The sequence below is a fragment of the Streptomyces sp. NPDC058751 genome (genome assembly GCF_042746485.1).
GTDB lineage: Bacteria > Actinomycetota > Actinomycetes > Streptomycetales > Streptomycetaceae > Streptomyces.
This window is the reverse complement of record NZ_JBHYPZ010000034.1, coordinates 1-112768: the sequence shown is the minus strand read 5'-3', so window position 1 is coordinate 112768 and position 112768 is coordinate 1. Positions and strand designations below refer to the sequence as shown.

At 71.2% G+C, this 112768-nt stretch carries 91 protein-coding genes and 13 pseudogenes; 68 read left to right on the top strand and 36 right to left on the bottom strand.

What is annotated here, in order from left to right; translation table 11 throughout:
• Positions 1–106 precede the first annotated feature (106 nt).
• The 4 genes from meaB to ACFW6B_RS28430 form a co-directional block, all read right to left on the bottom strand.
• The gene (meaB, locus tag ACFW6B_RS28445; protein WP_386600208.1) at positions 107–1090 is read right to left on the bottom strand and encodes a methylmalonyl Co-A mutase-associated GTPase MeaB; all 984 of its coding nucleotides are present in this window, start codon (positions 1088–1090) and stop codon (positions 107–109) included.
• Positions 1087–3261 (bottom strand): methylmalonyl-CoA mutase, encoded by a 2175-nt coding sequence (gene scpA / locus ACFW6B_RS28440; RefSeq protein WP_386600205.1) that lies wholly within the window; start codon positions 3259–3261, stop codon positions 1087–1089. Before scpA ends, meaB begins: the two co-directional genes overlap by 4 nt.
• Positions 3261–5072 (bottom strand): methylmalonyl-CoA mutase family protein, encoded by a 1812-nt coding sequence (locus tag ACFW6B_RS28435; protein WP_386600203.1) that lies wholly within the window; start codon positions 5070–5072, stop codon positions 3261–3263. Before ACFW6B_RS28435 ends, scpA begins: the two co-directional genes overlap by 1 nt.
• Before the next feature lie 133 nt (positions 5073–5205).
• On the bottom strand, positions 5206–9282 hold the full coding sequence (locus ACFW6B_RS28430) for a molybdopterin-dependent oxidoreductase (protein WP_386600225.1): 4077 nt from the start codon (positions 9280–9282) through the stop codon (positions 5206–5208).
• A 256-nt stretch (positions 9283–9538) separates the two neighbouring features.
• Here ACFW6B_RS28430 and ACFW6B_RS28425 point away from each other — a divergent pair, with 256 nt between their 5' ends.
• Complete coding sequence (locus tag ACFW6B_RS28425) at positions 9539–9991, top strand: hypothetical protein (protein ID WP_386600201.1); 453 nt, start codon at positions 9539–9541, stop codon at positions 9989–9991.
• Positions 9992–10106: 115 nt separating this feature from the next.
• Here ACFW6B_RS28425 and ACFW6B_RS28420 read toward each other — a convergent pair whose 3' ends face one another.
• The gene (locus tag ACFW6B_RS28420; RefSeq protein ID WP_386600198.1) at positions 10107–11666 is read right to left on the bottom strand and encodes a hypothetical protein; all 1560 of its coding nucleotides are present in this window, start codon (positions 11664–11666) and stop codon (positions 10107–10109) included.
• Between the two features lie 483 nt (positions 11667–12149).
• Between ACFW6B_RS28420 and ACFW6B_RS28415 the strand changes: the two genes are divergently transcribed.
• A complete protein-coding gene (locus tag ACFW6B_RS28415) occupies positions 12150–12353 on the top strand; it encodes a cold-shock protein (RefSeq protein WP_037622929.1) in 204 nt (67 codons plus the stop codon).
• Positions 12354–13166: 813 nt separating this feature from the next.
• Entirely contained in the window at positions 13167–13694 is a 528-nt protein-coding gene (locus tag ACFW6B_RS28410) for a lamin tail domain-containing protein (protein ID WP_386600195.1), read from the top strand.
• Between the two features lie 146 nt (positions 13695–13840).
• Here ACFW6B_RS28410 and ACFW6B_RS28405 read toward each other — a convergent pair whose 3' ends face one another.
• A complete protein-coding gene (locus ACFW6B_RS28405; RefSeq protein WP_386600192.1) occupies positions 13841–14713 on the bottom strand; it encodes a UbiA family prenyltransferase in 873 nt (290 codons plus the stop codon).
• A gap of 142 nt (positions 14714–14855) precedes the next feature.
• On the opposite strand from ACFW6B_RS28405, the gene ACFW6B_RS28400 reads away from it, so the two are divergent.
• The 13 genes and pseudogenes from ACFW6B_RS28400 (at position 14856) to ACFW6B_RS28340 (ending at position 22920) form a co-directional block, all read left to right on the top strand.
• Positions 14856–15914, top strand: a complete 1059-nt coding sequence (locus tag ACFW6B_RS28400) for a type III polyketide synthase (RefSeq protein ID WP_386600190.1) — start codon at positions 14856–14858, stop codon at positions 15912–15914.
• Positions 15915–15954: 40 nt separating this feature from the next.
• A complete protein-coding gene (locus ACFW6B_RS28395) occupies positions 15955–16488 on the top strand; it encodes an isoprenylcysteine carboxyl methyltransferase family protein (RefSeq protein ID WP_386600188.1) in 534 nt (177 codons plus the stop codon).
• Positions 16485–17504, top strand: coding sequence for an NAD(P)/FAD-dependent oxidoreductase (locus ACFW6B_RS28390; protein WP_386600185.1), 1020 nt, complete (start codon positions 16485–16487; stop codon positions 17502–17504). Before ACFW6B_RS28395 ends, ACFW6B_RS28390 begins: the two co-directional genes overlap by 4 nt.
• Positions 17505–17742: 238 nt before the next feature.
• Entirely contained in the window at positions 17743–18045 is a 303-nt protein-coding gene (locus ACFW6B_RS28385) for a hypothetical protein (RefSeq protein ID WP_386600183.1), read from the top strand.
• A 75-nt stretch (positions 18046–18120) separates the two neighbouring features.
• Positions 18121–18359 (top strand): annotated as a pseudogene (locus tag ACFW6B_RS28380) (polysulfide reductase); the annotation flags it as partial.
• Between the two features lie 3 nt (positions 18360–18362).
• Positions 18363–18704: a hypothetical protein gene (locus tag ACFW6B_RS28375; protein WP_386600181.1), complete on the top strand. Its 342-nt coding sequence runs from the start codon at positions 18363–18365 to the stop codon at positions 18702–18704.
• Between the two features lie 96 nt (positions 18705–18800).
• Positions 18801–19766, top strand: coding sequence for an LLM class F420-dependent oxidoreductase (locus ACFW6B_RS28370; RefSeq protein ID WP_386600179.1), 966 nt, complete (start codon positions 18801–18803; stop codon positions 19764–19766).
• A gap of 49 nt (positions 19767–19815) precedes the next feature.
• Positions 19816–20265 (top strand): annotated as a pseudogene (locus tag ACFW6B_RS28365) (HAD family hydrolase); the annotation flags it as partial.
• A 173-nt stretch (positions 20266–20438) separates the two neighbouring features.
• On the top strand, positions 20439–20810 hold the full coding sequence (locus ACFW6B_RS28360) for a phage holin family protein (RefSeq protein ID WP_386600223.1): 372 nt from the start codon (positions 20439–20441) through the stop codon (positions 20808–20810).
• Positions 20807–21310, top strand: a complete 504-nt coding sequence (locus ACFW6B_RS28355; RefSeq protein ID WP_386600177.1) for a DUF3618 domain-containing protein — start codon at positions 20807–20809, stop codon at positions 21308–21310. Before ACFW6B_RS28360 ends, ACFW6B_RS28355 begins: the two co-directional genes overlap by 4 nt.
• Positions 21311–21462: 152 nt before the next feature.
• Positions 21463–21950: pseudogene (locus ACFW6B_RS28350) on the top strand (hypothetical protein); the annotation flags it as partial.
• 82 nt (positions 21951–22032) lie between these two features.
• Positions 22033–22359 carry a plasmid stabilization protein gene (locus ACFW6B_RS28345; protein WP_386600175.1) on the top strand — a complete coding sequence of 109 codons (327 nt, stop codon included), beginning with the start codon at positions 22033–22035 and terminating at the stop codon, positions 22357–22359.
• A gap of 42 nt (positions 22360–22401) precedes the next feature.
• The gene (locus tag ACFW6B_RS28340; protein ID WP_386600172.1) at positions 22402–22920 is read left to right on the top strand and encodes a DUF6328 family protein; all 519 of its coding nucleotides are present in this window, start codon (positions 22402–22404) and stop codon (positions 22918–22920) included.
• 369 nt (positions 22921–23289) lie between these two features.
• Here the strand turns inward: ACFW6B_RS28340 and ACFW6B_RS28335 are convergent, their stop codons facing one another.
• On the bottom strand, positions 23290–24084 hold the full coding sequence (locus ACFW6B_RS28335; protein WP_386600170.1) for an SAM-dependent methyltransferase: 795 nt from the start codon (positions 24082–24084) through the stop codon (positions 23290–23292).
• Positions 24085–24331: 247 nt separating this feature from the next.
• Between ACFW6B_RS28335 and ACFW6B_RS28330 the strand changes: the two genes are divergently transcribed.
• Together ACFW6B_RS28330 and ACFW6B_RS28325 are read left to right on the top strand one after the other, a co-directional pair.
• Positions 24332–25786: an MFS transporter gene (locus tag ACFW6B_RS28330; RefSeq protein ID WP_386600168.1), complete on the top strand. Its 1455-nt coding sequence runs from the start codon at positions 24332–24334 to the stop codon at positions 25784–25786.
• 218 nt (positions 25787–26004) lie between these two features.
• Positions 26005–26946 (top strand): Ig-like domain-containing protein, encoded by a 942-nt coding sequence (locus ACFW6B_RS28325; protein WP_386600220.1) that lies wholly within the window; start codon positions 26005–26007, stop codon positions 26944–26946.
• 29 nt (positions 26947–26975) lie between these two features.
• Here the strand turns inward: ACFW6B_RS28325 and ACFW6B_RS28320 are convergent, their stop codons facing one another.
• Entirely contained in the window at positions 26976–27857 is an 882-nt protein-coding gene (locus tag ACFW6B_RS28320; RefSeq protein WP_386600166.1) for a YegS/Rv2252/BmrU family lipid kinase, read from the bottom strand.
• A gap of 134 nt (positions 27858–27991) precedes the next feature.
• A complete protein-coding gene (locus tag ACFW6B_RS28315) occupies positions 27992–29584 on the bottom strand; it encodes an FAD-binding oxidoreductase (RefSeq protein ID WP_386600164.1) in 1593 nt (530 codons plus the stop codon).
• A gap of 72 nt (positions 29585–29656) precedes the next feature.
• Here ACFW6B_RS28315 and ACFW6B_RS28310 point away from each other — a divergent pair, with 72 nt between their 5' ends.
• The 12 genes from ACFW6B_RS28310 (at position 29657) to ACFW6B_RS28255 (ending at position 45724) form a co-directional block, all read left to right on the top strand.
• Positions 29657–30256 (top strand): TetR/AcrR family transcriptional regulator, encoded by a 600-nt coding sequence (locus tag ACFW6B_RS28310; protein WP_386600162.1) that lies wholly within the window; start codon positions 29657–29659, stop codon positions 30254–30256.
• Positions 30253–31851 (top strand): glycerol-3-phosphate dehydrogenase/oxidase, encoded by a 1599-nt coding sequence (locus ACFW6B_RS28305; RefSeq protein ID WP_386600160.1) that lies wholly within the window; start codon positions 30253–30255, stop codon positions 31849–31851. The genes ACFW6B_RS28310 and ACFW6B_RS28305 overlap by 4 nt, the downstream gene beginning before the upstream one ends.
• 427 nt (positions 31852–32278) lie before the next feature.
• Positions 32279–33016 (top strand): YoaK family protein, encoded by a 738-nt coding sequence (locus tag ACFW6B_RS28300; RefSeq protein ID WP_386600157.1) that lies wholly within the window; start codon positions 32279–32281, stop codon positions 33014–33016.
• A 172-nt stretch (positions 33017–33188) separates the two neighbouring features.
• Positions 33189–34874 carry a PASTA domain-containing protein gene (locus tag ACFW6B_RS28295; RefSeq protein WP_386600155.1) on the top strand — a complete coding sequence of 562 codons (1686 nt, stop codon included), beginning with the start codon at positions 33189–33191 and terminating at the stop codon, positions 34872–34874.
• 197 nt (positions 34875–35071) lie between these two features.
• A complete protein-coding gene (locus ACFW6B_RS28290) occupies positions 35072–35899 on the top strand; it encodes a hypothetical protein (protein ID WP_386600152.1) in 828 nt (275 codons plus the stop codon).
• A 531-nt stretch (positions 35900–36430) separates the two neighbouring features.
• On the top strand, positions 36431–39235 hold the full coding sequence (locus tag ACFW6B_RS28285) for a phosphoenolpyruvate synthase (protein ID WP_386600150.1): 2805 nt from the start codon (positions 36431–36433) through the stop codon (positions 39233–39235).
• Entirely contained in the window at positions 39232–40884 is a 1653-nt protein-coding gene (locus tag ACFW6B_RS28280) for a hypothetical protein (protein WP_386600148.1), read from the top strand. Before ACFW6B_RS28285 ends, ACFW6B_RS28280 begins: the two co-directional genes overlap by 4 nt.
• A 52-nt stretch (positions 40885–40936) precedes the next feature.
• The gene (locus ACFW6B_RS28275) at positions 40937–42103 is read left to right on the top strand and encodes an SDR family oxidoreductase (protein ID WP_386600145.1); all 1167 of its coding nucleotides are present in this window, start codon (positions 40937–40939) and stop codon (positions 42101–42103) included.
• Positions 42104–42134: 31 nt separating this feature from the next.
• A complete protein-coding gene (locus ACFW6B_RS28270; RefSeq protein WP_386600144.1) occupies positions 42135–43079 on the top strand; it encodes a nucleoside-diphosphate kinase in 945 nt (314 codons plus the stop codon).
• 11 nt (positions 43080–43090) lie between these two features.
• The gene (locus tag ACFW6B_RS28265) at positions 43091–44071 is read left to right on the top strand and encodes a ScbA/BarX family gamma-butyrolactone biosynthesis protein (RefSeq protein WP_386600142.1); all 981 of its coding nucleotides are present in this window, start codon (positions 43091–43093) and stop codon (positions 44069–44071) included.
• Positions 44072–44174: 103 nt separating this feature from the next.
• Positions 44175–45074, top strand: coding sequence for a hypothetical protein (locus ACFW6B_RS28260; protein WP_386600140.1), 900 nt, complete (start codon positions 44175–44177; stop codon positions 45072–45074).
• The gene (locus ACFW6B_RS28255) at positions 45071–45724 is read left to right on the top strand and encodes a nitroreductase family protein (protein ID WP_386600138.1); all 654 of its coding nucleotides are present in this window, start codon (positions 45071–45073) and stop codon (positions 45722–45724) included. Before ACFW6B_RS28260 ends, ACFW6B_RS28255 begins: the two co-directional genes overlap by 4 nt.
• Before the next feature lie 83 nt (positions 45725–45807).
• On the opposite strand, the gene ACFW6B_RS28250 is transcribed toward ACFW6B_RS28255, so the two are convergent.
• Entirely contained in the window at positions 45808–46548 is a 741-nt protein-coding gene (locus ACFW6B_RS28250) for a DUF4142 domain-containing protein (RefSeq protein WP_386600135.1), read from the bottom strand.
• Positions 46549–46855: 307 nt separating this feature from the next.
• Here ACFW6B_RS28250 and ACFW6B_RS28245 point away from each other — a divergent pair, with 307 nt between their 5' ends.
• The 3 genes from ACFW6B_RS28245 to ACFW6B_RS28235 are packed head-to-tail and all read left to right on the top strand — an operon-like array spanning position 46856 to position 50357.
• Positions 46856–47497 carry a TetR/AcrR family transcriptional regulator gene (locus ACFW6B_RS28245; RefSeq protein WP_386600134.1) on the top strand — a complete coding sequence of 214 codons (642 nt, stop codon included), beginning with the start codon at positions 46856–46858 and terminating at the stop codon, positions 47495–47497.
• Positions 47494–48858, top strand: coding sequence for an MFS transporter (locus ACFW6B_RS28240; RefSeq protein WP_386600132.1), 1365 nt, complete (start codon positions 47494–47496; stop codon positions 48856–48858). The genes ACFW6B_RS28245 and ACFW6B_RS28240 overlap by 4 nt, the downstream gene beginning before the upstream one ends.
• Positions 48855–50357 (top strand): pyridoxal phosphate-dependent decarboxylase family protein, encoded by a 1503-nt coding sequence (locus ACFW6B_RS28235; protein WP_386600130.1) that lies wholly within the window; start codon positions 48855–48857, stop codon positions 50355–50357. The genes ACFW6B_RS28240 and ACFW6B_RS28235 overlap by 4 nt, the downstream gene beginning before the upstream one ends.
• Before the next feature lie 51 nt (positions 50358–50408).
• Here the strand turns inward: ACFW6B_RS28235 and ACFW6B_RS28230 are convergent, their stop codons facing one another.
• The 3 genes from ACFW6B_RS28230 to ACFW6B_RS28220 all read right to left on the bottom strand — a co-directional run bounded on the left by ACFW6B_RS28230 (position 50409) and on the right by ACFW6B_RS28220 (position 51457).
• On the bottom strand, positions 50409–50582 hold the full coding sequence (locus ACFW6B_RS28230) for a hypothetical protein (protein ID WP_386600127.1): 174 nt from the start codon (positions 50580–50582) through the stop codon (positions 50409–50411).
• A 37-nt stretch (positions 50583–50619) separates the two neighbouring features.
• The gene (locus ACFW6B_RS28225) at positions 50620–50976 is read right to left on the bottom strand and encodes a PRC-barrel domain-containing protein (protein ID WP_386600218.1); all 357 of its coding nucleotides are present in this window, start codon (positions 50974–50976) and stop codon (positions 50620–50622) included.
• Positions 50977–51094: 118 nt separating this feature from the next.
• Positions 51095–51457 (bottom strand): winged helix-turn-helix transcriptional regulator, encoded by a 363-nt coding sequence (locus ACFW6B_RS28220; protein ID WP_386600125.1) that lies wholly within the window; start codon positions 51455–51457, stop codon positions 51095–51097.
• Between the two features lie 74 nt (positions 51458–51531).
• Between ACFW6B_RS28220 and ACFW6B_RS28215 the strand changes: the two genes are divergently transcribed.
• Complete coding sequence (locus ACFW6B_RS28215; protein WP_386600123.1) at positions 51532–52182, top strand: NADPH-dependent F420 reductase; 651 nt, start codon at positions 51532–51534, stop codon at positions 52180–52182.
• Positions 52183–52444: 262 nt separating this feature from the next.
• On the opposite strand, the gene ACFW6B_RS28210 is transcribed toward ACFW6B_RS28215, so the two are convergent.
• Positions 52445–52933: a hypothetical protein gene (locus tag ACFW6B_RS28210; RefSeq protein ID WP_386600121.1), complete on the bottom strand. Its 489-nt coding sequence runs from the start codon at positions 52931–52933 to the stop codon at positions 52445–52447.
• Positions 52934–53314: 381 nt separating this feature from the next.
• Here ACFW6B_RS28210 and ACFW6B_RS28205 point away from each other — a divergent pair, with 381 nt between their 5' ends.
• Positions 53315–54169, top strand: coding sequence for a hypothetical protein (locus ACFW6B_RS28205; RefSeq protein WP_386600118.1), 855 nt, complete (start codon positions 53315–53317; stop codon positions 54167–54169).
• Between the two features lie 333 nt (positions 54170–54502).
• Positions 54503–54685: pseudogene (locus ACFW6B_RS28200) on the top strand (hypothetical protein); the annotation flags it as partial.
• Positions 54686–54855: 170 nt separating this feature from the next.
• Here the strand turns inward: ACFW6B_RS28200 and ACFW6B_RS28195 are convergent.
• Entirely contained in the window at positions 54856–56097 is a 1242-nt protein-coding gene (locus tag ACFW6B_RS28195; protein ID WP_386600116.1) for a choice-of-anchor Q domain-containing protein, read from the bottom strand.
• Between the two features lie 78 nt (positions 56098–56175).
• Between ACFW6B_RS28195 and ACFW6B_RS28190 the strand changes: the two genes are divergently transcribed.
• Positions 56176–56856, top strand: coding sequence for a TetR/AcrR family transcriptional regulator (locus ACFW6B_RS28190; protein ID WP_386600115.1), 681 nt, complete (start codon positions 56176–56178; stop codon positions 56854–56856).
• A 139-nt stretch (positions 56857–56995) separates the two neighbouring features.
• Here ACFW6B_RS28190 and ACFW6B_RS28185 read toward each other — a convergent pair whose 3' ends face one another.
• Complete coding sequence (locus ACFW6B_RS28185) at positions 56996–57634, bottom strand: DUF6518 family protein (RefSeq protein ID WP_386600112.1); 639 nt, start codon at positions 57632–57634, stop codon at positions 56996–56998.
• A 140-nt stretch (positions 57635–57774) separates the two neighbouring features.
• Between ACFW6B_RS28185 and ACFW6B_RS28180 the strand changes: the two are divergent.
• The 4 genes and pseudogenes from ACFW6B_RS28180 to ACFW6B_RS28165 all read left to right on the top strand — a co-directional run.
• Positions 57775–57912 (top strand): annotated as a pseudogene (locus ACFW6B_RS28180) (IS630 family transposase); the annotation flags it as partial.
• A gap of 428 nt (positions 57913–58340) precedes the next feature.
• Positions 58341–60017: a dolichyl-phosphate-mannose--protein mannosyltransferase gene (locus ACFW6B_RS28175; RefSeq protein WP_386600110.1), complete on the top strand. Its 1677-nt coding sequence runs from the start codon at positions 58341–58343 to the stop codon at positions 60015–60017.
• A 363-nt stretch (positions 60018–60380) separates the two neighbouring features.
• Positions 60381–61982 (top strand): ISAzo13 family transposase, encoded by a 1602-nt coding sequence (locus ACFW6B_RS28170; RefSeq protein WP_386600216.1) that lies wholly within the window; start codon positions 60381–60383, stop codon positions 61980–61982.
• A 383-nt stretch (positions 61983–62365) separates the two neighbouring features.
• Positions 62366–63427 (top strand): hypothetical protein, encoded by a 1062-nt coding sequence (locus ACFW6B_RS28165; RefSeq protein ID WP_386600108.1) that lies wholly within the window; start codon positions 62366–62368, stop codon positions 63425–63427.
• Between the two features lie 451 nt (positions 63428–63878).
• On the opposite strand, the gene ACFW6B_RS28160 is transcribed toward ACFW6B_RS28165, so the two are convergent.
• The gene (locus tag ACFW6B_RS28160; protein WP_386600105.1) at positions 63879–66710 is read right to left on the bottom strand and encodes a S8 family serine peptidase; all 2832 of its coding nucleotides are present in this window, start codon (positions 66708–66710) and stop codon (positions 63879–63881) included.
• Positions 66711–66859: 149 nt separating this feature from the next.
• Entirely contained in the window at positions 66860–68431 is a 1572-nt protein-coding gene (locus ACFW6B_RS28155) for a phospholipase A2 (protein ID WP_386600103.1), read from the bottom strand.
• 612 nt (positions 68432–69043) lie between these two features.
• Between ACFW6B_RS28155 and ACFW6B_RS28150 the strand changes: the two genes are divergently transcribed.
• Positions 69044–70672 (top strand): ISAzo13 family transposase, encoded by a 1629-nt coding sequence (locus tag ACFW6B_RS28150; RefSeq protein WP_386600101.1) that lies wholly within the window; start codon positions 69044–69046, stop codon positions 70670–70672.
• A gap of 162 nt (positions 70673–70834) precedes the next feature.
• Here ACFW6B_RS28150 and ACFW6B_RS28145 read toward each other — a convergent pair whose 3' ends face one another.
• Positions 70835–71692, bottom strand: a complete 858-nt coding sequence (locus ACFW6B_RS28145) for an alpha/beta fold hydrolase (protein ID WP_386600098.1) — start codon at positions 71690–71692, stop codon at positions 70835–70837.
• A 101-nt stretch (positions 71693–71793) separates the two neighbouring features.
• On the opposite strand from ACFW6B_RS28145, the gene ACFW6B_RS28140 reads away from it, so the two are divergent.
• Both ACFW6B_RS28140 and ACFW6B_RS28135 read left to right on the top strand, forming a co-directional pair.
• Positions 71794–72204 carry a winged helix-turn-helix transcriptional regulator gene (locus ACFW6B_RS28140; RefSeq protein ID WP_386600096.1) on the top strand — a complete coding sequence of 137 codons (411 nt, stop codon included), beginning with the start codon at positions 71794–71796 and terminating at the stop codon, positions 72202–72204.
• A 113-nt stretch (positions 72205–72317) separates the two neighbouring features.
• The gene (locus ACFW6B_RS28135) at positions 72318–72755 is read left to right on the top strand and encodes a hypothetical protein (RefSeq protein ID WP_386600094.1); all 438 of its coding nucleotides are present in this window, start codon (positions 72318–72320) and stop codon (positions 72753–72755) included.
• Between the two features lie 58 nt (positions 72756–72813).
• Here ACFW6B_RS28135 and ACFW6B_RS28130 read toward each other — a convergent pair whose 3' ends face one another.
• Together ACFW6B_RS28130 and ACFW6B_RS28125 are read right to left on the bottom strand one after the other, a co-directional pair.
• Positions 72814–73476: a response regulator gene (locus tag ACFW6B_RS28130; RefSeq protein WP_386600092.1), complete on the bottom strand. Its 663-nt coding sequence runs from the start codon at positions 73474–73476 to the stop codon at positions 72814–72816.
• Positions 73451–74623 carry a sensor histidine kinase gene (locus ACFW6B_RS28125; RefSeq protein WP_386600090.1) on the bottom strand — a complete coding sequence of 391 codons (1173 nt, stop codon included), beginning with the start codon at positions 74621–74623 and terminating at the stop codon, positions 73451–73453. Before ACFW6B_RS28125 ends, ACFW6B_RS28130 begins: the two co-directional genes overlap by 26 nt.
• Before the next feature lie 175 nt (positions 74624–74798).
• Here ACFW6B_RS28125 and ACFW6B_RS28120 point away from each other — a divergent pair, with 175 nt between their 5' ends.
• The 3 genes from ACFW6B_RS28120 (at position 74799) to ACFW6B_RS28110 (ending at position 79936) form a co-directional block, all read left to right on the top strand.
• Complete coding sequence (locus ACFW6B_RS28120; RefSeq protein WP_386600089.1) at positions 74799–77060, top strand: MMPL family transporter; 2262 nt, start codon at positions 74799–74801, stop codon at positions 77058–77060.
• An 802-nt stretch (positions 77061–77862) separates the two neighbouring features.
• Positions 77863–78741, top strand: a complete 879-nt coding sequence (locus ACFW6B_RS28115) for a hypothetical protein (protein ID WP_386600087.1) — start codon at positions 77863–77865, stop codon at positions 78739–78741.
• Positions 78742–78847: 106 nt separating this feature from the next.
• Positions 78848–79936, top strand: a complete 1089-nt coding sequence (locus ACFW6B_RS28110) for a hypothetical protein (protein ID WP_386600214.1) — start codon at positions 78848–78850, stop codon at positions 79934–79936.
• An 867-nt stretch (positions 79937–80803) separates the two neighbouring features.
• On the opposite strand, the gene ACFW6B_RS28105 is transcribed toward ACFW6B_RS28110, so the two are convergent.
• From ACFW6B_RS28105 to ACFW6B_RS28095, 3 genes are all read right to left on the bottom strand, one after another.
• Positions 80804–81502: an alpha/beta fold hydrolase gene (locus ACFW6B_RS28105; RefSeq protein ID WP_386600086.1), complete on the bottom strand. Its 699-nt coding sequence runs from the start codon at positions 81500–81502 to the stop codon at positions 80804–80806.
• 76 nt (positions 81503–81578) lie between these two features.
• Positions 81579–82214 (bottom strand): response regulator, encoded by a 636-nt coding sequence (locus tag ACFW6B_RS28100; RefSeq protein ID WP_386600084.1) that lies wholly within the window; start codon positions 82212–82214, stop codon positions 81579–81581.
• Positions 82211–83383, bottom strand: coding sequence for a sensor histidine kinase (locus ACFW6B_RS28095; RefSeq protein WP_386600082.1), 1173 nt, complete (start codon positions 83381–83383; stop codon positions 82211–82213). The genes ACFW6B_RS28100 and ACFW6B_RS28095 overlap by 4 nt, the downstream gene beginning before the upstream one ends.
• A 155-nt stretch (positions 83384–83538) precedes the next feature.
• Between ACFW6B_RS28095 and ACFW6B_RS28090 the strand changes: the two genes are divergently transcribed.
• Entirely contained in the window at positions 83539–84093 is a 555-nt protein-coding gene (locus ACFW6B_RS28090; RefSeq protein WP_386600080.1) for a hypothetical protein, read from the top strand.
• 93 nt (positions 84094–84186) lie between these two features.
• Here the strand turns inward: ACFW6B_RS28090 and ACFW6B_RS28085 are convergent, their stop codons facing one another.
• The 5 genes from ACFW6B_RS28085 to ACFW6B_RS28065 all read right to left on the bottom strand — a co-directional run bounded on the left by ACFW6B_RS28085 (position 84187) and on the right by ACFW6B_RS28065 (position 90901).
• Entirely contained in the window at positions 84187–85638 is a 1452-nt protein-coding gene (locus ACFW6B_RS28085; RefSeq protein WP_386600078.1) for a family 43 glycosylhydrolase, read from the bottom strand.
• A gap of 64 nt (positions 85639–85702) precedes the next feature.
• The gene (locus ACFW6B_RS28080) at positions 85703–86650 is read right to left on the bottom strand and encodes a carbohydrate ABC transporter permease (RefSeq protein WP_386600076.1); all 948 of its coding nucleotides are present in this window, start codon (positions 86648–86650) and stop codon (positions 85703–85705) included.
• A gap of 1 nt (position 86651) precedes the next feature.
• Positions 86652–87557 (bottom strand): carbohydrate ABC transporter permease, encoded by a 906-nt coding sequence (locus ACFW6B_RS28075; RefSeq protein WP_386600074.1) that lies wholly within the window; start codon positions 87555–87557, stop codon positions 86652–86654.
• A gap of 35 nt (positions 87558–87592) precedes the next feature.
• A complete protein-coding gene (locus tag ACFW6B_RS28070; protein ID WP_386600071.1) occupies positions 87593–88939 on the bottom strand; it encodes an extracellular solute-binding protein in 1347 nt (448 codons plus the stop codon).
• Positions 88940–89074: 135 nt separating this feature from the next.
• Complete coding sequence (locus tag ACFW6B_RS28065) at positions 89075–90901, bottom strand: glycoside hydrolase family 2 protein (RefSeq protein WP_386600069.1); 1827 nt, start codon at positions 90899–90901, stop codon at positions 89075–89077.
• Positions 90902–91073: 172 nt separating this feature from the next.
• On the opposite strand from ACFW6B_RS28065, the gene ACFW6B_RS28060 reads away from it, so the two are divergent.
• Entirely contained in the window at positions 91074–92090 is a 1017-nt protein-coding gene (locus tag ACFW6B_RS28060) for a LacI family DNA-binding transcriptional regulator (RefSeq protein ID WP_386600068.1), read from the top strand.
• 107 nt (positions 92091–92197) lie between these two features.
• On the opposite strand, the gene ACFW6B_RS28055 is transcribed toward ACFW6B_RS28060, so the two are convergent.
• Positions 92198–92635 carry a glutaredoxin domain-containing protein gene (locus tag ACFW6B_RS28055; RefSeq protein WP_386600066.1) on the bottom strand — a complete coding sequence of 146 codons (438 nt, stop codon included), beginning with the start codon at positions 92633–92635 and terminating at the stop codon, positions 92198–92200.
• Between the two features lie 235 nt (positions 92636–92870).
• Here ACFW6B_RS28055 and ACFW6B_RS28050 point away from each other — a divergent pair.
• The 3 genes and pseudogenes from ACFW6B_RS28050 (at position 92871) to ACFW6B_RS28040 (ending at position 95500) form a co-directional block, all read left to right on the top strand.
• Positions 92871–93621, top strand: a pseudogene (locus ACFW6B_RS28050) (transposase family protein).
• Positions 93622–93669: 48 nt separating this feature from the next.
• On the top strand, positions 93670–93828 hold the full coding sequence (locus ACFW6B_RS28045; protein WP_386600064.1) for a hypothetical protein: 159 nt from the start codon (positions 93670–93672) through the stop codon (positions 93826–93828).
• 262 nt (positions 93829–94090) lie between these two features.
• Positions 94091–95500 carry a hypothetical protein gene (locus tag ACFW6B_RS28040; RefSeq protein WP_386600063.1) on the top strand — a complete coding sequence of 470 codons (1410 nt, stop codon included), beginning with the start codon at positions 94091–94093 and terminating at the stop codon, positions 95498–95500.
• 6 nt (positions 95501–95506) lie between these two features.
• On the opposite strand, the pseudogene ACFW6B_RS28035 reads toward ACFW6B_RS28040, so the two are convergent.
• Positions 95507–95689, bottom strand: a pseudogene (locus tag ACFW6B_RS28035) (transposase family protein); the annotation flags it as partial.
• Positions 95690–95748: 59 nt separating this feature from the next.
• On the opposite strand from ACFW6B_RS28035, the pseudogene ACFW6B_RS28030 reads away from it, so the two are divergent.
• A pseudogene (locus ACFW6B_RS28030) lies at positions 95749–96717 on the top strand (transposase); the annotation flags it as partial.
• 224 nt (positions 96718–96941) lie between these two features.
• On the opposite strand, the gene ACFW6B_RS28025 reads toward ACFW6B_RS28030, so the two are convergent.
• Positions 96942–97484: a GNAT family N-acetyltransferase gene (locus tag ACFW6B_RS28025; protein ID WP_386600061.1), complete on the bottom strand. Its 543-nt coding sequence runs from the start codon at positions 97482–97484 to the stop codon at positions 96942–96944.
• Between the two features lie 248 nt (positions 97485–97732).
• On the opposite strand from ACFW6B_RS28025, the gene ACFW6B_RS28020 reads away from it, so the two are divergent.
• The 3 genes and pseudogenes from ACFW6B_RS28020 to ACFW6B_RS28010 all read left to right on the top strand — a co-directional run bounded on the left by ACFW6B_RS28020 (position 97733) and on the right by ACFW6B_RS28010 (position 99891).
• A complete protein-coding gene (locus ACFW6B_RS28020; protein WP_386600058.1) occupies positions 97733–98494 on the top strand; it encodes a nucleotidyltransferase in 762 nt (253 codons plus the stop codon).
• A gap of 191 nt (positions 98495–98685) precedes the next feature.
• Positions 98686–99407: pseudogene (locus ACFW6B_RS28015) on the top strand (IS5 family transposase); the annotation flags it as partial.
• A gap of 157 nt (positions 99408–99564) precedes the next feature.
• Positions 99565–99891, top strand: a complete 327-nt coding sequence (locus tag ACFW6B_RS28010; protein WP_386600056.1) for a hypothetical protein — start codon at positions 99565–99567, stop codon at positions 99889–99891.
• Positions 99892–100017: 126 nt separating this feature from the next.
• On the opposite strand, the gene ACFW6B_RS28005 is transcribed toward ACFW6B_RS28010, so the two are convergent.
• The gene (locus ACFW6B_RS28005) at positions 100018–100458 is read right to left on the bottom strand and encodes a hypothetical protein (RefSeq protein WP_386600054.1); all 441 of its coding nucleotides are present in this window, start codon (positions 100456–100458) and stop codon (positions 100018–100020) included.
• Positions 100459–100521: 63 nt separating this feature from the next.
• Here ACFW6B_RS28005 and ACFW6B_RS28000 point away from each other — a divergent pair.
• From ACFW6B_RS28000 to ACFW6B_RS27960, 9 genes and pseudogenes are all read left to right on the top strand, one after another.
• Positions 100522–100845, top strand: a pseudogene (locus tag ACFW6B_RS28000) (transposase); the annotation flags it as partial.
• A 101-nt stretch (positions 100846–100946) separates the two neighbouring features.
• Complete coding sequence (locus ACFW6B_RS27995) at positions 100947–101516, top strand: SMI1/KNR4 family protein (protein WP_386600052.1); 570 nt, start codon at positions 100947–100949, stop codon at positions 101514–101516.
• Between the two features lie 21 nt (positions 101517–101537).
• Positions 101538–102446, top strand: a pseudogene (locus ACFW6B_RS27990) (transposase); the annotation flags it as partial.
• Complete coding sequence (locus ACFW6B_RS27985) at positions 102370–102786, top strand: transposase (RefSeq protein WP_386600050.1); 417 nt, start codon at positions 102370–102372, stop codon at positions 102784–102786. The pseudogene ACFW6B_RS27990 and the gene ACFW6B_RS27985, both read left to right, overlap by 77 nt.
• A gap of 1 nt (position 102787) precedes the next feature.
• Positions 102788–102907: pseudogene (locus ACFW6B_RS27980) on the top strand (transposase); the annotation flags it as partial.
• Positions 102908–102980: 73 nt separating this feature from the next.
• Complete coding sequence (locus tag ACFW6B_RS27975) at positions 102981–103484, top strand: transposase (protein WP_386600048.1); 504 nt, start codon at positions 102981–102983, stop codon at positions 103482–103484.
• Positions 103485–103588: 104 nt separating this feature from the next.
• Positions 103589–104125, top strand: coding sequence for a hypothetical protein (locus ACFW6B_RS27970; protein WP_386600045.1), 537 nt, complete (start codon positions 103589–103591; stop codon positions 104123–104125).
• Positions 104126–104462: 337 nt separating this feature from the next.
• Positions 104463–105644 (top strand): PP2C family protein-serine/threonine phosphatase, encoded by a 1182-nt coding sequence (locus tag ACFW6B_RS27965; RefSeq protein ID WP_386600212.1) that lies wholly within the window; start codon positions 104463–104465, stop codon positions 105642–105644.
• A gap of 340 nt (positions 105645–105984) precedes the next feature.
• On the top strand, positions 105985–106809 hold the full coding sequence (locus ACFW6B_RS27960; RefSeq protein ID WP_386600043.1) for a hypothetical protein: 825 nt from the start codon (positions 105985–105987) through the stop codon (positions 106807–106809).
• Between the two features lie 162 nt (positions 106810–106971).
• Here the strand turns inward: ACFW6B_RS27960 and ACFW6B_RS27955 are convergent, their stop codons facing one another.
• Together ACFW6B_RS27955 and ACFW6B_RS27950 are read right to left on the bottom strand one after the other, a co-directional pair.
• Positions 106972–107358 (bottom strand): hypothetical protein, encoded by a 387-nt coding sequence (locus tag ACFW6B_RS27955; RefSeq protein WP_386600041.1) that lies wholly within the window; start codon positions 107356–107358, stop codon positions 106972–106974.
• Between the two features lie 287 nt (positions 107359–107645).
• Entirely contained in the window at positions 107646–108554 is a 909-nt protein-coding gene (locus ACFW6B_RS27950; RefSeq protein ID WP_386600039.1) for a hypothetical protein, read from the bottom strand.
• Between the two features lie 639 nt (positions 108555–109193).
• On the opposite strand from ACFW6B_RS27950, the gene ACFW6B_RS27945 reads away from it, so the two are divergent.
• Positions 109194–109382, top strand: a complete 189-nt coding sequence (locus tag ACFW6B_RS27945; protein WP_386600037.1) for a hypothetical protein — start codon at positions 109194–109196, stop codon at positions 109380–109382.
• A 19-nt stretch (positions 109383–109401) separates the two neighbouring features.
• Here ACFW6B_RS27945 and ACFW6B_RS27940 read toward each other — a convergent pair whose 3' ends face one another.
• Positions 109402–111174, bottom strand: coding sequence for a S8 family serine peptidase (locus tag ACFW6B_RS27940; protein ID WP_386600210.1), 1773 nt, complete (start codon positions 111172–111174; stop codon positions 109402–109404).
• 312 nt (positions 111175–111486) lie between these two features.
• Between ACFW6B_RS27940 and ACFW6B_RS27935 the strand changes: the two genes are divergently transcribed.
• Positions 111487–111906, top strand: coding sequence for a hypothetical protein (locus ACFW6B_RS27935; RefSeq protein ID WP_386600035.1), 420 nt, complete (start codon positions 111487–111489; stop codon positions 111904–111906).
• Positions 111907–112181: 275 nt separating this feature from the next.
• Positions 112182–112602, top strand: a pseudogene (locus ACFW6B_RS27930) (transposase family protein); the annotation flags it as partial.
• Positions 112603–112768 lie beyond the last annotated feature (166 nt).

Sequence of the window (112768 nt, the reverse complement as noted above, 5' to 3'; positions counted from 1 at the left end):
CCCCCGGATCACTCCGGGGGCCCGTGGCGTTCACGCGGGCCGCGGCGGGCGGCCGCGGGTATGAGCGGTGGCCGGGCTCCGACCTGCCCCGCCACCGCCGTCCGACTCAGCGGCCTTCGCCGCCGAACACCTTCAGAATCCGCTCCGCCGCGAGGGTGGCCGTCAACCCGCCCTCGCGGACCTGCCGTTCGAGCTCCGGGGCGACCTCCCGTACGGCCCGGTCGGAGTGCAGCCGGCCGAGGAGCTCGTCCCGGACCATGTTCCAGGTCCAGTCCACCTGCTGGTCCCGGCGCTTCTCGGCGAGGGCGCCGGTCGAGTCGAGCAGCGTCCGGTGCTGCTCCAGCCGTTCCCACAGGGTGTCCAGACCGGCCGACTCGCGGGCGCTGCAACTCAGCACCGGCGGCGTCCAGACGGCGTCCTTGCCGTGCATCAGCCGCAGCGCGCCCGCCAGTTCACGCGCCGCCGACTTCGCGTCGCGCTCGTGCGGACCGTCCGCCTTGTTGACGGCGATCACGTCCGCCAGCTCCAGGACACCCTTCTTGATGCCCTGCAACTGGTCCCCGGTGCGGGCCAGCGTCAGCAGCAGGAAGGAGTCGACCATGTTCGCGACCGCGGTCTCGGACTGGCCCACGCCGACGGTCTCCACCAGCACCACGTCGTAGCCGGCCGCCTCCATCACCACGATCGACTCGCGGGTCGCCTTCGCCACCCCGCCGAGCGTGCCGGCGGTGGGGGAGGGGCGGATGAACGCGGCCGGGTCCACGGCCAGGCGCTCCATCCGGGTCTTGTCACCCAGGATGGAGCCGCCCGTACGGCTGGAGGACGGGTCGACCGCGAGCACGGCGACCCGGTGACCGAGCGAGGTCAGCATCGTGCCGAACGCGTCGATGAAGGTCGACTTGCCCACGCCCGGCACACCGCTGACGCCGATGCGCCGGGCCTTCCCGCTGTGCGGGAGCAGTTCGGTCAGCAACTCCTGCGCCAGCGCCCGGTGCTGGGGCCGGGTGGACTCGACGAGCGTGATGGCGCGGGCGATGAGCGCCCGCTTCCCGTCGAGCACACCCTTGACATAGGTGTCGAGTTCGATCACAGGTCGTGCCCGAGGTCGGCAGAGAGCCGCTGGACGAGGTCGTACGCCGCGTCCGGGATCACCGTCCCGGGCGGGAAGACCGCCGCCGCGCCCATCTCCAGCAGCGTCGGCACGTCCTGCGGCGGGATGACCCCGCCGACCACGATCATGATGTCCTCACGCCCCTCCGCCGCCAGCTCCTCGCGCAGCGCCGGTACGAGGGTGAGGTGTCCGGCGGCCAGCGACGAGACGCCCACGATGTGCACGTCCGCCTCGACCGCCTGCCGGGCCACCTCGCCCGGCGTCTGGAACAGCGGGCCCACGTCCACGTCGAAGCCGAGGTCGGCGAAGGCGGTCGCGATCACCTTCTGGCCGCGGTCGTGACCGTCCTGGCCCATCTTGGCGACCAGGATGCGCGGGCGCCGGCCCTCGGCCTCCTCGAACGCGTCCACCAGCGTGCGGGTGCGGTCCACGGAAGGGGACTCCCCTGCCTCGTTGCGGTACACCCCGGAGATCGTACGGATCTGGCCGGCGTGCCGCCCGTACACCTTCTCCAGGGCGTCGGAGATCTCGCCGACGGTGGCCTTCGCGCGGGCCGCGCGCACCGCCAGCTCCAGCAGGTTGCCCTCACCGGCGGCCGCCCGCGTCAGGTCCTCCAGCGCGGCCTGGACCTCCTGGCCGTCGCGCTCGGCCCGCAGCCGGCGCAGCTTCTCGATCTGCTGGGCGCGGACGGAGGAGTTGTCGACCTTGAGGACGTCGATCTGCTCGTCCGACTCCACGCGGTACTTGTTGACGCCGATGACCGGCTGGCGGCCGGAGTCGATGCGGGCCTGGGTGCGGGCCGCCGCCTCCTCGATCCGCAGCTTCGGGATGCCGGCGTCGATGGCCTGCGCCATGCCGCCCGCCGCCTCGACCTCCTCGATGTGCTGCCAGGCCCGGCGCGCGAGGTCGTACGTCAGCTTCTCCACGTACGCGCTGCCGCCCCACGGGTCGATGACCCGGGTCGTGCCGGACTCCTGCTGGATCAGCAGCTGGGTGTTGCGGGCGATCCGCGCCGAGAAGTCGGTGGGCAGGGCGAGCGCCTCGTCCAGCGCGTTGGTGTGCAGCGACTGCGTGTGCCCCTGGGTGGCGGCCATGGCCTCCACACACGTGCGTGTCACGTTGTTGAACACGTCCTGGGCGGTCAGCGACCAGCCGGACGTCTGCGAATGGGTGCGCAGGGAGAGGGACTTGGAGTTCTTCGGGTCGAACTGCCTCACCAGCTTCGCCCACAGCAGGCGCGCCGCCCGCAGCTTGGCGACCTCCATGAAGAAGTTCGTGCCGATCGCCCAGAAGAACGAGAGCCGCGGCGCGAACGCGTCCACGTCCAGCCCCGCCTCCCGGCCCGCCCTGATGTACTCCACACCGTCCGCGAGGGTGTACGCCAGCTCCAGGTCGGCCGTCGCGCCCGCCTCCTGGATGTGGTACCCGGAGATGGAGATGGAGTTGTAGCGCGGCATCCGCTGCGAGGTGTACGCGAAGATGTCGGAGATGATCCGCATCGACGGCTTCGGCGGATAGATGTAGGTGTTGCGGACCATGAACTCCTTCAGAATGTCGTTCTGAATGGTTCCGGCCAGCTTCTCGGGCGGTACGCCCTGCTCCTCCGCCGCCACGATGTACAGCGCGAGGACGGGCAGCACGGCGCCGTTCATCGTCATCGACACGGTCATCTTGTCCAGCGGGATGCCGTCGAAGAGCTGCCGCATGTCGTAGATGGAGTCGATGGCCACGCCCGCCATGCCGACGTCACCCGTCACCCGGGGGTGGTCGCTGTCGTAACCGCGGTGCGTGGGCAGGTCGAAGGCGATCGACAGGCCCTTCTGGCCCGCGGCGAGGTTGCGGCGGTAGAAGGCGTTGGACTCCTCGGCCGTGGAGAAACCCGCGTACTGGCGGATCGTCCAGGGCTGGTTGACGTACATCGTCGGGTACGGACCGCGCAGATACGGCGCCACGCCCGGGTACGTCTCCAGGAAGTCCAGGCCCTCCAGGTCACGGCCGGTGTACAGCGGCTTGACCGCGATGCCCTCCGGGGTCTCCCAGAACGCCTCACCGGCGCCGGTGGCCTTCGCGGCGGCGGCCTTCCACTCGTCGGCGCCGCCTTCGGCGGTGGGTGTCCCCAGGTCGATCCCGGAGAAGTCGGGGATTCCCATCAGGAGGACACTCCCATGCGGTCGAGGGTGGCGGAGAGGACGGCGACGGCGTCGCAGCCCGCGAAGACGTAGGAGTCGACACCGGCGTACCCGGCGGGACGGCCGGCCAGGAAGACGTGCCGGGCCCCGGCCGCCGCGAGGGCTTCGGCCGTGCTCACGGCCCGCTCCTCGTACAGCGCGTCGCTGGAGCACAGGACGGCCTCGGTGGCGCCGCTGTCCTCGAACGAACCCTCCGTGACCGGCTCGATGCCACCGGCCTGGAACAGGTTCGCGACGAAGGTGCTCCGCGCGGTGTGCGCGGCGGCGGGGCCGATCGCGGCCAGATAGATCCGGGGGCGGGCCCCGGTGGCGGCGAGATGCGCGTCGGAACGGGCCCGCAGCGCCTCGTACGCCTCGTCGCGGCGCACCCGCGGCAGGCCGCCGGCCGGCGCCTCGGGAGCGGGCTCGCGCTCCACCGGGCGCTCGGCCAGGTGCGGGAACTCGCTGACGCCGGTGATCGGTTCGCGCCGCTTGGCGAGCTTCACCGAACGGGCCGCCCAGGTGTCCGCCAGGTCGCGCGCCAGCCGGCCCGAGCGCAGGACCGCGGCCTGGCCGCCGTCCCGCTCGATGCCCTGGAAGAACTCCCAGCCCGCGTGGGCGAGTTCGTCGGTCAGCCGCTCCACGTACCAGGAGCCGCCCGCCGGGTCGATCACCCGGGACAGGTGCGACTCCTCGATGAGGATCGTCGAGGTGTTGCGGGCGATGCGCCGCGCGAACGCGTCCGGCAGGCCGAGGGCGTGGTCGAAGGGCAGGACCGTGACGGAGTCGGCGCCGCCGACACCGGCCGCGAGCGTCGCGATGGTCGCGCGCAGCATGTTCACCCACGGGTCGCGGCGCGACATCATCACCGGCGAGGTCACGGCGTGCTGCACCTGAGCGCCCGCGGCCGGTGCCCCGCACACCTCGGCGACCCGCGCCCACAGCCTGCGCGCCGCCCGCAGCTTGGCGATCGTCAGGAACTGGTCGGCGGTCGCCGCGTACCGGAACTCCAGCTGCGCGCAGGCCTGTTCGACGGACAGCCCGGCCTCGGTCAGCTCGCGCAGATAGGCGACGCCGGTCGCCAGCGAGGCTCCCAGCTCCTGCGCCGCCGAGCCGCCCGCCTCGTGGTACGGCAGGGCGTCGACGGTCAGCGCGCGCAGCCCGGGGTACTCGCCGGAGCACCGCAGCGCGAGCGGGACGACCCCGGCGAAGTCCATCGCCGTCCCCGTGCGGGCCTCGTGGCCGAGCGGGTCCGCGCCGAGGTTGCCGCGCGCGGCCCCCGGAGCGACACCGCGGGCCGCGTACAGCCGCAGCAGCTCCTCGGCCGCCGCCCCGACGTCACGTCCCGCGTCGAGGACGACGGGCGCCAGATCGAGGTAGACGCCGTCCAGGACGGCTTCGAGCGAGGAGACCGGGACGCCTCCCTCGCCGACCGTGAGCCACAGCGACGTGACGCCGTTCTCCAGGTCGCCGAGGACCAGGGAGTTGTCCGCCGCCGTGTGCCGCTGCCGTACGTCCCAGCCGCCCGCGGTGTTGCCCTCGGGCCTGCCGCCCCGGACGAAGGGGGCGAAGCCGGGGAAACCGGTGTCGGCGGCCGTGTCGCGCGCGGTGTAGAGGGGACGGGTGGCGAGACCGTCCTCGAGCGTGGTGGACAGCGCGTCCTCGGCGGCCGCGCCCGAGACCTCCTTGCCCGATTTGCGCAGCACTCCTTCTACCAGGAGCTGCCACTGGTCATGGGTCGCGGAGGGGAACTCGGCGGCCAGCGCGAGCCCGTCGTTGGGCAGGACTGTCATGCTCGGATGCTAGGTCAGAGGACTAGGGCGACAGCAGAGGCCCAGGCTGTGACCTTGACCTCTCGGTACCGGTGATCCAGATCTCCCCGCCGGTTCCCGCGGTCGGCCGGGCGGTGAGCCCGGCCGGCCGCGGTCAGTACACGTCGCGGACGTACCGCCTCTCGGCCGTGAGCTGCTTGAGGTAGGCGGCGGCGCCGTCCGGGGTGTGGCCGCCGTGGGCGACGGCGATGTCCCGCAGGGCCCGGTCCACGTCCTTGGCCATGCGGGAGGCGTCGCCGCACACGTAGAAGTGGGCCCCGTCGCGGAGCCAGGACCACAGCTGGGGGCCGTGTTCGCGCATCCGGTCCTGGACGTAGACCTTGGCCCGCTGGTCGCGGGAGAAGGCCGTGTCGAGGCGGCTGAGGGTGCCGTCGGCGAGGAGCCCGGCGAGCTCGGCCTCGTAGTAGAAGTCGGTGGCCCGGTGCTGCTCGCCGAAGAAGAGCCAGTTGGGTGCGTGGTGGCCGCGGGCGCGTCGCTCGTGCAGGAAACCCATGAAGGGCGCGATCCCGGTGCCGGGGCCCACCATCACCATGGGGGTGGCCGGGTCGGCCGGCGGCCGGAACCTCGGGGAGGGCTGGACGAAGACCGGTACGGGCGTGCCGGGGGCCGCGTCGGCGAGGAAGGGCGAGCAGACGCCCTGGCGCGGCAGCCCGCCGGGGTTCTCGTAGCGGACGACGGAGACCGTGAGCGAGACGAGGTGGGGGTCGGTCAGCGGGCTGGAGGATATGGAGTACAGCCGGGGCTGGAGCGGTTTCAGCACCCCGGCCCATTCCTGGGCACCGGCCCGTACCGGGTGTTCGGCGACGAGGTCGACCGCCTGACGGCCCCAGGACCACCGGGCCAGTTCGTCCTTGTTGTCGGGGCGCAGGAGCTTCTTCAGGACCCGGTCGTGGGTGCGTTCGGCGACGAAGCGCAGCAGCGCGGGGGTGATCCGGGTGATGTCCAGGTGCCGGTGCAGGGCGTCGTGGAAGGGGATCTCCCCGACCCCCTCCAGGCGCACGATGTCCTCCGCCGCGAGTCCGGTGACGGCCAGCCATTCCGAGACGAGTCCGGGGGCGTTGACGGGGCGTACGCCGAGGGCGTCGCCGGCCTCGTAGACGAGCGGGGTCTCGCTGTCGCGGGTGTCGAAGGTGAAGCGCCGGACCTCCTTGTCCGCGCCGGGCAGGCTCAACAGCTCGTTCCCGGTCAGCCGGGCGGTGACGGGACCCGGCCTCTTCGGCGGGGCCGGGGGAGGTGCCGCCGGGGGAGCGGGTGCCCCCGGCACGGCCGCCTCCGTGCCGTCCGTCAGGGAGGCGAGGACCTGGTCGAGCCAGGCGGTGGCCGAGGGCCCGTAGTCGGGCTCGCAGTCCGTGCGCGGGGCGAGGCGTACGGCGCCCAGTTCGCCGAGGCGCTGGTCGAGGCGGCGGCCGTGCCCGCAGAAGTCGTCGTACGAGGAGTCGCCGAACGCGAGCACCGCGTAGCGCAGGCCTTCCAGGCGGGGGGAGTCGGGTGCGGCCAGGGCGTCCCAGAACCCGGAGCCGTTGTCGGGGGCGTCCCCGTCACCGAAGGTGCTGGTGATCAGGAGCACGTCGGCACCGGCGGGCAGTTCCCCCGGGTGGGCGTCGTGCATGCCGACCAGGGTGGCCCTGTGCCCGGTGGTGGTGAGCCGGTCGGCGGCGGCCGCGGCGAACTCCTCGGCGTTGCCGGTCTGCGAGGCCCACAGGACGACGACCTCCCGGACGGGGCCGGCGGGCTCCGGGACCGGGGCGGGCGTTCCCGGAGCGGTCCGGGAGTACATGCCCGCGAGCACGCCGTTCACCCACAGGGCGTGCCCGGGACTGAACGGCGCGCCCGGCGGCAGCACCGGCACGCCGGGAGTCCCCGATTCGAGACCGGCGAGGAAGCCGATCAGGTACTGCCGTTCGTGCTCGGCCAGGACCGGCGGCGGCGCGGACGCGAGCCCGAAGACCCCCGCGGGGCCCGCGGGCGGGGCGGCCGGTACGGCGGGTGCCCCGCCCGCGGCGGCCACGGCGGCGGGACGCGCGTCGGCACCCGCCCCCGCTGTCGCCGCGACCGCGGCCGTGTGCGGCACCGTCACGGACACCGGGGCCGCCACCTTCGCCAGCGACACCGCGCACACCTTGAACTCCGGCTGGAAGGACAGCGGGTCGACGGCGTCGCTGGTGACGGCGTTGACACTCAGGTACTCACCGAAGAGGTCGTTCCAGTGGAAGGGCGCGAAGCAGCAGCCCTGCCGCACCCGGTCGGTCACCACCGCGGGCAGCACCGCCCGGCCGCGCCGGGAGGCGACCTCCACCGAGTCGCCGTCGGCGATCCCGAGCGCGGCGGCGTCTTCCGGGTGCAGTTCCACGAAGGGCCCGGGGTTGAGCTTGTTGAGCTTGGCGACCCTGCCCGTCTTGGTGAGGGTGTGCCACTGGTGCTGCACCCGCCCGGTGTTCAGGACGTACGGGTAGTCGTCGTCCGGCATCTCGGCGGGAGGCAGGTGCGGGCGGGCGTGGAAGACCGCGCGGCCGCTCGCCGTGGGGAAGACCGGGCCGCCCCCGCGCCCGTCCACGTAGCGGACGGGATTGCGGTCGGGGCCGTCCTCGCGCGCGGCGGGCCACTGCACCGGAGCGGACCGCAGCCGCTCGTAGCTGACGCCCCGCAGGTCGTAGCCGGTCTTCGGGTTGTGGGCGCGCTTGATCTCCTCGAAGACCTCCTCCGCGCTGTCGTACGAGAAGCCCCGCTCGTAGCCCATCGCGCGGGCGACGGCGGCGATGATCCTCCAGTCCGCCGTCGCCTCGCCGGGAGGTTCCGCCGCGGGCCGGGCGAGGGTCATGTTGCGCTCGCTGTTGACGAGGACGCCCTCGGTCTCGGTCCACAGCGCTCCCGGCAGGACGACGTCCGCGTACGCGTTGGTCTCGGTCTCGGCGAACACGTCCTGGGCGACGACGAACTCCGCCCGCTCCAGCCCCTCGATGACGGTCCTGCGGTTGGCCACGGAGGCGACCGGGTTCGTGCAGATGATCCAGCAGGCCTTGATGTCCCCGTCGGCCATCTTCCGGAACATCTCGACCGTGCCCCGGCCGACCCCGTCCTCGCGCAGTGTGCCGGGGGCCAGCTCCCACAGCTCCTCGACGAAGGCACGGTCCTCCGCGACCAGGACGGACCGCTGGCCGGGTAGCCCCGGACCCATGTACCCCATCTCCCGGCCGCCCATGGCGTTGGGCTGGCCGGTCAGCGAGAAGGGGCCGCTGCCGGGCCGGCAGATCGCGCCCGTCGCCAGGTGCAGGTTCACCAGCGCGTTGGTGTTCCAGGTGCCGTTGGTGGACTGGTTGAGGCCCATGGTCCAGCAGCTCGTCCACTCCCCGGCCCCGCCGATGAGCCGGGCCGCCTCGCGGATGTCCTCCTCCGGGACGCCCGTGATCCCGGCGACCGCGGCGGGCGGGTAGTCGGCCAGGAACTCCGGCATCGCCTCCCACCCCTCGGTGTGCGCGGCGATGAACGCGGGGTCGGTGTGCCCGTTCTCGTGCAGCAGGTGCAGCAGGCCGTTGAGGAGCGCCAGGTCCGTTCCGGGCCGCACCTGGAGGAACAGGTCCGCCTTGTCCGCGGTCGCGGTGCGCCGGGGGTCGACGACGATCACCTTGGCGCCGCCCGACTTGACCCGCTCCATCATCCGCAGGAACAGGATCGGATGGCAGTCGGCCATGTTGGAGCCGATCACGAGGAAGACGTCGGCGTGCTCGAAGTCCTGGTACGAGCCGGGCGGGCCGTCGGCACCCAGCGACAGCTTGTAGCCGGTGGCCGCGCTCGCCATGCACAGCCGGGAGTTCGACTCGATCTGGTTGGTCCCGACGAACCCCTTGGCCAGCTTGTTCGCCAGGTACTGGGCCTCCAGGCTCATCTGCCCGGACACGTAGAACGCGAGGGCGTCCGGGCCGTGTTCGTCGATCACCGCGCGCAGCCGCCGGGCCGTCCCGGCGATCGCCGCCTCCATCGGCGCGGGCTCGGCCTCCGCTCCCCGTTCGGCCCGTACGAGCGCCGAGGTCAGCCGTCCTGGGGCGGCGAGCATGTCGGCCGTGGTCGCGCCCTTGGTGCACAGCCGCCCGAAGTTGGCGGGGTGCGCCTTGTCGCCGGACGCCTTCAGGACCGTACGCCGTCCGTCGGGCCCCGTACCGATGTCGAGGACCATCCCGCAGCCGACACCGCAGTACGAGCAGACCGTCCGCACCTGCTGGGTGGTCGTGGTCACGAGCGGCCCTCCGTGTGATCGGTACCTTTCCCCACCGACGCTACGAAGGGCCCATTACGCGGTTGTCACACCGCTCGATCACCGGCGGTTACACGCTCCACACACCGCCGCCCACCGTCCTGTGAGGTGGGGCCCGTACGGTGTGGCCTGCGGCGACGGGCCGGTTCGGCGGCGACGGCGCGGTTGTACGGTCGCCGTGATCGACGGGCCGCCGTCGAGGTGGTTCTGTGACGCCCTGGAGGGGAACACGCTGATGTGGACCGCCGTTGACGACGCCGAGCGTCCGCAGTGGGACCTCGTACCGTACGAGTCCGTCGGTCCGCTCCGGTTCGGCATGAGCCTGGAGGACCTGGCCGCCGTCGCGGTCGACGCTCTGCGTGGACCTCAGGTCCGTGTCGGCGGCGTTCGACTGATCGGCCGTGTGCCGTCCCAGCTCGAGGAGGAGTTCGTGAGGTACGCGGAGGGCCGGGGCCTCGAGCAGTGGTGTCTCAGCGAGAGCGAACCGCAATCCGAAGAACTCGGCCTGCTGGTGCGGGTCCAGCGGGCCGCCGACGTCCTCCTGACGCGAGCCTTCTTCGTCGGCGACTTCCAGGACTGGGCGTACACGCTGCACGACTGTGTCCCGCGCGCCGAGCTGGACTTTCGCTGACGCCGGGACGAACACCGGGATGCGGGACCGCCGCCCCGCCACCGGCACGCGGCGGCGAGGCCGCCCGGACGTCGCGTCGCCGGCGGCCGGGGGCGGACGGACCCGCGCCGCCGGCTCAGTAGCCGAGGCCCGTGGTCGTGTACGCGCACTCCGTGTAGATGTAACCCGGTGACAGTTTGGCGGTGTCCGAGGCGGGGGACTTGCCCAGGCCGCTCCGGGACTTGTGCACGAAGTAGGTGGTGCCGACGGGCAGCCGGATGGTCCGCTGCGGGTAGTTCTTGCCGCTGTCGCTGCACGGCTCGAAGCCGATCGCCAGTGTGCTGCCGAGCGAGTACGAGGTGCAGCTCCCGCATGCCTTGAGTTTGAAGCTCCCGGTCACCGGCCCCGTGTACAGGACCGTGATGTCGTCGGGGCTGTCGTTCTTGACCGTGACGGAGATGCTGCCGCCCGACGCCGTCGTCGGCAGCCGCTTGCCGGCCGCGGGCACGGTCTGCGCGACCTCCGCGGCGATGGCGATCTTCTGGGCGCGCGCCCGGTTCTTGTGGCGCGGGTTGTCCTTGGCGAAGGCGTTCATCGTGGTGACGGCCTCACTGAACTTCTTGTCCCTGTACTGGTCCACGCCGCAGGTGTACGCGCCCGAACGCGCGCTCCGCGAGGCCCGGTCGGCGTCCTTGCCCAGGGCGTCGGCGAGACCGGCCTCCTCTCCGGGCAGTCCGCGGACCTGGGTGGCGAGGCCGTCGAGGTCCTCCACGGCGGCACAGGGGTCGTCGCCGCCCACGGACTTGACCGCCGTGTCGACCGCGCTCCGCACGGCGGGCTCGACCTTCCCGGCCTGCGCGGACTTCGGGAAGGTCGACAGGAGCTCGCCGAACTGCGTCGTCCAGCCGTCGCCGCCGCTGCCCAGGGATTCGGCCGCGCATTCGTAGAGCGAGGTGGCCAGCCGGTCGTCGGGCCAGTCGGCGAGATTCCCCAGCGCCTCCTCGTCCATGGTGCGCGGCACGGTGCGCAGGTACTTCAAGGGCGGTACGGCGGCGCAGTAGTCCTTCAGCGCGTACGGGGCGGCGACGGTGGTGTAGTAGGTCCTGAGCCGGTCGGGCACGCGCCGGGCCGCGCGTGAACCCGGGTGGTCCTCCGCGAGCGCGCCGTAGGCGGCCAGAGCCCGCCGGTAGCCGGCCTCGCCCGTCGAGAAGCCCTGCTTCCCGGACTTCTCGACCAGCTCGTCGGCCCGGTCGAGCCGGTCGAGGAGCATCTGTTCCGTGGCCTCGTCGCGCGCTCCGTCGTACAGGACGACTCCCGTGGCGGGCACGGCCAGCAGGACGACACCGAGCACGGCCGCGACCAAGGCGCTCGGCAGCAGCGCCAGCCGGGTCCGCAGACCCACGGACGCGCCGTGCGCGGCGGCCAGTGCCAGGAAGACCAGGTAGAGCACCACCGCGGTACCGGGGACCCCGTCGGGGTCGGCGGGCAGGGCCACCACGAGCAGGATCCCCGTCGCGATCCAGCACACGGCCATGAACGCCCAGCGGCGCACGACGGCGTAACCGAGCCCGAGCCCGCTGAGGTTCAGCAACGCCACCGCGAGGGCGCGCCAGGGACTGGCCGGAGCGGGCGGCGGCGCGGCCGGCATCGGCGGAACGATGAAGCCGTCGTGAGTGCCTTGTCGATCCCAGGACATGACGGTTCCCCCCGTCGATCACGCCTGAAGTTACCTGACTTGTCAGCGTACGGACAGTCAGCGACCAGCGACAAGGCCTGCTTCGAGTCTCTGCGACCCACCTGTCCCACGGGAGCCGGGCACCCCGTGGACCGCACCCGACACGACGGGCGGCGGCGCCTGCTCCCTTTCGGTGCCGTCCTGACGGGTGGTTCGTGACGGTGGGACAGGCGCCGGCCGGGTTCCCGCGGCCTCCGGGGAGCGGGTGTGCGCGCGGAAAACGGCCTGCCGTGGGGCGTGTGGGGCTGGGGTGCCGCTCCACACGACGGACCTCGCTCTCTGGTGAGAGCCGCTTTCGCCGTGTAACGTCGCCGACAGATGTCGTGGTTCGCAGTACCTGCCCGCGCCGTGGTGCGGGCATTTTGCTGTGCAGTGCCCGAGGACCAGGACGATTACCTCCGGGTTCGCGCGGTGCGGACCCGTCAACGAGTGAGAGGCACTGGCATGGCCAGCGGAACTGTCAAGTGGTTCAACGCCGAGAAGGGCTTCGGTTTCATCGCGCAGGACGGCGGTGGCCCCGACGTCTTCGCGCACTACTCCAACATCAACGCCACTGGCTTCCGTGAGCTCCAGGAAGGCCAGGCCGTGACGTTCGACATCACGCAGGGCCAGAAGGGCCCCCAGGCGGAGAACATCACCCCCGCCTGACCCCCGCGTCACGCCCGCACGGCGCCTCGTCGGACATCCACGACCGGGGCGCCGTGCGGGACGGCGGACGACACGAGTCCGCCGTTTCTCCCCAAGCGGGGTGTCCGGGCCGCGTACTGACACGGCGGCAGCGTGCGACACGCCCGCGGGTGGGCGGGTACCGCCCCCTTTCCGGCACCACCGCCCCCCTTTTTTTCCGGCGCCACCGGCGCCGATGCTCCGACGGCCCGAGTTCCGAGTGCGGCCGTCCTCCCTCGTCCGCGCCCGACGGCCACCTCGCGCAGGCCGTCACCGAGGCGCCGGGTCCTCCCCGTCGATTCCGCGGCTCGTCGCCTGTGAGCCGGCCGCGTCGACGACACGTCCGCGTCGACGACAGGTCCGCTTTCCGGGCCCCACCTGCCCTCTCCGCGTCGAACCCCTCGGGACCGGCTCGCGGGACCGCCACGAGGCGGGACCGTCACGAGGCGGGATCGGACCGGAAGGGCGTTACTCACTTTCGGGTGACGGCCCGGTGGGCTGTGATGACGCCGAAGATGCCCGACTATCGCCTAAATGCTTCAGGAGTAAGGGAGTTGGCGATGATGATCCGTAACTCATCGGCTTTCAGCAGTTAAAGGGCTGATACAAGCATCTGTAACCGACATGTCCGTAATTCGTAACAGGCGTCGGGTGTCGCACGTCCTGGGCGGGGATGTGCAGCAAGTTATGAGTCCTCGGCCACCGGGCCGGGACTCGCACAGGGTCGCACCGCACGGATCCCCGGACAGGGGACCCGCACGGGGTGTGCCGGCTCTCGAACCTTGAGGAGCTTTCATGTCCGTCTCCACGTCTGCCACTGCCCGCCGCATGGTGGCCGCCGCTCTCGCGGCCGGCGCTCTGGTCGGTTCGGCCTCCGTGTCGGCCTCGGCCGCCGCCGACCCGCGCTTCGACCACTCGCGCATCTCGATCAGCAGGGTGCAGAGCGACGCGCCGGGCTTCAATGACCGCTCCCCCCGTTCCCTGAACGCGGAGTGGGTGGAGATCACCAACTCCAGTCGTCGTGGAGTGAACCTGGACGGCTGGACGCTGTCGGACCGCGACGGCAACCGCTACACCTTCAACCACTACCGCCTCGCCGGCCGCTCCACCGTCCGGATCCACACCGGCTTCGGCCGCGACACCCGCAGCGACCTCTTCCAGGACCGCCGCAACGAGGTCTGGGACAACCGCTCCGACTCCGCCACCCTGCGCACCGAGCGCGGCCGCTTCGTCGACAACGTCTCCTGGGGTCGTCACCACGACCGTCACCACGGCCGTGACGACCACCGCGGCGACCACCGTGGCGACCACCGCGGCCACTGAACGAGCCCGGACGGCATGCCCGTTCGGAGCCGGACGCCGGATGACGACCGGATGCCGAGAGGCCCCGTGATCACCCGGCTCGCCGGACGGACCCGCTGAGGAAGACCCGCACCGCACGGTGCGGGTCTTCCGCGTGTCCGCGCACCTCAGGAAGGCCCCGTCCCGGTGCCGCCCAGCAGCAGGCACACGTCCACCGCCGCCACGACGACCGCCGTCGCGAACGCCAGCCGCTCCCGGCGCCGTCCCAGCACCGTCCCCGTCACCGCCACCAGGAACACCAGGGCCAGCGCCGTCACCTCGCGCCGGCCGGGCGGTCCGGCGGGCCCCAGGGCCAGCAGCACGGACGCGATCACCAGCGGAACCGGAAGCAGCAGCCGCGCACGGTCCGGCCCCAGCCGCTGCGGCCACCCCCGTACACCCGTCGCCAGATCACCGCGGATGTCCGGGAGCACGTCACCCAGGTGCGCCCCGATCCCCAGGAGGGCCCCGGCGCCGAGGACCCACCAGGCCGGCCACGGACGGCCGGGCAGCCCGAGCGTCACGAACGCGGGGAGCGCGGCGAACCCCAGCGCGTAGGGCACCCAGGACCAGCGGGTGGCCTTGAGCCGCAGGTTGTACGCCCATGCCGCACCGACCGCGGCCAGGTGGACGGCACCGGCCCGGAAGCCGTTGAGGAACGAGAGGGGCACACACAGGGCGAGCGCCGTGTACGCGGCGGCCCACACCCGGCCCGTTCCGACCGAGCCGTCCGCGACGGGCTTGCCGCGGCGGCCGGTGGCGATGTCCCGCCGCGCGTCGAACGCGTCGTTGCACCAGCCGACGGACAGCTGTCCCGCGAGCACGGCGGCCCAGGCCAGGACGCAGCCCCCGGCCCCCCGGCCGGTGATCACGGCCAGCGCCGCCGTCAGCGTGGTGACGGCCACGACGGCGCCCGGGTGGCACGCCCGGACCAGACCGGCCACCGGGCCGCTCCCGCGTCCCGCGCCGTCACCGGCCGTCGTGTGCTCGGGGGTACCCACCCGGCGATGGTAGGAGGCGCCCTCCGCGCGGTCCGGGCGCGCCACGGGACGACCGGCCGGACGGGCGATCCCTGGTGGCGGGGGACCGGTCCGGGGAAGGCCTGATGGGCAGCCCACCCCAGCCGGTCCGGACGGGAGCCCTATGACGCGGATCGCCGCCGTGCACGGAACCCTCGCGCCGCACCGCTACGACCAGTCCGAGATCACGGACATGGTGGCCCGCCGGTGTCTGCGGGAGGGCGCCGACCGCCGCGCCCTCGACCGGCTGCACGGCGCGGCGAAGGTCCGCGGCCGCCACATGACACTGCCGCTCGAAGAGTACGAGGCGCTGAACGGGTTCGGCGCCGCGAACGGTGTCTTCGTCCGGGCCGCGACGGACATGGGGGCCCGGGCCGTCCGGGAGGCCCTGCGCCTGGCCGGTCTGTCCGCGGACGACGTGGACCTGCTCGTCTTCACCTCCGTCACGGGCATCGCCGCGCCCTCCGTCGACGCCCTGCTGGCGGGCCGCCTCGGACTGCGGCAGGACGTCAGACGGATGCCGATGTTCGGCCTGGGCTGCGCCGGGGGCGCCGCGGGCCTGTCCCGTGTGCACGACTACCTGCTGGGCCGGCCCGAGGAGGTGGCGGTGCTGCTGTCGGTGGAGCTGTGCTCGCTGACCTTCCAGCGCGACGACGCCTCCCCGGCCAACCTGGTCGCCACCGGTCTGTTCGGCGACGGCGCCGCGGCGGTCGTGGCCTGCGGATCCCGTCGCACGGGCGGAACCGCGGGTCCCGCGATCGTGGACACGCGCAGCCGGCTGTATCCCGGCACCGGCCGCATCCTGGGCTGGGACGTCGGGGACTCGGGCTTCCGGGTCGTTCTGGACCCGGAGATCCCCGGGGTGCTGCGCCGCCATCTCGCCGACGACGTACGGGGGTTCCTGGACGACCACGGTCTGAAGAAGAAGGACGTGAGCGCGTGGGTGTGCCACCCCGGCGGGCCCCAGGTCCTGGAGGCCGTCGGCGAGGCGCTCGAACTTCCCGACGACGCACTCGATGTGACGTGGCGTCATCTGGCCGACGTGGGCAACCTCTCCTCGTCGTCCGTGCTGCACGTACTGCGCGACACGCTCGCCGCCCGCCGCCCGCCCCGCGGCACCCCGGGCGTGCTGCTGGCGATGGGGCCGGGATTCGCCTGCGAGATGGTGCTGCTGCGCTGGTAGTTCGGCCGGCGCACGACATGGAACGGTGGGAGACGGACACATGGACTGGTACGCGCTGCTGGTGGCCGTCGTCGCCGCCGAACGGGTCGGCGAACTCGCCGTCGCCCGTCGCAACGAGCGGTGGAGCCGTGCGCGCGGTGCGATCGAGGCGGGCCGGGGCCACTACCCGGTGATGGTCGCCCTGCACACCGCCCTGCTCCTCGGCTGCCTCGCCGAGGTGTGGCTGACCGGGCGGCCGTTCGTCCCGGCACTCGGCTGGTCCATGCTGGCCGTGCTCGCGGGCGCCCAGGCACTGCGCTGGTGGTGCGTCGCCACCCTGGGGTTCCGCTGGAACACCCGGGTGATCGTCGTGCCCGGTCTGCCGCTGGTGGCGCGCGGCCCCTACCGGGTGCTGCGGCATCCGAACTACGTGGCGGTCGTCGCGGAGGGAGCGGCCCTCCCGCTGGTGCACACCGCCTGGGTCACGGCGGCGGTCTTCACCCTGGCCAACGCCGCCGTGCTCACCGTACGCATCCGGTGCGAGAACCGGGCGCTGGCCGGTGCGGTCCCCTCGGCCTGGTCCGTTCCGGCGTGATCGACGTCCTGGTGGCCGGTGGCGGCCCGGCCGGTCTGGCCGCCGCGATCCACAGCGCGCTGGCCGGTCTGGAGGCGGTGGTCGTCGAGCCGCGGACCGCGCCCGTGGACAAGGCGTGCGGAGAGGGCGTCATGCCGTGCGGCGTCGCCGGACTGCGGGCCCTGGGCGTCGAGCCCCCGGGCAGGGAACTGCGCGGAATCCGGTACGTGGACGGCAGCGCTCGCGTCGAGGCGTCCTTCCGCGGCCCCGGCGGCCTGGGCGTCCGGCGTACCGAACTGCACCGCGCGCTGCACGAGCGCGCCCTCGGCCTCGGCGTACGGATCGTGCCGGGCCGGGTGGGGGAGGTGCGCCAGAGCGCGGACTCGGTCACCGCCGCGGGTCTCACGGCGCGCTGGCTGATCGCCGCCGACGGGCTGCACTCCGGCGTCCGCCGGGGCCTCGGGCTGGAACTGCCCGGTGGCACGCACCGGCGCTACGGGCTGCGCCGGCACTACCGTGTCGCGCCCTGGACCGACTTCGTCGAGGTCCACTGGTCCGGCCGGGGCGAGGCCTACGTGACGCCGGTCGCCGACGACCTGGTCGGTGTCGCGGTCCTCAGCCGCGTGCGGCGCGGATACGACGAGCACCTGCGCGGCTTCCCGGCCCTCACCGCCCGGCTGCGCGAGGCCGGGGCCGGGGCCACGGACGTGCGGGGCGCCGGACCGCTGCTCCAGCGGGTGCGCCGCAGGGTCGCCGGACGCGTCCTGCTGGTCGGCGACGCGGCGGGCTACGTCGACGCCCTCACCGGAGAGGGGATCGCCCTCGGCCTCGCGACGGCCGGTGCCGCCGTCCGCTGCCTGGCGGCCGGGCGCGCGGGGGAGTACGAGCGGGAGTGGGTCCTGCTGACCCGGCGCCACCGGCTGCTGACCGGAGCCCTCCTGGCCGCGAGCCGCCGCCCCGGTACCGCCCGCCTGGTCGTTCCGACGGCGTCCCGGCTCCCCGCGGTCTTCACCGCCGCGGTCCGCGCGCTGCAGTAGGGGGGCGGAACACGGGCGGAAGGCACTGGCTTCCCCGCCGGGGGCGGACGAGCACCTGTGTGCCTGCCTGCCCGCCCGCCCGCGCTCGCGGAGGGGGACGAGCGCCCGGCGTGCCGCCACCACCGCGACCGCGCCCACCGGCGCGCGGCCCGGCCCGACGGACACCTCCAGCGGTTCGACACGAACGAGAGGGGTACTTGCGCGTCACACCACACCCGCGCGAGGAAATGAGGACCCCGTGAGCGAGCCCCGCCCGCACGGCCCCGGGACCGGTGACGGGCCGATGCCGAAGCCCGTACCGAGGGACCTGCCCGATCAGCAGGCGGCACCCGACGAGGACCCCTTGGACGCCGTCGGCGTGCCCGGGCGGCCCACCGCGAGCCGCCCGACCGGGGCGGGGCACCGCGGCCCGGAGGACGAAGCCGGGGAGTCCGGCACGGAAGTCCCCGACACGGACGAGGCGGGCACCGGCCGCAGGGGCGCCCCACGCTTCGACGGCTCCCCCTCCGAGCACCCCGTGCCGGACGAGCCGTCCGACTGACGCCCCGTACCGAGGGAGACCGGACGAACGACGTCAGGCGCGGGACCCGCGACCGCCGACAGAGCCCCGGCATGGGTGGCCGAGACCTGGCGCGAAGGACGTGCGGGCACGCTCCTGCGCACCGCCCGTGCGCTGACCCCGGCGGGCGCCGCGACCGCGGCGCCGGCCGGCGGACGCAGCCGGCCGGCCGCCGTGCCGGGCGGGCTCGCCCTGCTCGGGGATCGGCCTGCACCCGCTTCGGGATCTTCGCGGCGGGAGCCGCCTCCGCGCAGGATCCGAAATACCCCGTCGTACCCCAGCGGAATGGAGAGTGACCCGTGGTCACCGTGTCCCTCACCGGCACGTCCAAGGAGGACGCCGCCACCGTCTTCGACGTGCTGCGAACGGCGTTCCCCACCGACCGTCCCCCGGAGGTCCCCGAGGACCCCCCGGGATCCCGTCCCGCGGTGTGGACCGCGGAGTTCGCGCCCGTCGACGACCGCATCCCGACCGGCCCGGCCCCGCTGGAAGGCCCGGTCAGCGCGACGCTGCAGGGCGGCTGCCTCGCCGTGGACCTCCTGCGCGAGGCCCTGAACGGAGCGTTCGCCGTGCGGGAGCGGGGCACGGCGTCGGGGGACCAGGAGAAGGAGATCGACCTGAGGCTCGGGGCCGAGCGGTAGCCGGGAGAAGAGGGGCGGGGCGCGTCCGGGCGTCGGCCCGGCGCTCCTCGCGATCCGCCCGTCCCGCCACCCGTCCACACGGAGGAGGAGAGCGACATGGTGCAGATCGGGTACACGATGATGACCGAGCAGGCCGGCCCGCGCGAACTCGTCGACCAGGTGGTCCGCGCCGAGCGGGCCGGATTCGACTTCTCCGTCACGTCGGACCACTACTTCCCCTGGCTGGACTCCCAGGGACACGCCCCGTACGCGTGGAGCGTGCTCGGCGCGGCCGCGCAGGCGACCGAACGCATCCCGCTCATGACGTACGTGACGTGTCCGACGACCCGCTACCACCCGGCGGTCGTCGCCCAGAAGGCCGCCACCCTGCAACTCCTGTCCCAGGGGCGTTTCCGCCTCGGGCTCGGCTCCGGTGAGAGGCTCAACGAGCACGTGGTGGGCGGCGGTTGGCCCGCCGCGCACGTCCGTCTCGACATGCTGGAAGAAGCCGTCGGGATCATCCGGTCCCTCTTCGAGGGTGGCGACGTCAACCACCACGGCGTCCACTTCGATGTCGAGAACGCCCGGCTCTTCGACCTGCCGGACACTCCACCGCCGATCGGCGTCGCCGTCTCGGGCGAACACTCGTGCGAGATCGCCGGTCACCTCGCCGACCTCCTGATCGCCACGGAACCCGAACCGGACCTGGTCTCCGCGTTCGACCGGCACGGCGGAGCGGGCAAGCCCAAGGTCGGCCAGCTCCCCGTCTGTTACGACACCGACCGGGCCGCGGCGATCGCCCGCGCCCACGACCAGTTCCGCTGGTTCGGCGGCGGCTGGCCGGTCAACTCCGAACTCCCGGGCCCCGGGAGCTTCGCGAACGCCACCCGCTTCGTACGTTCCGAGGACGTGGCCGGCTCCCTGCCCTGCGGCGACGACGTGGAGAGCGTGGTCGAGGCCGTACGGCCCTTCGTCGACGCGGGGTTCACCGAGGTCGCGCTGGTGCAGATCGGCGGCGACCACCAGGAACCCTTCACGGACTGGGCCGAGCAGAAGCTGCTTCCCGCCCTGCGTGAGCTGTGAGAGGGCGAGGACACCCACGATGACCGAGAAGCGCGCCGCGATCTTCGACCGCGCCCTCTACGCCACCTGCTTCGACCGGCTGACCGCGCTGGAAGGCGCGGGCGAACTGCTGCGCGCGCCGGCCGGGCGCGGGTGGGAGACCGTCCTGGCGACCTCGGCGAGCGGCGCGGAACTCTCGGCGCTCCGCCGCGCCGTCGACGCGGACGACGTCATCCTCGGGGCGGCCGGCGCGGACGACGTGAGTTCGGGCAAACCCGCGCCCGACCCCGTCGAACGGGCCAGGGACCTCGCCGGTGTGCCGAGCGGACGAGCGGTGTTCGTAGGGGACACCGTCTGGGACATGGAGGCCGGCACACGGGACGGGGTGATCTCCGTGGCGGTGCTGTCCGGCGGCATCCCGCGGGCCGACCTGGAGGCGGCGGGCGCCGACGCGGTCCACCAGGACGTCGAGGATCTCCTCGAAAACCTCGGCACGAGCGTCTTCGCCGACCGGGAATGAAAGGAACGGCCCTGGACCGGCGGGATCGGGGTACCCGATCGTCAGCGATCGCCGGAGCACGGCTACGGGTTCCGGCCGAATCAGGCTACGGACAGGAGGTGATCACCGTGTCGGACGTACGGACGCGGGCCGACGGACCGGCCGAGCGGACACGCGGAGCCGGATCGGACCAGGTGGGTGAGCTGGTCCAGCGGGCCTCGCAGCAGCTCACCGAGCTGGTGCGGGGCGAACTCCGGCTGGCGCAGGCGGAGATGAAGGAGAAGGGCAGGCGCTACGGGAAGAGCGGCGGTCTGTTCGGGGGCGCGGGAGTGGTCGGGTTCCTGACGCTTCAGGCCCTCGTGGCGACCGCGATCGCCGCGCTGGCCGTACCGCTGCCGGTGTGGGCGGCGGCACTGATCGTCACCGCGGTGCTGGGCCTCGTCGCCGCGGCCATGGCGCTGACGGGGAAGGAGCAGGCCGGCCGGGCGGCGCCGCCGAAGCCCGAGCAGGCGATCGAGAACGTGAAGGCCGACGTGGCCGAGATCAAGAGGAGTGCCCACCGATGAGCGAACCGTCCGATGACAAGCAGACGGCCACGACACCCGGCGAGATGCGCGAACAGGTCGAGCGGACCCGCGCCGAGCTGGGAGAGACGGTCCAGGCACTGGCCGACAAGGCCGATGTCAAGGCCCGCGCCAAGGACAAGGGCGCCGAGGTCAAGGAACGGACCGCGGAGGTGGCCGGGCAGGCGAAGGAGAAGACCGCCGAGGTCGCCGGGCAGGCCGTGGCCAAGGCGGAGGAGCTGAGGTCCAGGGCGGCCAGGGCCGCGCACGCGGTCCAGGACAAGGTGCCCGACCCGGTCAAGGACAAGGCGGCCCAGGCCGCGGGCCAGGTGCGCGACAAGGCCGCACAGGCCGGCGGAGCGTGGCAGGAGAAGGCTCCCGAGCCGCTGCGGCAGCACACGGCCCAGGGCGCGCGGATGGTCCGCGAGAACCGCGAGCTGCTTCTGGCGGCCGCGAGCGCCGCCGTCCTCGTATGGCTGGTGCTGCGCCACCGGAAGGGGTGAGACGGGCGGCCTCGCGGGAGTCCCCGTGCCGTCGCGGCACGGGGACTCCCGACGTTCCCAGGACCCGGGGCTCCCGCGGTGCCGAAAGATCCCGTTCGGCGCGTTTGTCGCCGGGGATTCGACGTGACGAGCGCAGAGGCGAAGGGGAGATCATGAAAGCAGCGGTGTACGAAGGCCCGCGCAAGGTCGGCGTCGAGGACGTCCTGGATGCCGGGATCGAGCACCCCTGCGACATCCTCGTGAAGGTCACCACGACGAACATCCGCGGTTCCGATCCGCACATGTACGAGGGGCGGACCTCGTTCGAGGCCGGAGCCCGCCCTCGCCGGAGCGGCCTACGGGTTCGCGGAGACGGGCCCCTGCCAGAGCGGCCAGGCCAAGCTGCCGCGCGTGCCGTACGGCGCAGGTGGTGAAGGACGCGACGCCCGGTCTGGGGGCCGGCAACGGGTGCGAGTGCGTCGGCTACCAGGCCCACGACCCGAACGGTCACGAGGACGCGAGCCTCACGGTCGACCAGCTCATCGGCGCCGTGCGTTTCACCGGCGACATCGGTGTGGTGGGCGTCTGTCTGCCCGAGGACCCCGGCGGCGCGGAAGCGCAGGGCGAGCTGGAGGCCCAGGGGAAGCCGCCCATCGACTTTTTCCGGGCGGCCCGTGAGCCCGCGGGCCATCGGGGGTACTCGACCGTCCACGTACGGGCCACACCCAGGAGGAGGGCGCACGATGCCTGCGGGATCGAACGAGAAGCGCGAGCGGCAGTACGAGCACATCAAGGAGAGCGCGCAGGACCGCGGGGAGTCCGAGAGCCGCGCCGAGGAGATCGCGGCGCGCACGGTGAACAAGGAGCGGGCCAGGGCGGGCGAGTCCGAGACGGCGAGCGAGGCGTCCCTGCGCGACCGGAAGTCGGCGTCGCAGCGGGGCGGCGAGCGTTCGCACTCCGGGGCGCAGGGCCCCACCAAGGACCAGTTGTACGAAGAGGCCAGGAAACGCGACGTCCACGGACGCTCGTCCATGAGCAAGCAGCAGCTCAAGAACGCGCTGGGCCGTTGAGGGGCGCGCCGGGGCGCCGAAGAGCCGGGAGAAGGGCCGCCGATGCCGGATGACGCGCAGAGGAACGGGCGGGACGAATCGCCCGAGGAGCGGGCCGACCGCAAGTGGGCCGACCTGCTCCAGGAGATCCGTGTGGCCCAGACCGGCGTGCAGATCCTGTTCGGCTTCCTGCTGACCGTGGTGTTCCAGCCGACCTACCGGCGGCTGTCCGACGCGGACCAGACGCTGTACATGGTCACGATCGTCCTCGGTGCCACGGCCGTGGGCGCGCTGGTGGCCCCCGTGGCGTTCCACCGGATCGTGACGGGCCGCCACATCAAGCCGCAGGCCGTCGTGTGGGCGTCCGGGCTGACCCTGCTCGGGCTGCTGCTCCTGCTGCTCACGATGACGTCCGCCCTGCTGCTGGTGCTGCGCACGGCCACGCACGACGAGGGGTACGTGCCGTGGATCGTCGCGGGGGTGGCCGGGCTGTACCTCCTGTGGTGGCTCGTCCTTCCCGCCGTCCTGCGGATGCGCCTGGGGAACAACGGCTCCGCCGACTCCGACCGCGGACGACGGTGAGGCGGACCGAACCGGCCGCACGGCACGCCCCCGGGTGGGCCGGCCGGTCCGGCCGGCCCACCCGGGGGCGCCCGGTCGTGCGCCGTCCGGGACCGGGCGGGGCGTCCGGCCGTCAGCGGCTGCGGATGGCGCTGGTGGTGAAGAACCCGGTGGCGGCGGCCGCGACGAGGGCGCAGACGGACAACAGCATGGTTCGACGCACGGGACGTCCTCTCTGACTGATCGTGAGCTGGCACCGTGCACAACGCCGGTCATGCGGTCAGGGGCTCGCCGCCGCCCCGCATGCCACCCGCATGGACGCGACGGCGGGTCGTGTCGCGCGGATCACCGGATCACCGGGACGCGGCACGTCCGCCGCCCCCGTGCCGTTCAGCGGACGCGTGCCACCGCCGTGTAGATGCCGCTGTCCTCCGGCGCCGGTGCCGGTACCTCGGCCGCCTGGACCCACTGCGTCGCCGTCACCAGGCCGGGGGAGACGAGGTCGAGGCCGTCGAAGAAGCGCTCCACCCCGGCCCGGGTACGGAAGCCGAGCTGGATGCCGCCCTTCGCGTACTCGGCGGTGACCTGCGCGGAGAGCTCGGGGAACACGTCGGAGGAGGCGTGCGACAGCACCAGGTAACTGCCCGACGGCAGCGTGTCGACCAGGTTGCGGACGATGGAGTGGGCGTCCTGGTCGTCGGGGATGAAGTGCATCAGCGCGATCAGCGACAGGGCGATCGGGCGGCTGAAGTCCAGGACGTGGCGGGCGTGCCGGACGATGTCCTGCGGCTGCCGCACGTCGGCCTGGATGTAGTCGGTGACGCCCTCGGGCCGGCTGACCAGAAGCGCCTCGGCGTGACGCAGCACGATCGGGTCGTTGTCGGTGTAGACGACCTTCGCCGACGGCGTGATGCCCTGGACGATCTGGTGCAGGTTCGGCTGGGTGGGGATTCCGGTGCCGATGTCCAGGAACTGGTCGATGCCCTGCTCGGCGAGCCAGGCGGACGCCCGGTGCATGAACTCGCGGTTCTGCCGGGCCGCGTCCCGCGCCTCGGGCGGCAGCTTCTCTCCCACCGCCTCGTCGACCGGGTAGTTGTCCTTGCCGCCCAGCAGCCAGTCGTAGACCCGCGCGGGATGTGCCCTGCTGGTGTCGAGCGGCGGAAACGACTGTCGGTCGATCGTCATGCTAGCTCCCATCGCACCACGCGAACGCGGGCAGGCCAAGTGTTCGATCATCCTACTCGGCGCGGCCATGTGGTCGGCGCGGTAAGGGAGTTGAGGGAACGGAGGGCCTTCGCGGGGAACGGGCCGGGAGGGCGCCGTACCGGTGCGGGGGAGCCGTCCGTCCTGGCGGGCGGGGTTCCGGTTGCGGGGCTCCGCGGGCGCCCGCAGGCTGGCTGTGAGGAGTGACCCGTGCCAGGGGATGGTCGTCGTGAGCGGATCCGCAGGCCGGACGACGAGCCCGTTCTCACGCCGGGACCGCGCCGTCATCGCCGCCGCCTCGATCGCGATGCTGCTGGTGGAGCTGGACTGGTTCGCGCTGAACCTGATGCTGCCCGTGATCGCCCGTGACTTCGGGACACCGGCCACGGATCTGCAGTGGCTGGTGAGCGGCTACATGCTGACCCTCGGGGCCCTGATGATCGTCGGCGGCCGGGCGGCCGACCTCTACGGCCGCAGACGGATCCTCGTCATCGGGCTGACGGGCTTCGCCGTGATGTCGGTGGTGTGCAGCGCCGCGCGGAACGCGGCGTGGCTGACCGCGGGACGGGTGGTCCAGGGGACGGCGGCGGCACTGGTCCTGCCCATCGCGGTGGCGGTGGTGACGGCGCACTTCCGCGACGGCCGCCAGGGCCGCGCCGTCGGGACCGTTCTCGCCTTCAGCGCCGTCGGTACCGCGCTCGGGCCCTTCGTCGGCGGCTCCTTCGCCGAACTCGTGAGCTGGCGCGCGGTCTTCCTGCTGAACGTGCCGTTCTGCGCGCTGGCGGTGCTGCTGATGCTGCGGTACGTCACGGAATCGCGGGACGAGGAGGCCGTGCGGGGGATGGACCTGCCCGGCGCCGTCACGCTGGCCGGCGGCCTGACGGCCGTCATGCTCGCCGTCGACCAGGGAGCGGACTGGGGCTGGGGCTCGCCGGCCGGCCTGGTGTGCCTCGTCGCGGGCGTGGTCCTGCTGGCCCTGTTCGCGGTGGTCGAACGGCGGGCGGCGGAACCGCTGATCGACCTGTCCCTGCTGCGCAACCGGCCGTTCGTGACCGTGACGGTGGCCGGGACGGTGTCGAACATCGTGTACTGCCTCGTCGCGGTGCTGGCGGCGCTGTACCTCCAGCAGGCACGGGGGCTGTCGCCGCTGGAGTCGGGCGTCGTCTTCCTGGCGCTGTCGGCGGGGGTGGGCGCGGCGAGCTACTGGTCGGGGCACCTGGCGCACCGGTGGCGGGCGGAGGTGCTGATGGCGGTGGGGCTGCTGCTGAGCGGGGTGGCGCTCGCCGCGCTGACCTGGGCACGTCCGCTGCCGCTCTACGCCGCCGTGTTCGCGGTGGTCGGAGCGGGCGTGGGGCTCGGCTGGGCGCTCACCAACGCGGCGACCCAGTCGTACGTCTCCGCCGGACGGCTGGCGGCCGCCTCGGGACTGGTGCTCACCTCGCTCGTGCTGTGGGGCGCGATGGCCGTGACGGTGGCCGCGACCGTACTGGAGGAGATCAGCGGATCCGCCGGCGGCGCGGCCGCCGACGGTCCGGCGGTCGACGGGGTGCTGCGGGTGGTCGCCCTGATCTCGGTGGCCGGCGCCGTGGTGCTGGTACCGCTCGTCCGCTCCGGCACGAGGACACCCGGGGGAGGGCCCGCGGCTACGCCGGAAGAAGTGGACGCGGCTCCGCGAGCGCGCTGACGGGCGCCGGTGTCCGGCCCGCCGACGGTCACCGGGCACTCGCGCGTTCCGGCCGGCCGGGGCGGGCGGGAGCCTCCCGAGGCCGGTTTTGAACCGCGCTTTACACGTCATCTGCAACCGCGGACCGGCGCCCGCGGTCCAAAAGAGCAGTGAGGCAGGCACGACTGTGGGTCGGGGGAGAAGTGAAGCGACGTAGCGGGACAGCGGCGGCATTCGTCATGGCCGTGGTGCTGGCGGGGGCCGGCGCCTGCGGCGGGGGGACGCCGAAGGCGAAGTCGGGCGACGGGAAGGCCGGGGGGAAGAAGCCGACGGCCGGCGCGAAGCCGTCGCCGTCGAAGCCCGCCGGGCCGCCGATGCTGCTGGAGACGATCACGCCGCAGACCGGCACCACGGTCGGCGTTGCGATGCCGATCTCGGTGATCTTCACCAACCCGGTGGCCCAGAAGGCGCGCGCCGGCATCGAGAAGCACATGAAGGTCACCAGCTCCCAGCCGATGACCGGCGCGTGGCACTGGTTCGGGGACAAGCGTGCCGACTGGCGGCCCAAGTCGTACTGGGCGAGCGGGACGAAGGTGAAGATCGTCGCCGACCTGAAGGGGATCGCCAACGGCAACGGCCGTTACGGCACGCGTTCCTACGTCCACGACTTCACCGTCGGCGACGACGTCCGCGCGGACGTGTCCGTCACCGGTCACACCATGAAGGTCACGAAGAACGGCGCGCCCGTACGGACGCTGTCGATCAACGCGGGAAGCGCCCAGTTCCCCACGTGGAACGGCGTGATGGCGGTGATCGACAAGCAGAAGGAGGTCCACATGACCTCGTGCAGCGTCGGCATCAGCTGCAACAAGGGCGACGCGAACTACTACGACCTGACGCTTCCCTGGGACGTCCACCTGACCCAGTCCGGGACCTACGTCCACTACTCGACCGGTGACCCGAACCCCGGCAGCGGCAGCGCCCAGGGCTCGCACGGCTGTGTCCACCTGTCGATCTCCGACGCCGAGTGGTTCTACAACCAGGTCAAGCAGGGCGACCCGGTCTCCGTCACCGGCTCCCCGCGCGCGAAGGCCCCGGCCGACAACGGCTACGCCTCGTTCAACCTGAGCTGGGACCAGTGGCTGGCGGGCAGCGCGAGCGGGGAGACCACCGCGGGCTGACCCGCGGCGGCGCACCGGGGCCGGGCCGGTCAGAAGAGCATGGCCAGATCGCCCGGCCGCACCCGGACCGTGACGGGGAGGGTCGCCTCGACCTCCCCGTCGGCGCCGTAGGGCACGGTCCGGTCGGCCTCTATGCGTATCTCCCGGCCCCGCAGGATCACCACTTCGGGCCGCGTGACGTGCGCGCCCGTCTTCAGCTCGTTCATGAGGGTGAAGAAGAGCCGCCGCGGGGCCTGGCGGATCATGACGACGTCCAGCAGGCCGTCGTCCGTCAGGGCCGCCGGGGCGATGACGCGCCCGGAGCCGTAGTAGGCGGAGTTGGCGGCCACGACGGTGTAGCCGCGGTGGAGGTGTTCCTCCCCGTCGACGGTGACGCGGTAGGACGCCGGACGCCAGCCGGCGACCGCGCGCAGACCGCCGGCGTAGTACGAGGCGGCCCCCCGCAGCACGCGCGCGTGGTTGGCGTGCTGATTGGCGAGCGCGTCGACGCCCGCGTACACACTGCCGAGGACCACGGTGTTCGCGTGCACCGCGGACTCCACTCCTATGGTGTCGACGCGCCGGGGCTCGTGGTGCAGCAGGACGCGGGCCAGGTCCGCGGCGTCGGCGGGCAGCCCGAGCGCGCGGGCGAAGTCGTTGCCCCGGCCGGCCGGGACCAGGCCGAGGACGGTGTCCGTCCCGCCGAGGGCCCCGCCTATCCCGCCCGCGATCCCGTCGCCGCCCACGGCGAGCACGATCCGGCCCCGCTCCCCGGCGCGGAGCGCGAGCTCCCGCGCGTGGGCCAGGCTGCGGCTGTACTCGGTCTCCAGGCCGGCTCCGGCCTCCCGCAGCAGGCGGGCGACCGGGAGCAGCGCCGCCGCCCCGGTGGAGCCGCCCGCGGTGGGATTGACGACGGCGGTGAACTGTCGCATCGGTGTGCCTCCGGGCAGTGTCGGGTGGGACGGAGCGGGCGGGGTCGCGGGCCGTGCGCGGCGGTGGGGCGGGTGGCCCGGGCGGACGGCGCGGCGGCGGCCCGGGGCCGCCGCCGGATCATCGGGGGCGGGCGTCAGTCGACGGGCAGCAGGATCCCGGGGTTGAGGACGCCGTCGGGGTCCAGCCGCAGCTTGACGGCCCGCAGGGCCTCGACGCCCAGCGGTCCCGCCTCCCGGAGGTACCAGTCGCGGTGGTCCGTCCCCACCCCGTGGTGGTGGCTGATGGTTCCGCCCGCGCGGAGGACGGCCTCGTTGGCGGCCTCCTTGGCCGGCGTCCAGTGGGCCACGGCGTCCTCGCCCTGCGCGGAGACCACCGTGAAGTAGAGCGAGGCGCCGTTCTCGTAGACGTGCGAGATGTGGCACATGACCAGGGGCGGGGTCCCCGCGGCGGAGAGCGTGTCGGTCAGGGCGGTGCGCACGGCGGCGTAGAGCTCGGGGACGCGTGACCAGAAGGTCGCGGTCTCCAGGGTCTCGGCGAAGGCCCCGGCGTCGAGCAGCGCGTCACGCAGGTACGGCGCCGAGTAGCGGCCGTGCGCCCAGCGTTCGCCGGGCTCGGCGCCCAGGTAGGTGCCCCCGGCCGCGCGGAGGACCGCCGCGGCCTCCTCACGGCGGCGCGCGGTCTCCTCCTCGGTCCCCTCGTACCCGGCGATCGCCGTGCAGCCGGCGATCACGGGGGCCCCGGCCGAGCCGATGGCCTCGGGCTGGGCGAGCCCGACGAAGGTCTCGGTCTCGTCGGACAGCCGCAGCACCGTGGGGCGCGGTCCGTCCTGGGCGAGCCGGCGCAGCGCGGTGGCGCCCTCCTCGAAGGAGGCGAAGCGCCACCCCTCGTAGACGCGCGTCCGCGGCAGCGGTCTGATCCGTACGGTGACGGAGGTGATGACCCCGAACGCGCCCTCGGAGCCGAGGACGAGCTGCCGCAGGTCGGGGCCGGCCGCCGAGCGGGGGGCGCGGCCCGTGTCCAGGGTGCCCTCCGGGGTCGCCAGGGTGAGACCGAGGACCATCTCGTCGAAGCGGCCGTAGCCGGCGGAGGCCTGGCCGCTGGAGCGGGCGGCGGCGAAGCCGCCGATGGTCGCCCACTCGTAGGACTGGGGGAAGTGCCCGAGCGTGAAGCCGTACTCGGCCAGGAGCGCCTCCGCGTCGGGGGCGCGCAGACCCGGCTGGAGCGTCGCGGTCCGCGACACGGGGTCGATGCCGAGCATGCCGTTCATACGGCGCAGGTCGAGGGCGACGAAGGCGCCGCGCTCCGGGGCGAGGCCGCCGACGACGGAGGTGCCGCCGCCGAACGGGACGACGGCGAGGCCGTGTCCGGCGCAGACGCGCAGCACGGCGAGCACCTCGTCGTGGGTGGCGGGCAGGACGACGGCCGAGGGGGCGTCCCCGGCGTCCCCCGCGCGGATCCTCAGCAGGTCGGGTGTGGACTTCCCCCGGGTGTGCCGGATCCGGGACTCCGCGTCGGTGCGTACGTGCTCCGCGCCGCCGACCGCCTCCGCCAGCGCCTCCAGGACCTCCCGGGCCGGCGGGGGCCCGGGCACGGAGATCTCCTCGAGGGCGTGGGGGGCGCTCTCCCGCGGCTTGACGCCGAGCAGGTCCCGCAGCAGGCCCGTCACCGAGCCGGGCAGCGGGGCCGCCTTGGCCGGGTCGCCCCAGCCACTCCACAGCATGTCCATGAACCAGTCCTCATCGGTCGGTCGCGACGTGCCGTCTCCCGCACGGCCGCACAGGGCGTTACACTGTGACACATGACGCCTATTCGTCACAAGCACTCGGACGGCGACCCCGTCCTCGACGCCGTACGCGACTGCGTCCTGGCCGTCGGGGTCCGGCGTACGACCCTCACCGACGTGGCCCGCCGCGCCGGTGTCTCGCGCATGACGCTCTACCGCCGCTGGCCCGACGTGCGCTCGCTGGTCGGCGACCTGATGACCCGTGAGTGGATCGACGTGGCGACCCGCGCCATGCCCGAGCCCGACCCGGACGAGCCGACGCGGACCCGGATCGTGGACGGTCTGGTGGCCGGCGCGGAGGGCTTCCGGGCCCACCCGCTCTTCCGCAAGATCGTCGACGTCGATCCCGAACTCCTGCTGCCCTACGTGCTCGACCGCCGCGGAGCCAGTCAGGAAGCCCTCCTGGAACTCCTCGCCGACGCCCTGGAACAGGGGCACGCCGACGGCTCCGTGCGCATCGCGCCCACGAGACGGCAGGCCCGCGCCGTACTGCTCGTGGTCCAGTCCTTCACCCTGTCGCTGCGGACCATGACCGACGAGGACGACCCCGAACTGACCAGCACGGCCTTTCTCGACGAACTGCGCACCCTTCTGGAGAGGACCCTCACGCCATGAGCCCCACGAGCAGTCCGTCCGGCCCGGCGGCCCCGGCCCCCGGATCGTCGCTCTCCGCCGCCCGCCGCCGCCGTGAACTGGCCGAGACCGTGGGCGGCGGCATCGTGGACGTCCTGGTGATCGGACTCGGCGCCACCGGAGCCGGGGTCGCCCTGGACGCGGCCGCGCGCGGTCTGAGCGTCGCCGCCGTCGACGCCCACGACCTCGCCTTCGGCACCTCGCGCTGGAGTTCCAAACTCATCCACGGCGGACTGCGCTACCTGGCCTCCGGGCAGCTCGACGTCGCCCACGAGAGCGCGGTCGAACGCGGTGTCCTCATGGAACGCACCGCCCCCCACCTCGTACGCGCCCAGCCCTTCGTGCTGCCCCTGACGCCGCTGGTGTCACGCGGTCAGGCATCCCTGGCCTGGGCCGGGTTCCGGGCCGGGGACACCCTGCGGCTGGCGGCCCGCACCTCCCGCGCCACCCTGCCCGCGCCGCGCCGCCTCTCCGCCGTGGAGGCCCGTCACCTCGCGCCCTCGGTGCGCCCCGCGGGCCTGCGCGGCGGACTGCTGTCCTGGGACGGCAAGGTCACCGACGACGCCCGGCTCGTCACCGCGCTCGCCCGCACCGCCGCCGCCCACGGCGCGAGGATCCTCACCCGGGTCAGGGTCCTCGGGACCGGCGGGACCGTCGCCCGCGTCCGTGACGAACTGACCGGGGAAGAGGGCGAGATCAGGGCCCGCGCGATCGTCAACGCCTCCGGCGTCTGGGCGGGCGAACTGGTCGAGGGCATCCGGATCCGCCCCTCGCGCGGAACCCATCTGGTGCTGCGCGCCGACCTGTTCGGACCGCTGCCCGCCGGGCTGCACATCCCGGTCCCGGGCGAGAGCAACAGGTTCGTCCTCGTTCTTCCGCAGGACGACGGCCGCGTGTACGTCGGCCTGACCGACGAACCGGTCGACGGGGACCTGCCCGACGTGCCCGAGGCGCCCGAGCCGGACGTGGGCTTCCTGCTGGACGTCGTCGGCTCGGCCCTGGACGTCCCGGTGCGGCGCGACGACGTGGTGGGTGCCTTCGCGGGGCTGCGCCCCTTGCTCGACACCGTGCCGGGCCGTTCGGGAGAGGTCGCCCGTACCTCCGACATCTCGCGCCGGCACGCGGTCCTCACCTCCGACGACGGGGTGGTCACCGTGGTCGGGGGCAAGCTCACCACCTACCGGCGCATGGCCCAGGACGCCGTCGACGCGGCGGTCGTGGTCCGGGGGCTGCGCGCCGGGCCCTCGACGACCGCCTCCCTGCCGCTGGTCGGCGCGGCCGCCCCGCACCGGCTTCGGTCGCTCGCCGCCCCCGGCCACCTCGTCCGCCGCCACGGCACCGAGGCCCCGGCCGTCCACGCCCTCGCCGCCCGCGATCCCCGGCTCGGCGAGCCCGTGGTGCCAGGACACCCCGTCACGCGGGCCGCGCTGCTGTGGGCCGTGCTGCACGAGGGCGCCCTCGACGAGGCCGACCTCCTGGACCGGCGCACCCGCATCGGCCTGATACCCGAGGACCGGACCGTCGCCGTGCCCGCCGCGAGGGAAGCCCTCGACACGGGCGCCGCCCGGACGGCCTGACGGACGGCCGCGCGTCACCGGAAGCCGAGGACGCCGCGGACCGGGAGGGCGGGTCGGCCGCGTGCCGTCCTGCCGCGACGCGCGGGGCGGGACGTCCCCGTCGGACCGGGCCGACCGCCGCCGAAGGCGGCTTCCGCCGGTGGAGCGGCACCCGGTCGGGGCCGTCGCCGCCCGGTCGGCCCGACCACCTCCGTGGAAGGTCTCCACGCGCCCCGCGAGGTCGTACGGGCGGCGCCCTTCGCGGGGGACCGCCGCCCGTACGACCTCGCGGGGCGTACACATGCACCGGGCTCCCGCCCGGCGGCCCCGGGACGGACGGGCCGCTGCGCCGACGCGAGTCGCACCGCACCGTCCGTCGGTGGTACGCGTTTCGCGTGTCGGACCGGCAGCCCGGGTCCGCCGAGCGCGTTTTCCCGAGACTGGCCCCATGAGCGAAGCAGCCGGATCACAGGCGTCGGCCGCACGACGCGAACGTCAGCAGACCGTCGTCATGGCGACCCTCACCGTCCTGGCGGGCGCGGTCGACGCGGTCAGCTTCCTGACCATGGGACAGGTCTTCACCGCGCTGGCCACGGGCAACCTGCTCTTCCTGTCCTTCGCCGTCGTCGGTGAGGGCGAGCTGCCGGTGGCCCGCCCCGCCGTCGCCCTGGCCGCCTTCGTCCTCGGGGCCGCCGCCGGAGCCCTCGCCACCGGCGGTCTCGTCGCACGGCACCGGCACTGGTTCGCGGCCGCCCTGGCCGTGGAAGGGGCGCTCCTGGCCCTCGCGGGCGCCACGGCGCTGTGGCGGCACGGCTCCGGCTCGCTCACCGACCACCCGGACAACCTGGTCATCGCCATGGTCGGCTTCGCCATGGGCCTGCGCGCGGACACCGCCCTGCGCGCGGCGGTTCCCGGCATGCCGACCCTGCTGGTCCAGGTGTCCCTGGTCCGCCTCGTCCACGGCCTCACCGGAGCCACCGAGGCGACCGCGCAGCGGCCCATGGCCCGGGTCCGACTCGCCGCGACCGTCGCCGGCATCTTCGCGGGCGGCGCCCTCGGCACCCTCATCACGCCGTGGGGGACGGGCCGCGCGCTGCTCGCCGTCGCGGCCGCGGTTCTCGTCGTGGCCGCACTCAACGTGATCCTGGCGCGGTACCACCTGCTCTCGCCGGAACTGATCGGCTGAACTCACCCGAGCCGAAACGGTGGTTGGACCCCCGTGGGCGCGGCGACCGCCCACCGCCCCGCCACCACTGCGGAGAAGAGGGCCGGACGGCATCATCTGTGCAGGTCACGGCCGTGCATCGGTTCACGGAGCAGGGTTTCTGTCGAAGATCGACAGCGGCTAATCTCCGCGTATGTCCCCAACCGCTGCGCAGCGCCTGCTGCGTGACGACCCGCGCACCACCGAAGTGGCCGTCCGTGATGTCGCTCTTCCCCTCTCCAGGGCGGAGGCACTGCTCCGTACGCTCAAGCCCGGGGAGAAGGTGCTGGCCCTCTATCACCAGGGGCTGGGGTACGCCGCCCTCACCGAGGGCGCGATCGTCCTCCTGAAGGGGAAGGAGCCTTCGCGCGTCGCGAGGCCCCTGGTGGTCCTGCGCCCCGCGTACGGGGCCGCGTCGTACGTGGACCTGTCCGTGAACGGGCGACGGATCACGGTGTGGGGGTCGAAGATCGACCCGTCCGGCGCGTTCGTGCAGGGGATCGACCGCGAGGTGCCCGGTTCCCCCGCCGACGATCCCCGCCTGGCCGCGGTCCTCGCCGGCGAGAGGATATCGCTGCCGGACGACCGCAAGAGGGCGCTGCTCGCGGAACTCGGACCCGATGAATCCGTCCGGGCCCTCTACAACTGCGGCTGGGGCCATGCCGCGCTCACGGGGAGGGGACTCGTCCTTGTCCGGGGCCTCACGAACCCCAAGGCCGTCCGGGTGCCCGAACCCGTGTCCATCCTCCGCCGTGAGCACGGTGTCCTCGACTCCACGGTGATCGTCGTCGACGGGGAGGAGCGCAGCCTCAGCGGGTCCTGGCTCGACCCCAGGGGAGAACTCCTCGCGGAGAGGGGAGAACTCCTGCCCGCCGGCTCCCCGGCCCGCCCGCGCGGCAGGGCGCGCGTGCCGGCATGGGTCCGCAGGCACCCCGTCCTCGCCTCCCTGGTCGCGGCGACGATGGTCTCCGCCGCCTGGAACGCGGGGCACGAGACACCCGCCCGGGCCGACAGGGACCGTACCGTGGCGGTACGGGACTTCAGGGGAGCGGCGCTCACCACGGCCGTCGCGGAGGCGCGGCGCCAGTCCTGGATGGCCGTGACGACGACCGACGCCTCCTCGTCGTTCCGGCGGGTGACGGACGGGGCGCCCGGCTGGCGGGTCTGCTTCCAGAGTCCTTCCGGAAAGGAGACCGTTCGCCCGGCCGTCAGGATGCTCACGCTCTACGCGGTCCCCGAGGAGGAGGCGTGCCCCGCGCAGCTGTTCGGCCCCCGGCGGGTGGTCATGCCGGACCTCCGGGGCGAGAGCCTCGGCGCGGCCTCGGGCACCCTGGACGATCTGGGGTTCGTGTACAGGACCACCCGGCACGCGTACACGGGTGAGCGCCTCGGCGACCGCATCCGGAACGTGGAGGACTGGCGGGTGTGCCGCCAGGAGCCGGACCCCGGCCGTGAGGTGCTGTCGTCGACGTGGGTCGACCTGTGGCTGATCGGGCCGGGCGACCCCTGCGCCGAGCCCAGCCCGAAGCCCACTCCGAAGCCCGAGCCGAAACCGAAACCGAAGCCCGAGCCGAAACCCGAGCCGAAGCCGCGCACCGGGGGCACGACCGGTTCCGCCACGGCGGGCGGTACGTCAGGAGGCGGCACCGGCGGCGGTTCCACGGGCGGTTCCTCCGGGACCTCGGGCGGAAGCACCGGAGGCGCGGGCGGCCGCTCCGGCGTCGGGTTCGGGCAGTACTGCTCTCCCGTGGGCGCCACCGCGACCACGGCCGACGGGCGCCCCGCGAAGTGCTTCATGGGCAAGGACGGTCACGCCAGGTGGGGCTACAACTCCGGCTGACCGGGCGCCGGCCGGGGCGGTGACCCCGGCCGGCGTGCTCTCCGGGACCACGGCTCCGGCCGGTCGGGGCCGGTTGCGCGCGCCCTCGACGTTGCCGGGAACCGGCAGTTCGGCCGGGGGCCCACGCTTCCGGGACCCGCCATGCCGGCCGACCGGGCACTTGTGACCCAATGCTCCTGGACGAAGGAGACACGGCAATGCCCGCACAGACGAAGGACCGGCGGCCCTCGGCAGGGATCCGGAAGGAGCGGTGGCACGCGGTGGCGTGGACACTGCTCGGACTGGCCCTGTCGGGGGTGGCGGTGGGTACCGGCCTCCACGTCCCCGGAAAGGTCGCCACGGAGACGGCCTTCCGCGACGCCCGGCCGTGCGGCGGTGAGGCCGGGGCACGGGGCGGGCCGGCGAGCTGTCTGCGCACCGTCCGCGGGACGGTGCTCTCCGCCCGAACGGCCAGGAGTGGTAAGACGACGGTCTTCCGCGTGCTGCTCCGGCCGCCGGTTCCCGCCCCCGCCGATCAGCCGATCGACCTCGACGCGCACGGCGACCTCTCCGAACTCGTCCGGCCGGGGGAGCGGGTGGACGTCACCACCTGGCGGAGCGACGTGGTCTCCGTCAGCCGGGGCGGGGTGCGCGAGCGGCTCGCGGGACTGCCGGACGAGGACCCCACCGTCCTCACCGGGGTCGCCCTGATCGGTGTCTGGTCGGCGGCCCTGGCCTTCATCGCCGCCTTCGGCGGCGCCCGCCGGGCCCGCGGCCTCGCCGCCGGCCGCCCCGTCGTTCCCCGGGTGCCGTTCGGCAGGGCGAAGTCCGTGGCCGTGGTCGCCGTGCCGATGGTCGTGGCCTTCTGCGCCGGTCACTTCTGGGACACGTGGACGGCCGTGGTCGTGGCCGTGGCCGTCTGGGCCCTGATCGCGGTCCCCGCCACGATCGTCGCCCTGCGCTGGGACCGGGAGCCGTCCCCGACGTCCCCGCCGGGCGGACAGGAGGACCACCGGCCCGCCGCCGAAGCGTCCTCGCCCCGGTGAGGACCTCCTCGTACACCCGTGCTCCCGGAGCGGAGGGCGGGGCCGCGACTCGCGCTCGGAACCGCTGAGTTCAGGCTGCCTGGCGGCCGAGACGGAAGTCACGGGCGTTGGCGGATCGCGCCAATATTCGTCGTTTTCCCTTCCGGGCAGACCCGCCGGGTGATCGAATGTGCCGCTCCGCGGCGCACCGGCGCCCGCGGGACGGCCCCTGTGAGGGTCTGCGCGACGGTCCGCCCCGGCCCTCCTCCGCGTCCGGCAGCCAGGGGCGCGACGGGGACGTACGAGGTGGTACCGCCGCGTATCGCCACCGCGCTCCGGCCCGGTACCGGAACCGGGCCGACCCACTTCGGCTGGATCATCCGGTTTCTCCGCCGGGTGGCGGTGTTCGCCCTGGACGGCGGAGCGCGACCGGAATTTGAAAGGGATACGACGACCGAAAAGCGACTGTGGCGGCTCGCCGGAGTTTTTTCGACCGGCTCTGCTGTGCAACATTCGAGCGAGGTCGAGCAACACCCTCGGAGGGGAAACGCATTGTCGCCCACCACGGGATCCGAACCCCGGTCTCCACACGTCCTCACGGCGTCCAGCGGCGAATCCCTCGTCGCCGAATGGGCCGGTGGAAAAGGGCGGAACCTGCACACCCTGACCGCGTCCGGATTCCAGGTGCCGCGATGGTCGGTCATCGGCCTGGACGTATTCGCGGAATTCAGCCGCGACAGCGGACTGGACGGGCGCCTGAAACGGCTGTTCGCCGACGACTGGGAGCCGAAGGCGGGCCGGATCGCCGCCGAGATCGCCGGCCTGATCGAGGCCGCGCCGCTCGACGACCGCCTCACCGACGCCATCGGACTGGCCTACGGGCTGGCCGGCGGCGGCGCGGTGGCCGTCCGGTCGTCCGGTGCGCAGGAGGACGGCGCGCGCCACTCGTTCGCCGGCCAGTTCGACAGTTTCCTCAACGTCCGGGGCCTCGACGAGGTCATCGCCCACGTCCGCCGCTGCTGGGCCTCGGCCTTCTGCGAACGCTCCCTGCGCTACCGCGCCCGGCACGGGCTCGCGATCGACACCGGCGGCGTCGCCGTCATCGTGCAGCGCATGGTGGCGGCCGGGCTCAGCGGTGTGCTGTTCACCGCCGACCCGGCGAGCGGGCGCACCGACCGGCACGTCGTCAGCGCCGTCCACGGACTGGGCGAGGGACTGGTCTCGGGCGCCGTCGACGCCGACACCGTCGTCCTGGACGCCGCCACCGGCGAGCCGCTGACCACGGTGATCGGCGACAAACGGGAGCGCTACGACGCCGGGTCCGGCCCCGGCTGCCGGGTGTCGCCCGTCGCCGAGGAGGACCGCGCCCGACCGGTGCTGACGGCCGCCCGGCTGGCCCGGCTGCACGCGGCGGGGGCCCGCGTCACCGCCTGCTACGGAACCCCGCAGGACATCGAGTGGGCCATGGACGACGACGCGCTGTGGATCCTGCAGAGCCGGCCCGTCACGACCCTCGGACCGGCCGCCGGCACCACGCCCGAGCCCGAACAGGACCTGCGGCTCTGGGACAACTCCAACATCATCGAGAGCTTCAGCGGCGTCGTCTCCCCGCTCACCTTCAGCTTCGCCTCCGACACCTACGCGAAGGTATACGACAGCTACGCCCGCGCCCTCGGCGTCCGCGGGGAGCGGCTGCGCGAGGTGCGCGAGTGGACCCCGTACCTCCTCGGCTATGTCCACGGACGGGTCTACTACAACCTCTTCCACTGGTACCGCATGGTGCGTCTCGCGCCGCTGTACCCGCTCAACCGGCGCGTCCTGGAGAAATCCCTGGGTGTCGCCGAGAGCATTTCCGATGAACTCGCCGACACGCTCCACCCGTTCACACCCAGGCCCGGACTGCGCGGCCGGACAGCACGCCTGACACGTACGGTCATCTTTGCCGGAAGATTTCTCGCCATTCGAAAATCCGTCGACACGTTTCATAGAGATTTCTATCGCGCGTACACGGTATTCAACAATGTCGACTACGACGCACTGCCGGGGGACGAGACCTGGCGCCGTTTCCGGCGGCTGCAGCGGGAACTCATCGAGAAATGGGGTCCGATGCAGACCCTCGACGCGACGATCCTGCTCTCCGTGGGACTCCTGGCCCTGCTCACCCGCCGATGGCTGCCCGAGGCGCCCGAGTGGTTCACCTGGGCCGCGGCGGCCCCGGGCGGCGCGGTCGAGTCCGTCGAGCCGGTGTGGGCCCTGCGCGAGCTGGCGGACCGGGCGCGCGCCGACGCCGGGATCCTGGCGCTGCTGGAACGCACCCCCGACGCCGAGGCCCGCCAGGCGTTGCTCGACGCCGGTCACACCGGCTTCCTGCGGTCCGTCGACGCGTACATCGCGGACTACGGCTACCGCAGCCCCGACGAACTCAAGCTGGAGGTCCCCGACCTGCACGAGAACCCGGCGGGAGTCTTCGCGCTGCTGCGCGAGGCGCTGCCGGACACCGGTGCCGACGGCGCCGCCCCGGACCGCGGCGCCGAGGCCGACGCCTACCTCGCCGAGCACCTGAGCCGCCCGCGGCGCCTGGTGTACGAGCGGGTGCGCGGCAAGGCGCGCACCGCGCTCGCCGACCGGGAACGGCTGAGGTTCTGCCGCACCCGCGCCTTCGGGGCGGCCAAGCGCATGCTGCGCGCCCTGGGCCGCGATCTCGCGCGCGCCGGGGCCATCGGCACCTGGGACGACGTCTTCTTCCTGCGCCTGGAGGAGATCGGCGGAGCGTACGAGGGCACGATCGCCCACACCGAACTGCGGGACCTGGTCGTGCTGCGCCGCAGGCAGCAGGCCGCCGACACCGTCCTGCACGCCCCCTCCCGCTTCACCACCCGCGGCGCGCCGTACTGGTCGGGCAACCTCGAACGGGCCGGCTGGAACAGCGGTCCGGCCGCCGTCGGCGGCGCCCGCGAGCTGAGCGGCGTCCCCTGCTGCCCCGGCGTCGCCGAAGGGCCCGCCGTGGTCACCGACACCCCGCGCGACATCGGCGGAGGCGTCCTGCTCACCTACCGCACCGACCCGGGATGGGTGACCGCGCTGTCCTCGGCCGCGGCCCTCGTCATCGAACGGGGCAGCCCGCTGACCCATGTGGCCGTCGTGGCACGGGAGTTGGGCATTCCGACCGTGGTCCAGGTCAAGGGCGCCACCACCGAGATCCGCACCGGCACCCGGCTGCGGGTCGACGGCGCCGCCGGGACGGTCACCGTCCTCGCCGCCCCGCCCGACGACGGCCCGCCCGCCGTCGTCACGGACCCGCCCCACGACGGCCCGGCCACCGCCCAGGACAGCACCCGAACGGAGACACACCCGTGATCCTCACCGAGGAACGGCTGCAGGACCTGCTCGACAAGTCCCTGGCCGAACTCCCCCCGGACACCGAATGGGCCGTGACCCTGGAAGGCTCCATAGCCGAGGGGTTCGGCAACCCCTCGTCCGACATCGACTTCCTGCTCGTGAGCCGCTTCGACGACGAACTGCCGACCATGCCGTCCCTGCTGTTCGTGGACGGCCGGCGGGTGGAGATCCGGACCCGGTCGGTGCGACAGCTCGCCGACCAGCTCACGGCGGTGGAGCAGGGGGCCGCACGGCCCGGCCGGCTCTCCGAGGACCTCCTCAACCGCTGCCAGCGGTTCCTGCACAGCCACCCGTTGCGCGGCCACGCCCTCATCGAGGAGGTGAAGGCGCTGCTGCCCGTCGAGCGGTTCCGCCGGATCACCGCCGACTGGTGGGCGCACCGGGCCCGGCAGTCCCTGCGGCACGCGCTGGCACTCCAGTGCCTCGGCGAGAGCGACGAGGCGGTCGACTGGACCCGCGCCGCGCTCGTGCAGAGCGTCAAGTCCTGGGCGGCCGGCCTCGGCGAGACCTATCTCGAACCCAAGTGGCTGTCCATGCAGCTCGACCGGGTGGGACGGACGGACGTACGCGACCGCTACTGGGAGCTGGAGTCCGCCGCGGTCCGCCCCGGCGACGCCGACGCCGCCCGGGCCCGGCTGGCCGCCTGTCTCGACTTCGCCGAGGACCTCGGACTCGCCGAGGTCCCCCGGCGGCCCGAGCGGCTCACCGTCGAACGGGTCGCCCGGGTGACCACCTGGCAGACCGGCGAACGGATCCACGTCGTCCGCGGCCGGCGCGACGTGTTCGCCCTCGGCGCCGACGCCGGAACCGTCTGGCGTTCCCTCGTCCTGGGCAGGACGCTGCCCCGCGTCCTGGCCGACGGCGCCGCCACCGGCGTCTCCGACCCGGGCCGGCTGCTCGCCGCCTTCCTGAGGTACGGACTGGTCCGCCTCGCCTGGAAGGGCGGCGGGACCGTCACCCCGGCGCTCCCGCTCGCCGCCCCTCCCGGCCCCCTGACCCCGCCGCCCTCCACCGCCCAGCCGCTGCTGTCGGTGCGCGGCGCGGCCGTCGGCGGATCCCGCTCCGTCGACCTGATGCCCCTGCCCGCCGACCGGTTCGCCGCCGCCGCCATGGCCCTGGTGTGGTCCAACGTCGTGGTCGAGAACGCCGTCGAGGACCTGACCGGAGCGCTGCGGCGCGGCCAGCGCCGGGTTGCCGAACTCACCGCGCGCCGCGCCGTGCACGCCGCGCTGCGCGGGCTGTTCAGCGCCCACGGGGTCAACCCGCTGCCCGCGGACGCCGACCTCGTACGGCGTATGGACCTGCTTCCCGCCGCCACCGGGCCGATCGGCGCGCACGCCGCGGAACTGCTGGGGCGGGGCGTGGACTCGGCGGAGGACGGCGAAGCCCTCCGCGCGGAGCTGCGCCGCTTCATCGCGCTGGTACGCGGTGCCGTGGGCGCCGACTCCTTCCCGCTCTCGTTCGACTCCGCGCACACCTGGCGGGCCACGCTGCAGCTCGGCCACGACTGGCTGCGCATGGGCGCCCACCTCGGCGCGGAGCTGCCCATCGAGGAGGCCCGCGACCTGCTGGCCGGCAACGGGGCCCAGCCCCATCGGACCCGGTGACGGCGCCGGCTCCCGAGCATCCCACCCGACGTTCCGTGCGGAGGATCCACTGATGTCCGATCCGATGAACTCCGGCCCGACGAACCCCGATCCGACGAACCCCGATCCGACGAACCCCGATCCGATGGACTCCGGCCCGATGACGGTGCTGGTGACGGGAGCCAGCGGCTTCGTGGGCGCCGAGGTGACCGCCCGGCTCACCGCCGCCGGCCACACCGTCCTGGCCGTCCTGCACCGCAACGGCGACCTCGTCCGCAACAACGGCAGAAGGCTCGCCCCCGCTCCGGGCACCCTCACCCGGCTGACCGGCGACATCACCCGTCCCGGCCTCGGGCTGAGCGGTGACGACCGGCGGCTCGCCGCCACGGCCGACCGGATCGTGCACTGCGCCGCCGTCACCGACTTCGGGCTGCCGCCGGAGCGGTACGAGCGCGTCAACGTCGAGGGCACCCGGCACGTCCTGGGCGTCGCCCTGGCGGACGGCGTCCCCCTGGTGCACGTCAGCACCGCCTACGTGTGCGGCGAACGCGACGGCACCGCGTACGAGGACGAACTCGACCTCGGCCAACGCCCCGGCAACGACTACGAGAGGAGCAAGCTGGCCGCCGAGACCCTGGTCCGCAAGGCGGCGGCCGACGGCCTGCCCGTCGCCGTGGTCCGCCCGAGCATCGTCACCGGCGCCACCCGCACCGGCCGGGTCCGCGACCTCAAGACCGTCTACCCCGTGCTGCGGGTCCTGACCAGGGGCCTGGTGCGCACCGTGCCCGGCCACCAGGACGCCGTCCTCGACCTGGTCCCGGTCGACCGGGTCGCCGACCTGGTGACCGCGGCCGCCACCCGGTTCCGGGACGCCGAGGGGCACACCCTGCACGCCGTCGGCCACGAGCTGACCCTGCGGGACATGTCCGACGTCCTCGCCGAGTACCCGTCCCTGCACGTGCCCCGCTTCGTCCCCCCGTCCGCGTTCTCCGCCACGGCCCTGCCCGGCCGCGAACGCCCCTACTACGACCGTGTCGTGGCCCTGTACGCCCCCTACTTCCGGCGCCGTGTCCACTTCGACGCCACCCGTGCCGAAGCCTTCGGCCACCGCCCGCCCACGACGGGCGCCCACGCCTATCTGCGCCGCCTCCTCGACCACTGCCTGGCCACCGGCTATCTCGGCCCGCCCGCGCGCAAGGAGCCGGACGCCGCCCGACCCGACGGGAGCACCCACCGATGACCCCCGCCCGACCCGACGGGAGCACCCACCGATGACCCCCGCCCGACTCGCCGAACCCTCATACGGCATACCCGTCCCGCCCCTGCTGACCTGCCACCCCGACAAGCAGCGGCTGTACGGCGCGGACACCTACTACCAGGAGGGCCACGACCAGCTCGCCGCCCTCACCGGCGACGTCACCGGCTTCGCCCACCGGCACGCGATGCTGCTGCTCAAGCCCGACGCCGTCGTGGCCCGCAGGCTGGACGCGGCCGTGGACTGGCTGGCCGGGCGGGGCTTCAGGATCGTCGGCGCGGCCGTCACCCGGCTGACCCGCACCATGATCCGCTCCCTGTGGTACTTCCAGTGGAACCTGGCCACCCCCCACCGCAGGCGGCTGGCCGCGCTCTTCCTGGAGGACGCCGACGCCCTCGTGCTCCTCGTCCGCCCCGGCCACGACCTGGACGTGCCCGCCTCGGTCGAACTCACCCGGCTCAAGGGACCCACGGACCCGGACGCCCGCCGGCCCGGACAGCTGCGTCATCTCCTGGGCAACTACAGCTACTTGCTGAACCTGGCGCACACCCCCGACGAACCCGCCGACGTCCTGCGCGAGCTGGCCGTCCACTTCGACGACACCGAGCGCGACCGCCTGTTCCGCTCCGCCCTCGCCGACGAGGACCGCACCGCCCACGCCCGGGAACTGGCCGGGCTGCTGTACGCCGCCACCGAGTCCCGGGACCTCGACTTCGGCCCCGCTCTCGCCCGGCTGCGCGAGACCGTGTCCCGGCACGGGGGCGCCGATCCGTCGGCCGACCCGCGCACACTGCTGGAGAACGCCTGGCGCCTGGGCGTCGGCCTCGACCCGTGGGACGCCGTCATCGTCGGCTCGAAGGTGCTTCCCATGCGGCAGCCGGGCCGGTCACCCGTGCTGGACGGAGCCGACGCCGACACCTGGCGCCGCCACCTGGACACCGTCCGCGCGACCGCGAACTGAGGAGCGGGCCCATGCAGTTCACCCGGACACTTCCCAAGGAACTGGTGCACCGCTCCGCCGTCGCGGAGGTCTTCCTGACCGACGCCGAGCGCCACGGCGAGGACCGGATGCTGCTGGCCGCACGGTTCCCCCGCCGCCACGCCTTCTACGACGACACCCTCGGCCCCGGCGACCGCCTCGACCCCTTCCTGCTGCTCGAGGCGTGCCGGCAGGGCATCTTCGTGGTGGCCCACCGCTACCTCGGCGTCCGGCCGGGGCACAAGTTCCTGCTCAGGACGGTCGAGTTCGAGGTGCCGGACCCGGCCGCCCTCACCCGGGGCGAGCGTCCCACCGAGGCGGTCATCACCACCCGGATCGAGAAGCGGTTCCAGAACCGGGCCGGAGTACGGGGCCTGCGGCTCCGGTTCGCCCTCGCCATCGGCGGCCGCGAGGCCCTGCTGGCCCGCATCGACTACTCCTGGATGCCGCCCGAGGACTGGACGAACCTGAGGGCACACCAGCGCGGCGCGCTCGGTCTGCCCGCCGTGCCCGTCGCACGGCGCGGGCCACACGTCGAGCCCGCACTCGTCGGCCGGCGCACCCGGGCCAACACGGTCATCTCCCCGCCGCGCACCGCGGACGACGGCACCCACACGGCGCACCTGGTCGCCGAGACCGACCACCCCACCCTCTACGACCACTGGGTGGACCACGTGCCCGGCATGCTGGAACTGGAGGCGTTCCGCCAACTCGCCCTGCGGGCCTGCGTGTCCGCCGGAACCGTCCGCACGCCCAGTCCGCTGCCGGTCGCCCTGACCGCGCGGTTCCGCCGTTTCGCCGAGATGGACCTGCCGCTGGAGTGCCGGACCGCTCCGGTCCTGCCGGGCACCGACGTCGAGTGCACGCTGCGCCAGCCCGGCGCCCTGGCCGCGGAGGCCCGTATCAGGTTCGCCGACACGGACACCGGACCCGCGCGCGGCTTCGCCGCGCCGACCGCCCACAGGGCCGCATGAGTCCGCCCGCGCCGAACCGGGAGTGCCCCCACCGGGAGCTCCCCGACCGGGAGCTCCCCGGCCAAGAGCCCCCTGACCGTCCCCCGAGCGGAAGGTCCCCGACGTGACCGCCGTCGCCGTCCCGCACGTGCCCGCCCGGCTGGGCCGTTTCGTGCTGCGCATGTTCCGGCCGCAGATCTACGTCACCTACGGACTGCTGTGGGTCCTCGCCCTGGAGGGCACGGCCGTGACCATGACCGGCACGGCCTGGCGTCCCTCCGGCGCCACCGCGGTCCGGGTCGTCGGCGTCGTACTGGCCCTGCTGTTCCTGCGGATGCTGGACGAGCAGAAGGACCTCGCCCACGACCGCGTCCACCACCCGGACCGGCCGCTCGTCACCGGCGCGATCACCACGGCCGAACTGCGCGGCGCGATGGCGGTGATCACCGTGGTGGCGACCGCGCTGAACGCGGCCCGCTCGGCTGCCGACGCCCTGCTGATCCTCGCGGCCCTCGGATACGCGCTGTTCCTCGCCCTGCTGGAACGGCTGTCACCCGCGGTGGGCGACCGGCCGCTGCTCGGCCTTGCGGTCACCTACCCGGTCCAACTACTGCTCGGCGTCTACGTCTACGGGTCGCTCGTCGCAGCCGGGACCGTCACCGCGAACTGGCGCGGCGCCGTGCTGCTCGCCCTGTGCGCCTGCGTCCTCCTGCACTTCGAGTTCGCCCGCAAGACCGCCTGGGAGGCGCCGCCGGGAGCCCGGCTGTACTCGGCCGCTCTCGGCCCGAGGCGCGCGGCCGCGGTGACGGCGGGCCTCGCGGCCGGTGCCGTCGTCTGCGAGGTCCTGCTGTTCGCCCCGCGCGGCCCGCTCGCGCTGCTGCCCTGTCTGGCGGCCGTCCTGCCCGCCCACGGCACGCGGCGGTTCCTGGCCGCAGGGCGCGGCGGCTGGCCGCTGTCCACCGCGGCGGCCTTCGTGGTGACCACCCACCTCGCGCTGACGGTCGAGGCGGTACTGCTGCCGTGAGTGCCGAACCCTCCCTCTCCTGCGAGGAGTTGCTGACCACCACGCGGTCCGTGCGGTACGGACTCGACCTGGACCGGGCGGTGGACCCGGCCCTGGTCGAGGACTGCCTGCGCACCGCCCTGCAGGCACCCAACGGCCACAACCGGCAGAACTGGCGCTGGATCCTGCTCACCGACCCGCGCGTCCGCGCGGACGTCGCCGAGGTGTACCGGGCCGCGTTCCACGACCGCAACGCCGCCGGTCTCGACCGGGCGGCGGAGCTGCCCGAAGCGGCCCGCTCGGTCCTCACCGCCGCCCGGGCGCTGGCCGACCGGCTGCACCGGGTACCGGTCCTCGTCATCCCGTGCATCGAGGTACCCGGCGGACGGCTGCCCGCGGGCAACCAGGCCGGGTTGTGGGGTTCGCTGCTGCCGGCCGCCTGGAGCTACGCGCTGGCCGCCCGCAGCCGCGGTCTGGTCACCGCCTGGACGGCGGTCCACCTGGACCGTGAACAGGAGGTCGCCGACCTGCTGGGCCTGCCGCCGACGGTCCGTCAGGGAGCCCTGCTGCCGACGGCCCACCCACTGCGCGACACGTTCCGCCCGGGCCCGAGACTGCCCCTGGAACAGGTCCTGCACCACAACGGCTGGCAGCACACCCGGCCGACCTGACCCCCGAGGACCGGCACCTGCGTCTGCGGTACCGCCGTGGAGGGGCGGCCCGAAGGCTCTCCACGGCGGGTCCGGCGCGAGGGTCAGCCGACCGTCGGGCTGGGGGTCGGGGTGTCGGTCCGCACGTTCAGGTCGGGACGCGGGGTGAGGATGACGATCGGGGCGCCCGGCTGCGGCGGGGGCGGCGTGAGCTGGTCCTTGGGGAGCGTCGGAGGGGCGCTCTGCTGGGCGAGGACCTGCTCGAAGTCGATGGTGCCGGTCTTCTCCATCATGGTGATGTGGTCGAGGACCGTGTCGTTGGCGAGGTCCGCGAGCTCCCGTACGAGGGAGTTGTTGGTGTTCGCGCGGACCTTGGCGATCACCGAGAAGATGGAACCGTGCGTGACGCGCAGGATCTGGGCGGTGGTCTTGTCGAACTCCTTGCCGCTCAGGGCCGTGGAGGTCGCCACGAACTGCTGCTGCTGGGGAGACGCCTGGTTGGGCAGGGTGATGTTGAGCTGGATGGCGACCTTGCGGTCCAGTTCGTCGAGGCGGGCGTGCCCCACGATCAGGTGCTTCCCGGCCTCCCGCATCGCGGGGGTCGAGCCCTTCTTGAGCGCGATCTCGCCCAGGGGGTACTCCCACAGCCCGGCCGCGCGCACCTTGACGACGAAGTCACGGTCGCCTTCGGTGAGCGGGCCCCACTGGGTGTCCGCGATGACGCGGGTCTGGGAGCTCGACGTGGTCTCGAAGCCGAGCATGGTCGGGTATGCCAGAGCGGCGAGGGTCAGGGTCACCGCGCCGCCCACGAAGACCGTTCCTGCCAAGTTGCGTGAGACGGGCATGATGCCTCCTGACGTATCGATCAGATTTCACAAGGGGTACGGATCCCGCGACCCCATTGATCATTTTGATCGGTAAAATCTGACCGTTTCTCTGTGTTCTGCGTCACAGTCGGTGTGCGGCCGGGCGGTGCGGAGCCGTCGACGGGGCGCCGGACCGTCAGAGGTTACCCGGAGGGCGGCTGGGGCCCTTCCCTAGGGGGCGCTCCGGCGGTGACGCGCGCCGTGCCGCGAAGCTCCGGGCCACGCACGCGAATTCGTCTCCATCAATCGATTGATCGATGTCCCCGGGGCGCATATCCTCCCGGCCATGCCCGACTCGCCACCCGCCTCACCGGCCTCCGGCCCACCGCCCGCCGACGCCAGCCGCGAACGCATCATCGCGGCCGCCACCTCCCTGTTCGCCGACCACGGATACGACGGCACGAGCACCCGGCGGATCGCCGCCGAGGCAGGGCTGAACATGGCCACCGTCGCCTACCACGTCGGCGGCAAGCCCGACCTCTACCGGGAGGTCATGCTCCGCGCCCACCTCGCCGAACAGCGGGTGCTGACGGACGCGCTGGCCGACTTCCGCGAGGCCGCGCCCACCGACCCGGCCGCGGCCGTCACCGCCCTGGTCGACCGCTACCTCGACTTCTGCCTCGACCAGCCGCACATCCCGGCCCTGTGGATGCGCCGCTGGCTCTCGGACGCCGCCGAGTTCGCCGACCTGGAGGCCGCCTACGCACGGCCGCTCGTCGAGTCGGTCCGCGACACCGTGCGCGAGGCCGTCCCCGCCGGGTCCGCCGATGTCGAGATGACCGTCTGGACGGTGCTGTGGAGCACCCACGGCTTCTGCCGCTCGGGCATCCGCGACCGGGTCCCGCGCTTCCGCGCCCACCTGCGCGCCCTCGTCCTGCGCGATCTCGGACTCGGCACCGCGGAACCGCACGGCCAGGAGCGCGGATGACGACCTCCCTGGTCCCGCCGGGCGCCGTCGGCGTACTCACCCGCCGCCGCCTGTTCGTCTACGGACTCGGCTCGGTCGGCACCGGTCTGTTCTCCACCGTTCCCGGCCTGCTGCTCCTCTACTTCATGACCGACGCGCTGGGCGTCCCCGCCGGCGTCGCCGGACTCGTGGTCGCCCTGCCCAAGGCGTGGGACGCCGTGTTCAACCCCGTGGTCGGGGCCGCGAGCGACCGCGAGGCCGTCCGCACCGGCCGGCGGACCCGGCTGCTCGTCGCCGGCGGCCTCGCGCTGCCCGTCGCGTTCGCGGCGATGTTCCTGTCCCCGATGACCGGCACGGGCGCGGCGGTGTGGGTGACGGTCACCTTCGTCCTGGCGGCGAGCGCCTTCTCGCTGTTCCAGGTGCCCTACGTCGCCCTGCCCGCCGAGATGTCGCCCGTGCCCTCCGTCCGCACCCGGATCATGGTCTGGCGGATCGTCTTCCTGACCCTCGGCATCCTCGTCGCGGGCGGCGCGGCACCCCTCGTGGTCGACGCCGCGGGGGGAGGCCGCAGGGGATACGGAGCGATGGGGCTGACCGTGGGACTCGTCATCGCGGCGGTCCTGCTGGTCCCCGCACTCGGCACCCGCTGGGTGCGCTCACGGCCCGGCCCCGTACCCCTCGGCCTGGTCGCCGCCTTCCGCACCGCACGCGGCAACCGCGCCTTCTTCGCGCTGCTGCTCTCCTTCGTGCTCCAGGCCGCCGCCGTCGCGATCATGCTCGCCGCCGCACCGTACGTCGCCACCTACCGCCTCGGCGGCTACGGCCTGACCTCGATGCTCTTCGTCTGCCTCGTCGCCCCCAGCGCCGTCGCCGTCCCGCTCTGGGCCAAGGCCGCCGGACGGTGGGGACGGCTGCGCTGCCTCACGGTCGCCACCTGCGGCTACGCCCTCGGCGCGGCGGCCCTGCTCCCGGCCGCGGGCAGCGGCGGCACCACCGCGGTCGCCGCGACGCTCGCGCTCTGCGGTCTGCTCGGCGTCTGCTACGCGGCCCTGCAAGTACTCCCGCTCGCCCTGCTGCCCGACACGGTGCACGCCGACACGGCGAGGACCGGACAGGTCCAGTCCGGCGCGTTCACCGGACTGTGGACGGCCGGCGAGACCGTCGGCCTCGCGGCCGGACCCGGCGCCTACGCGATCGCCCTGGCCGCCACCGGCTTCGTCTCCTCGACCCTGGACCATCCGGTCGCCCAGACCGCCACCGCGCGAACCGGCATCCTCCTGGGCTTCAGCCTCGTCCCCGCCCTGCTCATGCTGCTCTCCCTGCCCGCCCTGCGCGCCTACGGCCGCCGCCGCGCCGTGCGAGAAACGGAAACCACCCGATGACGACCCACCGGCAGACCGCCACCGACGCTCCGGCCGCCCACCCGGGCCTGCCCGAGACCGGCCGCTCCGGCGCCGACCTCCTCGCCGAACTCGCCGTCCTCACCGCCGCCGACCTGCCCACCCGGGGCGGTAACACCACCGCGTACGTCTACGACAGCGGCTGGCCCGAGGTGCGCGAGGCCGCCGAACGGGCCTACCTGACGATGATGGAGGTCAACGGTCTGGACCCGACCGCGTTCCCCAGCATCGTCGCGCTGGAACGCCAGGTCGTCGGCGCCACCGCGGCCCGCCTCGGCGGTGACGACACCACCCCGGGCATCTTCACCAGCGGCGGCACCGAGTCGATCATCCTCGCGGTGAAGGCGGCCCGGGACGCCCGCCCCGACGTCCTCGCCCCGGAGATCGTCGTCCCCGTCACCGCCCACGCCGCCTTCCACAAGGCCGGCAGCTACCTTCGGGTCACCGTGCGCAGCGCGCCCGTCGACCCCACCACCTTCCGGGCCGACCCGGCCGCCATGGCCGACCTCTGCAACGAGAACACGGTCCTCGTCGTCGCCTCCGCCCCTTCCTACGCCCACGGCGTCGTCGACCCCGTCGCCGAGATAGCCGCCGACGCCGCCGCCCGTGGCATCCCCTGCCACGTCGACGCGTGCGTCGGGGGCTGGCTGCTGCCCTGGCTCGCCGAGGCCGGCGCGACCGTCCCGGCCTTCGACCTCTCCGTCCCCGGCGTCACGTCCCTCTCCTGCGACCTGCACAAGTTCGGCTACGCCCCCAAGGGCGCCTCCGTCCTGCTGTTCCGTGACGAGGCCATGCGGCTCGACGCCTATTACGCCTGCGCCACCTGGCCCGGCTACACCGTCGTCAACTCCACGATCCAGAGCAGCAAGGGAGCCGGACCGCTCGCCGGGGCATGGGCCACCCTGCAGGCCCTCGGCGCCGACGGCTACCGCGAACTGGGCCGCGCCGCCCTGTCCGCGACCCGCCGGCTGATCAGCGGCGTCGAGGCGATCGACGGCCTCACCGTCCTCGGCACCCCCGAAGCCACCCTGGTCGCCATCGGCACCGATCCGGCGGCCGGGACTCCGCTCGACCTCTTCGCCCTCGCCGACGAGACCCGAGCCCGGGGCTTCTTCCTCCAGCCGCAGCTCAGCCTCGACGGCCTGCCGGCCAACCTGCACCTGACCCTCACCGGGGTGAGCGAGCGGGGCGTCGAGGAACTGCTCACCGTCCTGCGCGAGTGCGTCGAAGCCGTCCGCCCGCTCGGGCCCCCGGCGCCGCCCGCGGACATCGTCGACCTGCTCACGCAGGTGGACCTGACCGAGCTCGACAACGCGTCCTTCGCGGCACTGCTCCCGGCCGCGGGCGTCGACCTGAACGGCGACAACGCGGCCCGGATGGCCCCGGTCAACCGCCTTCTGGACGCCCTCCCCGCGGCGACCCGCGAGGTCGTCGTCACCCGCTTCCTGTCCGCGCTCTACAGCCCGTACCTGGGCAGGTGACCGCCGCGCGGCCGGTCCGGCGGTCACCCGCCGCCGGACCGGCCGCCGCGCTCACCGCGCCACGCGCTGCTTCCGGCCGCTGCGGCGCAGGCGCGCGCCGGCGTAGACGAGATCGGCCAGAAGGACGACGACGCCGATGACCAGCAGGTAGAACAGCCCGTGGGCGGCGACTCCGATGATGCCCAGCACCACCGCCACGAGGATCAGGAACAGGAACAGGCTCATCGGTTCTCCCGGTTCTCCCGGCGACTTCCGGCGCGGATCAGCGACGGGCGAGACGGCGCTCGCCCTGGAGACCCGGCGTGTACTTGAGCTCGTAGTGTGCGAAGACCTCCGGCTCGTCCGTCGCGGGCAGTACGCCGTCCGTGTCGATGGAAGGGGCACTCTTCACCAGACCCCGGTCATGGGCGACCCTCAGGTAGCCGGGACCGACGGTGGCGCGGTCCAAGGGGACGAACACCAGGCGACGGCGCGTGGGCAGGCCCACGGTCACGGTGGCGAAGGAAGGGTCGTCGGTGGCCGTGTCGACGTAGACGGACTCCAGGGTGCCGATCTTGTGACCACCGGGGTCCACCACGTCGTGACCACGCCATTCGCGGATGTCACCTGCCTCGAACATCATGCTCCTCCGATGCGGGGGTTCCTTGCGGGGGTACCCCCGTTCCCGGGTCTGATGCCTGGCGGCCCGGGCACTCCGCAGGCGGCCTTCTCGTGGTGCCTGGTGCCGCGGACTCCTCTCAGTCCGTGTACCGCGCGCAGGACGCCTCCTGGGCCGCCATGACCTCGTCGCCGTGCTCGAAGGCCCATGCGCCGACGGCGTCGATGGGTGCCAGCAGCGTCCGGCCCAGCGCGGTCAGCCGGTACTCGACCCTTGAGGGCGCTTCGGGGTCCGTCCGCCGGTCGACCAGTCCGTTGAACTGCAGCCGCCGCAAGGTCTCGTTGAGGACCTTGGAGCTGATGCCCCCGATCCGTTCCCGCAGTTCGACCGGGCGGCTGGGGCCGTCGCGCAACGCCCAGAGCACCACGGCGTTCCAGGTGTTGGAGAGCAGGTCGAAGGCGAGGCGGGCACGGCAGTCCGCGAGGAAGGCGTCGGAGGGCACGTACCAAATGGTGCCCGAAGGGCCTTCTAACGTCGATGTCATCGGTCGGGGCAGACACGGAAAGGACATCCGCGATGAGGATCGGCGTACTGGGAACGGGCAACATGGCGGACGCGCTCGCCACCCACTGGGCGCGGGCCGGACACGAGGTGACCATCGGCGGACGGGACGCGCACAGGGCGCGGCGGCTCGCGACGCGCGTCGGAGGCGGGGCGAGGCCGGGCAGTCTGCGTTCGGCGGCCGAGTCCGGCCAAGTGGTGCTGGCCGCACTGCCCTTCGGGGCGGGAGCGGACGTGGTGGCGGAACTCGGCGCGGCCCTGGCGGGCAGGGTCGTGCTCGACTGCTCCAATCCGGTCGGACCGGGCTTCCGGCTGCTGACGCAGGGAGGCCCCTCGGCCGCGCAGCGACTCGCCGCGGCGGCACCCGGGTCCCACGTGGTCAAAGCCTTCAACCTCTGCCACGAGGACGTGTGGCGCATGCGGCCGCCCGTCTTCGACGGGAGGCCCTTGTCCGTGCCGGTCTGCGGAGACGACGCGACGGCCCTCGCGCTGGTGGGCGGGCTGGTGCGCGACACGGGCTGCGAACCCGTGTCCGCAGGCGGCCTCGACCGGGCGGGCCTGCTGGAGGCGACTGCCGCGCTGTTCATCTCCCTGTGGGTCGGCGAGGGAGCGGACGCCCAGGCGATCGCCCCTCCACTGGCGTACGCGACCGGACCGGGCCACTAGGACCTGTCGTCAACTGTGATCAGCTCTTGGTTCTGCTCTGACGGGTCAAGGCCGTCATGAGCTGATGAGCAGATACGCGGAGGTCATGGTCCTGGCGCGAGGGGCTGAAGAGGTCATGGAACCGCTCACTCGCCCCGACTGGTCCGTTAACGGAGTTCTTTCTCGGACCGACCGTCGCACTGACGAGCCCGACTAGGACTTGTCCGGTCGATCACGTGAGAGAGGCAGGTGGAGACGGCGGTCTTGCCTGTTTACTGAGGAGTTACAGAGGAGCCGACTCCACCCTGCCTGTGAATCGGCCACCCACTTGATCGGCGAGCCAGTGGACGCGGGTGATCTGGTCGCCGTTCCGGTCTCGGACGTGCACGTGGACGGTGTGGTCCTGCGACGGCTCGTCCTGGTAGAGGTCCCGGGAATTCACTGTCAGCGTGAGGTAGGCGTACTTCTGCGAGATCGCCTCCAGCCCGGCTTTGGGAACCGCAGGCCATGCGTTCAGATCCCACCGAACAGCCGCGGGGTCCGGCCCCAGAGCGGCGATGAAGGGCTCGGCGCGGTCCAGCGGACGCCCCCAGTCGAACACTCGGATCGGCAGACAGTCTGCAGGGTTGTCGCCGGCCTCCGACGAACCGTGCTGTTCGCCGGCCAACGCCCGCCATTTGAGGTCGGGCAGTACGTGACGTACTTGCGTCAGGACATCCGGCGACCTGATCACGGCTTCGAAGTCGACCTCTCCCTGATCGATGTCTGCCATGCCCAGCAAGGTACGCACCGCACGTATCGCTTCAGGCAGGTCGGTGGTTGTGAGGACAGCAGCCGCAGCAGAGTTACTCATCCCGGAACCATAAGACGGCATCCACAGGCCGGCCCGAGCGGGTGCCGGCCTGCCTCGCATCTGTCAGGACCGGAGCCATATTGCAAGGGCCGCTGCGGTGGTGGTGCCGAGGTAGACGTAACCGCGCTTGTCGTACCGCGTGGCCACCACTCGGGACTGCTTGAGCCGGTTGATCGCCCGTTCCACGGTGTTGCGTTTCTTGATACTGACTTCGGCGAGTCAGGGTGAATGTCAATGGCGGGCCACAAGTGGCGCGGTGGGCTGCCGACATGGACGGCGGGGCTTCTAAGGTTCCTGATCATGACGGCAATTTTCGAATCTGTAGTCGACTATGGGCGGTTTGCCGAGCGGCTGGCAACGCCTCAGGGCCGCTGGGACCTTCTGGGCGAGGTCCAGCGGGAATGGGGTTTCGAGCCCGAGGAGTGGGAACCGGACGACTGGGACATCGAACTCTGGGAGGTCGACTACTGGAACGAGGAGGAGCCGGGGATCGACCGGGGCCTTCCCGTACCGGTCGCGTTGCGCGAGTGGTGGACATGGCCCGAGAACACCTTCAACGCGAACGCCCGCTGGTACTGGACACATCCGGCGAGCCCGCCGACCCAGCGGCCGGCCCCTTCGGGGTACCACGACGGCAGGGAAGGGATACCGGCCGGGAGCCCGCTGCTGCCCCAGGGCGGGGACCGCCGGGTGTGCGTCTTCATGTCGGAGTACCAGTACTGCAACGAGTGGGGCTACGCGGCGGCCGAGGCAGGCCAGGACGACCCCCGCGTCCTGGTGAGCGAGGAGGACGAGGGGTGGAGGGTGCAGAGCCGCTCGATCTCGGAGTACTTCCTCCAACTCGCCCTGGTGCGCCTGCCCGGAAGACTCGGCTGGACGCTCTCGGTGAAACCGGACGACCTCAAGGCCGACCCCGCGGCCCTGGACCGGCTTGTCACCGCCTGCCCCGACATGGGCCTGCTCCCCTGGCGGGAATGCGCAGGCGACGTCCTGCTGCGCGGCGGCCCCGACCTGATCGTGCACCACGACCGGAACCCTTCGGCAGACGAGGTGCTGCACATCGCCGGGCGCACCGAGGCTGCAGTACGGCACGCCGCCGGCATCCTGGGCCCGGTCTGCCTGGACTGTGATCCCATGCCGCCGCGCCCAAACTGACGAGGCTGCGCACCGCCCGGGCCACCGGGACCATGCCGCTCCCGCGGTACCAGGGCGGGTGCCGAGGTGTTCTGTCCGCGGAGGTCGGTGTCGGTCGACACGGCTGGGTGATCTCGAACGAGTGAGGGTCTTCCGGGTTCGGTGGGGACTGCCACGTCCCCACCGAACCCGGAGTCGGTAGAGGGCGTCTGAGAAGCCCGTCAGCGGGGCAAGTCGCCTGGTGGCGGTGGCAGCAAGAAGGCGTGTGGGAGCGAATGTCGACGACGCTGCGGGAACGCGAGCGGGTGCAACTCGACCGGGCTCCCACTCCTCAGGGCCTGCCGATCATCAACGCCAGTCAGCCACGACGCAGACCTGTACAAGGAGCGCAACACCGTCGAGCGCCTGATCAACCGGCTGAAGGACTGGCGCGGCATCGCCACCCGCTTCGACAAGACCCCCGAGAGCTACCTCGCCGGCCTCGAACTCCGCGCCTCGATGATCTGGATCGACGACCTGCTACGAGCAGCCGATTGATCACGACATGACACAGACCCCAAGGGGATCACCACGTCGGGTGCGGTGAGGTGCGCGAAGGCATCTTCCCCGGCGAGGTCGCCCCGTAGTCGCACCTCGGCCGCTTCTGTCCGGAGATCCGCGCCCCGACTCTGCGCGCACGGAGAGCCCTCGAGGTGTGGGTGCGGAGGTCAGGGCCGGTATTCGAAGGCTCCGATGTCGCATGCCGGACCTTGGGGCCGCAGGACGCCGCGCTGGTCGGTGGAGGGGCAGTCACGGGCGGCGTCGAGGGCGGGACTGCCGGGCAGTAGGGCCACGGTGTCTGTCGGACCGCCGTTGTCGCCGAGGGGTGCGAGGCGGGGATCACGGCTGGGGAGATCGCCTTCGGCAGCGAGGTGGCAGTTGTTTCCGCTGTCGAGGTTGTTGCCCCGTGACTCGATGGCGGCGAAGACGTTCTTGCAGTCACTGGTGGTCCGGCCGATGGTGTTCTCGGCGATGATGGTGTTTTCCAGGACGAGGTGACCCAGCGGCAGATTGACGATGTCGGTGACTGATGAGGGGAGGCTGTCCAGGTAGGCGGGGGCGATGTTGATCCCGCCGCCGCCGTCGGTGGCGGTGTTGCCGGTGATCGTGGAGTTGCGGATGTCCACCAGGCCGGTGCCGCGTATGTCGATGCCGCCGCCGTATCCGGACAGGCTGCCCGGCCGGTCCCAGTCGTCGGTCACGTGGTTGTCCGCGATCGTCGAGTTGACCACGGTGCCGGTGTCGTCGAACCGGATGCCTCCGGCCTCGCCCGATGTGTTGTGGCTGACGGTGCTGTCGATCAGCGACAGGTGGGAGTCGGGGATGTTGAAGATGCCGCCTCCGTAGCCGGCGCGGTTCCCCGTCACCGTTACCCGGCGCAGCGTCATGTTCTTGCTGTTGGCGATGCCGCCTCCGCCGGGGTCGGTGATGGGCACCTCCCGTTGCTTGGCGTCTCCTCCGGTGATGGTGAGGTCGGACAGCTGAGTGTCGGCGCCCATGCGGAAGACCCGGTCGATGTGGTCGGCGTCGATGATGGTCTCCCGCGCGCCGGCCCCCCGAATGGTGGTCGGCTCGAGGATGTTCAGGTCGCCTTTGGTCGGGTCGGCGGTGCGCCCGTTGAGCTGGTCGGGGTCGGGGGAAATGGTCAGCCGGTAGTGGGCGGCGGGCAGCTCGATGGTGCTGCCGGGCCGGGCGTTCGCGGCCATGACCGCCGCACGCAGGGTGCAGGTGCCTGTGACGGTGCGGCAGACGCCGTCGGACGCGTCCGCATCCACGGCGTCTTCGGTGGAGTCGACCGTGAAGGTCGCCGACGCGGAGGCTGCTTGCGCAGGAGTCGGGGCTGCGGTCACGATCCCTGCCAGGGCCGCCAGCGAGGCGGTCAGCGCCGAAAAGGCAGTCGAACTTCTCATGGGGGGTGCGCTCCTGTTCGGGGCGAGAAGGGTGAGAAACGCTTGCGTCTATAACGTGTACCAGACTGTTTCTCACTTATGAGAGAGCCGATCCGGCCGCTGCTGCAGCCGAGCCTGACCGACCTTCCCCGCGGGCCGCACGGGCTCGCGCGGGAGCGTGTGACGGGTTCGCAGCGCCAGCGGCTGCTCTACGCGATGACGGTCGTGGTGGCCGAGAAGGGCTACATCGCCGCGACCGTGGCCGATGTGACGGCACGGGCGGGCGTGTCCCGCAAGACGTTCTACGAGCTGTTCGCGGACAAGGAGGAGTGCTTCATCGCCGCCGCAGAGACGGGCCGCGAGCTGATGGTGAAGCGGCTCGAGGCGTCGTTCGCCCGCTCGTCGGCGCAGTCGCTCTCCCGCGTGGCGACGCTTCGTGCCTCGATCCGTGCCTTTCTCGGGCTGATCGCCGAAGAGCCCGAATTCGCCAAAGCGTTCTTCCTGGAGACGGCGGCGGCCGGCGGCCGGGCGTGGGAGCACCAGGACTCCTGCCGCGCCTGGTTCGCCGGGTCGATGCGGGCCTGGCACGCCAAGACTCCCGGCCGCCGCCGTGTCCCCCATGAGGCATACATGGCCGCGGCTGACGCTGCACACGAAGCCGTCTGCCGCTGCCTGCGCCAGGGGCGCATCGGCGAGGTCCCCGCCCTGGAGGACACCGTGCTGCACATCTGTCTCGCCCTGCTGGGCGTGGCCGATCCGGCAGAGGGCACCGGAGGGTGAGTCGGGAGGGGTTCTGGCTCCAGAAGTTGAGCCAGAGCCCGAAGTCGTAAACAAAGCCGGCCACAAGGCGGCCGTCCTCGTAGCGGCCGTCAACGAGTGGCTGTGACCAGCCCATTCGGCGAGTGGGTGTGGGGCAAGGTCATGCCGATCCGAGCAGGCCGTTGAGCACGGTCTTCTCGGCGAGGTAGAAGACGAGACCGCCCACGGGAGCGAGCATGGGGCACAGCCAGTAGCGGCGCGCCCCGGTGCGTGCCAGGTAGACGGTCAGGAGGGCGGTGAGTAGCGCGCCAGCGGTCAGGAAGACGACCGCTTCTCCCCGGTAATGGAGCCCCAGCCCCAGCCAGAGCCCCTCACCCAGTATCACCGTTGTGATAACGGCGCCGGCTACCGCTCGCGTATCACCCCATGCGCGTCGCACGGTCCACCCTGCCCATCCCAGCAAGGGCCCTCCGGTCAGCCCCGCCACCGACCACACAGCGGCGGTTTCGAGCCCTCCGCTCCCGAAGGTGCCTCCAAGAGCGGACGCCGCGTAGTAGCCGCAGCAGGTGGCGAGCATCATCAACGCCCCGCCCCGGACGGCGAGCCGCCGGTCACGGATCAGCGCACCGGCTGCGGCAGTCCAGATGATCCAGGTAGACGACGAGTTGGTCGCCCGATCCAACAGGGGTGTGGTTCCGTGCAGGCCGTATGTTGCCCAGCCGAGCAGCAGCCCGAAGGCGGCGGTCGCGGTGAGCACGGTGACGGGGGTGTCGCGGCGGAATGCGGTCAGAGGAGTCACGCTCCGGAACTATACATGGAGTGTATACACTCCATGTATAGCCACTAGGATCCCTAGTGCTCTGACCGCGTAGGTTCGCCGGGTTGATGGCGGTGGCGGTTGGATGTGGAGTGACATCCGATCCGACCGCTGGAGGGGCGGTGGCAGAGCCTGTCCGCGTGCGCAGACTGACCGACCGGGAAGGGCAGAAGCTGCAGCAGATCGTGCGCCAGGGCAGCACCAACTCGGTGCGCTACCGGCGGGCGATGATGCTGCTCGCCTCGGTGGGCGATCACCGGCACGGTTTGCGCCGAAGTGGGTTACCGGTTCGGGAAACGCGGAACCTGCGGGGACTCCGATCGCTCCTGGTAGGTGAATTTCGTGTCCAACGTGAGGGCGCGGCGGGCTTGTTCTGTCCTTTGCCACGTCGGTCCGGCGCCGTCTCCTGCCTGCTCCGTCGTGTGCCCGTTCCGCCTTGGCCGCAAGAGGGGGCCGATAACGCACCGTTCTTCAACGCTCGGGCCGGTGTCGGCCTCAACCTCCTCCAGGCTGCGTCTTGTCAGGGTTCAGGCAGTCGCGGTCAGCGAGGGCCGGCCTGAGCCGGCGTGACGACCACCGACCACCGATTGCCGGGCAGTTGCTCCCGCTCGTCCTGTCCTCCACATGAGAAGGCTCACCAGTGATCCATGAGAAAACGCCCGTGTTGGTCGACGAGTCAGGGGAGGGGGTGAATGGCCGGCCGGCCTCCTGGGAGCGGCGGCTGCGGGACTTCGGGCACGTCGGGCGTCCGTCTGTGTCCGTGCGCGAGCGCCTGGTCGTGCCGTTTCCCGAACCCGGGTCATGGCTTTGGCGCACGCTCGGGTTCTCCCCGGCAGCGGGGCGCCGGCTGGCGCGCTGGTCGCAGTGGGGCGGGCCGCTGCTGGTGGCGCTCCTGGCCGGGCTGCCGCGTTTTTGGCGCCTGGGCAGCCCGCGGGCGGTCGTGTTCGACGAGACGTATTACGCCAAGGACGCCTGGTCGATGCTGCGGTTCGGCTACGAGGGCACCTGGCCCAGCAGCAAGGTCTCCGACCCGCAGATCCTCGCCGGTCCGCAGGTGATCCCGCTCTCCGACACCGGGTCCTTCGTCGCGCACCCGCCGACGGGCAAATGGGTCATCGTCCTCGGCGAGTGGATCTTCGGCCTCACCCCCTTCGGCTGGCGTTTCATGACGGCGCTCCTTGGCACGCTGTCGGTGCTGATGCTGTGCCGAATAGGACGCCGCCTGTTCCGTTCGACCCTGCTGGGCTGCCTGGCCGGAGCGCTGATGGCCGTGGACGGTCTGCACTACGTGATGAGCCGCACCGCGCTGCTCGACCTCGTCGTCATGTTCTTCGTCCTGGCGGCGTTCGGCTGCCTGCTCATCGACCGCGACAGCTCGCGGGCCCGGCTCGCGGCAGCTCTGCCGGTCGACGAGGACGGCCGGGTGCGCCCGGACGGACACACCGGCGACCGTGCCGGGACGGGAGCGCGACCCTGGCGGCTTGCCGCCGGCCTGTGCCTGGGCCTGGCGGCCTCGACCAAATGGAACGGCCTGTACTTCCTCGCCTTCTTCGTGATCCTCACCCTGCTGTGGGACGTCGGCGCTCGCCGCGTGGCAGGAGCGCACCGCCCCTACCGCGCGGCGCTGCGTAAGGACCTCGGCTGGTCGGTGCTGTCCCTCGCCCCGGTCGCTGTCCTGACGTACCTGACGGCATGGACCGGCTGGTTCCTGTCCGACAACGGCTACGGACGCCACTGGGCGGACGCCCGGGGTGGCACATGGTCGTGGATCCCGGCTCCGCTGCGCAGCCTGTGGCACTACGAGCACGCCGTCTACCAGTTCAATGTGGGCCTGAGCACTCCCCACAAGTACCAGTCGAACCCCTGGAGTTGGCCGGTCCTCGGTCGCCCTGTGCTGTTCCACTACCAGTCGCCGGCACCCGGGCAGGACGGATGCCACGCGACGGCCGGCTGCACACAGGCAATCCTCGCCCTGGGAACACCGCTCCTGTGGTGGTCGGCATGCTGCGCACTCGTGTACCTGCTCTACCGATGGGCGCTGCGCCGTGACTGGCGCTCCGGCGCGATCCTCTGTGCGGTAGGTGCCGGCTATCTGCCCTGGTTCCTCTACCAGGACCGCACGATCTTCTCCTTCTACGCGGTCGTCTTCGTGCCCTACCTGTGCCTGGCCGTGACGATGATGCTGGGAGCCCTGTTGGGTCCTGCGGGAGCGACTCAGGGGCGCCGCATACGAGGTGCGGTGGCCGCGGGCCTGCTGGTCCTGCTCATCGCCTGGAACTTCATCTACTTCTTCCCGGTCTACACCGGACAGACGATCCCGTACGCCGACTGGCACGCCAGAATGTGGCTCGACACCTGGATCTGAGCCCAGTCACCCGCCACCCAGATCGACCTCATCAAGGCCGAAGCCCGACATAGCGGACAGTCAAGTACGGCCGCAAGCCGTACCTGCTCCCCGCACGCGCGAAGACGGCCTTCTTGCGAAAATGAACTGGCTGATCACGCATCTCCACGGCTGTGAGTACAAGCGGGAAGAGCGCTGCGCACTCATTCGGGCATGTGCGGAAGAGGAGGACCCGCTAAGGGCGTGCAGATCTTTAACTCGTAGCTTTTCGCTCGGTGGTTCGTTGGCCTGCCATGAGCAGGTTGGAAGGGTATCGGGCCGTGTTGGCAGGCCAAGTTCGAGGCGATTCTGCCGCATCTCGACGAGCGGCAGCGTCGCTTGTTGATAGGGGCGGAGACCCAGTCTCTTGGCCACGGCGGGATCAGAGCAGTCGCCCGCGCCGCTGGTGTCCGCGAAGCCACTGTGTCGGTCGGAGTACGAGAACTCGACTCCGGCCAGGCTCCTTTGGGACGCATCCGGCGGCCCGGCGCCGGTCGCAAACGCGTCGTCGACCGGAACCCGGCTGTTCGCGAGGCACTCCTCACGCTGGTCGAACCCGACGTCCGCGGGGACCCTATGTCGCCACTGCGCTGGACTACCAAATCCACCCGCAAACTGGCCGGGGAGTTAACCCGCCAAGGCCACAGGATCTGCGCGGACACGGTGGGCGACCTCCTGCGTGAGGAAGGCTTCAGCCTCCAGAGCAATGCCAAGACTCTGGAGGGCAAACAGCACCCCGACCGGAACGCCCAGTTCCACTACCTCAACGAACAGGCCCGCAACCACCAGGACGGCGGAGCTCCGGTGATCAGCGTGGACACGAAGAAGAAAGAACTGGTCGGCCCGTTCAAGAAAAACGGCCGTGAATGGGAGCCCAGAGGCCAGCCGGTGCGGGTCGACACCCACGACTTCCCCGATCGCGAGCTGGGCAGAGCGGTGCCCTACGGCATCTACGACGTCGTCGCGAACACCGGCTGGGTCAATGTGGGCACCGACCACGACACCGCCGCGTTCGCCGTCGAGTCCATCCGCCGCTGGTGGAACGGCGCCGGGCGGGCCGCCTATCCGACGGCCGGCCAGCTGCTGATCACCGCCGATGCGGGTGGTTCCAACGGCTATCGCACCCGCACCTGGAAGACCGAACTCGCCCGGTTCGCCGCCGAGTCCGGCCTGGCGATCACGGTCTGTCACCTGCCTCCCGGAACATCGAAGTGGAACCGGATCGAGCACCGGCTGTTCTCCCGCATCACCATGAACTGGCGAGGCAGGCCCCTGACCAGCCATGAAGTCATCATCGAGAGCATTGCCGCGACCACCACCAAAACCGGTCTGACCGTGCACGCCGAGCTCGACACCAACCGGTATCCCACCGGCGTCCAGGTCAGCGACGACGAGATCGCCGCCCTGCCGATCACCCGGCACCGCTTCCACGGCGACTGGAACTACACCCTCCACCCTCAGCATCCGCGGGACGCGACGGCGGCCAACAACCCGTCAGGCCAGGCCGCAGCAAACAGGGCGCCCACACTCACGCAGCATGCGCTGCAGAACCCTGAGCTGACCGGCATGACCCGCCAGCAGTTCAGCAATCTCATCGACGCGCTGACTCCCGCGCTGGAGGTCCAACGCGAGCAAGTGCTCCGCAAGCGCCGCGGTCACGAGCGCACGGTCGCCCCCGGCACAGGTGCCAAAGCCAAGCTCACCCCAGCCGACCGAGTCCTGGTCACCGTGCTCCACCTGCGCAAACTCGCCACCATGGACTTCCTCGGGCAACTCTTCGGTGTCACCGCCATGACCATCAGCCGAGCGAAACAGGAAGTACGCCCACTCCTGGAAACACACGGCCACCACGTCGAGACCTCAACCGCCCGCTTCCGCACACCAGCCGACGTCGCGACGTTCCTCGCTTCCAACCCCATCCCAACCAAGATCAAAAAGACGAGTTAAAGATCTGCACGCCCTTAGGAGCGACCGTTTGCCTCGGCCGCGCAACGAATACGCGGCACCTGAACATACGGCTCCACCAGTCCTGAGGGCCTGGAGTCCCGTGGGTTCAGCGGAGCTGAGAGTTGTTCGTCGGGAACCCACGGGTGCCCAGGCTTTCTGGAGGGCTTCGACCCGTGTGTTCCGGGTGAACTCCGGTGCTGCCTCATCGGTTACGTCCGCCCGCTCGACGACCTCACCCGACGCGTCCTCCTGGACCGACCGCCGCCGCACCGCCGGCCGAACACGGCCGCCCCCGCCTGCGCGTCCTCGCCCGCCTCCGCGTCGGAGCCCGCGGGGTCGGGGAGCCCGTTCATGCCGTAGCGACGCGCGTATATCGTGCCGCTGTGCATTCGACTCCGTACTCCGTATCGCCGCAGCCCCTGATGCCGCCGCAGGCGCCGACCAAGGCCGACCCGGGCTCACCCTGGGCGTTGGTCGTCGGTGTCATCGCGTTGGTCATGGCCGCCCTCGGGCTGCTGCTGACCACGACGGCCGGCGCGCAGATATGTGCTCTTGTACGGGTCGGTGATTCCGCTGATCCAGAGGGGGACGCGCTGGCCCCGGGCATGTTCGCCGTCCTCGGCCTGGTCGCGTTCGTTGCCCTGTTGGTCGCGCTGGCACCCGTGTTCGCCGGATTCGACCGCGGCCGATCGGCGGGTGCCTGGGTGGCCGGGGCCCTGCTGCCCTGGGCGCTGTGCTTCGTTCTCTACTTCGCGATGGTCGGCTTCGGTGACGACTTCGACGAGGTCGTCCGCGGATCGGCCCTGCTGGGCTTCTACAGTGCCTCGGCACTCGTGCTCGCGCTTCTCATCGGCACGATCCTGTTGGGCATCCGTCCTGGCCGCCGCTGGCTGGCCCACCGCGTCCTGGCCCGGACGGCACCGGCCGAGCTCGGCCCCGAAGCCCCCGGGCCCTTGCGGAAAGCCCCCCGGCGCTTCCTGGTCTCGCTGGTGCTGAGCGTGTTGGGCACGTGCGGATCGATCGGGTTCTACCCGCTGTCCGCGATGGGTGACGACCCGGACCTGGGAGTCCTGCTGGGCGTTCTCGGGGCCGTGGCGCTGCTGTTCGTCGTCGTGCCGCTGGCCTTGGCCTGCCTGGGAGCGGTGAGGGCACGGGAGGGCCGGCGCGGCGGTGCCCGACTTGCCAGGGTCCTCAGCGCGGGCCCGCTCGTGTTCCTCCTGCTGCTCGCCCTGATGGCCGCCTTCGCGGGCGTGATCAGCCTCATCGCCCCCGACGGGCAGGTCGAGGCGGCCGTCCTGCCGCCCGGTCCGGCCGTGGCCATCGGCATCGCGCTCGCCCTGACGTCGCTGACGGCGGCGGGCTTCGTCCTCGCCAGCCTGGCCGCCCTCGCCGACCCCCGGAGCGATCACTACTTGACCGCGAGGCGCCGGATGGCGGAGGTCTGACCGCGCGGGTCGCGGCCCCTCTCGCGGCCCCTCTCGCGGACCAGAAGAGGGCGGACTCCCCGGCCAAGAGGTCGGGAACGCAGTGGGACCCGGAAGGACTCACAAGACGTCGCACACTCTCCGCTCGCGCGGAGAGCACCGCCCCGCCGCACCCGCCCGCGAGGGTTCCGTCGGTTCACCGGCATGAACCGCCGTCAGGTCGGCTGGACCAGCGGCCGGCCCGAGCGGAGGACACCGCCCCCTTTCGGTCCCTCGACTTGCCGAGGGACCGAAGGAGGGCGGCTGGCCGGGCGCTGGTGACACGGCGCGCACGAGGTGTGTCCCGCGACTTCGGCAGGCACGTGCGGGCGAGCCTGACACGCGGCGCGTGGGGATCGGTCTCTGCCACGCGGCAGTCACGGCCGGGGGATCACCGTCCGACCGGTGCGGGGCCGGCCGGTCGTGGTGCCGGTCAGCGGGCCACGGTTCCGAACCTCGACCCCGCGGCCGGGAGACCGCCCGCGCCGGGCCGGTAGGTGATGACCGGGGGGACCGAGCCGCCGGCCCAGGCCCTGGGCAACGGGATGGAGTACAGCACGCCGTAGGCCACCGGGCCGTAGGGCATGCCGACGTACAACCGGCTGCCGGTGAGGTGGATGCTGGATCCCACCTGCTGGTTGGCGCCGGGACTGCCGGGGATGCCGCCGTAACCCGCCCGGAGCCAGCGGTCGTTGGCGCCGGGTGCGCCCAGGAGGTCGAACGTCTGGACGGCGCCCGCCTTCGTCACGCCGCTCAGGACCTCGTTCGGGATCCCGACCGCCAGCGTCATGGCATCAGGGATGCTGACCGTGTCCGGTTTCGAGTTCACCGCGGCCAGGGCCTGGCCGAAGCGGTCGCCCGCCTCCGAGCCGCCGGTCACGTCGTCGTCGTTGGTGCCGGACGCGTAGTAGTTCATCTGGCCGTAGGTGCCCTTCGCGGTGATGCGGAAGGTCATGACATTGCCCGCGTCGGCCCTGGCGGTGCCGTCGACGGTGAGGTCCTCGCCGGGTGAGCCCACCGCGAGGATGGACTCCGTGGGGGCCGGGGTCCCCGCCGGACGGTAGGGGACGATCGCGAGGGAGGTGCCGAACCCGTCGCCCGGCTCGGCAGCGCCGGTGACGGTGTCCTGGTCCTGGTCGAGGCCGAACAGCGGCGTCGGCATGCCCTGGGACAGCTTGTTCGGGTCGAAGACCGTCAGGCCGCCCGCGCCCGCGTTGGAGCCCATCGCCTCGTTCGGGGCGGACACCACGAAGTGGTTGGAGTCGGCTGCGACCGCGGTGCCGTAACCGTCGTTGGCCTCCACCCCGCCGGGGACGCCGCTGCTGTTCTGGGTGATCCGGACGCTGGTGCTGCCGTGGACGTAGAAGAAGGCGCCCGCCTTGGCGGCCGTCTCGACGGCCTCGCCCGGTGTGCCGATCACGATGAAGGGCTCGCCGGCGTTGGTGGTGCCGGCCGCCAGGGAGTGGCCCAGACGGTCGCCCGCGCCGGGTGCCGCAAAGCCGAGGGCACCCTCGCCCACGCCCTGTTCGAGGTGGGTGTCCTTCAGCGCGCCGGTGCCGATACCGCCCGGGGCGCCGTACAGGATCTCGACGAAACCGGCGTCGGCGGTGGAGCCGGAGTCCTCGGCCGGGGCGCCGACGACCAGGTCGGTGTAGCCGTCCTTGTTGTAGTCGACGGTGGCGAGGGACTCGCCGAATCCGTCGCCGGGCTCGGTGCCGCCGGCCACCCAGCCGAGGTCCTGGTTGATCTCGAGGGTTCCCTTGCCGCCGCCGTAGACCACACGGACGAGACCGGCGTTGGCGTTGCCGCCGACCGTCGCCTTGGGGTCGGCGACGGCGATGTCCTCGATCCGGTCGCCGTTGAAGTCGACGACGGTGCCGTCCGGCTCCTCGGGCGTGTTGTCCGGCGGGTTTTCGGGTGTGCTGCCGGGTGTGACGGCGAGTGCTCGGGTGATGTCGATGCGGGGGGTGGTGGCGCCGGTGTAGGTGATGGCCTTCCCGGTGCTCCTCAGGTGCGACGCGAGAGCCGTGATGCTCTGGTCGGGGAACTTCTGGCGGAGGACGGCGAGAGCGCCGGCGACGTGGGGGGCGGCCATCGAGGTACCGCTCATCGCGGCGTAGCGGCCGCCGGGGACGGAGGAGGTGATGCCGGTGCCGGGGGCGAGGAGGTCGAGGAGGGGGCCGCGGTTGGTGAAGGCGGACAGCTCGTCGTCGTTGGTGGTCGAGCCGACGGTGATCGCGGAGGAGATGCAGCCGGGAGCGCTGACCGCGTCCGGGTGGCCGTTGTTGCCGGCCGCGACGACGGTGGCGACACCGGCGGCGAGCAGGCTGTCGATGGCCGGCTTGCGCAGGTCGTCGTCGCAGGCGACGGCGTTGCGGCCACCGCTGCCCAGGCTCAGGTTCGCCGCAACGATCGGTGTTCCGGCCTGCTTCAGCTGGAGGACCTTCTCCAGGCCCGCGAGCTGGGCGCTGTCGAAGCTCGCCACGCACGGGGCGCTGCCGGGCCCGCAGACGTCCTCGGAGTCGAACTTGCTGAACACCTGGATGGCGACGATGCCGACGCCGGGGGCGACTCCGGAGGCGGGGGCGCCGGTGAGGTCCTTCCCGTTGCCGGCGATGATGCCGGCGACGTGGGTGCCGTGGTCGCAGGCGGGGATGGTGGCGCAGGCGCCGGCCTCGGAGTCGGCCGTGCCGGGACCTTCCTGCTGCTCCGTGCCGTCGGGGCACAGGCTGGTGGCGGAGAAGCCGGGGTCGGCGGGGGAGAAACAGGCCTCGGCGGTGACCCGGTTCCTCAGGAACGGATGCCGGGTGGCGACGCCGCTGTCGAGGACGGCGACCGCGCTGCCCGCACCGGTGAGGCCGGCCTGGGCGGCCTTGTCGCCGCCGATGAGGGGGACGCTGTGGTCGAGTGACGGCAGCACGGGGACGTCCTCGGTGACGCTGACCACGCCCGGCCGGGACGCGAGCTGATCGAGGCCGCTGCGGTCGACCCTGAGGGTGACGACCGGGAACTCGTCGAAGGACTGCAGCGTACGCCCGGCTGCTGCCGCGTCGGCGAGGTCGGAGCGGTTCTCGGTGACGACGTTGACGCGGACGGTCTCGCCGGCGGCGGTCTTGTCGTAGAGCGGCGGGTCGATCGGTCCGCCGGCAGTGTCGGTGGCGGCAGGGGCGTCCTGCGGGGCGGTGGCGTGGGCGACGGTGGGTATCGCGCCGAGGGTCACGGCCATCACCGCGGTGATGGCCGTGGTCCACATCGGTCTCTTCAAGGTCTCGCTCCAGGGGGAAGCAGGCACGGTTCGGCCCGCAGGGATGTCAGCGTGGAAGGTGCGGGGCGCGGCAGGGCCGGACGGCGGACGGAACGGTCCGCCGTCCGGCCCTCGCGCGGGTGCGATCCCGTCGGCGGGTGGCGCGGGGATCAGTGGGTGGCGTTGGCGCCGTTCTTCGGGTTGCCCCTGTACTTGACCGCGGTGTGGTAGGTGGTCGCGATGGCGCGGCACCTGGTCTTCTTCTTGTACGCGGGGCAGGTGCGGTCACGGAGCGTGGTGTGGAAGACGGCGTCCACCGCTGACTTCTTGTGGCGGTCGAGGTAGTAGGTGTAGCCCTTGTAGGTGTTGCCGATCAGGCCGTAGCCGTAGTCGTGCATGTCGCACGAGGCCCGGAAGTCGAAGCCGCTCGGCTTGTCGAGGGCGCTGGTGCAGTGGTCCTCGAGGATGCCCACGACCCAGTAGTTGCCGGGGGTCTTGACCCAGTGCGGGTTGTGCCAGCCGTAGTGCGCAACCTTCGAGGCGCAGCCGTTCTTCTCGTACCACATCCAGTTCCCCGCGGTGGAGCAGTGGCGCGGGTTGGCCTGTGGGTCGGAGATCTCACCGTTGACGAAGTCCGAAGCCGGGGGCGGGGTGTTCGGTTCGTTGAGGCCGGGTGCGCCTTCGATCTCCGATCCTCCGGCGGGCCGTGCCGGGCCGGTCGGCTCGACGTCCGGGGCGGCCGATGCCGTGGGGAAGGTGAGGTCCCACGCGCCGTTGGCGGGTGAGCTGATGTCGGACAGGCGCCCGGTGGTGTCGTAGGTGTAGGACGCCACCGGCTCGCCGCTCTCGACGGGGTTGGTGACGGCGCGCAGCAGGCCGGACGAGTCGTAGGTGTAGCGGGCGACGGTCTGGACGGTGGCGCCGGTGGTGACGGTGATCGCCTTGGCGCGGCCGGTGAAGTCGCCGGGGGTGGTGCTGGTGGCCGTCGTGGCGGCGGCGTAGCTGACGGCGAGTGATTCCGCCGGGGTGTCCGCGGCGGCCGGCTCGGTGATGGTGGAGACGCGGCCCTGGGTGTCGTAGCCGACGGTGGTGGTGCCGTTGGCGGTGCTGCCGACGCCGGTGACCCGCCAGCGGTCGGCGCCCGGGGCGGCCTGCTTCCAGGTGTAGGTGGGCTTCAGGTCGGCGGCGGGTACGGGGTTGCCGTCGGCGTCGGTGAAGGTGTCGTCACCTTCCTCCGTGGTGGCCAGGTCCACGCCGATGGTCTCGACGATGGAGCTGGTCAGAGCTCCGGCGGCGGCGTCCCACCGGATGGTTTCGGTGATCTTGTCGCCTTCGCTGGACTCGTACTTGTTGACCCCGCCGCCGCTGGGGAACGAGACGCTGCTCGTGCGGTCGTAGCGGAGCGACTCACCCACGCCCAGGTCTGTGACGGTGACGGTGGTGCCCTGCTGGACGAGCTTGCGGTTGAGGGCGCCGCCGAGGAACTCGGCTTGCCAGCCAGGTCCGAAGACGCCCAGGTCGGGGCGGGTCGCGGGGGCCGACTGCGGGAGGGCGGGTCCGTTCGTCTGGGTGACGACGCTGTGCCGGCGGCCCATGAGGCCCTCGGAGGCATCGCTTTCCGCGATCTCGAAGGACTGGGTCTCCGAGTAGTACAGGCCGGGGCCGATCTGCTGGATCTCGCCCGTGGCGAGCGGCTGGTCGATGGTGTCCGCCGATGCCTGCTGCGGAAGTAGCAGTGACAAGGACAGAGCGGCTATGGCAGGCAGCGCAGTTCTGCGCACAAGTCCCCCTGGTTTAGATCGACTTGGTGGATTGGTCGAGACCCTAGGGCTCCGTTGAGAGCGGTTACAAGGGCTTTGGGCGGCGGGACTGACGAATGATCAACTCATTTTTCGTGGGGGAACTACCTGAGTACGCGTACTCATGCGTGGTGGTGGTTCGGCGAAGTAATGTGCCCGCGCCGTGTGTTTGGCCGGTCGGATCCGGGGGCGTCGACGCGGGCGACGTGCGGCCGGTGGCGTCCTCGACGGCGACGCCGCGGACGAAAAGGGGCGCCCGCGTTGCCGTCCTCGTCCCGGGCGGCGGACCGGGCGCCGATCGCGTCGTCGAGCGCGTCGCCGTCGATGTGCTGCAAGACCCGGCGCGCGGTGGCCTCGGCCGGGGCGGTCGGCGAGCAAGAGCAGGACGACATCGGTGAATTGTCCCGGTCCCGCAGGCACCGCCGGGGGGTCGTCCCACGCGCCCTGCATGCACACCGCCCGGCTCTTCCGGTTGGCGGTGCGGAAGCGGGACAGCCCTTAGGGCCTGCCGATCATTAAGATGTTGCTTTGTGGGCTGGGGCTCGTTGGTGTCGTATGCGCATCCCGGACGAGACTCGTGAGCAACTTTCCGTGAAGTTGGCGGTGTTGTTCCCGCATCTGGACGAGCGGCAGCGGCGGCTGCTGATGGCGGCGGAGGCCTGCGGGCTGGGGCACGGTGGTGTCCGGGCTGCGGCCAGGGCGGCCGGGGTGAGCGAGACGACGATCCGCAGGGGGATGGCTGACCTGGAGGCGGGCGAGTGTCTGCCGGGGCGGGTGCGGCGGCCGGGCGGTGGGCGCAAACACCTCGCAGACCTCGATCCCGGGCTGCGGACCGCACTGCTGGGCCTGGTCGAGCCGGACGAGCGCGGGGATCCGATGTCGCCGTTGCGGTGGACGATCAAGTCGACCCGCACGCTGGCGGCCGAGCTGACCCGCCGGGGGCATCGGGTCGGTGCGGACACCGTCGCCGGCCTGCTGCGGCAGGAGGGTTTTCGCCTGCAGGCCAATGCCAAGACGCTCGAGGGCAGCCAGCATGCCGACCGGGACGCCCAGTTCCGCTACCTCAACGAGCAGGCACGCAGCCACCGGGACGCCGGCCAGCCGGTGATCAGCGTGGACACCAAGAAGAAGGAGCTGATCGGAGACTTCCGCAACGCGGGCCGCTCCTGGCGGCCGACGGGCGATCCGGTGCCGGTGCGCGTCCACGACTTCGCCGACCCGCAGCTGGGCAAGGCCATCCCTTACGGGATCTACGACCTGGCGGCCGACACCGGCTGGGTCAACGTCGGCACCGACCACGACACCGCCGCGTTCGCCGTGGAGTCGATCCGCCGCTGGTGGCACGGCCAGGGCCGCGACGCCTACCCACAGGCTTCACGGCTGCTGATCACCGCGGACGCGGGCGGATCCAACGGCTACCGCACCCGGGCCTGGAAACTCCACCTCGCCCGCCTGGCCGTCGAAACCGGCCTGACCGTCACGGTCTGCCACCTGCCGCCGGGCACATCGAAGTGGAACAAGATCGAGCACCAGCTCTTCTCCCACATCACGATGAACTGGCGCGGCCGCCCCCTGACCAGCCACGAAGTCATCCTCGAATCGATCGCCGCGACCACCACCCGCACCGGACTGCGCGTGAAGGCCGAACTCGACACCAACACCTACCCCACCGGCATCGGCGTCGGCGACGCCGAGATGGCGGCCCTGCCGCTGACCCGTCACGCCTTCCACGGCGACTGGAACTACGCCCTGCATCCCCAGCCGACGCCTGCCGTCCCGGCACCCCGCAACGGCAGGCCACCGACGTCGCAGTGGGATCCGGCGCTGCTGTCCGATCCCGCACTGACCGGGCTGGCCTCGCACCAGTTGCAGCAGCTCATCCAGGCCCTGGCCCCGCAAGGAGACACCCGACGCGGCCGCCCGCCCCGGCTCGCCTTCGACGACCAGGTCCTGGCCACCATGCTCCACCTGCACGTCAACCTGGCCGCGGAGCCCCTCGCCGTGCTCTTCGACAGCAGCCGCACCGCCATGCACCGCACCCTGCTGAAGATCAGGCGACTGCTCGAAGCACAGAGCATCACCATCACGCCGGCCGCCACCCCGCCAACTCTCCTGGCAACCCTTCACGCCAGAGTCGCCGCCCTCAGCAACGACCCCAACTACAAGATCAAGACGACACGTTAATGATCGGCAGGCCCTAAGGGCTGTCCCGTAACCCGCGAGGCTGAGGGTCATGCTGTGTCAGGGTCGGTGCCGATGACACCGACCGAGCGAAGCGAACGCCCGAGGTCTCCGGTGAGGATGCGGGGTGGGGGTCTGTCAAACGATTTACAGTCCCCGCTCCGGTCACTTCGGCAGATCGGCGGAGAGGAAGGGGGCAAGGAGCGCGAACAATGCGTCGGGGCGGTCCAGGGGGATGATGTGGCCGCAGTCCTGGAGGTGGTGTCCGACCAGGTCATCGGCGATGGGACGGAGTTGGCGTTCGAGCCCGCGGCCGACGGGGTGAGAGCCGACGGCCATGGTGGGCATGGTCAGCCGAGCCGTCGCGACGGCGTCCTGGATCTGCTGGGCACTCGTGGGCAGGGCCCGGTAGTAGGAGAACGCGCAGCGCAGGGCCTCACCCCCGGTGTACGCGTGGACGAAGGCCGCACGGATGTCGTCGGGTACTCCTCGCCCGAGCGTCCCCGAGTCGAGGAACCAGTCGACGTACGGGGCCTCGTTGCCGGCCAGGACGGTCTCGGCGAGGCCGGGGACGGCGTGGAAGCCGAACCACCACGGGGCGCCGCCCGCGACGACGTCCTCCGCTCCGGGCAGGCGGCCGAGCAGTGCCTCCATCACGACCAGGCACCGGACGAGGCCGGGCCGGCGCAGCGCGAGCAGGACGGCGGGGGCGGTGCCCGCGTCGATGCCGACCACCGCTGCCGAGGGCTCGCCGAGTGCGTCGAGCAGCCCTTCGGCGTCGGCGGCGAGGGTGCCTGCGTCGTAACCCTCGACGGTGCGCGCACTGGCACCGAAGCCTCGAAGGTCCGGGGCGATGACACGGTACCGCCCGGCCAGGCGGCCCATGATGCCGCTCCAGAGCTGCCAGGTGTGCGGGAAGCCGTGCAGCAGGAGAACCGCGGGTCCGTCCCCGGCGATCGCGACATTGAGTTCGACGCCGTTCGTCGTGATGCGGCGCAGGTGGTGTGCGGTGGTGACGGGCATGACAGCTCCTCCCGGATGGTTACCATTGGTGACCACAGAACGATAGGTAACTGAACGGCCGCTTCCTAGACGGCACTTTCAGGGAAGGTGGTGAGCCACAGGTGACCACCCGAGGAGCCCGGGCCCCCGATCGCGGGGTGCGCGGCGATCTGTTCGACCCCCATTGCCCGACGCGGCAGTTGCTGGACCGCATCGGTACGAAGTGGACGTCCATGGCCGTCAAGACGCTCGCCGATGCCGCACCGGACGAGGTGCGCTTCGCGGAGCTGAGACGCCGGATGCCCGGCGTGTCGCAGAAGATGCTGTCCATGACGCTGCGAAGCCTGACCCGCGACGGGCTGGTGTCACGCCGGGTCGAACCCACCGTGCCGCCGCGGGTCTTCTACCGGCTCACCGGACTCGGGCTGTCCCTGGAAGCCGCGCTTGCGGGGCTGCGGACCTGGGCGGAGGAGCACATGGCCGAGATCGACCGCGCCAACCAAGCAGCCGCCCAGGAGGCCGATGAGAGGTAGGCAGGCCGGTTCCGCGCTCAGTACTGGCGGCTGGGGTACTCGATGCAGCCGTCATTGCCGCCCTGATGCCACGTCACCTTGTCAGGTCGACACCAGAGGAAGGCGTCGACGCGATGGTGTCGGGCACGTCGTTCCCCTTCGACGGGCAGGGTACGGCGACGGCTTCGCACGCGATGAAGCGGTACCGCGGGCTGTCGGGGGAGCAGGAGATGGAGGGGATGTCGCCGACGCGGTGGCTGGCGGCGAAGGAGCTGATGAAGGACGACGAGGAAAAGGTGTTCGAGGACGGCATCTCCCGGTTCTGCCCGAAGCACCAAGATCCTGAAGCCGGCCGTCAAGGGCACCTGTCCGCGGTGGTTCCAGGGCGCGTATCGAGTCGTGATCATCGGGTGGTCCTGGTGAGGTCTTTGATCCAGATCATCGAGGCGTGCAGGTGGAGACCGGCGAGGCAGCTGTCGGGAGTCTTGTCGTATCGGGTGTCTCACCGTCCCGGTTCCGGCCTCCTGGTACGTCACGCTCTCGGGCGGGTGAGGCACGTGGAGCCGACGTGAGCCGGCCGGTGCACTGATGTCCGGGCGGGGACTCATGGGACATGGCCCGGCACCCGGCTCAGGTTCCGGGGAGGATACGGCGCGTTTCGTAGGCCCACATCGCGATCTCGACCCGGTTGCGGGCGCCGAGTTTGGCCATCAGGCTGGCCAGATGCGTCTTCACCGTGCTGAGGCTGATGTGCAGTGCATCGGCGATCTCGGTGTTGGTCAGCCCGCGGGCGACGGCGAGGAGCACCTGCTCCTCGCGGGCGGTGACGGGGGAGACCGGCTGGGCCACGGGCCGGCCGGCGGGCAGGTCCGCGAATGCCTGGAGCAGACGGACGGTGACGCTGGGCGCGATGAGCGCCTCACCGCCGGACGCCGACCGTACGGCCTGCGCCAGAAGGTCCGGTCCCGTGTCCTTGAGGAGGAATCCGCGGGCGCCGGCACGCAGCGCGCCGTAGACGTACTCGTCGAGGTCGAACGTGGTGATGACGACCACGGCCAGCGGGTCGGCGACGCCCGGGCCGGCGACCAGCCGGGTGGCCTCGAGCCCGTCGATCACGGGCATGCGGATGTCGAACAGGCAGACGTCGGGGCGCAGTTCGCGGGCCAGACGTACCGCTTCCTGTCCGTCGGCGGCCTCGCCGACCACCTCGATGCCGGGCTGGGCGTTCAGTATGATCCGCAGCCCGGTGCGGATGATGGTCTGGTCGTCAGCGACGAGGACGCGGATGGGCACCGCTCTCGGTCCTCCCTCTCGGCAGCTCGGCTTCGACATGCCAGCCCTGGTCGGCGCCGGGGCCGGCTTGTAGTGTGCCGCCGAGCAGCGTCGCGCGCTCGCGCAGTCCGGTGAGTCCGTATCCGGCACGGCCTCGGCCGGTGCGGTGGCCGTTGTCGCGCACGCTCACCCGTACCGTGTGCCGGTCCGCGGTGACCCGGACGACGACCTCGGTCGCGTTGACCGCATGGCGCATGGCGTTGGTCACCGACTCCTGCACGATGCGGTAGACGGCCGCGTCCACGGCCGGGGGCAGCGTGTCCAGTTCGCCGTCGAGACCCAGGTCGACCCTGAGGCGACCACCCGGGGTGCGCACCAGGCGCTCCAGATCCGCGACGCCGGCAGGCGGCGCCAGCTCGGCGCCGGCCCCGCGGTCGCGCAGCGCGGCGACCATGGCGCGCATCTCCTCCAGCGTGCGCGCCCCTTCCTCCTCGACCCCCTCCAGCGCCTCGACGGCGGCGGACGGGTCGGTGCCCGCGAGCACCCGGCCCGCCTGGGCGCTGATCACCATGGCCGAAACGTGGTGGGCCACGGTGTCGTGCAGTTCCCGGGCGAGCTGCTCACGCTCGCGGGAGCGTACCTGCTCCAACTGCCGCTCGCGAGCGGTCCCCCAGAACCGCACGGAGGCCCCGATCAAGCCGGGCAGCGACAGGAAGACGAAGCCCCCGACCTGTTCGGCGGGCGGAGTGTCGTCCGCGGTGACCCCCAGCGCGAAGGCCGTGAGGATCACCACGCTGCCCAGCACGATCTCCCGTCCCGATCCCCACCGGGGCAGCGCATACACCAGCACGAGCACGACCACGCCGGTGTCCAGGCCGACGGGCTCGCGCGGTGCGGCGACCAGTGAGGCCAGCTGGAGCAGGATCACCGAGCCGAACCCCAGCGTGACCATCGCCAGTGGGCGGGTCCGGCGCCACAGGGGCAGCAGGCACAGCCATACGGCGAACACCACCGCCACCGGCCGCCACACGACGTTCTCGCGCAGGGTGGCCTCCAGCACCACAGCGCCCAGGCTCGCGGCGAGCAGAACCCAGTCCCGCCACACCCGGGCGGGCGCGTCGGGCGGCCGGGGTTCGGTCCACAGGGTTCGCAGGTCGTCTCGCAGCACGGTTCTCAGCCTAGGGGCCGCGCCGTGCCGCGCATCGGCCGAAAGGACGGGTCGTCACTCCGCCCCGGGGCCGACGGATCCGCGGCCCGCGGGCCGATGCCGCGGAGCGCCGTGGCGACGAGCCTCGGTATCGGCGGCCGTACAAGGACGGCCGACGAGGTGGTTGGAGGACCCGATGCTCTCGAAAGCCCTGTTGCGCCTGGGCGGGGGCGCCGCCCGCCATCCCTGGCGGGTGATCGCGGCATGGCTGGTCGCCGCCACGCTCGCCGTCCTCGCCGCCGTCGCCTTCGGCGGGCGGAACGCGGATTCGATGACCGCTCCGGGACTGGACTCCCAGCGGGCCGCGGAACTGATCGAGCGGGCCGGCACCGGCCAGGAGGGGATGACCGCCCAGGTGGTCGTCACCCCCCTCGACGGCGCTGCGACGTTCTTCGACCACGGCAGTGCGCGCACCGCTCTCACGCGGCTGCGGGCCGAGGTGGAGCGGCTGCCGCACGTGCTCGGCACGAGCGACCCGGCGGGGGCACTCGACGCAAGCGGGGGAAAGGCCGTGCGCGGCGGCCTCGTCTCGGCCGACGGGCGGATCGCGGTCGTCCGGGTGCAGTACCCCGACCAGAGCCGGCTGTCGGCCGAAGACCTCGACGCCCTCGTCGATCTCGGCGACCGGCTGCGCGCCGAGCTGCCCCTGCGCATCGAGATGGGCGGGAACCTCTTCTACGCCTTCTCCGACCCCGACGGCGGCGCGAGCGAGCTGATCGGCCTCCTCGCCGCGGCCGCGATCCTGTTCCTGGCGTTCGGTTCGCTCGTCGCCGCCGCACTGCCGATCGGCATGGCGGTCTTCGGACTGACCGTCGGGGTCGCCACGATGACGGTACTGGCGGGGGTGACAGAGGTCCCCACCTTCGCACCGGTCCTGGGCAGCATGGTCGGGCTCGGAGTGGGCATCGACTACGCGCTGTTCGTGCTCGCCAGGCACCGGGAGTACCTCGCGCGCGGGCTCGATCCGCACGAGGCGGCCGGACGAGCGGTGGCCACGGCGGGGCGGCCGGTGGTCTTCGCCGGCGGCACCGTCGTCGTGTCGATCCTCGGCCTGGCGGTCGCGAACGTGCCGTTCATGACGGTGGGCGGGGTCGCCGTCTCGATCGTCGTCCTGACGATGGTGCTCGCGTCGGTGACGCTGCTGCCGGCCTTCCTCGGCGCGGCGGGCCCGCGGCTGGGCCGGGTCGGCCGGATCGGCCGGGCACTTCAGGCCGGGTGGTCGGGCCGCCTCGGCCGACGGCGGGACACGGCGGCGGGCGCCGCCCACGCCGCCGGGTGGCGTCGCTGGATCGGGCACGTCAGCCGGCACCCGGTGCCGTACGCGGTCGGCGCGGCGGGGCTGCTGCTGACCGCGACGCTGCCCGTGCTCGGCCTGCGCGTCGGCCTGCCCGACGACGGCTCACTGCCCCACAGCCGTACCGAGCGCCGGGCCTACGACCTCGTCGCCGAGGGGTTCGGCCCGGGCACCAACGGTCCCCTCGTCATCGCCGCGGACCCCACCGGTGATCCGGGAGTGCTGGACCGACTCGTCGGGGCGGTCGCGGCGGATCCGGGCATCGCATCCGTCGCGCCGACGCGCGTCGATCGGGCCACCGGCATCGCGACCCTCGTGGTGTTCCCGACCACCAGCCCTCAGGACAAGGCCACGGCCGACACCATCACCCGGCTGCGCACCGACGTGCTGCCCACGGCGATCGGGCACGGCCCGGCCAGGGCCCACGTCGGCGGCGCCGCCGCGAGCCTGTCCGACGTGGGGCAACGCACCAGCGAACGCTTGCCGGCGTTCGTCGCCGCCGTGCTGGCGATGTCGTTCCTGCTGCTGATGCTGGTCTTCCGCTCGGTACTCGTACCGCTCAAGGCGGTACTGCTGAACCTGCTGAGCATCGGCGCGGCCTACGGCATCATGGTCGCGGTCTTCCAGTGGGGCTGGGGAGGAGCACTCATCGGACTGGAAGCAACGGTTCCGATCGTGTCGTTCATCCCGATGTTCCTCTTCGCCATCCTGTTCGGCCTGTCGATGGACTACGAGGTGTTCCTCCTCTCCCGCGTACGCGAGGAGTACCTGCGCACCGGCGACAACGGCACGGCGATCGTCGAGGGCGTCTCGCGCACCGCCCGGATCATCACCTCGGCCGCCCTCATCATGGTGGCGGTCTTCCTGTCCTTCGCCGTCGCCGAGGACCCCTCCACCAAGATGTTCGGGCTCGGCCTGGCCACCGCGATCTTCATCGACGCCACGGTCGTACGCATGGTGCTGGTACCGGCGACCATGACACTCCTCGGCCGGACCAACTGGTGGCTGCCGAAGTGGCTGGACCGGATGCTTCCCCGCGGCCCGGTCGGCACCGACGCGGAATCCACGGGTGAGGCCCCGCGTCCACGGCTGGTCGACCGTTGACTCAACTCCTGCCCGCCCTCGGCGTCCGGCACCTCAGCGCGTCACCCAGGTCCTGTCGACAAATTCCCGTCGTCGCCCGAAGGCTGGGGGAGTGCCGGGCGGAAGTCCTCGTACTGGACGTACTGGGGCTTTCGCCCGGTGCGGCGAGTGGGGGTGCCCCCTGCTCGAAGAGCTTGGGGGAGCGTGCCGGGCGTCGTGGGGCAGGCGGGAATTTGACGACAGGGCCTAAGGCCTGCCCGAGGCCCGCCGTCACCCGGCGGACGGAAATCGTCAGGGAGTCCCCGGGACGGGGGAGGGGATCGCCTTCCTGGAACATCGTTTCTCATGGCTGTGGTGAGGGCTGGACGGCCTGGGGGAAACCCAACTCGTCCAGCAGCGCGCTGAAGAGGTCCTCCGCGAAGACCTCCCGCGAGCGCAGCAGCTCTTCGATCCGGGCTGCTGCGTGGTGACCGGGACGCCGGCCGCCGCAGCCCAGGCGAGGGCGCCTTCGGCGTCGGCCGGAACATCCGCGTCGAGCTTCGCCCGCTTGCGCCTCACTGCCTCGGCGAACTCGGGTGTGTTCGCCCACAGGCTCGTGTCGTCCACGTCCTCGGGTTCCTCGGTGAGGAGCGCCGCGGCCTTGTCCAGGTTGAGCCACGCCTGCCAACGCCGCCCGCCGGTTCCCGGTCCGGTCACGAGGGCGACAGAGCGAGCTCGAGCCGGATCAGCCGCAGGTCAGGCGGCAGCCGATCGCTGGACACCGGAGCCTCGGAGCCGCCGAAAACGGATGGCCGACAGCCTCCCGTCCGGTCATCCTGGCCCGATGGGAGACAGAGCCAACGTCATCGTGGTCCGCGAGAACGGTACGCATGAGCTGTACCGGACCGGCTGGGCGGTCGGAATCGACCTCGACCTGCTGGACGGGCCGACGCCGGTTCTCGCCATGCTTCCCGAACTCCGCCAGGACGGCTGGTGGTTGGACGACACCATGGCCCAGGGCGGAATACTGCTCGATCTCGGCCGGAAGGTACTTCTGTTCTTCGCCTGGGAGGGGCCCAGCACCGAACTCCGCCACCGCGCGGCCGTGTTCGAGCTGATCCGAGCGGCGTGGCCGGGCTGGGAGGTCCGCTGGCTGTACGACGGCCCGGCCGAACTGCGCGAGTACGTCGGACTGGACCCGGAGTACGTCCGCCGCCGCGATTCGGAGCCCTCTTCGGCCCCGCTCCTCGCCCCCGACGACGAGGACCTGGCCGGGCCCGACCCGGGCGGTGTGGTGATCACGGTCGGCACCGACCGCTGCCACGTCGCCTCCGACGCCTTCGACCACCCGGTCCGCGAGGGCGCCGCCCTGCTCGACCGCCTGACGGACGCCCCCGGGCACGGAGTCTGCCGCCTGCACGTCAACTCCGGCATCCACCTCGACCCGGAACGCCGCCGTCTGGGCTGGTGGTCCCTCTACTCCTCGCCACAGGCTTACCAAGTACCGGAGTTGTGGCCGGGCTGGACGGTGGAGTTCTGGCAGGACGACTGGGAACAGCACGTCAGAGCCGGCGACCGCTTCTCTCCGGCGCCGTTCGACGCCGGAGAGCAAGCCGGAGCGGCGGTGCTCGCCGAGGCCGGGGAGCGCCGGGCTCTCCGGGCCCGCCACCGCGCCCAGGTCGCTCGTCTCCGGACCGCACCGGTTCGACACCCGGCGGGATGACTGCGACCGGCCTGCGCGTGTCGGACTCGACCGGCTGAACACCGGTGCCACGGAAGCCGGTTGAGAAGGTCAGGGGTTGTCAGTGGCTGGTGACAGGATCACCGGCATGGTCTTCGTACGTACTACTCCGCCGCGGCCCGTGGACGTGACCGCGGTCTTTCCCGAGCTGGCGCCGTTGGCGCGTCCCGCGATTCGGCTGCACCCTCGTCCCGGGTCGCCTTCGGCCGGGGAGAGCTCGGTCGGGGGACCGTTGCTGTGGCCGGCCGATGAGCCGTGGCCGCACTGCGAAGCCTCGCACCTGCACGTGGACAGCGGGTTCCGTCAGTCGCCGGACGACGTGCGGCTGATGAGACGCATGCAGGTCCGGAGACACCGCGATCACCATGGCCGTGGCGGGATGACGCCCGAGGAGGCGGCGATCAAGGAACGGAACGCCGCGAGGCTCGCGGAGCGGCTCGACGCCGGTCCGCCGCCCGCGGACCGCCCGGTTCCCATGCTGCCCGTGGCCCAGCTGTATCTGCGCGACATACCCCTGCTGCGGCCGCCCGGACAGGCCGATCTGCTCCAGGTCCTGTGGTGCCCCTACGACCACGATCCGCATCACAAGCCGGCGACCGCACTGTTCTGGCGGTCCGCCGCCGAGGTGGGCGACATCCTCGCCACCCCGCCCGAACCGTACGAGGTGAACGATGACGGCTATCTGCCGGAGCCGTGCGTGCTGGCACCGGAAACGATCACCGAATACCCCAACGGCCTCGATCTGAGCCCGCAGATGCAGCTGATGGTGGAGGACTGGAGCAGATGGCAGGCGGCCGGCGCCGACGTGGACGGCTCCGAGCACGCGGACTGTCCGCGGGACTTCTATGACGTCCATCTGGCTGACGCGCCCGGCTGGAAGGTCGGCGGCTGGCCTCCGTGGGGCCGCACCGACCCCAACCCCCGCTACTGCACGGTCTGTGATGTGCGGATGGTCCCGCTGCTGACCATCGCCTCCTACGAATGGGACGGCGGCGAGGGACACAGCTGGGCGCCTCACGAGGACCAGACCGCCGCCCACGCCGCCAACACCGCCGGTCATTGCTGTGGCCAGGACCCCTCGCAGCCGACCAAGGTCGAGGTCGGCAGCACCGACAACATGCAGATCTACGTCTGCCCGGCCTCTCCCGAGCATCCGCACACCGACCTGATCCAATGAACTGCCGGGCCTGTCACACACCCTCCGCCGCCGGTGACAGAAGTGTCGTCGCGTCAGGGTGTGTGACAAGCCGTTCGCCTCACGGCGGCGGGACCCGCGACGCACGAGACTCCTGTGCCGTTGGGGAGGGCGGTGCTCTCCGTGCGAGCGGAAGTGAACCGAACACCGTCACCACGGCCTTCTTGTAAGTCCGATCCCTCATCCGTGCGGCTGGGTCGAACCCGTTCCGCCTGTCTGACATCGCCGTCGATCGCGAGCCGACTTGGCTGAACTGCGGCGGAGCGGGCAGGAAGCCCATCCGGTCGGCGGCCGGTCCGCGCTGCTTCCCGTGGCGAAGCCAACACGCAATGCATGAGCGGACGTTGAAGGTCTGGAGTGTGTCCGATGGCGGTTGGCTTCCGGCAAGATCGCACAGCCGGCAAGGGCGAAGCCGGGTTACCCGCGATCTTCCGGGGAAAGACCTCGAGTGCATCTCAGTGAGTTGGAGGGGGGCTGCTCATGAGCGATACATCACGGGCGCGGCACGACAGGAGAGAGCCGGAGCCGCCGCCGGTCTGGCACGACCTCTTCGTCCCGGACTCATGGCAAAGGGGCCTTTGTGGTCCAGCAGGCTGGTCACTCGGCCGTTGAGGTCTGCTGGCGGTCGGCCGCCGCAGTTCGACCCGCAGGACCACAAGGCTCGGCACGCGGTCGAGTGCGGCAGCGATCGGCTCAAGGCACCGGTCCGTGGCCACGCGGTACGACGAACTCGCGGTCCGCTACGAGGCGACCGTCCTCGTCGCGGCGATCGACGAGTGGCTGTGACCGGCGCAGCTGATACAACGCCAGCAAGGAGTCCGCAAGCACGGACCGGTGGTTACGCCCCGGTTACGCCCCGGCTATGTCGAGGAGGATCTGCGCCAGTTCGCGTGGCTGGGAGAACATCGGCCAGTGGCCGGTGTCCATCTCGATCAGCCGCCAGTGTCCGCTGGTCAGCAGCTCGGCCACGTCGTCGCTCGGCTCGGGGTCACCGAGCGTGCACTTGACGTAAGTCGCCGGGAGGTCGCCGAGCGGCCTTTCCAGCACGGCGGGTTCGGTCAGCGTGGCACCCGGGTGCGGCGTCGAACCGCCCACGATCCGTGCGATCTGCTCATCGGTGAGACCGTGGCCCTCGAAATGGGCCGCGGACGCGACCGGCCAGAATCCTCCGTTCCCGGCGATCGACGCCCTCATCATCGCCCCGCCGTCCGGCCAGGCGGAGACGAACGGTTGACCATCGGCCGGAACACTGGAGTCGAGGAAGACCGCATGCGCCAGCCGGTCGCCGATCCGGCCGGCGGCCTGACCGCTCGGGACACCCGAGTAGCTGTGGCCCACCAGAACGACTTCACGCAGGTCCTGGAGCTCGACCTCATCGACGATGTCCTGGACGTGGGTCTGCTGCCCAGCCGGCACACCTCGCTTGTCAGCGAGACCGGACAGCGTCAGCGGGTGGACACCATGACCTGCCGCACGCAGATGCGGCACCACGTCGTCCCACGCCCACGATCCGAGTCGCGCACCTGCAACCAGCACAAAGTTCGCCATGGCCGCACCGTAGCGAAGCGGCCCCACGATCGCCTATGCAACACCCTTTGGGTGTAGGGGCGCCGAGGAGGCGCCCCTACACCCCCAACTCCCGTGCCAGCACGGCTGCCTGGACCCGGCTGCGCAGTCCCAGCTTGGCCAGCAGCCGGCTGACGTGGGTCTTCACCGTGCCCTCCGCCATCGCCAGCCGGGCCCCGATCTCGGCGTTGGACAGCCCGTCGCAGACACCGGTCAGCACCTCGCGCTCGCGCGGGGTCAGCCCGTCCAGGACGGCCCGGTCGTTCGTCCGAGGCGGCTGCCCGGCGAACTCGGCGATCAGCCGCCGGGTCACCGCAGGCGCCACCACGCCCTCCCCGCGCGCCACGGTCCGCACCGCCGCCAGTAGCTCCCGCGCCTCGGCGTTCTTCAGCAGGAACCCGGCCGCACCGGCCCGCAGCGCCCCGAAGACGTACTCGTCCAGGTCGAACGTGGTCAGCACCAGCACGTCCGCCAGTGCCTCAGCCGTGATCAGCCGGGTCGCCGACACCCCGTCCAGCAGCGGCATCTGTACGTCCATCAGCACCACGTCCGGCCGCAGCTCCCGAGCCAGCTCCACCGCGCGCTCCCCGTCCGCCGCCTCCCCGGCCACCTCGATGTCGGGCGCGCTGCCCAGGATGAGCACGAGACCGGCCCGTACGGCCGACTGGTCCTCGGCGACCAGGACACGGATCATGCGGAATCTCCTTCAGCGAGCGGAAGCGTGGTGCGGACGGTCCAGCGGGCGCTCTCGGGGCCGGCCTCCAGCACCCCGCCCAGCAGTGCCGCCCGCTCCCGCATCCCGGCGATCCCGGCACCGGAACCGGGGGCGCGCGGGGTGTCGCCTGCCCGGTAGGGGCTCGTCACCCGGATGTCGAGCGAGTCGTCCCGCCGGTGCAGCCGGACCTCCACGGGGCCCTCGGCCGCGTGCTTGAGGGCGTTGGTCAGTGACTCCTGCACGATCCGGTACGCGGCCAGGCCGACCGGCGCCGGAACCTCGCCCTGCCCGGCGTCCAGGCGGACGTCCAGGCCGTTGGCACGGGCGCCCTCGACCAGCGCGGCGAGCCCGTCCAGCGTGGGGATCGCGGCGGGCGCCCGGTCGGCCGAGTCGGCCCGCAGGACGCCGATCAGGCGCCGCATCTCCGCCAGTCCCTCGACACTGTTCTCCCGGATCACCGCCAGAGCCTCCTTCGTGGTCCTCGGGTCGTCCAGGGAGAGCGCGGCCGTGGAGTGGATGGCGATGGCGGAGAGGTGGCCCGCGACCAGGTCGTGCAGTTCCCGTGCCATCCGGGCCCGCTCGGCCGTCACCGCCTGGGTGCGGTCCACCTCCGCCAGCAGTGCGGTCTGTTCGGCCCGCAGCCGCGCCGCCTCGGCGGCGTCCCGGTGGTTGCGCACCACCCAGCCGGTGGCGGCGGGGGCGAACGCGACCACGCCGACGCCCACCCCGAGCAGCAGCCACTGGGGGTCGCGCCCCACGGCGGCGGGCACCACCCCGCCGAGCACGGTCAGCATCCCGGTGATCCAGGGCATTCGGCGGGCGGTGGCGGGGCTGCCGTACAGGACAGCCGCGTACATGAGGTCGGTGTACAGCACGACGGTGACGACGCTGCCGACGGTCACCGTGTCCAGCGGCAGCGCGGCGGTGCCGAGGAGCAGGCCGGTACGGGGGCGGGTGCGGCGCAGCAGCTCGCACGCGGCGGTCACCGCGAGCGGCACCAGCGGGGCCCAGGACGCCCGCCACAGCACGAAGGCTTCCGCGGGCTCGCGTGGGCGCATGCCGAGCGTCCACAGCAGCACCCCGCCCAGCAGCCCGCCGACGGCGATCCGCACGTCGTCGCGGTGGGGGCGCAGTGCTGCGAGGGCCATGCGTCCATCCAACACGGCCCCCGACGCCCCGCCCAAGGGAGGGTCCGGGGTGCCTCTTTCGCTTACACCGATCTCGTCACCGCCGACGACGCCGCGCCGTCCGGCGGCCGGGAGGCTCGAGGGGTGCTCGAAGAGGTGAAGAAGAGGAGCGAGCCGTGATCGTCGGACTGATCATCGCCTGTGAGGTGGCGTTCTGGGTGCTGCTGGCGGCCGGACTGGGCTTCCGGTACGGGCTCCGGATGCCGCGCACCGGGCTCGCCCTGCTGCTGTGCGAACCGCTGCTGGAGCTGGTGCTGTTCACGGTCACCGCGATCGACCTGAAGAACGGCGCCGAGCCCGACTGGCGGCACGGTCTCGCCGCCGTCTACATCGGCTTCACGGTTGGCCTCGGCCACTCCACGATCCGGTGGGCCGACGCCCGGATCGCGTACCGCTTCGCCGGGGGCCCGCCGCCGGTGAGGCCGCCGAAGTACGGCCGGGCCCGCGCCGTCCACGAGTGGAAGGTCGCGGGCCGCTGGGTGCTGGCCTCCGTGGTCGCCGTCGCCCTGCTCCAGGCGGCCGTCTGGTACGTCGGCGACGACGGCAGCACCGGCTCGCTGCGGGACTGGCAGTCGCGGATGGTGTGGCTGATCGGGATCAACCTGGTGATCGCCGCGAGCTACACCCTGTTCCCGAAGAAGGAACCGGCCGGCCGTGACAGGGCCTGGTAGTGCTTCGTCAGAGGGCGTCCGAATGGTCCCGGCGGTCGAGCGCGGCGGTCGGTCCGGTTCTGCCCGGACGGCGACCGCCGTCTTCCGGCCGGGTCAGTCGGTGTACACCTCGGCCCGGTCCACGCTCACGAAGGAGGCCGTGGACCGGGCGTTGCGCTCGCCGGTCACCCTGACGCGCAGGGTGTGCCGGCCGGGGGCCAGCTTCGGGCTGGTGTACTGCACGGTCTCACCCGTGCGGATGGCGCTGTAGAGGTCGACCCGGGTCTCCGTACCGCCGTCGATGCTGAGGGCGGCGATGCCGTTGCCGGTGTCGCGTACGGACAGCAGCGCGATCCGGGTGCCCGTGAAGGTGAAGGTCGCGGTGTTGCCGGCCCGGTCACTCCAGTGGTCGTCGCCCCAGAAGCACTGCGTGGCACATCCGGTGCCGGAGTTCCAGGTGCCGGTGTAGGTGAGTGTGCCGTCGCCGCTGGAGCGTCCGTCGTCGTTGATCCAGTGGTTGCCCGAGCCGGGGTCGCCGGAGGGCAGGTTCTGAGTGGCGCCCAGGGCGAGCGGGGTGCCGAGGTTCGGGCTGCCGTCGGCGTTCCAGCTGATCTTCTGGGCGCGGCTGGTGCGGTCGGTGTAGGTGTACTGGGAGGTTGTCTTGGCGTGGTAGACCATCCAGTCCTGGGTGCCGTCGGGGGACTTGAAGAAGGCGTGGTGGCCGGGGCCGTACACGCCGACGGCGTCGTTGCGTGAGAAGAGCGCGCCGCCCCGCTGCTGCCAGTTGGCGGCGACCAGCGGGTCGGCGCCGTCGGCCAGGGAGAGCATCCACAGCTGGTAGTCGGGCTTGCCGGTGTCGCAGGCCGAATAGGTCATCCAGGTACGGCCGTTGCGGTTGAGGAACTCCGGTCCTTCGCGCACCTCCGGGCAGCCGCCCGCCGCGTCGATCGCGACCGCGTTGCCGGAGACGGTGTAGGGGTTGGACAGCGGCGCGATGTTGAGCCCGTTGTGCTGGTAGGCGTTGATGCCGCTGTAGGCGAGGTACAGCTTGCCGTTGTGGGTGAAGACGCCGGGGTCGATCGCGAAGTCGGCGGTGTGGTTGGGCGGGATGAGCGCGGACTTGAAGTGGTAGGGGCCGGTGGGGGAGTCGGCGTCGGACTCCAGGACGTAGACGCGGTGGTGGTCGTCCACTCCGTCGTCGGCGGTGTAGTAGAGGTACCAGCGGTTGCCGAAGCGGTAGAACTCCGCGGCCCAGATGTTCTTGTTGCGGGAGTTGTCGGTGTCGGTCCAGACGGTTACCGGGTCGGATGCGAGGAGGGTGGCCAGGGACGGGGAGCGCCACATGCGGATGCTGCCGCCCTGGGTCGTGGTCATGTAGTACGAGCCGTTGAAGTACGTCACGTACGGGTCCGGCCCGGTGTTGAGCGGGTTGCGGAAGGTGGTGCCCGCGGCGGCCGCGGCCTGGGGAGCCGCGGTCGACGCGGGCGTGGAGACGAGGGAGAACATCACGGCCAGCAGCAGGGCGAGCAGTGCCGCGGTGCGGGCCGTGCGGGGGGACGTGCTCATGGGCGACTCCGTGGTGTGGGGGTGGTGTCCGAGCGGGTTGCCGTCTTTCGGTCGACGGGCGGTGTCACTGGCCGCCGAGTCCCGTCGTGGCGACGGACTTGACGATGTGCCGCTGGAAGAACAGGAAGACGACGACCAGCGGCAGCGCGGCCAGGACGGCCGAGGCCATCGACTGTGCGTACTGGACGCCGTAGGCGTCCTTGACCGACGTGATGCCGACGGGCAGGGTCATCAGGCCGGGGTCCGAGGTGGAGACGAAGGGCCACAGGAAGTTGTTCCAGGCCCCGATGAACACGAAGACCGCCACCGCCGACAGCATGGGGCGGGACAGCGGCAGGAGCACGGACCAGAAGATCCGCAGGTGCCCGGCGCCGTCGATGCGGGCGGCCTCCTCCAACTCCCTCGGCAGGGAGTCGAAGTGCTTCTTCAGGATGAACACCATGACCGGTGCCACGGTCTGCGGCAGGATCACCGCCGCGTAGGTGTCGACCAGGTTCAGGGTCAGCATCTGCTGGAACCACGGCACGATCAGCATCTGCGGCGGCACCAGGACGGCCGCCACCGTGACGGTGAACAGTGCCTTGCGCCCGGCGAACAGGGTGCGGGAGAAGGCGTAGCCGGCCATCGCGGACACGGCCACCGTGATCACGGTGACGACGGCGGCGACGAGGAAGCTGTTGAACATCCACAGCGGCAGGTCGCCGCGCTCCCACACACTGCGGAACCCGTCGAGGGTGAAGCCGTGCTCGGGCCACAGCCAGTGGACGGGGTCGCCGGCGTCCTGCTCCGACTTGAACGCGGTGAGCAGTCCCCAACTGGAGGGCAGCAGCCACAGGAGGGCCAGCAGGGTCAGCGCCGCGAAGGTGAGGGTGCGTGCGGTGCGGCCGTCGCCGAGGGAGAGGTGGGTGCGGCGGGCCTCGGCGCGGTGTCTGCGGGCCGCCACCTCCCGGATGACAGGTGAGCGGGGTGCGGCCTCGGGACTGCGGGCGGGCAACTCGGTGGTGGAGGTCATGTCACTTCTCCCGGCGGCGGAGGGCGGCGTACTGGGCCGCGGAGGCGAGGATGACGAGGGCGAAGAAGACGTAGCTGATCGCCGAGGCGTAGCCGAGCCGGTAGCCGGTGAAGCCGACGTCGTACATGTACTCGATGACCGGGCGGGTGGAGTTGTCCGGGCCGCCCTTGGTGAGCAGGTAGACCTGGTCGAAGACCTTCAGCGAGGCGAGGATCTGCAGCACGGTGACGACGACGGTGATCCGGCCAAGCTGCGGCAGCGTGATGGAGAACAGGCGTCGCCAGGCGCCCGCGCCGTCGAGTGCCGCGGCCTCGTAGAGGTGGTCGGGCACGGACTGCAGGGCGGCGAGGTAGAGAAGGAAGTTGAAGCCGACGGTCCACCACAGGGTGGTGAGCACGATCGCCCACATCGCGACCGATCTGTCGCTCAGCCAGGCCACCGAGTCGAGCCCGACCGCGTCGAGGAGCTGGTTGTACAGGCCGAGGTCGCCCTGGAAGAGCCAGCCCCACACCAGGGTGACCACGCCGACGGGCAGCAGGTACGGCGCGAAGAAGGCCAGGCGCCACACCCACTGGCCGGGCAGTCCGGTGTGGACGAGCAGGGCCATGCCGAGGGCGACGACGACGAGCGGGACGGTCGACAGGACGGTGAACCACACGGTGTGGCCGAGTGCGCGCCACATCTCGGCGTCCTGGAGGGCCTTGGAGAAGTTGTCGAGGCCGACGAAGCCCGGTGCGTGGGCCGACAGGGAGGTGTCGGTGAAGCTCATCCACAGTCCCTGGACCAGTGGCCAGACCATGAAGAGGGCGAAGAGCACGAGGAAGGGGAGGGCGAAGAGCGGGCCGGGGGAGAGGATCCGGCGCGCCGGGAGCGTCCCGGTGCGGGACGGGGCGGGGGGAGAGGACATCGTCGTGCCTCCTGCGCGGACGGTTCGCGGCCGGATCAGGCCGGGCTGGGCTTGGAGAGGAAGGTATTGAGGCGCCGTACCATCGCGCGCGCCGCGCGGTCCGGGCTCATGTCGCCCAGGAGGGCCTGCTGGAGGACCTGGGACATGGCGTTCTGGAAGTCCGAGCCCGCTCCGGCGAACCATGCCGCCGGATCGAGGACGACGTGGTCCGCGGCCCGGGCGTAGTGGGACTGCGGTCGGAGCGCGGCGTACTCGGAGGTCCGGGTGACGGGCGTGTAGGCGGGGATGTGGCCGGCGGTGGCCCAGATCTGTCCGGCCCTGAGCAGCGCGGCGACCGCGCGGTGGGTGCGGCGTCGGTGTTCCTCGTCCGGGTGGTCGCGGTGGGGCAGGACGAAGGAGTGCGAGTCGGCGTAGACGGCCGGGGTGCCGAAGACGGTGGGGAAGGGGGCGGCGCCGACGTTCTCGTCGGTCGTGCGGAAGGTGCCCAGTTCCCATTCGCCGGAGAGGATCATCGCCGTCCGGTTGTTGACGAAGGAGGCGATGGCGGAGGCGTAGTCGAGGCTGCGGGGGTTGACGGTACCGTCGACGATCTTGGCCATGAAGGCGATGACCTCGGCCATCCGGTCGACGTCCACCTCGGCCGGGCCGCCCTCGGGCAGTTCGAAGCGGCCGCCGGTCTGGTGGTACAGGCCGTAGAACAGCCGCCAGCACTGGGCGGTGTCGGTGACGTAGCCGAACGCGATGCCTTGCTTCCCGGAGGCCTTGGCGAGTTCCTTGCCGGCGGCGAGGAAGCGGTCGGGGGAGGAGAAGGCGTCGGTGTCCAGGGCGCCGTCGGCGGTGAGCAAGCCGGCCTTCTTCGCCGGTCCGGGGTGGTAGAAGACGATGAAGGGGTGAGTGTCCAGGGGGATGGCGTAGGTCTTGCCGTCGAACCGGGTGCGGGACCAGACCGCGTCGGCGAAGTCGTCCGGGACGATGCCGTGTTCCGCCAGGACGTCCAGGTCCCAGGGGTCGAGCAGACCGGTGGGCGCGTATCCGGTGAGTCGGGACATGTGCGAGACGGCGACGTCGGGACCCCGGCCGCCGGCGGAGGCCATGGCGAGCTTGGTGTAGTAGGGCGTGCCCCACTCCAGGACGGTGCGTTCGACGCGCGTGCCGGGCATGTCGGGCCGGGCCTTGGCCACCATGTCGTTGAGGAGGCCGCCGTCGGCTCCGCTGAACAGGTCCCACAGCCGGACGGTGGATCCGTCGTCGGACGCGAGGGCCGAGCCGCATCCGGTGAGGGCGCCGGCGCCGAGGGCGGCCGCTCCGGCGGTGAGTGCTGTCGTCAGGACGCGGCGTCTGGTCGGTCCGTGGCGACCGACCTGGACGGGTGTGCCGGTCATGGGGGTCCTTTCCGGTGGGTGACGGCGCGGGAAAGGAGTCCGCGCCGCCACCCACCACATGCGTTGCGTTCTTGCATCGATGTAAAACCGGGGCAGGAGTCGGCGTGCCCGCTCACGGGGAGCGGTGGTCCGGGGCTACTGCGTGTTCTCGTACGCCGCCCTGCGCAGTTGGGCCTCGCGCAGGGCCGCCGTGTCGGCCTTCTCGGAGCGGTCGAAGCGGTAGACGCCGTTGCGCTCCTGGAAGACGTCGGTGAGCTGGGTGTAGCAGTAGCCGAACATGCCGGGGTCCTCGAGCAGCACGCCGGTCAGGCCGCGGAACCGCTCCATGAACTCCGCCTCGGTGCGCGGCCGTTCGCCGTACCCCCAGGAGCTCGCCGAGTCGTCACCCGCCGCGGCGGCGGCCTCGGGGTCCCACCAGATCCCGCCGAACTCGCTGCAGAAGTAGGGCTGTCCGCGGTAGGGCACGGACCAGGTGCGGCCCTCGGGGCCGGTGTTGACGTACGGCCGGTTCTCGGCGAGCCCGTTCATGATCTTGGCGAACGCCGCGGGGTCCTGCTCGTAGCAGTGCGAGTCGTAGACGTCCGTCTCCGGCACCCGGTGCGCGTAGCCGGAGGCGTCGATGACCGGACGGGTCGGGTCTGCCTGCTTGGTGGCGAGGAACATGGCGTGGGTGACGTCGTCCAGCACCGTGATGCGGTCGTGCAGGTTCTGGTACGTCTCGTTCAGCGGGCACCAGCCGACGATCGAGGGGTGGGAACGGTCGCGCTCCAGAGCCTCCAGCCACTGTGTGACGTACGAGGCGTCGGGCCGCTGGTTGTCGTCGCGGACGCCGCTCTCGCAGCCCCAGTCGCCGAACTCGCCCCACACCAGGTAGCCGAGCCGGTCGGCGTGGTGGAGGAAGCGCTCCTCGAAGACCTTCTGGTGCAGCCGGGCCCCGTTGAACCCGGCCGCGATCCCCAGCTCGATGTCCCTCAGCAGCGCGGCGTCGCTGGGGGCGGTCATCAGGCCGTCGGGGTAGTAGCCCTGGTCGAGCACCAGCCGCTGGAAGACCCGCTCGCCGTTGAGGAGCAGCTCCTTGCCGCGCACGGACACCGAGCGCAGCCCGGCGTAGGAGCCGGCCGCGTCGACGACGGCGCCGTCCGGGCCCAGGACCTCCAGGGCGAGGTCGTACAGGTGGGGGTCCGCCGGCGACCAGGTGCGCCGGCGCTCCTCGGGGACGGCGAGCGTCAGCCGCGGGCACAGGTCGAGATCGGCGCGCCCCTCGGCGGTGACGACGACTCCGTCGGCGTCGCCGAGCGTGGCGCGTACCCGGTGTCCGGTGAGGTTCGCGGAGAGCGGCAGCTCGACCAGGAAGGAGCCGGTGGCCAGTTCGGGCGTGATGCGGGGGCGGCGCAGGGCGACGGTGCGGGGAACGGGTTCGAGCCACACGGTCTGCCAGATGCCCGTGGTCCGGGTGTAGTGGCAGTGGGTGTTGGCGTACCAGGTGGCCTGCTTGCCGCGGGCCTGGACGGTGTGGCGGCTGTCCCGGGCGCGGACGACGACGGTGAGTTCCTCGCCGGCCGCGACCACGTCGCCGAGGTCGGCGGTGAAGGGGGTGAAGCCCCCGCGGTGGCGGGCGACTTCCCGACCGTTGGCCCATACGGTGGTGTCGTGGTCGACGGCCCCGAAGTGCAGCAGTACGCGGGCGTCGTTCCACTCGGCGGGCACGGTCACGGTGCGCCGGTACCAGACCGCCTCCAGGAAATCCGTCTCGCCGACGCCGGACAGTTCCGACTCCGGGCAGAACGGGACGAGGATGCGGTCGGCCAGGTCGCGGTCGGTGAGGCCGCGTTCCAGACCGGTGTCGGACCGGTCGATCTCGAACTGCCATGTGCCGTTGAGGCTCAGCCAGGCGTCCCGGGTGAACTGGGGCCTGGGGTACTCGGGGCGAGGCGGCTCGTCCGGGAGGTACGGGGCGGGCATGGTGCTCCTCGTTGCGAGAGTGCAGGTCGGTGCGTGGTGCGGATCGTGCGGCACATGGCACCATGCCGATTACATCGATGTAAATAGTTCGGGCGCAGATACTGTGGCTCCGGCGGACAGAAAGCGCTCTCTGTCGTCGGTATGATTGCCGCAGTTCGGAAGGAAGGGCAGCGTGGCGGCCAGACCGAGGATCAAGGACGTGGCGGAGTACGCCGGCGTCTCACCCAAGACCGTCTCCAACGTGATCAACAACTACGAACACGTCTCGGAACGGACCCGCACCGCCGTCCAGGAGGCGATCGACGCCCTGGGCTACCGCGTGAACATCGCCGGCCGCCAGCTCCGCCAGGGCCGTACCGGCATGATCACCCTCGCCGTGCCCGAACTCGACGTCGCCTACTTCTCCGAACTGGCCCGCCACGTCATGGAAGCGGCCGGACGCCACGGCCGCACCGTACTCATCGACCACACCGGCGGAAAGCGGGACCGCGAACTGGCCGCGCTCCACGGATTCGACACCCAGTTCTGCGACGGAGTCATCCTCAGCCCCCTGTCACTGCTGCCCCGGGACCTCGCCGCCCGCGACCGGCGGCTGCCCCTGGTGCTGCTCGGTGAGCGCCCCGCCGAAGGACACACCGACCACGTCGGCATCGACAACGTGCGCGCCGCGCGCGAGGCCACCGAACACCTCCTGGCCCGGGGGCGACGCCGCATCGCGGTGATCGGCGGCACCCTGCGCGGCAGGCAGGGCACCGACCGGCTGCGCACCGACGGCTACCGCGAGGCCCTCGCCGCGGCGGGCCTGCCCTTCGAGGCCGACCTGGTGGTACCGGTGGACGCCTACCACTGGCGGGACGGCGCCGAGGCGGCCGCCCGCCTGGCGCGGGACACGTCCCCGCCGGACGCCCTGCTGTGCCTCAACGACAACCTGGCGCTCGGCGCCCTGCGGGCCCTGTACGAGGCCGGCGTGCGCGTGCCCGCCGACATCGACGTGATCGGTTTCGACGACATCCAGGCATCTCGGTTCAGCGTGCCCAGCCTGAGTACCGTCTCGCCCGACAAGCGGGAGACCGCCCGCTTGGCGGTCGCCCTGCTCCTGGACCGTGTGGACGACCCGGACTCCACCGCCGAGTACCGGGACGAGGTCGTCGGCCATCGGATCGTCGTCCGGGAGAGCAGCGGAGGCTGACACCGGGGCACGTGGGTCTTTGCGTGGTTCCCGCTTCGGGTGAGCTTGTCTTTTGACCTCTGTGCATTTGTGTCTGCGGGTGCCTTTCCGTAGGGCGCGGTTTCTGATCACCCGGAAGGGGAGAGCTGTTCGCGCACCCATTCTGGATCGGGGTTGGTGTGTGGCTGGCCCGTCACGAAGACGGTCGGCACGGTCTCGTTGCCGTCGTTGGCTGCTCTTATCGCTGCGGCTCCTGCGGGGTCGCGCCAGATGTTGACCCAGTGCAGCTGGCGGGCGCTGCGGCCCAGCCGGATGCGCAGTCGTATGCAGTACTTGCAGCCCGGCCGCCAGAGGACGACCGGTCGGCCGTCGACCGCGCTGCGGCGTTGTGCCTCCTGCGCACCGATCGACCTCGGGAAGACCAGGGGTGAGTTCACTCCGGCGAGCACCAGGAACGCCGGCAGGAGTGCTGCGGCTGTGCCGGGGCTTCCCTTGAAGATCTGCCCAGCCGCGACGACTGAGCCGCTGAGTACAAGCAGCATCGGCAAGGTCCAAGCGCGCATCATGGGGATGCAGGCTACCGATGGGTCGAAATGCTCCTCGAACTAGGCCGCTCACCTGGGCATTCGCCGGACAGGGGGACGGCCCTCGCATGAGCATGCGTTCCGTCACAGAGCGTTTTTCAGTGTGGTCACTGATCGGGTGACGCCGGTGAGGACGAGGTGAGGGCCGCAACGCACAAAGCCCCCGTGCCGTTGGGGGAGGTGTTCGAAGTCTCAACCCATCGGCACAGGAACCCTGTTGGTTGCCTATCCTGCCGCACTCGACCTCCCGCATGCCCTCGTCGAGTGGGTCACGATGCTCATCGTCACCCGTGAGGGTGACCGACGGTGCAAACTCCCGCCGCACCAGCGGGCGCTCGTCGCTCTGGTGTACCTACGCCACCACGACACCCTTACCCGGCTCGCATCCGGCTTCGGGATATCCGTCGGCACCGCCCACGCGTATGTCACCGCCGTGACCGCCCTGCTCGCCGAACGGGCCCCGGGCCTGCTCAAGACGCTGCGCGAGCTTGATCCGGAGTTCGTCCTGCTGGACGGGACGCTCGCCGAGTGCGACCGCGTCGGCGACAGCCGAGCCGACTACTCGGCCAAGCACCGCCGGCACCGGCGTGAACGTCCAGGTCGTCACCGACCCCGCCGGTGAGGTCCTGTGGATCTCGCCCGCCCTGCCGGGCCGCACCCACGACCTGACCGCAGCCCGCACCCACCGCATCATCCGGATCTGCGAACGCCAGGGCGTCCCGATCCTCGCCGACCGCGCCTACCAAGGCGCCGGCCCCTGGGCCACCACCGGACTCAAACGGCCACCGGGCGGTGAACCCACCCTGACCCAGCGCACCGTCAACCGAGCGCTTGCCGCAGCACGTGCGCCGGTCGAACGCGGCATGGCACGGCTGAAGTCCTGGCAGATCCTCCGCCGATCCCGCATCAGCCCCAACCGCATGACCGTCATCACCAAAGCCGTCCTCACCCTGGAGAGGCAGCGCTGAAAACGCTCACTGAGGCGCACCCCCTGACAGGGCCTGTGTCGGCAACTCATGCACAAGGGAGCGGTCACTGTTCCCCGCCTCGAGGGCAGCGACGGAACCTACCTGTACCTGGTGGTCGACGGCCGCCTCCGGCTCGTCGCGCACGCCCCCGGCATCACGGCACCCGACGGACGCGAGCGGCTGGACCGCCCCCTGCCGTTCCCCTGATCCGACGCTCGAGCGAGCCGAGGCGCCGTCGCCACCGCCGCGCACCTGCGGTCAGGCCGTCCGTCGATCGCAGGCGCCGCACGCCTCGCCGACACCCGCGCGCGGACCGACACACCGGCACAAGTCGGCCAGGGAACCTGTGACAGACCCTGTGGCAGACCCCTTCGAAGTGAACGAGGGTATCCGGTGGAGACGCCATGACAGGATGTCGACGTTTCACCGGACGGCTGGATGTAGTCAACTCAAGTGGAATATAGGGAAGATGAAGATATTTCGGCGGCGCGGAGCCTCTCAGGACCGGGATCGTACCGAGCAGGCGATCCAGGAGTACCGGACGGCCTACGAACGGGGGCTCGCCGCCGAGCAGAGCCAGGGGCCGGCACAGGCGCTGGCCGAGTTCGCGCGGGCGCAGCACGCCCTGGACCGTTTGGACGCCGCCTCCCCGGACCTGCCTGAGGTTCCCCAGGCCAGAGCGGGACTGCTCTACGCCATGGGACGGGCCAGGACTGATGTCGGAGACGTGAGCGGTGCAGTCACAGCCCTGGACCAGGCCGAGGAGCTGTACCAGCGGATGGAATCGGAGCAGCTCGCCACCCGGAAGGAGGGTGAGCAGCGAGGTGACCGGCAGGAGACGGGTCCCGTTCCCGCGGTCTTGCTGACGGCCGATGTCCGGCTACGAAGGGCCCGGGCCTATGCAGAGTGGGACCGTCCCTTCGGCGCCCTCAGTGATCTGGACATGTCGATCGGTGGGTACATGCGGGCGGGAGCCTTCACTCCCCTCTCGGACCGGTCCGGGGACGCGGCCCGGATCCTCGCGGTCGGGGCGGGGATCCAACTGCGGGTAGGGGACCATGAACTGGCTCTGGAATGCGGCCAGGAGTCCCTCGCCCGATACCAGGAGATGGGCCGGATCGGCCCTGAGGCGATCCCGTACGCGATCGGTTTCGCCGCCCCGGTCGTCTCCATGCTGGAGGCGGCGCGTGGGCAGTGGGACGCGGCGCTGGCCGTGGACGGCGTGATTCTGGAGGCCGCAGAACTCGGCCGGGTCGGGAGTTCCGGGGCTCATGCCCGGATCGGTGTCCACCTGAGAGAGGCCGGGCGGGACGCGGAGGCGGCCGGACATCTGGCCATGGCCGCCCGCGGGTCGCATGATCGGATCGCGGAGATGGAGCGGGAGTTCGGGTCTGTGCTTGCGCCGAGTCTGCGGGAGGTACTGCTGGAAGCGGAGCGGACGGAGTTCACGAGGCTCGCAGGCGGCGTGCGGGCCGACGCCCTGGATCCGCTGGAGATCCGGACGCTGCGACTTTCCCTCTGCGGCGGGGACGGAGCCAGGTTCTCGGCTACCGGTCGGATGAACGTGGTCAACGCTGTGCCACGTCAGGTCACTTCGCTCGCCAGGGTCGGCCACCGGCTGATCGCATCCGACCGCCTTCCCGCGGCACTGCGCGTACTCTGGGAGGCACTGCTCCTCTGCGATGCCGCCCGCCGCTGGACCACCTTGAACACCGGCGACTCCACCGCGACCGTGCCGCTGCGCGAGGCCGAGGAGAGCGCCTTGGCCGGAGCGGCCGTTCTCGTCGACATACTGGAACGAGCCGGGGATCCGATGAGCGACGCGCTCACCGCCGACCTGAGGAACGCCAGGGAACGCCTGGGCCTGTCGGCACACTGAGCATTTTCAGCGTTGACGCTCCAGGGGGAGGACAGCTGCGGCGATGGCGGTCATGCGGTTGGGGCTGCAGCGGGCCTTGCGGAAGATACGCCAGGACTTGAGTCGCGCGATGCTGCGTTCGACTGGTGCTCTCGCCGCTGACAGGGCCCGGTTGACCGTTCGCTGGGTCGTGGTGAGGCCCCGGTCTGGAGTGGCAGCGCTGAAAACGCTCACAGAACCGCACTCATACGAAGGCCGCAGGGGTGAGTCTGCTGCACCACGATGCCCGGCACGAGGCATTCGACTTCACGTCCCACTTTCGAGAGGACTTCTACGAATGCCTGACCCGGCGCGGTGACACGTTGTTCGAAGTCACGGACGCGATGCTCTGCGAGAACGGGCCGGTGACCTCGCCGGTCGACCTGACGCTGCTGGCTGAACACCGGCGTGGGCAAGGCGCGTTGTACGACGCGCTCAACCAGGGCCGCATCGACGCGGACAGGCTGCGCAAGGCACTGGCCGTGTTGCCGCAGCCCAAGGCCGCCGACGGGCGTCTGGTCCTGGCCGTCGATGTCTCGCCGTGACTGCGTCCGGACGCGCCGACCAGCCCGTACCGTCTGTTCTGCCACGTCTACGGACGCTCGGGACGGTCCAGTGACCAGTTCATTCCCGGCTGGCCGTACTCGTTCGTCGCTGTTCTGGAGACGGGCCGCACTTCGTGGTGCCAGGTGCTGGACGCGGTCCGCCTCGGCCCCGACGATGATGTCGCCGAGGCCACCGCCCGGCAGGTCCGCCGCGTCGTGAACGACTTGATCGGCCAGGGCCAGTGGGAGGACGGCGACCCGGACATCCTGGTCGTCTTCGGCGCCGGCTACGACGCCCCGCGCATGGCCTACCTCCTCCACGGCCTGCCCGTCGAGGTGCTGGGACGGATGCGGTCCGACCGTGTCATGCGACGGCCGACACCCTCACTCAAGGAGTACGCCCTGTCCTGTCCCCAGGGCGGGCGACCGCCGAAGCACGGCAAGGAGTTCCGCTTCGCCAAACCCGATGCCTGGGGTGAGCCCGACGCGGAGACGGTACAGGTCACCGATTGCTACGGCACCGCCCAGGCCATGGCCTGGAACCGCATCCACCCCCGGCTCACCACCCACAGCGCGTGGATCGACCACGACGGCGAACTCCCCATCATCGAGGGCACCCTCATCCGCCTCCAGGTGGACCATCTGCCCAAAGGACCAGCACTTCACCGGCCACCACCACTCCGGCCCGCGTATGCCCGAGGCTCCACCGACCGCCCCAAGGTCACCACAAACGATCGGAAATACCCTGCTTCACGTACGAACTTTCCCGCTCCCACCCGAACACCACTTATACCTGACACGCAGCTGAACGACTCTGTTATATGTGGCAGAACATCGCAGATGACCGGTTCTTGCGCCCTTTCCTGTTCTGCCAGCAGTCACGCTGTTGCGGGGCGATACTCCGCACGGAGCAGGCCGTAGACCAGTACATCGACGTAATTGCCGTGCTGGAAGGACCGACCGCGCATGACGCCTTCCTGGCGGAACCCCAGGCGTTCGAGGGCTTTCTGCTCGGCGAGATTGCCGCCATTGGTGAGGGCTTCGATCCGGTTCGCAGTCGTGTGGTCCAACAGGTAGTCCACAAGCAGTCTCTGCGCTGCCGTCCCCACCCCCTGACTGCGATGCTCGGGGACCACCCCCACGCCGATCTCGTAGGTGACGCCCGACGGAAAACCGCGGGGCTTCCAGGTGGCTATACCGACGACCGTATTGTCGGCGCGTGCGATGGCAACCGCCGTGGAGTCGGCGGAGATATACCCGTCGGCCTCCCATCGCTTGCGGCGTGCTCGTGGATCACCGAATCCAGGCCATTCGAACTCTCCGAGCGCATCGGGATCTGTACATAGGCGATCAAGGAAGGGGAGGTCACCTTCGGTGAACGCCCGCAGGTGGACTGTGTCTGTGCGATCTGCTGGAGTCATGGACCCCAGTCTCGCCTTCCAAGACGCCAATCTGGCAGTTCCGCTACAACCGCCTTCATCGCCACCCACTCCGTCGGGTACTTGGAGCGGATCTCCGCGATCATGCGTACAGCATTCTCACGATGCCCGGCAGGGTAAGGGGGTGGGCGGACTATGGCTCAGCGCATCGACCCTCCAACAGACCCGGAGTGCTGCAACCGTTCCACTCCGGGTTTCGTTCTTCAACCATGCGGTCTCAGACTTTCCCCATGACGGATCAGATCACTGGGCAACTCATCGAGTGCTTCGTCAGAGCACTCCAGCCAGTCGTGCCGCTGGTCTCAGTGTGGGCGCACGGGTCACTCGCTGGCGGCGATTACCAGCCGGGTCGCAGCGACCTCGACCTGATCGCACTCGTAGAGCGACCCTGCACGGTCGCGGAGGAACAGCAACTTGGTGAGGTGCATCGGGCCCTGGGCGGTGTCATCCCCCTCGCGTCGAAGCTGCACTGCAGCTATCCCGTAGTCACGGAGTTGGATGACCCGGCACACCCCCACCTCGCGTGGGCGCACGAGGAGCTGATGCGCCGGCCGGTCACACCGGTGACCAGGCGGGAACTCCACGACTTCGGACTCGTTCTATACGGTCAGCCGCCCGCGGGCCTCCTACCACCGGTGACTGACGGGCAACTTGCTGATTTCGTCGTCAAGGACCTGGAAAGCTTCTGGTTGCCAGCCCTGGACCACCCGGAGTGGTGGATGCGCGACATCTGGATCGACCTCGGTCTGCTGACTTTGGCCAGAGCAACAGCGACGCTGCGGGACGGCAAGCTGATCACCAAAGCCGATGCTCTCGGTGTACTCACCGAACTAGGCGCCCCCATAGACGTCGTGGATGACATCAGACAGCGCCGCTACGGCGTGCCCAGCTCTGCGACAGAGCAGTGGATTACCCGCCGGGCAGAACTGACGCTCGACTTCCTTAGATCCGCGATTGAGCAGGTCGTCCTGAAGAGAGGCACATGTCAGTGACGGGGTCTATACACGCACCGCGATCGCCTGGACCCGTGGGAGGCCCCCAAAGGATCCACCGACCTGTATAACGAGCCCGTTGCTCACCTCGGCAAGGCCAAGGCCGACAACTTCCTAAGAGCGCCTAACACAATGAGGTGGATCAGTCCTGGCGGCCGTGTCCGGTCGGCGAGTTTGGCGTTGTCCGGGCCATGGGGGCTTCACCATGGATCGTGTCGGATGACCTGTGGGAGCGGATCGAGCCGCTCCTGCCGAAGCGGGAGAGGCGGTTCAGGTACCCGGGCCGCAAGCCGGTCCCGGACCAGCAGGTGCTGTGCGGAATCCTGTTCGTGCTGCACACCGGCGTCCAGTGGGAACACCTGCCCCAGGAGCTCGGCTTCGGGTCCGGCATGACGTGCTGGCGCCGACTGCGGGACTGGAACCAGGCCGGGGTCTGGCAGCGGCTGCACGAGGTGCTGCTGGCCGAGCTGAATGCCGCCGCCCGCCTCGACTGGTCACGGGCGGTTGTCGACTCCAGCCACGTCAGGGCGCTAAAAGGGGGCTCCAGACGGGCCCGTCGCCAGTCGACCGGGGACGGGCCGACTCCAAGCACCACCTGATTACCGACGGCCACGGCACCCCGCTCGCGGTCATCCTCACCGGCGGCAACCGCAACGACGTCACCCAGCTCATGCCCCTGCTCGACGCCATCCCACCCGTCCGAGGCAGACCCGGACGGCCCCGCCGCAAGCCCCAGTCAGTCTTCGCCGACCGAGGCTACGACCACGACGTCTACCGCGATCAGGTCCGGGCCTGCCGGATCCTCCCCGTCATTGCCCGACGCGGCACGGCGCACGGCAGCGGTCTGGGCGTCTACCGGTGGGTGGTCGAGCGCACCTTCGCCTGGCTCCACGGCTTCAAACGCCTTCGCGCCCGCTGGGAACGACGGGTCGACATCCACGAAGCCTTGCTCAAGCTTGCCTGTTGCCTGTTGCCTGTTGCCTGTTGCCTGATCACGCATCGCCAGGTGCTGTCCTTGACCTGACCGGCACTCACTCCAGGTCGATGGACCGACCCGGCAAACTGATCGCATGAACCGAGACGCCCTCCAATCCGCGCTGTCTCAGGATGGCTGCATCTCTGCACGCGCAGCTCTGGCCGAGCTGAAGGTCGGCGCGGACTTCGAGGTCTTCCTGAACCAAACGGCTTCTGCGCAACAGCTCTGGGACATCTGGTCCTGGCGGCACGAAGTCATGCTCGACACGGGCGTCACACCTCGGCCCGGACTTACCGAAGCCATCGCCGGACTCCAAGCCGCAGGAACAGCTCGGGTCTACATGGCGACCGTCACTGGATCGCAGAGACGTTTCACGATCTTCCTGTCGGAAGACCTCACCCAGTGCGTCGCCTGCTGGTGACAACCTCATTGTGTTAGGGCCTCTAAGCGCTGATCCTGGTATAAAACACCGAGATAAAGCGATTTCCCAGGGCGGCTGCGGCCAGAGCGAGGGAGATCTTATGCGCCCCCTCGCCCTGATAGCCGATCACCCCAGATTCAGCCTTGGCAACTTTTGGGGATTTCCATAGGTGAGGACCCGCTGGAGCCCGGCGCGCAACTCGAGTAGATCAACCTCAGGTGCAATCTCCAAGGGAATTACGTTGGAGGGCAGCCCAAGAGCCTCAACGGCTTCGTCACCGAAGCTTAGAGTCAGAAGACCGGGCAGTAGAGACACCCTCTTGAGGCCGCCGTAGTGAACGCCTCCACTCTCATTCGTGACACAGTAACTATCTGTGCCATTTCTGACGTCCTGCTCATCCGGTTGCTTCTCCAGGAAGCGGTGGAAGTCAAAGTAGTAACCATTCTCCGCCGCATCGTTTCCATCGCCGATAAAGACGGACAAAGTCACCCCGGGTACTTCTTCCCGGACCGTCAGCGTCACGATTTCCCAAAATGGGGAAAGCCTAGTCATCCACCCCAGTTCCATTCTTCGCCACCTTGCTTGTACACGAATGTCACTCCCAGTTCCTGTGCGGCATTCTGCTCCACGATCCGCAAGGCCTGGTTCGACGGCGGCTACCGCCGGCACCTCGTCGAACACGCCGCCACCCTCGGCATCGACATGGAAATCGTCCAACGCACCCCCGGGGCCAGGGGATTCACCCCGCTGCCCAAGCGCTGGACCGTGGAACGCACCTACGGATGGCTGATGTTCCACCGCCGCCTGGCCCGCGACTACGAGACCCTGCCCGCCCGCTCCGAAGCCATGATCCACATCGCCATGGCCGACCTCATGGCCCGCAGCCTCACCGACGAGGCCACCATCTCCTGCCGCGACCCGACATCAGCGGACCAAACACTAATTCCGGGATGAAATATCGGGAGAAAACGACCTCTAAGCTTGTTCTTTGACGTCTGAGCCTGCGCAGGGCTTCGGGCAAGGGATGTCAGTCTTTCGTACTACAGTTCCGGCTCGTGACCGATGCTGCCCACCGCACTGCTGAGGATGACGACGCGCTTCTTGAGCGGCTCCACGCCCTCGCATGGGGTGCAGCAGAAGTGCCTCCGTCACCCGGTTGTCTCCCAGACCAGCCTTTCCCGCCGATTACGATGGCCGACGTCGAACGTGCAGAACGGAAACTCGGGTACCGACTACCGACGTTGCTGCGGCGCATCTACACCGAGATCGGTGACGGAGGATTCGGGCCTGAAGGCGGCCTGGCGTCACTGACACCGCGCCGCATCCCGCACTGGCATGTGCCGGACTGGTCTTGTGCCACAACCATCCACGACAAGCGCCCGGGGTGGGCACCGCCCACATCGTGGTTCTTCCTGACGGGCGGGGGTTGCACCATGGAGTGGTACGTCTCGCTGATAGCGGTTGATTACCCAGTGCTGCTCTGGGATGCCGACGGCTGGGAACCGGACTGGGGTCAGAGTCCTCACGACGGCTTGCGATACGCGGCACCGTCGCTGCGCCAGTGGCTGTGGACGTGGGCAGACGGGGGCAACGTATGGGACGAGGTGCTGGCACAGCCCGAGTAGGTGCTGAGCACTCTGAGCTTGCTCATCGGCATGGGGCGGTGGCAGCAGGGTGACCGCGACATCCTGATCGTCTTCGACGCTGGCTACGACGCCCCGCGCATGGCCTATCTGCTGCAAGGACTGCCGGTGGAGGTTCTCGGACGGATGCGAACAGACCGCGTCATGCGCAAGTCGGTACCGGTTCCGTGGATCTCACCGCCACAAGGCGGACGGCCACCGAAGCACGGCAAGGAGTTCCGCTTCGCCAAGCCCGATACCTGGGGCGATCCTGATGCCGCGACGGTGCAGGTCACCGACCGCTACGGTACCGCTCGCGCGATGGCCTGGGACCGCATCCATCCCCGTCTGACCACCCGTTCCGCGTGGATCGACCACACCGGCGAACTCCCCGTCATCGAAGGCATGCTGATCCGTCCGGAGGTCGACCGCCTGCCTGGTGGCCACGATCCACTCCCCTGTCTGGCTGTGGACATCGGCCACCGGTTTGGCGGGCGAGGGCGCCGACCTGCGCTGGCAGGCATTCCTGCGCAGATTCGACCTGGAGCACACTTTTCGGATGATCGAGCAGACGCTGGGCTGGACCCGCCCCAAGCTCCGTACGCCCGAAGCCGCAGACCGGTGGACATGGCTGGTCGCCGCCCACACCCAACTCCGCCTCGCCCGGCCGCTGGCTGCAGACCTTTGCCGCCCCTGGGAGAAGCCGGCCGAGCCCGGCCGGCTCACCCCCGCACGGGTTCGCCGGGCTTCAGGAACCTCCGCCCGCATCTCGCCTGCCCGGCCCGTGCACCCAAACCATCACGGTCAGGGCCGGGACGGCCACCCGGCTCGAAGAACCGCCACCCCGCCACCCACTATGACGTGGGCAAAACGGTCAGACGGGCCGAGGCCATCGCCGAACGTGACCAGGTCAGACGTCAAAGAACAAGCTGAGGCCCGTGAGGTGCTCAGCCATAGGCCCCGTGGTCCAGGACGGAGTGCGTCCGAAAGATCGCGCAAGTCCGTTATGTGGCAGCCTGGTCCGGGATCGGCCTCGGGCCACGGGCCGGGGAACTCCCGCAACGGCACCTCACTCAAGGCGGTCCTGACCGACGTCGGTGCGGTCGCTCCGGCGGTGCCGCGGCATCGCGACGGCGAGTTCGAACCGCGCATGGTCCCGAAGAACGCGCGTCGGCTCGCCGGTTTCGACGACCGGGTCCTCTCGCTCCGCGCCCGGGGGATGAGCGTGCGCGACATCCGCTCCCACCTGGCCCGGATCTACGGGCGGCATTGACATGGACGGCCGAAAAGACGTCCTGGGCCTGTGGGGCGGATCCGAAGGCGAGGGCGCCACCACCTGGATGGCGGCCCTGTCCGAACTGCGGAACCGGGGCGTCGAGGACGTCTGCATCGTCGCCTGCGACGGGCTCAGGGGCCTGCCCGACGCGATCACCGCGACCTGGCCCGAGGCCACCTGTCCAGACCCGCGTGATCCACCTGGCCAGGGCCTCGCTCCGGCTGTCCTCGGCGCGGGACCACCCCGAACCGGTGCAGGCCCTCAAAGCGATCTGTGCCGCCCCGACCGAACAGGCCGCCGCGCAGGCGCTCGACGACTTCGAGGCCTCTGGACTGGGGAAACGCTATCCGGCGATCGTCCGGACCTGGCGGTCGGCCTGGCCGGGGTTCACGCCCTGCCTGGCGTTCCCGCCCATCACAAGGACGGTGGTCCACTCCACGAACATGGTCGAGTCGATCAACTCCCGACTCCGCAAAGCCACCCGCAACCGCGGCCACTTCCCCTCGGAACAAGCTGCGTCGAAGGTTCTCCACCTCGCCGTCCGCGAGCAGAGCAACCCCGAAGCGCGCGACGCGAACCACGTCGCCGCCCACTGGAAAGAGGCGCTGAGCCGGTTCTCCCTGTTCTTCGAGGACCGGCTCGGCATCCAATGGCACCAGGCGACTTGCAAAAGATCGCTGACACGCCCGCCATGACCTCCGCTGAGGTGGTTCCGGGATAGAAACAACCTCGTGACGGGGATCGCTTCGCGGTTCGCGTGAAGTGGAAAGTGAGGAGTGGAGAGTGAGGAGTGCGGGAGATGCTCGTTCGATCAATTGAGCAGCTCTGGCTTGAGGCCGAAAACCTCAACCGCCCTGTCGTCGGATCTCGCGCGCCTGGCGTGGCGGCGGGCGAGGTCGAAGCAGTGTTGGGAGGTGTTGTGCCAGAGGACGTCGCCACATGGTTTGGTTGGTCAAACGGCGTGGAGTACCGTCCTGGACAGATCCAGGACGACGTTTTCCTGGTGCCGGGCTACGAGCCGCTGTCGTTGAGCGAAGCGAGAGGGGTGCGGGAGTCGTATGAACTCGAGGACGCGGTTCTGGGTGAATTCTGGATCCCGCTTCTCGCGACCGGTGGCGGAGATTTCTATGCGGCGGTATTCGGAGCATCGCTCCAATCGCCCGAAGTCGCGCATGTGATGATCGGGGGCGAATCATTCATTGTGTACAAATCCATTGAGGAAATGGTGGATGCTTTCTGTGGTTTCTACCGTGGAGGGGTATTCTTCGTGAGCGATGAAGGGACCCTTGAAGCGGACGACGAACGTTGGATTGCGGCGGAAGCGGATTCCGGCTGAGCCGCTGTGGCCCGCCGACTGACGTGCTTGCCCTCCAGATGAAACGCTCAGTCCCAAGCGCTTCGGTTGGCGAGTGAGCGCTTGGGCCGGCGGGCAACCGGTTCGACGCGGTTGCGCCAGCGCTTTCGCTGTCCCCGGAGGTTGTCGTCACGGGGCGCGTCGCAGGGGCGGACGGGCCGCAGGCAGGCGTCGGGCCCAGGGTGCCGGGGGTGTCGGCACACGGTAGAACGTAGGAGTGAGGGACGGGAACATCCCTGATGAGGATGCACGGCCGCAGCGCGTGGCGAGGTCGACGATCGACTACCGGGCGCTGTTCGCGGTGACCCCCAGCCCCTGCATGGTGCTGAGCCCGGATCTGGTGCTCGTCGACATCAACGAGGCGGCCTGCCGGGTGACCGGCCGCACTCGGGAGGATCTGCTCGGGCGGTATCTCTTCGATGCCTTCCCCGACAACCCGGCGGATCCCGATGCCGACGGCGTGCGGAATCTGCAGGCGTCCCTGCACAAGGTCCTGCGCTCGAAAGAGCCGGACACGATGGCGCCGATGAAGTACGACATCCCCGTGGCCGACCGCGCCGACGTGTTCGAGGAGCGGTGGTGGTCCGCGATCAACACGCCGGTGCTCGGGCCGGACGGGGAGGTGGAGTGGATCCTCCACCGGGGGGAGGACGTGACCGCGTTCATCCTGTCCCAACGCCGCCCGAAAGAAGGCACAGCGCTCAGCGACGCGGAGGCCATGGAGGTCGAACTGTACGCGCGGGCACGCGAGCTCCAGCGGCTGAACGAGGAACTGCGCCAGGCCCACGCCCGCGAGCGCCAGATCGCCGTCACCCTGCAGGAGGCCATGCTCCACTCGCCCCATCTGGCCCGTCACCAGGACACCGCGGTCCGCTACCTGCCCGCCGCGGGGTCACTGAACGTGTGCGGCGACTGGTACGAGGTGGTCGACCTGCCCGAGGACAGATTCGCCGTCGCGGTGGGTGACGTCGTCGGCCACGGCCTGGAGGCCGCCGCCGTCATGGGCATGCTCCGCAGCGCGCTGTCCGTCTCCGTCCGGGCCGTCGAAGAACCCGCGCTCGCCCTGGACGCCCTGGGCCTGTACGCACGCGACGTGGAAGGTGCACTGGCCACCACCGTCGTCCAAGCGGTCATCGACACCCACGCCCGCCGCATCACGTACAGCAGTGCCGGCCACCCGCCCCCCGTCCTGCTCCATCGGGACGGCACCTGCGACTTGCTCGACCAGGCCACCGACCCTCCGCTGGGGGCCCGGCTCGAACACGTCCCCCGCCTGCAGGCCGGCCTGCCCTACCGCCCCGGCGACACCATCGTGCTCTACACCGACGGCCTCGTCGAACGCCGCGGCGAGGACATCGACACCGGCCTGCAACGCCTCACCGACGCACTCGCCCGCCATGCCCGTTACAGCCCCGAACGCCTCGCCGACGCCCTGCTCGCGCACCTCGGCGTCAGCAGCGGCGCCCGCGACGACATCGCCCTGATCGTCCTCCGCCTATGACCGCGCGCCGCCACCCTGGCGCCACGGGTGGCCAACCCCGTCGGCTGAAGCGCTCCGTCACAACGGTGCCGTGTCGGTGCCGCACGGGATCCTGATTCCGGATGCTCTCCGCTTCTGCCTCAAGATCCGGGACTCCGAAGTGGCCGCAGGTGACTACACCCGGCAGCTGCACGGCATGGACCCCTGCTCCCTGGCCACGGCGCCGAGGCGACGGTCTGCCCGGAGTGCGAAGCGCACGCGGTGGCCGCCGCGGCGCTCCCGCTGCCCGCCTCCCGGCCCGGCCGCCGCTGGAGACGCTGACCTGGCAGGCTCCGCCCGCCGCGATGGAGGAGGGCGCGTCATGACGTCGGCCGAGCTCGTCCCCGGCCGCGCCCCGGCCGTCCGGTCCCGCCCGCGCGCGGAGGCGGACGTGCGCACCCGTGGCGGCGAGCGGATCTCCGCGTCCGCCGCCCGCAAGCTGATCAACGCGGTGCCGGAGAACTCCCGGGACGCCCGGGACACCCGCCTGCGCTCCTACCGCCTGTGGTGCGCGACCTGCACCTGGGCCGGGGACGAGCCCAACGCGGTCGCCTCCTACCTGCCCGACCTCGGCGACCGCGGCCACCCGGCGAAGAGCCTGGAGGCACACTTCGCCACCCTGTGCGCCCTGCGCGCCATCCACAGCTCCCCGCTGTCCGACGGCGAGATCAAGGCATGCCGGCTCATCGTCCGCCACCGGGCGGGGGAGGAGGCCGACGATCCGCCGGCGGAGCCGGGTCCGCTCCAGGCCGACGCCGTCACCCTTCCCGAGCTGCGCCGCATGGTCCACACCGCGGACCGCACCACGGCGCGCGGCAAGCAGATCGCCGTCACGCCGATCCTGGACTGGTGGACGGCCGCCCGGACCCGGCACGCGGCGCACGCGGCCGCCGAGACGTCGGCCACCGCCGAGGACGCCACCACCGTCTGGTCCGCAGGGACACGTCCCGGGGATCGACGTCCTCGTCCAGGACGTCGTGCTCGCGCTGGTCGGCGGGCAGGTCCGCACCCGCTCGACGGCGGCGTTCAGGTAGCGGGTGGCCACAGCACGGTGGCATTGAGGACCAGGCCGAGCGCGCCGAGCTGGTCTTGTCCGAACTCGGGATGCCGGCCGCCCGGGGCCGCCTGTCCGCCGATCGGTCGCTGAGGGCAGCGGAGGAGCACGCCTGCCGGGACCCGGTGCCCTGATCTCCCCTGGACAGATCTCAGGTCCGGCGGCGCGCTCCGTCACCACATGGACGAGGTGGGGCCGTGAAGCCTTACAGGGGTCTGTCGGCCGAGCGGCCGTAGTGCGCCCGGCCGATCCGGATCAGCCGATCGAGTCGAGCAACATCTCGTTGGCCCTCTTGTTGCCCTCTGTGTAGATCTCCAAGGCCTGTTGCACCTCGGCCACCTGGTCGGTCGTCAGGCCCTCGCATTCGCTGGGCACGCTGCCGTCCAGGTCCGCAATGATCGCGTTGAAGCACTGGGTGGCGGGGTCGGAGTACCCCTGGTTCCGGCCCGCTTGCCCGTCCGGCGCATCGGGATCGGTCACATCGGGATCGGCCTCGTCGGAGGAGTCGGGCAGTTGCCGGTCGGCCGAGACGCCCGGTGCTTGCCGCCCGTCGGCGCCGGAGGCCCCGGTGTCATCGCCGGAGCAGCCGGTGATGAGCGCCAAGGCGGCCAGCGCGAGGGCGGCCGGGAACGTACGGTGCAAAGGATCCCCCCAGGGTCCAGAAATATGATCAGTTGTCACGTTGGCGCACCCGCCAGGGAGACGCGCCGACCGTGACAATCCCGTGACAATGGGTCGCCGTACGGCAGCGGAGAGCAACTTCCCGCCGTCGGGGAACGGGACTTGCGCCTGCTCGTCGCGGACCTTTCTGCCTACCGGATCCGGGTCGGTGACGGTGATCTGTCCTTACGGGGGCGTGCCTGTCTCACAAGTCTTTCCGCCAGACGGAACGGACGAGGCTTCTCAGGCAGGAATCACCAGGTGCGTTCCTACTGAACGCCGGGTGTGAGCTCGATGCGTACGCCTTCACTCTCCGTGAGGACATAGACGTGGTCGGTCCGTGCCTGCCAGCCGATGGGCACGGCGTAGTAGCGCCCGGCGCGCTCCACGACAAGCCGCAGGCCCCAGTAGCGGTGACGGAGGTGGACTCCCTCGCCAAGGTCCTGATAGCGGAGGCCGGTCGACCGTGACGAGAGGCTGAGCGGCTGGGCGCTGTGGACCACCAGCCCGGTGCGCAGGATCACCTCGCGGGCGTCGTTCCTGGCATGCCGTTCGCCGAGTTGGCCGGAGATGACAGTGATCGCCCAGAGCAGGAATAGTCCGGAGGCCAGGACCAGCAGAGCCGTCTCCCACGGACTGCCCGGGTGGCTGGGCCCAGGCTGCCGTACTACGCCGAGCAGCAGGCCGAAACCGACGAGGAGAGGGCCTGCCCATCGGTACGGCAGAAGCACCTGCCACTGCCACCACAGGACGAGCAGCAGCAGACCTGCGGCGACAACGACCAGATAGTGGCGGGCCATGGCCGATGCGATACGTCCGGCGCTGCTTGTCAGGGCGCCTTGGGATTCCTGCCGCGGTCGATGCCCGGCGGCCGCAACGGTCATGAGCAGCACGGTGGTGCCCACCAGGACCGGAAAAGTTGCCAAGTGCAGGCTGTTCAGGACGAATTCGCCGAAGCCGAAGCCGAGCGCGAAGGGGGAGAGATGGAAGTGACCGTAGTACGCGCTTGTGTAGATCACCCCCAGGTAGAACATCAGTGCCGCGATGAAAGTCGCCTGAGCGACCACGATGTTGATCAGCGCAGTCGGGGGTGTCTGGGGCGCCTGGTCTGGGTGGTGGAGCCGGCCTGAAGGACGAGGCTCCGGTTCGTTCACGTACCGTCCGGTGAGGGTGGACACGACGGATCACCGGGGCAGGCTGGAAGGGGAGTTGCCGACGCGGTGATGTCGGGGCCACGCTCCTTCGACGGGCGGGTGTTCGACGGCACAGGGTTGGGCGGAGGGATCGACTCGCCACCATGGGAGGAAGAGCCGCCGGATGGTGATGATGAAAGAAGGCTGGCAGCCGGTGACGCCGAAGAGCTGGCAAGCGCTGACGACAGGGTGGGGCTTTGTCGCGAAGGAGTGGTGGTCTCCTCGGTCTCGCCGGCGCCTCCGCCAGAACCGCACGCTGCGACGAGTCCAAGAACCGCCGCAAGCACACTCATGCGGACCATCAAGCCAGGGCTGTACCTCATGCTTCTCCCCGCGATGCGTCACCTCGTCCTGCCGATGCAGACAGCAGGGGAACATAGCCCTGATCTTGCTCATCACCAGGAAACCCGACGCGAGCAGTGGACCGCACTGCCCGATCGGAGCAGCGCCCCGCCCATCTGGTCGGCGCACTCAGGGCGCGAGCGCTGCCGGAGCAGCGCACCGGCGCGGTCGTACGCCGCGACGGCCGCGACTGACGTGTCCCCACGACCAGACCAATGACCACCCCAGCCTGAAGTCACATGACCGACAGCTTCTGTCAGGACCTCCAAGGCCCCCACGCTCGTGCTGGACTACGACTTCGAGCAGTTCTGCCCGGGCCGGCCGCGGCAGACGTACGACCTGCTGCGCACGCGGCGCGAGTGCGTGAAACCGACGAAGGCCATCGGGGCGCAGTCGCACTGCTCCCCGATGGCCCTTCAGCAGCACTGCGACGGCGTCTTCGACCGGCTCGCCGACGTGCTCCAGCGCTGAGTGCTCCGGTGTGCGCCCCTTAGAAGGTGACGTTCCAGGAGTCGATCCTGCCGGTGTCGCCGCCGGCGTTGTCGTTGACCCGGAGCTTCCAGGTGCCGCCCGCGACCTCGGAGGAGGCGTTGACGGTGTAGACCTGGCTGATGTTGTCGGTGCTGCCGCCCGAGCGGTTGTGGACCGTGTAGACGGTGCCGTCCGGGGCGATCAGGTCGACCTTCAGGTCGCCGATGTAGGTGTGCACGATGTTCACACCGACCTTGAGGGTGGCCGGGGCGTTGCCGGTCACGCCGCTGACGGTGATCGGGCTCTCCACGGTCGTGTTGTCACCGATGGCGAAGTCCGCGGTGTTCTCGAAGTACTTGCCGGGCGGCGGGGTGCTGCCGACGGCCTTGAGGGCGTCGACCTGCCCCTCGCCGAAGAAGCCGTTCTTGGCCGTGGTGCCCTTGCAGCGGCTGTCCGACGGGCAGGCGACGTCGTTGGCCTGGGTGGCCAGCTTGTCGCGCAGCTGCGCCGGGGTGATGCCGGGGTTGGTGCTGGCCAGCAGCGCCGCCACACCGGTGACGTGCGGCGAGGCCATGGAGGTGCCGCTCATGGAGCCGTACTTGCCGCCCGGCTGGGTGCTGTAGATGCCGGTGGTGTCTCCGCCCGGGGCCGTGACGTCGACGACGTTCAGGCCGTAGTTGGAGTACGAGGCCTTCGCGGTGGTGCCCATCGCCGAGACCGTGACGACGCCCGGCAGCTCGGTCGGGATGTCCAGGCAGGCGTTGGTGATGGTGCGGGTGACCGGCGTCGAGTCGTTCGGGCTCTCGGTGTCGGTCGTCTTGTTGGCCAGGTCGATGTTGGAGTTGCCGGCCGCCGCGACCTGGAGCGAGCCCTTGCCCTCCGCGTACTCCTGGGCGCGCCTGACGCCCTCGATGATCGCGGCCTGGTCGGCGTTGTCCGGGCAGTTGAACTGCCACGGGTCGGTGTAGTAGCTGTTGTTGGTGACCTTGAAGCCGTGGTCACCGGCCCACATGAAGCCGCAGACGGTGTTCTCGGCGAAGAAGAGCGAGCTGCCGGGTTCGGCGATGCGCACCGAGGAGATCTTCACGCCCGGGGCCACGCCGATGACGCCCTTGCCGTTCTTGGCGGCCGCGACCGTACCGGCCACGTGCGTGCCGTGGGTACCGACGTCGCGCCAGGCGCCCGTACGGGTGTCCGGCTTGCCGTACGCGCAGGACACGGAGTCCGCGGCGTTGAAGTTCGGCGCCAGGTCCTGGTGCTGGTCGTCCACACCGGTGTCCAGGATGCCGACCTTGACGGAGGAGGAGCCCGTGGTGACGGCCCAGGCCTGGTCGGCCTTGATCTGGGTCATGTCGGCGCGGACCGGCTCACCCGAAGGGGTGGTGGACTGCGCCGGGTTGGCGGGCAGCGCCGGGTTGTAGGCGTCCGCCGGCACGTCGGAGGTGCGGGTGGCGCCGACCTGCTGGACCCCGCTCACGCCGCGCATGGTGGTGGCGAAGGAGGCGGACGCGGAGTGGGCCGTGATGACACCGATCGCGTCGTAGTACTGGAAGACCGTTCCGCCGTTGGCCGCGACCGCGTCGCGGACCGCCGCGGTGTCACCGGGGGCGGTGATCACGAAGTAGGCGCGGGTGCCGGCGACCCAGGTCGCACTCCCGGAAGCGGGGGCCGCGGCCCGGGGCGCCGCCGCGGGGGCGGGAGCGGCGGAGCCGGAGGGGGAGACGGGGGCGGTGTCGGCGAGCGCGGCCGGGGCCCCGAAGGCGAGCGCCGCGCCGAGCGTGGCGGCCAGCACGAGGGCGCGTCGAGGTCGGCTGGATATGTGGGGTAGCAATGCGTCCTCCGAAGACCCGGTGGTCAGCCGGGTCGTACGAAACAATGGTGGACGCAAGATGTCATGTGCGCGGCCGGTTGAGGAAGTACCTTTTACAGCAAGGGAGTTAGTTTGTCGGTGGCCGAATATCGACCATGGGCGCAAGCGCGGGGAATGTGGCCGGCCGGCTGAGGGCGGTTGGTCAGACACCTCAGGCGCGTAACTCGTCAAGCTGGGGGATCTCGGATCACTGTGTAGCCTGTCGATCTGTTCGAACGGGTTGAGGGGTAGAGCGTGGACGTCGGGGGAACTCATGCTGCGATCCGGCTTCCGGAAGGGCCCTGGTGGGACTGGGACGTCGTCGCATGGGACGGCGGACAGTTCAGGCTTGCTGCCGGTCTTGACCTGACGTACCACCATGGTCTGGAGTTGGCCTTCGGTGATCCGGTCTTCGTCAGCTGCCCGTCCAGTTTTCAAGATCCGGACTTCCGCGCGCCATCGCCTGACGAGCTCCTGAAAGTCACGCGCCAGTTCGGCTGCGAACCGGCCGTCGTGGTCGCCTTCGAGGTCGACGCAGGCGGGCAAGAGCCGGTCTCGTGCCTCATCGCCGCAGAGCGGCTCGACATCGTCAGAGAGACCGTCCTGCGTTATTGGCGCGAGGACGCAGGCCCCGATCAGCGTTTCGCTCCCTGGGTATCGCCTCCAGACCGGTAGGCGGCCATGGTCAGGCGGCCACTTCCCCCGCCTCGTCGTGTGGCGCTGGGAAGGCCGGAGCCTCGTCGTATGGCTGGTGCTGCCGGAGGCAGTGGTGGAGCTGGCCGAGCATGCGGTTGAACGGATTGGGCAGGGCCGCGTGGTGGCGGTCGCCGGTGTTCCGGCGGCGGTTGCAGCGGGCATGGGCATGGGCGCCGGGTGAGGCAGTCGGTGCCGCGAACGCCCAATGTCTGCCCGTCGGCCGGCAGGTCCTGCCGGCCCCGGCCCGCCTGTGATGCGGCGACACGTACGCCCAACTCGCCGCAGGGTCCGAGATTGGCATCGCGACCGTCTGCGTACGCGAGGCCGTCGAAGTGCCGGCCGCCCAGGCGCAGACTCTGACCGAGGCGATGACGACCGTGCGGACGAAGGCGTACGTGATCCTGGACGGGCAAGGCGTACCAAGGGGCCGGCCGCCATGTCCGCGTACCTTTCCGAGGCAGCCGGCTCAAGCGCTGGAAGCGACGGAACAACAGCACCCACGCCAAAATCCGGTGCCTCGGCGAGCAGGCCATGGCCGTCCTGAAAGGCTGGCGCCTGCTGCGCAAGCTCCGCTGCAGCACCAACCGGACCACCGACATCGTGAAGGCCGTCGTCGTCCTTCACCATGCCTCGACCCGAGGTCGGAAAGGGCCAGTGGTCTTCAAATATCGCTGAGGGTACGCTGCCTCGATGCGCGAGGCGGCGCATCAGATGTTCAGGGCGACCACCGCGCCCGTGCGTACTGTTGGGCCTTGACCCCAGATCTTGGACACACGAGACACTGGATCCTGAGGATCTGAGAACGGACATCTCGTGGTCATGAAGAACTACCCGCCGGAGT

What these genes read in the sequence shown, in the direction of transcription:
- ACFW6B_RS28430 (WP_386600225.1), bottom strand. Translation starts at nt 9,282, where the DNA reads ATGGTCCTCGACATCGGTACGGGGCCCGACGGACGGCGTACGGTCCTG.
- ACFW6B_RS27965 (WP_386600212.1), top strand. Translation starts at nt 104,463, where the DNA reads ATGGTGCTGAGCCCGGATCTGGTGCTCGTCGACATCAACGAGGCGGCC.
- ACFW6B_RS28095 (WP_386600082.1), bottom strand. Translation starts at nt 83,383, where the DNA reads ATGGCCCTCGCAGCACTGCGCCCCCACCGCGACGACGTGCGGATCGCC.
- ACFW6B_RS28295 (WP_386600155.1), top strand. Translation starts at nt 33,189, where the DNA reads ATGTCCCCAACCGCTGCGCAGCGCCTGCTGCGTGACGACCCGCGCACC.
- ACFW6B_RS28250 (WP_386600135.1), bottom strand. Translation starts at nt 46,548, where the DNA reads ATGCCCGTCTCACGCAACTTGGCAGGAACGGTCTTCGTGGGCGGCGCG.
- ACFW6B_RS27970 (WP_386600045.1), top strand. Translation starts at nt 103,589, where the DNA reads ATGCTCGTTCGATCAATTGAGCAGCTCTGGCTTGAGGCCGAAAACCTC.
- ACFW6B_RS28005 (WP_386600054.1), bottom strand. Translation starts at nt 100,458, where the DNA reads ATGGAACTGGGGTGGATGACTAGGCTTTCCCCATTTTGGGAAATCGTG.
- ACFW6B_RS28105 (WP_386600086.1), bottom strand. Translation starts at nt 81,502, where the DNA reads ATGGCGAACTTTGTGCTGGTTGCAGGTGCGCGACTCGGATCGTGGGCG.
- ACFW6B_RS27985 (WP_386600050.1), top strand. Translation starts at nt 102,370, where the DNA reads ATGACGTGGGCAAAACGGTCAGACGGGCCGAGGCCATCGCCGAACGTG.
- ACFW6B_RS28210 (WP_386600121.1), bottom strand. Translation starts at nt 52,933, where the DNA reads ATGGCAGACATCGATCAGGGAGAGGTCGACTTCGAAGCCGTGATCAGG.
- ACFW6B_RS28275 (WP_386600145.1), top strand. Translation starts at nt 40,937, where the DNA reads ATGTCCGATCCGATGAACTCCGGCCCGACGAACCCCGATCCGACGAAC.
- ACFW6B_RS28010 (WP_386600056.1), top strand. Translation starts at nt 99,565, where the DNA reads ATGAACCGAGACGCCCTCCAATCCGCGCTGTCTCAGGATGGCTGCATC.
- ACFW6B_RS28290 (WP_386600152.1), top strand. Translation starts at nt 35,072, where the DNA reads ATGCCCGCACAGACGAAGGACCGGCGGCCCTCGGCAGGGATCCGGAAG.
- ACFW6B_RS28055 (WP_386600066.1), bottom strand. Translation starts at nt 92,635, where the DNA reads ATGATGCGCGCTTGGACCTTGCCGATGCTGCTTGTACTCAGCGGCTCA.
- ACFW6B_RS28240 (WP_386600132.1), top strand. Translation starts at nt 47,494, where the DNA reads ATGACGACCTCCCTGGTCCCGCCGGGCGCCGTCGGCGTACTCACCCGC.
- ACFW6B_RS28195 (WP_386600116.1), bottom strand. Translation starts at nt 56,097, where the DNA reads ATGAGAAGTTCGACTGCCTTTTCGGCGCTGACCGCCTCGCTGGCGGCC.
- scpA (WP_386600205.1), bottom strand. Translation starts at nt 3,261, where the DNA reads ATGGGAATCCCCGACTTCTCCGGGATCGACCTGGGGACACCCACCGCC.
- ACFW6B_RS28025 (WP_386600061.1), bottom strand. Translation starts at nt 97,484, where the DNA reads ATGACTCCAGCAGATCGCACAGACACAGTCCACCTGCGGGCGTTCACC.
- ACFW6B_RS28075 (WP_386600074.1), bottom strand. Translation starts at nt 87,557, where the DNA reads ATGTCCTCTCCCCCCGCCCCGTCCCGCACCGGGACGCTCCCGGCGCGC.
- ACFW6B_RS28120 (WP_386600089.1), top strand. Translation starts at nt 74,799, where the DNA reads ATGCTCTCGAAAGCCCTGTTGCGCCTGGGCGGGGGCGCCGCCCGCCAT.
- ACFW6B_RS28310 (WP_386600162.1), top strand. Translation starts at nt 29,657, where the DNA reads ATGACGCCTATTCGTCACAAGCACTCGGACGGCGACCCCGTCCTCGAC.
- ACFW6B_RS28435 (WP_386600203.1), bottom strand. Translation starts at nt 5,072, where the DNA reads ATGACAGTCCTGCCCAACGACGGGCTCGCGCTGGCCGCCGAGTTCCCC.
- ACFW6B_RS28235 (WP_386600130.1), top strand. Translation starts at nt 48,855, where the DNA reads ATGACGACCCACCGGCAGACCGCCACCGACGCTCCGGCCGCCCACCCG.
- ACFW6B_RS28135 (WP_386600094.1), top strand. Translation starts at nt 72,318, where the DNA reads ATGGTGTCGGGCACGTCGTTCCCCTTCGACGGGCAGGGTACGGCGACG.
- ACFW6B_RS28070 (WP_386600071.1), bottom strand. Translation starts at nt 88,939, where the DNA reads ATGACCGGCACACCCGTCCAGGTCGGTCGCCACGGACCGACCAGACGC.
- ACFW6B_RS28370 (WP_386600179.1), top strand. Translation starts at nt 18,801, where the DNA reads ATGGTGCAGATCGGGTACACGATGATGACCGAGCAGGCCGGCCCGCGC.
- ACFW6B_RS28415 (WP_037622929.1), top strand. Translation starts at nt 12,150, where the DNA reads ATGGCCAGCGGAACTGTCAAGTGGTTCAACGCCGAGAAGGGCTTCGGT.
- ACFW6B_RS28100 (WP_386600084.1), bottom strand. Translation starts at nt 82,214, where the DNA reads ATGATCCGTGTCCTGGTCGCCGAGGACCAGTCGGCCGTACGGGCCGGT.
- ACFW6B_RS28340 (WP_386600172.1), top strand. Translation starts at nt 22,402, where the DNA reads ATGCCGGATGACGCGCAGAGGAACGGGCGGGACGAATCGCCCGAGGAG.
- ACFW6B_RS28265 (WP_386600142.1), top strand. Translation starts at nt 43,091, where the DNA reads ATGCAGTTCACCCGGACACTTCCCAAGGAACTGGTGCACCGCTCCGCC.
- ACFW6B_RS28300 (WP_386600157.1), top strand. Translation starts at nt 32,279, where the DNA reads ATGAGCGAAGCAGCCGGATCACAGGCGTCGGCCGCACGACGCGAACGT.
- ACFW6B_RS28225 (WP_386600218.1), bottom strand. Translation starts at nt 50,976, where the DNA reads ATGTTCGAGGCAGGTGACATCCGCGAATGGCGTGGTCACGACGTGGTG.
- ACFW6B_RS28305 (WP_386600160.1), top strand. Translation starts at nt 30,253, where the DNA reads ATGAGCCCCACGAGCAGTCCGTCCGGCCCGGCGGCCCCGGCCCCCGGA.
- ACFW6B_RS27960 (WP_386600043.1), top strand. Translation starts at nt 105,985, where the DNA reads ATGACGTCGGCCGAGCTCGTCCCCGGCCGCGCCCCGGCCGTCCGGTCC.
- ACFW6B_RS28230 (WP_386600127.1), bottom strand. Translation starts at nt 50,582, where the DNA reads ATGAGCCTGTTCCTGTTCCTGATCCTCGTGGCGGTGGTGCTGGGCATC.
- ACFW6B_RS28020 (WP_386600058.1), top strand. Translation starts at nt 97,733, where the DNA reads ATGACGGATCAGATCACTGGGCAACTCATCGAGTGCTTCGTCAGAGCA.
- ACFW6B_RS28115 (WP_386600087.1), top strand. Translation starts at nt 77,863, where the DNA reads ATGGGAGACAGAGCCAACGTCATCGTGGTCCGCGAGAACGGTACGCAT.
- ACFW6B_RS28420 (WP_386600198.1), bottom strand. Translation starts at nt 11,666, where the DNA reads ATGTCCTGGGATCGACAAGGCACTCACGACGGCTTCATCGTTCCGCCG.
- ACFW6B_RS28355 (WP_386600177.1), top strand. Translation starts at nt 20,807, where the DNA reads ATGAGCGAACCGTCCGATGACAAGCAGACGGCCACGACACCCGGCGAG.
- ACFW6B_RS28080 (WP_386600076.1), bottom strand. Translation starts at nt 86,650, where the DNA reads ATGACCTCCACCACCGAGTTGCCCGCCCGCAGTCCCGAGGCCGCACCC.
- ACFW6B_RS28410 (WP_386600195.1), top strand. Translation starts at nt 13,167, where the DNA reads ATGTCCGTCTCCACGTCTGCCACTGCCCGCCGCATGGTGGCCGCCGCT.
- ACFW6B_RS28205 (WP_386600118.1), top strand. Translation starts at nt 53,315, where the DNA reads ATGACGGCAATTTTCGAATCTGTAGTCGACTATGGGCGGTTTGCCGAG.
- ACFW6B_RS28270 (WP_386600144.1), top strand. Translation starts at nt 42,135, where the DNA reads ATGACCCCCGCCCGACTCGCCGAACCCTCATACGGCATACCCGTCCCG.
- ACFW6B_RS28325 (WP_386600220.1), top strand. Translation starts at nt 26,005, where the DNA reads ATGGCCGTGGTGCTGGCGGGGGCCGGCGCCTGCGGCGGGGGGACGCCG.
- ACFW6B_RS28345 (WP_386600175.1), top strand. Translation starts at nt 22,033, where the DNA reads ATGCCTGCGGGATCGAACGAGAAGCGCGAGCGGCAGTACGAGCACATC.
- ACFW6B_RS28315 (WP_386600164.1), bottom strand. Translation starts at nt 29,584, where the DNA reads ATGGACATGCTGTGGAGTGGCTGGGGCGACCCGGCCAAGGCGGCCCCG.
- ACFW6B_RS28215 (WP_386600123.1), top strand. Translation starts at nt 51,532, where the DNA reads ATGAGGATCGGCGTACTGGGAACGGGCAACATGGCGGACGCGCTCGCC.
- ACFW6B_RS28040 (WP_386600063.1), top strand. Translation starts at nt 94,091, where the DNA reads ATGAAGATATTTCGGCGGCGCGGAGCCTCTCAGGACCGGGATCGTACC.
- ACFW6B_RS28320 (WP_386600166.1), bottom strand. Translation starts at nt 27,857, where the DNA reads ATGCGACAGTTCACCGCCGTCGTCAATCCCACCGCGGGCGGCTCCACC.
- ACFW6B_RS28395 (WP_386600188.1), top strand. Translation starts at nt 15,955, where the DNA reads ATGGACTGGTACGCGCTGCTGGTGGCCGTCGTCGCCGCCGAACGGGTC.
- ACFW6B_RS28245 (WP_386600134.1), top strand. Translation starts at nt 46,856, where the DNA reads ATGCCCGACTCGCCACCCGCCTCACCGGCCTCCGGCCCACCGCCCGCC.
- ACFW6B_RS28400 (WP_386600190.1), top strand. Translation starts at nt 14,856, where the DNA reads ATGACGCGGATCGCCGCCGTGCACGGAACCCTCGCGCCGCACCGCTAC.
- ACFW6B_RS28045 (WP_386600064.1), top strand. Translation starts at nt 93,670, where the DNA reads ATGCACAAGGGAGCGGTCACTGTTCCCCGCCTCGAGGGCAGCGACGGA.
- ACFW6B_RS28335 (WP_386600170.1), bottom strand. Translation starts at nt 24,084, where the DNA reads ATGACGATCGACCGACAGTCGTTTCCGCCGCTCGACACCAGCAGGGCA.
- ACFW6B_RS28085 (WP_386600078.1), bottom strand. Translation starts at nt 85,638, where the DNA reads ATGAGCACGTCCCCCCGCACGGCCCGCACCGCGGCACTGCTCGCCCTG.
- ACFW6B_RS28190 (WP_386600115.1), top strand. Translation starts at nt 56,176, where the DNA reads ATGAGAGAGCCGATCCGGCCGCTGCTGCAGCCGAGCCTGACCGACCTT.
- ACFW6B_RS28065 (WP_386600069.1), bottom strand. Translation starts at nt 90,901, where the DNA reads ATGCCCGCCCCGTACCTCCCGGACGAGCCGCCTCGCCCCGAGTACCCC.
- ACFW6B_RS28150 (WP_386600101.1), top strand. Translation starts at nt 69,044, where the DNA reads ATGCGCATCCCGGACGAGACTCGTGAGCAACTTTCCGTGAAGTTGGCG.
- ACFW6B_RS28145 (WP_386600098.1), bottom strand. Translation starts at nt 71,692, where the DNA reads ATGCCCGTCACCACCGCACACCACCTGCGCCGCATCACGACGAACGGC.
- ACFW6B_RS28110 (WP_386600214.1), top strand. Translation starts at nt 78,848, where the DNA reads ATGGTCTTCGTACGTACTACTCCGCCGCGGCCCGTGGACGTGACCGCG.